Origin of the sequence: Devosia sp. UYZn731 (assembly GCF_040546795.1) — a bacterium.
In the GTDB taxonomy this organism is placed as follows: Bacteria; Pseudomonadota; Alphaproteobacteria; order Rhizobiales; family Devosiaceae; genus Devosia.
Genome location: NZ_JBEPOL010000007.1, coordinates 167185 through 282527, shown reverse-complemented (window position 1 = coordinate 282527; position 115343 = coordinate 167185). Strand labels below are relative to the sequence as shown.

102 protein-coding genes and 1 pseudogene (2 of these 103 only partly in view) are annotated in these 115343 nt (G+C 63.0%); 43 read left to right on the top strand and 60 right to left on the bottom strand.

The genetic code is table 11. From position 1 onward, the window contains the following. A protein-coding gene (locus tag ABIB57_RS18865; RefSeq protein ID WP_299731497.1) for a hypothetical protein crosses the window boundary here: on the bottom strand, window positions 1–10 show its beginning. The gene continues 218 nt to the left of window position 1, outside the view; only the first 10 of its 228 coding nucleotides appear in the window; its start codon is at window positions 8–10; its stop codon lies beyond the left edge, outside the window. A 190-nt stretch (window positions 11–200) separates the two neighbouring features. Between ABIB57_RS18865 and ABIB57_RS18860 the strand changes: the two genes are divergently transcribed. From ABIB57_RS18860 to ABIB57_RS18840, 5 genes are all read left to right on the top strand, one after another. Then, window positions 201–1307 carry a microcin C ABC transporter permease YejB gene (locus ABIB57_RS18860; RefSeq protein WP_354042749.1) on the top strand — a complete coding sequence of 369 codons (1107 nt, stop codon included), beginning with the start codon at window positions 201–203 and terminating at the stop codon, window positions 1305–1307. Beyond that, on the top strand, window positions 1304–2446 hold the full coding sequence (locus ABIB57_RS18855; RefSeq protein WP_354042747.1) for an ABC transporter permease: 1143 nt from the start codon (window positions 1304–1306) through the stop codon (window positions 2444–2446). Before ABIB57_RS18860 ends, ABIB57_RS18855 begins: the two co-directional genes overlap by 4 nt. Continuing rightward, window positions 2443–4032 (top strand): ABC transporter ATP-binding protein, encoded by a 1590-nt coding sequence (locus tag ABIB57_RS18850; RefSeq protein ID WP_354042746.1) that lies wholly within the window; start codon window positions 2443–2445, stop codon window positions 4030–4032. The genes ABIB57_RS18855 and ABIB57_RS18850 overlap by 4 nt, the downstream gene beginning before the upstream one ends. An 89-nt stretch (window positions 4033–4121) precedes the next feature. After that, entirely contained in the window at window positions 4122–5975 is a 1854-nt protein-coding gene (locus ABIB57_RS18845) for an extracellular solute-binding protein (RefSeq protein WP_354042745.1), read from the top strand. 90 nt (window positions 5976–6065) lie between these two features. Further along, on the top strand, window positions 6066–6761 hold the full coding sequence (locus ABIB57_RS18840; protein ID WP_354042743.1) for a DUF1223 domain-containing protein: 696 nt from the start codon (window positions 6066–6068) through the stop codon (window positions 6759–6761). Here ABIB57_RS18840 and ABIB57_RS18835 read toward each other — a convergent pair. Then, window positions 6758–11098: a translocation/assembly module TamB domain-containing protein gene (locus tag ABIB57_RS18835; protein WP_354042742.1), complete on the bottom strand. Its 4341-nt coding sequence runs from the start codon at window positions 11096–11098 to the stop codon at window positions 6758–6760. The two genes, ABIB57_RS18840 and ABIB57_RS18835, sit on opposite strands and share 4 nt — an antisense overlap. Then, window positions 11098–12996 (bottom strand): autotransporter assembly complex protein TamA, encoded by a 1899-nt coding sequence (locus ABIB57_RS18830; RefSeq protein WP_354042740.1) that lies wholly within the window; start codon window positions 12994–12996, stop codon window positions 11098–11100. The genes ABIB57_RS18835 and ABIB57_RS18830 overlap by 1 nt, the downstream gene beginning before the upstream one ends. Window positions 12997–13420: 424 nt before the next feature. Between ABIB57_RS18830 and ABIB57_RS18825 the strand changes: the two genes are divergently transcribed. The 4 genes from ABIB57_RS18825 (at window position 13421) to ABIB57_RS18810 (ending at window position 17351) form a co-directional block, all read left to right on the top strand. Next, window positions 13421–14194 (top strand): SDR family NAD(P)-dependent oxidoreductase, encoded by a 774-nt coding sequence (locus ABIB57_RS18825; protein ID WP_354042738.1) that lies wholly within the window; start codon window positions 13421–13423, stop codon window positions 14192–14194. A gap of 209 nt (window positions 14195–14403) precedes the next feature. Continuing rightward, the gene (locus ABIB57_RS18820) at window positions 14404–16545 is read left to right on the top strand and encodes a sensor histidine kinase (protein WP_354042737.1); all 2142 of its coding nucleotides are present in this window, start codon (window positions 14404–14406) and stop codon (window positions 16543–16545) included. Then, entirely contained in the window at window positions 16542–17198 is a 657-nt protein-coding gene (locus tag ABIB57_RS18815) for a LuxR C-terminal-related transcriptional regulator (RefSeq protein ID WP_354042736.1), read from the top strand. Before ABIB57_RS18820 ends, ABIB57_RS18815 begins: the two co-directional genes overlap by 4 nt. An 18-nt stretch (window positions 17199–17216) precedes the next feature. Continuing rightward, complete coding sequence (locus ABIB57_RS18810) at window positions 17217–17351, top strand: hypothetical protein (protein WP_354042735.1); 135 nt, start codon at window positions 17217–17219, stop codon at window positions 17349–17351. Here ABIB57_RS18810 and ABIB57_RS18805 read toward each other — a convergent pair. Then, window positions 17332–18366, bottom strand: a complete 1035-nt coding sequence (locus ABIB57_RS18805; protein ID WP_354042733.1) for an Ldh family oxidoreductase — start codon at window positions 18364–18366, stop codon at window positions 17332–17334. The two genes, ABIB57_RS18810 and ABIB57_RS18805, sit on opposite strands and share 20 nt — an antisense overlap. Before the next feature lie 77 nt (window positions 18367–18443). Here ABIB57_RS18805 and ABIB57_RS18800 point away from each other — a divergent pair, with 77 nt between their 5' ends. From ABIB57_RS18800 to ABIB57_RS18790, 3 genes are all read left to right on the top strand, one after another. After that, the gene (locus ABIB57_RS18800; RefSeq protein ID WP_354042732.1) at window positions 18444–19346 is read left to right on the top strand and encodes an aromatic ring-hydroxylating dioxygenase subunit alpha; all 903 of its coding nucleotides are present in this window, start codon (window positions 18444–18446) and stop codon (window positions 19344–19346) included. Window positions 19347–19582: 236 nt separating this feature from the next. Continuing rightward, on the top strand, window positions 19583–21337 hold the full coding sequence (locus ABIB57_RS18795) for a Rieske 2Fe-2S domain-containing protein (RefSeq protein ID WP_354042730.1): 1755 nt from the start codon (window positions 19583–19585) through the stop codon (window positions 21335–21337). A gap of 3 nt (window positions 21338–21340) precedes the next feature. Further along, complete coding sequence (locus ABIB57_RS18790; RefSeq protein WP_354042729.1) at window positions 21341–21988, top strand: glutathione S-transferase family protein; 648 nt, start codon at window positions 21341–21343, stop codon at window positions 21986–21988. 47 nt (window positions 21989–22035) lie between these two features. Here the strand turns inward: ABIB57_RS18790 and ABIB57_RS18785 are convergent, their stop codons facing one another. From ABIB57_RS18785 to epmA, 5 genes are all read right to left on the bottom strand, one after another. Next, the gene (locus tag ABIB57_RS18785; RefSeq protein WP_354042727.1) at window positions 22036–22512 is read right to left on the bottom strand and encodes an SRPBCC family protein; all 477 of its coding nucleotides are present in this window, start codon (window positions 22510–22512) and stop codon (window positions 22036–22038) included. Then, window positions 22509–22853: an ArsR/SmtB family transcription factor gene (locus ABIB57_RS18780; protein ID WP_354042726.1), complete on the bottom strand. Its 345-nt coding sequence runs from the start codon at window positions 22851–22853 to the stop codon at window positions 22509–22511. The genes ABIB57_RS18785 and ABIB57_RS18780 overlap by 4 nt, the downstream gene beginning before the upstream one ends. 129 nt (window positions 22854–22982) lie before the next feature. Continuing rightward, complete coding sequence (locus ABIB57_RS18775) at window positions 22983–23735, bottom strand: spondin domain-containing protein (protein WP_354042725.1); 753 nt, start codon at window positions 23733–23735, stop codon at window positions 22983–22985. Window positions 23736–23884: 149 nt separating this feature from the next. Further along, window positions 23885–24937 (bottom strand): lysine-2,3-aminomutase-like protein, encoded by a 1053-nt coding sequence (locus tag ABIB57_RS18770; RefSeq protein WP_354042723.1) that lies wholly within the window; start codon window positions 24935–24937, stop codon window positions 23885–23887. Next, a complete protein-coding gene (gene epmA / locus ABIB57_RS18765) occupies window positions 24934–25992 on the bottom strand; it encodes an EF-P lysine aminoacylase EpmA (RefSeq protein WP_502914426.1) in 1059 nt (352 codons plus the stop codon). Before epmA ends, ABIB57_RS18770 begins: the two co-directional genes overlap by 4 nt. A 140-nt stretch (window positions 25993–26132) precedes the next feature. Here epmA and efp point away from each other — a divergent pair, with 140 nt between their 5' ends. Continuing rightward, complete coding sequence (gene efp, locus ABIB57_RS18760; RefSeq protein ID WP_299731434.1) at window positions 26133–26702, top strand: elongation factor P; 570 nt, start codon at window positions 26133–26135, stop codon at window positions 26700–26702. Window positions 26703–26801: 99 nt separating this feature from the next. Here efp and ABIB57_RS18755 read toward each other — a convergent pair whose 3' ends face one another. Further along, window positions 26802–27026: a DUF2934 domain-containing protein gene (locus ABIB57_RS18755; protein ID WP_354042721.1), complete on the bottom strand. Its 225-nt coding sequence runs from the start codon at window positions 27024–27026 to the stop codon at window positions 26802–26804. Window positions 27027–27082: 56 nt separating this feature from the next. Further along, a complete protein-coding gene (locus ABIB57_RS18750; RefSeq protein ID WP_354042720.1) occupies window positions 27083–27574 on the bottom strand; it encodes a YciE/YciF ferroxidase family protein in 492 nt (163 codons plus the stop codon). A 170-nt stretch (window positions 27575–27744) separates the two neighbouring features. On the opposite strand from ABIB57_RS18750, the gene murB reads away from it, so the two are divergent. Next, the gene (murB, locus tag ABIB57_RS18745; protein ID WP_354042719.1) at window positions 27745–28752 is read left to right on the top strand and encodes a UDP-N-acetylmuramate dehydrogenase; all 1008 of its coding nucleotides are present in this window, start codon (window positions 27745–27747) and stop codon (window positions 28750–28752) included. Here the strand turns inward: murB and ABIB57_RS18740 are convergent. Beyond that, window positions 28749–30683 (bottom strand): DUF5054 domain-containing protein, encoded by a 1935-nt coding sequence (locus ABIB57_RS18740; RefSeq protein ID WP_354042717.1) that lies wholly within the window; start codon window positions 30681–30683, stop codon window positions 28749–28751. The two genes, murB and ABIB57_RS18740, sit on opposite strands and share 4 nt — an antisense overlap. Window positions 30684–30865: 182 nt before the next feature. Here ABIB57_RS18740 and ABIB57_RS18735 point away from each other — a divergent pair, with 182 nt between their 5' ends. Continuing rightward, the gene (locus ABIB57_RS18735; protein WP_354042716.1) at window positions 30866–32002 is read left to right on the top strand and encodes an acyltransferase family protein; all 1137 of its coding nucleotides are present in this window, start codon (window positions 30866–30868) and stop codon (window positions 32000–32002) included. Here ABIB57_RS18735 and ABIB57_RS18730 read toward each other — a convergent pair. The 9 genes from ABIB57_RS18730 to ABIB57_RS18690 form a co-directional block, all read right to left on the bottom strand. Beyond that, a complete protein-coding gene (locus tag ABIB57_RS18730; RefSeq protein ID WP_354042715.1) occupies window positions 31999–33663 on the bottom strand; it encodes a Na/Pi cotransporter family protein in 1665 nt (554 codons plus the stop codon). The genes ABIB57_RS18735 and ABIB57_RS18730 overlap by 4 nt on opposite strands. A gap of 19 nt (window positions 33664–33682) precedes the next feature. After that, window positions 33683–34501, bottom strand: a complete 819-nt coding sequence (locus ABIB57_RS18725) for an inositol monophosphatase family protein (protein ID WP_354042821.1) — start codon at window positions 34499–34501, stop codon at window positions 33683–33685. Continuing rightward, the gene (locus ABIB57_RS18720; protein WP_354042714.1) at window positions 34501–35502 is read right to left on the bottom strand and encodes a LacI family DNA-binding transcriptional regulator; all 1002 of its coding nucleotides are present in this window, start codon (window positions 35500–35502) and stop codon (window positions 34501–34503) included. The genes ABIB57_RS18725 and ABIB57_RS18720 overlap by 1 nt, the downstream gene beginning before the upstream one ends. Continuing rightward, on the bottom strand, window positions 35499–36257 hold the full coding sequence (locus ABIB57_RS18715; protein WP_354042713.1) for a glycerophosphodiester phosphodiesterase: 759 nt from the start codon (window positions 36255–36257) through the stop codon (window positions 35499–35501). The genes ABIB57_RS18720 and ABIB57_RS18715 overlap by 4 nt, the downstream gene beginning before the upstream one ends. Next, on the bottom strand, window positions 36254–37312 hold the full coding sequence (locus ABIB57_RS18710; RefSeq protein WP_354042712.1) for an ABC transporter ATP-binding protein: 1059 nt from the start codon (window positions 37310–37312) through the stop codon (window positions 36254–36256). The genes ABIB57_RS18715 and ABIB57_RS18710 overlap by 4 nt, the downstream gene beginning before the upstream one ends. Next, window positions 37312–38154 (bottom strand): carbohydrate ABC transporter permease, encoded by an 843-nt coding sequence (locus tag ABIB57_RS18705; RefSeq protein WP_354042711.1) that lies wholly within the window; start codon window positions 38152–38154, stop codon window positions 37312–37314. The genes ABIB57_RS18710 and ABIB57_RS18705 overlap by 1 nt, the downstream gene beginning before the upstream one ends. 2 nt (window positions 38155–38156) lie before the next feature. Continuing rightward, entirely contained in the window at window positions 38157–39461 is a 1305-nt protein-coding gene (locus ABIB57_RS18700; protein ID WP_354042710.1) for a carbohydrate ABC transporter permease, read from the bottom strand. Between the two features lie 57 nt (window positions 39462–39518). Further along, entirely contained in the window at window positions 39519–40868 is a 1350-nt protein-coding gene (locus tag ABIB57_RS18695; protein ID WP_354042708.1) for an ABC transporter substrate-binding protein, read from the bottom strand. Window positions 40869–41164: 296 nt separating this feature from the next. Further along, window positions 41165–42436 carry an O-acetylhomoserine aminocarboxypropyltransferase/cysteine synthase family protein gene (locus ABIB57_RS18690; protein WP_354042707.1) on the bottom strand — a complete coding sequence of 424 codons (1272 nt, stop codon included), beginning with the start codon at window positions 42434–42436 and terminating at the stop codon, window positions 41165–41167. A gap of 203 nt (window positions 42437–42639) precedes the next feature. Here ABIB57_RS18690 and ABIB57_RS18685 point away from each other — a divergent pair, with 203 nt between their 5' ends. Then, complete coding sequence (locus ABIB57_RS18685) at window positions 42640–43350, top strand: class I SAM-dependent methyltransferase (RefSeq protein ID WP_354042706.1); 711 nt, start codon at window positions 42640–42642, stop codon at window positions 43348–43350. Between the two features lie 205 nt (window positions 43351–43555). Here ABIB57_RS18685 and ABIB57_RS18680 read toward each other — a convergent pair whose 3' ends face one another. The 10 genes from ABIB57_RS18680 to ABIB57_RS18635 all read right to left on the bottom strand — a co-directional run bounded on the left by ABIB57_RS18680 (window position 43556) and on the right by ABIB57_RS18635 (window position 56891). Next, window positions 43556–44209 carry a ThuA domain-containing protein gene (locus ABIB57_RS18680; RefSeq protein WP_354042704.1) on the bottom strand — a complete coding sequence of 218 codons (654 nt, stop codon included), beginning with the start codon at window positions 44207–44209 and terminating at the stop codon, window positions 43556–43558. Continuing rightward, window positions 44206–45906: an acyltransferase gene (locus tag ABIB57_RS18675; protein ID WP_354042703.1), complete on the bottom strand. Its 1701-nt coding sequence runs from the start codon at window positions 45904–45906 to the stop codon at window positions 44206–44208. Before ABIB57_RS18675 ends, ABIB57_RS18680 begins: the two co-directional genes overlap by 4 nt. After that, entirely contained in the window at window positions 45903–46913 is a 1011-nt protein-coding gene (locus ABIB57_RS18670) for a hydroxyacid dehydrogenase (protein ID WP_354042702.1), read from the bottom strand. Before ABIB57_RS18670 ends, ABIB57_RS18675 begins: the two co-directional genes overlap by 4 nt. Further along, a complete protein-coding gene (locus ABIB57_RS18665; RefSeq protein ID WP_354042701.1) occupies window positions 46910–48763 on the bottom strand; it encodes a DUF2264 domain-containing protein in 1854 nt (617 codons plus the stop codon). Before ABIB57_RS18665 ends, ABIB57_RS18670 begins: the two co-directional genes overlap by 4 nt. Then, window positions 48764–49798, bottom strand: coding sequence for an ABC transporter ATP-binding protein (locus ABIB57_RS18660; protein ID WP_354042699.1), 1035 nt, complete (start codon window positions 49796–49798; stop codon window positions 48764–48766). Continuing rightward, the gene (locus ABIB57_RS18655) at window positions 49795–50820 is read right to left on the bottom strand and encodes an ABC transporter ATP-binding protein (RefSeq protein ID WP_354042698.1); all 1026 of its coding nucleotides are present in this window, start codon (window positions 50818–50820) and stop codon (window positions 49795–49797) included. Before ABIB57_RS18655 ends, ABIB57_RS18660 begins: the two co-directional genes overlap by 4 nt. 168 nt (window positions 50821–50988) lie before the next feature. Continuing rightward, window positions 50989–52113, bottom strand: coding sequence for an ABC transporter permease (locus tag ABIB57_RS18650; RefSeq protein WP_354042820.1), 1125 nt, complete (start codon window positions 52111–52113; stop codon window positions 50989–50991). Window positions 52114–52130: 17 nt separating this feature from the next. Beyond that, complete coding sequence (locus tag ABIB57_RS18645; RefSeq protein ID WP_354042697.1) at window positions 52131–53120, bottom strand: ABC transporter permease; 990 nt, start codon at window positions 53118–53120, stop codon at window positions 52131–52133. 389 nt (window positions 53121–53509) lie between these two features. Beyond that, complete coding sequence (locus ABIB57_RS18640) at window positions 53510–55432, bottom strand: ABC transporter substrate-binding protein (protein ID WP_354042696.1); 1923 nt, start codon at window positions 55430–55432, stop codon at window positions 53510–53512. 457 nt (window positions 55433–55889) lie between these two features. Further along, window positions 55890–56891, bottom strand: coding sequence for a LacI family DNA-binding transcriptional regulator (locus ABIB57_RS18635; protein WP_354042694.1), 1002 nt, complete (start codon window positions 56889–56891; stop codon window positions 55890–55892). Window positions 56892–57210: 319 nt separating this feature from the next. Between ABIB57_RS18635 and ABIB57_RS18630 the strand changes: the two genes are divergently transcribed. Beyond that, window positions 57211–61446, top strand: a complete 4236-nt coding sequence (locus ABIB57_RS18630) for a PAS domain-containing hybrid sensor histidine kinase/response regulator (protein ID WP_354042693.1) — start codon at window positions 57211–57213, stop codon at window positions 61444–61446. A 53-nt stretch (window positions 61447–61499) separates the two neighbouring features. Here the strand turns inward: ABIB57_RS18630 and ABIB57_RS18625 are convergent, their stop codons facing one another. The 3 genes from ABIB57_RS18625 to ABIB57_RS18615 form a co-directional block, all read right to left on the bottom strand. Continuing rightward, window positions 61500–62843, bottom strand: a complete 1344-nt coding sequence (locus tag ABIB57_RS18625; protein ID WP_354042692.1) for a c-type cytochrome — start codon at window positions 62841–62843, stop codon at window positions 61500–61502. A gap of 65 nt (window positions 62844–62908) precedes the next feature. Further along, window positions 62909–65161: a xanthine dehydrogenase family protein molybdopterin-binding subunit gene (locus ABIB57_RS18620; RefSeq protein ID WP_354042691.1), complete on the bottom strand. Its 2253-nt coding sequence runs from the start codon at window positions 65159–65161 to the stop codon at window positions 62909–62911. A 10-nt stretch (window positions 65162–65171) separates the two neighbouring features. Further along, a complete protein-coding gene (locus ABIB57_RS18615; protein ID WP_354042690.1) occupies window positions 65172–65630 on the bottom strand; it encodes a (2Fe-2S)-binding protein in 459 nt (152 codons plus the stop codon). Between the two features lie 277 nt (window positions 65631–65907). Here ABIB57_RS18615 and ABIB57_RS18610 point away from each other — a divergent pair, with 277 nt between their 5' ends. Genes ABIB57_RS18610 through soxA form a run of 6 tightly spaced genes read left to right on the top strand, consistent with a single transcriptional unit; the run spans window position 65908 to window position 69499 of the window. Further along, window positions 65908–66222 (top strand): c-type cytochrome, encoded by a 315-nt coding sequence (locus tag ABIB57_RS18610; protein ID WP_354042689.1) that lies wholly within the window; start codon window positions 65908–65910, stop codon window positions 66220–66222. Beyond that, window positions 66219–67493, top strand: a complete 1275-nt coding sequence (locus tag ABIB57_RS18605; protein ID WP_354042688.1) for an FAD-dependent oxidoreductase — start codon at window positions 66219–66221, stop codon at window positions 67491–67493. The genes ABIB57_RS18610 and ABIB57_RS18605 overlap by 4 nt, the downstream gene beginning before the upstream one ends. Before the next feature lie 17 nt (window positions 67494–67510). Then, window positions 67511–67906 (top strand): sulfur oxidation c-type cytochrome SoxX, encoded by a 396-nt coding sequence (gene soxX, locus ABIB57_RS18600; protein WP_354042687.1) that lies wholly within the window; start codon window positions 67511–67513, stop codon window positions 67904–67906. A 1-nt stretch (window position 67907) separates the two neighbouring features. Then, window positions 67908–68384, top strand: a complete 477-nt coding sequence (locus ABIB57_RS18595; RefSeq protein WP_354042686.1) for a thiosulfate oxidation carrier protein SoxY — start codon at window positions 67908–67910, stop codon at window positions 68382–68384. A gap of 9 nt (window positions 68385–68393) precedes the next feature. Continuing rightward, window positions 68394–68714, top strand: a complete 321-nt coding sequence (gene soxZ, locus ABIB57_RS18590) for a thiosulfate oxidation carrier complex protein SoxZ (RefSeq protein ID WP_354042685.1) — start codon at window positions 68394–68396, stop codon at window positions 68712–68714. Then, window positions 68711–69499: a sulfur oxidation c-type cytochrome SoxA gene (gene soxA, locus ABIB57_RS18585; RefSeq protein ID WP_354042684.1), complete on the top strand. Its 789-nt coding sequence runs from the start codon at window positions 68711–68713 to the stop codon at window positions 69497–69499. The genes soxZ and soxA overlap by 4 nt, the downstream gene beginning before the upstream one ends. A 187-nt stretch (window positions 69500–69686) precedes the next feature. Here soxA and ABIB57_RS18580 read toward each other — a convergent pair whose 3' ends face one another. The 3 genes from ABIB57_RS18580 to ABIB57_RS18570 form a co-directional block, all read right to left on the bottom strand. Further along, the gene (locus tag ABIB57_RS18580) at window positions 69687–70268 is read right to left on the bottom strand and encodes a nucleotidyltransferase family protein (RefSeq protein WP_354042682.1); all 582 of its coding nucleotides are present in this window, start codon (window positions 70266–70268) and stop codon (window positions 69687–69689) included. After that, window positions 70268–71389, bottom strand: a complete 1122-nt coding sequence (locus tag ABIB57_RS18575; RefSeq protein WP_354042681.1) for an XdhC family protein — start codon at window positions 71387–71389, stop codon at window positions 70268–70270. Before ABIB57_RS18575 ends, ABIB57_RS18580 begins: the two co-directional genes overlap by 1 nt. Window positions 71390–71491: 102 nt before the next feature. Beyond that, window positions 71492–72484 carry a sugar-binding protein gene (locus ABIB57_RS18570; protein ID WP_354042680.1) on the bottom strand — a complete coding sequence of 331 codons (993 nt, stop codon included), beginning with the start codon at window positions 72482–72484 and terminating at the stop codon, window positions 71492–71494. A gap of 230 nt (window positions 72485–72714) precedes the next feature. Here ABIB57_RS18570 and ABIB57_RS18565 point away from each other — a divergent pair, with 230 nt between their 5' ends. Continuing rightward, complete coding sequence (locus tag ABIB57_RS18565) at window positions 72715–73497, top strand: ATP-binding cassette domain-containing protein (protein WP_502914432.1); 783 nt, start codon at window positions 72715–72717, stop codon at window positions 73495–73497. A 4-nt stretch (window positions 73498–73501) separates the two neighbouring features. Then, window positions 73502–74500, top strand: coding sequence for an ABC transporter permease (locus tag ABIB57_RS18560; protein ID WP_354042678.1), 999 nt, complete (start codon window positions 73502–73504; stop codon window positions 74498–74500). Between the two features lie 15 nt (window positions 74501–74515). Here the strand turns inward: ABIB57_RS18560 and otnC are convergent, their stop codons facing one another. Genes otnC through ABIB57_RS18545 form a run of 3 tightly spaced genes read right to left on the bottom strand, consistent with a single transcriptional unit; the run spans window position 74516 to window position 77464 of the window. Continuing rightward, window positions 74516–75172, bottom strand: a complete 657-nt coding sequence (gene otnC / locus ABIB57_RS18555; RefSeq protein ID WP_354042676.1) for a 3-oxo-tetronate 4-phosphate decarboxylase — start codon at window positions 75170–75172, stop codon at window positions 74516–74518. Continuing rightward, the gene (gene otnK / locus ABIB57_RS18550) at window positions 75165–76424 is read right to left on the bottom strand and encodes a 3-oxo-tetronate kinase (RefSeq protein ID WP_354042675.1); all 1260 of its coding nucleotides are present in this window, start codon (window positions 76422–76424) and stop codon (window positions 75165–75167) included. The genes otnC and otnK overlap by 8 nt, the downstream gene beginning before the upstream one ends. 17 nt (window positions 76425–76441) lie before the next feature. After that, complete coding sequence (locus tag ABIB57_RS18545; protein ID WP_354042674.1) at window positions 76442–77464, bottom strand: LacI family DNA-binding transcriptional regulator; 1023 nt, start codon at window positions 77462–77464, stop codon at window positions 76442–76444. A gap of 144 nt (window positions 77465–77608) precedes the next feature. On the opposite strand from ABIB57_RS18545, the gene ltnD reads away from it, so the two are divergent. The 4 genes from ltnD to ABIB57_RS18525 are packed head-to-tail and all read left to right on the top strand — an operon-like array spanning window position 77609 to window position 81707. Next, window positions 77609–78514: an L-threonate dehydrogenase gene (ltnD, locus tag ABIB57_RS18540; protein ID WP_354042673.1), complete on the top strand. Its 906-nt coding sequence runs from the start codon at window positions 77609–77611 to the stop codon at window positions 78512–78514. A 16-nt stretch (window positions 78515–78530) separates the two neighbouring features. Then, on the top strand, window positions 78531–79421 hold the full coding sequence (locus ABIB57_RS18535) for an NAD-dependent epimerase/dehydratase family protein (RefSeq protein ID WP_354042672.1): 891 nt from the start codon (window positions 78531–78533) through the stop codon (window positions 79419–79421). Between the two features lie 43 nt (window positions 79422–79464). Continuing rightward, a complete protein-coding gene (locus ABIB57_RS18530; RefSeq protein ID WP_354042671.1) occupies window positions 79465–80454 on the top strand; it encodes an AraC family transcriptional regulator in 990 nt (329 codons plus the stop codon). A 59-nt stretch (window positions 80455–80513) separates the two neighbouring features. Further along, the gene (locus tag ABIB57_RS18525; RefSeq protein ID WP_354042670.1) at window positions 80514–81707 is read left to right on the top strand and encodes an MFS transporter; all 1194 of its coding nucleotides are present in this window, start codon (window positions 80514–80516) and stop codon (window positions 81705–81707) included. Window positions 81708–81746: 39 nt separating this feature from the next. Here the strand turns inward: ABIB57_RS18525 and ABIB57_RS18520 are convergent, their stop codons facing one another. Further along, window positions 81747–82424: a glutathione S-transferase family protein gene (locus ABIB57_RS18520; protein ID WP_354042818.1), complete on the bottom strand. Its 678-nt coding sequence runs from the start codon at window positions 82422–82424 to the stop codon at window positions 81747–81749. Window positions 82425–82632: 208 nt separating this feature from the next. Here ABIB57_RS18520 and ABIB57_RS18515 point away from each other — a divergent pair, with 208 nt between their 5' ends. The 5 genes from ABIB57_RS18515 to ABIB57_RS18495 all read left to right on the top strand — a co-directional run bounded on the left by ABIB57_RS18515 (window position 82633) and on the right by ABIB57_RS18495 (window position 89070). After that, window positions 82633–83223: an ANTAR domain-containing response regulator gene (locus ABIB57_RS18515; RefSeq protein ID WP_354042669.1), complete on the top strand. Its 591-nt coding sequence runs from the start codon at window positions 82633–82635 to the stop codon at window positions 83221–83223. Window position 83224: 1 nt separating this feature from the next. Then, on the top strand, window positions 83225–84409 hold the full coding sequence (locus ABIB57_RS18510; RefSeq protein ID WP_354042668.1) for a CmpA/NrtA family ABC transporter substrate-binding protein: 1185 nt from the start codon (window positions 83225–83227) through the stop codon (window positions 84407–84409). Between the two features lie 531 nt (window positions 84410–84940). Next, window positions 84941–85750, top strand: a complete 810-nt coding sequence (nirC, locus tag ABIB57_RS18505; RefSeq protein WP_354042667.1) for a nitrite transporter NirC — start codon at window positions 84941–84943, stop codon at window positions 85748–85750. A gap of 6 nt (window positions 85751–85756) precedes the next feature. Then, window positions 85757–87508, top strand: a complete 1752-nt coding sequence (locus tag ABIB57_RS18500; protein WP_354042666.1) for a NirA family protein — start codon at window positions 85757–85759, stop codon at window positions 87506–87508. After that, entirely contained in the window at window positions 87508–89070 is a 1563-nt protein-coding gene (locus ABIB57_RS18495) for a sulfite reductase subunit alpha (protein WP_354042665.1), read from the top strand. The genes ABIB57_RS18500 and ABIB57_RS18495 overlap by 1 nt, the downstream gene beginning before the upstream one ends. Here the strand turns inward: ABIB57_RS18495 and ABIB57_RS18490 are convergent. Genes ABIB57_RS18490 through ABIB57_RS18475 form a run of 4 tightly spaced genes read right to left on the bottom strand, consistent with a single transcriptional unit; the run spans window position 89033 to window position 91076 of the window. Beyond that, window positions 89033–89251 (bottom strand): cysteine hydrolase family protein, encoded by a 219-nt coding sequence (locus tag ABIB57_RS18490; protein ID WP_354042664.1) that lies wholly within the window; start codon window positions 89249–89251, stop codon window positions 89033–89035. The genes ABIB57_RS18495 and ABIB57_RS18490 overlap by 38 nt on opposite strands. Window positions 89252–89277: 26 nt before the next feature. Then, window positions 89278–89766 carry a flavin reductase family protein gene (locus ABIB57_RS18485; RefSeq protein WP_354042663.1) on the bottom strand — a complete coding sequence of 163 codons (489 nt, stop codon included), beginning with the start codon at window positions 89764–89766 and terminating at the stop codon, window positions 89278–89280. Window positions 89767–89779: 13 nt separating this feature from the next. Then, window positions 89780–90166 carry a hypothetical protein gene (locus tag ABIB57_RS18480; protein WP_354042662.1) on the bottom strand — a complete coding sequence of 129 codons (387 nt, stop codon included), beginning with the start codon at window positions 90164–90166 and terminating at the stop codon, window positions 89780–89782. A gap of 28 nt (window positions 90167–90194) precedes the next feature. Continuing rightward, window positions 90195–91076 (bottom strand): LysR family transcriptional regulator, encoded by an 882-nt coding sequence (locus ABIB57_RS18475; RefSeq protein WP_354042661.1) that lies wholly within the window; start codon window positions 91074–91076, stop codon window positions 90195–90197. A 170-nt stretch (window positions 91077–91246) separates the two neighbouring features. Between ABIB57_RS18475 and ABIB57_RS18470 the strand changes: the two genes are divergently transcribed. Next, the gene (locus ABIB57_RS18470) at window positions 91247–92263 is read left to right on the top strand and encodes a zinc-binding alcohol dehydrogenase family protein (RefSeq protein WP_354042660.1); all 1017 of its coding nucleotides are present in this window, start codon (window positions 91247–91249) and stop codon (window positions 92261–92263) included. A gap of 92 nt (window positions 92264–92355) precedes the next feature. On the opposite strand, the gene ABIB57_RS18465 is transcribed toward ABIB57_RS18470, so the two are convergent. The 7 genes from ABIB57_RS18465 to ABIB57_RS18435 form a co-directional block, all read right to left on the bottom strand. Beyond that, a complete protein-coding gene (locus ABIB57_RS18465; RefSeq protein WP_354042659.1) occupies window positions 92356–93426 on the bottom strand; it encodes an ABC transporter ATP-binding protein in 1071 nt (356 codons plus the stop codon). A gap of 36 nt (window positions 93427–93462) precedes the next feature. Continuing rightward, window positions 93463–94323 carry a carbohydrate ABC transporter permease gene (locus ABIB57_RS18460; RefSeq protein ID WP_354042658.1) on the bottom strand — a complete coding sequence of 287 codons (861 nt, stop codon included), beginning with the start codon at window positions 94321–94323 and terminating at the stop codon, window positions 93463–93465. Beyond that, a complete protein-coding gene (locus ABIB57_RS18455) occupies window positions 94313–95245 on the bottom strand; it encodes a carbohydrate ABC transporter permease (protein WP_354042657.1) in 933 nt (310 codons plus the stop codon). The genes ABIB57_RS18460 and ABIB57_RS18455 overlap by 11 nt, the downstream gene beginning before the upstream one ends. Window positions 95246–95328: 83 nt before the next feature. Continuing rightward, window positions 95329–96546, bottom strand: coding sequence for an ABC transporter substrate-binding protein (locus ABIB57_RS18450; RefSeq protein ID WP_354042656.1), 1218 nt, complete (start codon window positions 96544–96546; stop codon window positions 95329–95331). A gap of 116 nt (window positions 96547–96662) precedes the next feature. Continuing rightward, window positions 96663–97070 (bottom strand): DUF4037 domain-containing protein, encoded by a 408-nt coding sequence (locus tag ABIB57_RS18445; RefSeq protein WP_354042817.1) that lies wholly within the window; start codon window positions 97068–97070, stop codon window positions 96663–96665. A gap of 84 nt (window positions 97071–97154) precedes the next feature. Continuing rightward, a complete protein-coding gene (locus ABIB57_RS18440; RefSeq protein WP_354042655.1) occupies window positions 97155–97448 on the bottom strand; it encodes a hypothetical protein in 294 nt (97 codons plus the stop codon). Window positions 97449–97459: 11 nt separating this feature from the next. Further along, the gene (locus ABIB57_RS18435; protein ID WP_354042654.1) at window positions 97460–98794 is read right to left on the bottom strand and encodes an alpha-L-fucosidase; all 1335 of its coding nucleotides are present in this window, start codon (window positions 98792–98794) and stop codon (window positions 97460–97462) included. Window positions 98795–99001: 207 nt separating this feature from the next. Here ABIB57_RS18435 and ABIB57_RS18430 point away from each other — a divergent pair, with 207 nt between their 5' ends. Continuing rightward, window positions 99002–100009 carry a LacI family DNA-binding transcriptional regulator gene (locus ABIB57_RS18430; RefSeq protein ID WP_354042653.1) on the top strand — a complete coding sequence of 336 codons (1008 nt, stop codon included), beginning with the start codon at window positions 99002–99004 and terminating at the stop codon, window positions 100007–100009. Between the two features lie 420 nt (window positions 100010–100429). On the opposite strand, the gene ABIB57_RS18425 is transcribed toward ABIB57_RS18430, so the two are convergent. After that, the gene (locus tag ABIB57_RS18425; protein ID WP_354042652.1) at window positions 100430–100831 is read right to left on the bottom strand and encodes a hypothetical protein; all 402 of its coding nucleotides are present in this window, start codon (window positions 100829–100831) and stop codon (window positions 100430–100432) included. Window positions 100832–101049: 218 nt separating this feature from the next. Between ABIB57_RS18425 and ABIB57_RS18420 the strand changes: the two genes are divergently transcribed. Together ABIB57_RS18420 and ABIB57_RS18415 are read left to right on the top strand one after the other, a co-directional pair. Then, window positions 101050–102336 carry a sensor histidine kinase gene (locus ABIB57_RS18420; RefSeq protein WP_354042651.1) on the top strand — a complete coding sequence of 429 codons (1287 nt, stop codon included), beginning with the start codon at window positions 101050–101052 and terminating at the stop codon, window positions 102334–102336. A gap of 68 nt (window positions 102337–102404) precedes the next feature. Next, window positions 102405–103547 (top strand): sugar ABC transporter substrate-binding protein, encoded by a 1143-nt coding sequence (locus ABIB57_RS18415; RefSeq protein WP_354042650.1) that lies wholly within the window; start codon window positions 102405–102407, stop codon window positions 103545–103547. A 136-nt stretch (window positions 103548–103683) separates the two neighbouring features. Here the strand turns inward: ABIB57_RS18415 and ABIB57_RS18410 are convergent, their stop codons facing one another. After that, window positions 103684–104571: a LysR family transcriptional regulator gene (locus ABIB57_RS18410; RefSeq protein WP_354042649.1), complete on the bottom strand. Its 888-nt coding sequence runs from the start codon at window positions 104569–104571 to the stop codon at window positions 103684–103686. Window positions 104572–104710: 139 nt separating this feature from the next. On the opposite strand from ABIB57_RS18410, the gene ABIB57_RS18405 reads away from it, so the two are divergent. The 3 genes from ABIB57_RS18405 to ABIB57_RS18395 all read left to right on the top strand — a co-directional run bounded on the left by ABIB57_RS18405 (window position 104711) and on the right by ABIB57_RS18395 (window position 107294). Continuing rightward, a complete protein-coding gene (locus tag ABIB57_RS18405) occupies window positions 104711–105565 on the top strand; it encodes an alpha/beta fold hydrolase (protein WP_354042648.1) in 855 nt (284 codons plus the stop codon). A gap of 63 nt (window positions 105566–105628) precedes the next feature. Next, entirely contained in the window at window positions 105629–106075 is a 447-nt protein-coding gene (locus ABIB57_RS18400; RefSeq protein WP_354042647.1) for an SRPBCC family protein, read from the top strand. 172 nt (window positions 106076–106247) lie between these two features. Continuing rightward, window positions 106248–107294 (top strand): medium chain dehydrogenase/reductase family protein, encoded by a 1047-nt coding sequence (locus ABIB57_RS18395; RefSeq protein WP_354042646.1) that lies wholly within the window; start codon window positions 106248–106250, stop codon window positions 107292–107294. Between the two features lie 98 nt (window positions 107295–107392). Here the strand turns inward: ABIB57_RS18395 and ABIB57_RS18390 are convergent. Continuing rightward, a pseudogene (locus ABIB57_RS18390) lies at window positions 107393–108201 on the bottom strand (SDR family NAD(P)-dependent oxidoreductase). Window positions 108202–108246: 45 nt separating this feature from the next. Between ABIB57_RS18390 and ABIB57_RS18385 the strand changes: the two are divergent. Beyond that, window positions 108247–108636, top strand: coding sequence for a winged helix-turn-helix transcriptional regulator (locus ABIB57_RS18385; RefSeq protein ID WP_354042645.1), 390 nt, complete (start codon window positions 108247–108249; stop codon window positions 108634–108636). A gap of 312 nt (window positions 108637–108948) precedes the next feature. On the opposite strand, the gene ABIB57_RS18380 is transcribed toward ABIB57_RS18385, so the two are convergent. The 5 genes from ABIB57_RS18380 to ABIB57_RS18360 form a co-directional block, all read right to left on the bottom strand. Further along, window positions 108949–110016 (bottom strand): ABC transporter ATP-binding protein, encoded by a 1068-nt coding sequence (locus tag ABIB57_RS18380; protein WP_354042644.1) that lies wholly within the window; start codon window positions 110014–110016, stop codon window positions 108949–108951. A 17-nt stretch (window positions 110017–110033) separates the two neighbouring features. Then, window positions 110034–111548, bottom strand: a complete 1515-nt coding sequence (locus tag ABIB57_RS18375; protein WP_354042643.1) for a DUF5060 domain-containing protein — start codon at window positions 111546–111548, stop codon at window positions 110034–110036. Window positions 111549–111575: 27 nt separating this feature from the next. Then, window positions 111576–112451: a carbohydrate ABC transporter permease gene (locus ABIB57_RS18370; RefSeq protein WP_354042642.1), complete on the bottom strand. Its 876-nt coding sequence runs from the start codon at window positions 112449–112451 to the stop codon at window positions 111576–111578. After that, window positions 112448–113347 carry a carbohydrate ABC transporter permease gene (locus ABIB57_RS18365; RefSeq protein ID WP_354042641.1) on the bottom strand — a complete coding sequence of 300 codons (900 nt, stop codon included), beginning with the start codon at window positions 113345–113347 and terminating at the stop codon, window positions 112448–112450. Before ABIB57_RS18365 ends, ABIB57_RS18370 begins: the two co-directional genes overlap by 4 nt. A 78-nt stretch (window positions 113348–113425) precedes the next feature. Next, window positions 113426–114646 carry an ABC transporter substrate-binding protein gene (locus ABIB57_RS18360; RefSeq protein WP_354042815.1) on the bottom strand — a complete coding sequence of 407 codons (1221 nt, stop codon included), beginning with the start codon at window positions 114644–114646 and terminating at the stop codon, window positions 113426–113428. A 323-nt stretch (window positions 114647–114969) separates the two neighbouring features. On the opposite strand from ABIB57_RS18360, the gene ABIB57_RS18355 reads away from it, so the two are divergent. Next, window positions 114970–115343, top strand: the 5' end (the start) of a protein-coding gene (locus tag ABIB57_RS18355) for an ROK family transcriptional regulator (RefSeq protein ID WP_354042640.1). Its footprint extends 814 nt past the window's final position; only the first 374 of its 1188 coding nucleotides appear in the window; it begins with the start codon at window positions 114970–114972; its stop codon lies off the right edge, out of view.

The window sequence follows — 115343 nt, the reverse complement described above, 5'->3', positions numbered from 1 at the left end:
CAAAGCTCATGAATTGCCTCCGTTTGGACTATTCGATCCTGAACGGCACGCGTCCTGGCCGCAACCCCTCACGCGCGCATCGCTTGCATTCCCCCGCTTGCATGCTGCATTCTCCGCCAAGCCGTTTCACCGCAAGGTGATTTGCCGCTCGGCGGGCGCAATTTAGGGTATGCGGCGACACGCTCGTCAAAGGGAACGGAATGGGCGCCTATATCCTTCGCCGCCTGCTGCTGATGATCCCGACCGTCTTCGGCATCATGGCGATTTCCTTTCTCGTCGTGCAATTCGCCCCCGGCGGTCCGGTGGAACAGGCCATCGCTAACATGTCGGGCGCCCAGAACTCGCTGACCCAGCGCGTCACTGGCAGCGATACCGGGGATTTCACCGACGCCGCGCCCCAGCCGGCCAATGCCGCCAATGGCTCCACCTATCGCGGCTCGCGCGGCCTCTCTCCCGAACTCATTTCCCGCATCGAAAAGCAGTTCGGCTTCGACAAGCCACCGCTGGAACGCTTCGGCATGATGCTGTGGAACTATCTGCGCTTCGATTTCGGCGACAGCTATTATCGCGACATTTCGGTCGTCGACCTGATCAAGGAGAAGATGCCAGTCTCGATCTCGCTCGGCCTGTGGATGACGCTGATTTCCTACGGCATTTCCATTCCGCTGGGCATCAAGAAGGCCATCACCGAAGGCTCGCGCTTCGATGTCTGGACCTCCACCGTCATCATCGTCGGCTATGCCATTCCGGGCTTCCTCATCGCCATCGCCCTGATCGTGGTCTTCGCCGGCGGCAGCTTCTGGTCGCTGTTTCCGTTGCGAGGGCTGACCTCGACGGGCTTTGACAGCTTCCCGTGGTATCGCCAGGTGATCGACTATTTCTGGCATCTGGTGCTGCCCATCATTGCCATGGCACTCGGCGCTTTCGCCACCACCACCATGCTCACCAAGAACTCGTTCCTCGACGAGATCGGCAAGCAATATGTCACCACCGCCCGCGCCAAGGGCCTCACCGAAAACCAGGTGCTCTACCGCCACGTCTTCCGCAATGCCATGATGCTAATCATCGCTAGTTTTCCGGGCGCGTTCGTCGGGGCCTTCTTCGGCGGCTCGCTGCTGATCGAAACCATTTTCTCGCTCGATGGCCTGGGCCGCCTGGGTTTCGAGGCTATCACCAGCCGCGATTATCCGGTGGTCTTCGCCACGCTCTACGTCTTCTCGCTGCTGGGCCTCGTCATCGGGCTGATCTCCGATCTGGCTTATATGTGGGTCGATCCGCGCATCGACTTCGAAAGCCGGCAGGTATGAGCGAGATCGCCGCCGAGGCCGCTGCCACAACCCCGCCGCGCGCCGATTGGCTCTCGCCGATGAACCGGCGCCGCCTCGACGCCTTCCGCCGCAACCGCCGCGGTCATTGGTCGCTGTGGATTTTCCTCGTCCTCTTCGTCATCACCCTTGGCTCCGATTTCATCGCCAATGACCGGCCGATCCTGGTCAGTTACAAGGGCGAGTTGCTATCCCCCGCCTTCGTCGATTATCCGGAATCCAAGTTCGGTGGCTTCCTCGCTTTCACCGATTATAGCGACGAGTTCATCGCCGAGGAGATCGCCGCCAATGGCTGGACGCTCTGGCCGCCCATCCGGTTCAGCTACAACACCGTCGACAGTTTCACCCCCCAGTCCGGCGCTGTCGCCCCTAGCTGGATGATGAGCCGCGACGCCCGCTGCGCCGGCTATCCCCTGCTCGCCGAGGATCCCGGCTGTAATTGGGGCACCTATCACTGGCTGGGCACCGACGATCGCGGCCGCGACGTGCTGTCGCGCCTGATCTACGGCTTCCGCATTTCCATCCTGTTCGGCCTAGTCCTGACCGTCCTGTCTTCGATCATCGGCGTCGCAGCCGGCGCGGTGCAGGGATATTTCGGCGGCTGGACCGACCTGTTGTTCCAGCGCTTCATCGAAATCTGGACCTCGGTTCCCGCCCTCTACCTGCTGCTGATCATCTCCAGCGTCATCGCCCCCAGCTTTTGGGTGCTGCTTGGCATCCTGCTGCTATTTTCCTGGGTATCGCTGGTGGGCATCGTGCGCGCCGAATTCCTGCGCGGTCGCAATTTCGAGTATATCAATGCGGCCCGCGCGCTTGGCGTCTCCAACCTCACCATCATGTGGCGCCACCTGCTGCCCAACGCCATGGTCGCCACACTGACCTTCGTACCATTCATCCTCTCGGGCTCCGTCGCCACCCTGACCTCGCTCGATTTCCTCGGCTTCGGCCTGCCTGTCGGCTCGCCGTCGCTGGGCGAACTGCTGGCGCAGGGAAAAAACAACCTTCAGGCCCCCTGGCTCGGCCTCACCGGCTTCTTCACCATCGCCATCATGATGACCCTCCTCGTCTTCATCGGCGAAGGCGTCCGCGACGCCTTCGATCCACGGAAGACACCGGCATGACCGCCCCCCTCCTCTCCATCCGAGACCTGAATATCCGCTTCGCCAATCGCGACGCGGCGCGACATGTTTCCTTTGACATCGCGCCCGGCGAAACCGTCGCCCTCGTCGGCGAAAGCGGTTCAGGCAAGTCAGTAACAGCCCTGTCCATCCTCAAGCTCCTGCCCCCGTCCGCCGCCGTCTGGGGCGACGTGACCTTCAAGGGCCAGAACCTGCTCGCCGTCTCCGATACCGAATTGCGCGCGGTGCGCGGCAACGATATTTCGATGATCTTCCAGGAGCCGATGACCTCGCTCAACCCGGTCCACACCATCGGCCGACAGGTTGCGGAAGTTCTCGCCATTCATAAGGGTCTGCGCGCCAACGCCGCCCGCGCCCGCACCATCGAGCTGCTCGACCAGGTCGGCATTCCCGACCCGGCCAGCCGCCTGGCATCTTATCCGCATCAGCTTTCGGGCGGACAGCGCCAGCGCGTCATGATCGCCATGGCACTCGCCAACGAGCCGGACCTGCTGGTCGCGGACGAGCCCACCACCGCGCTCGACGTTACCGTCCAGGCCCAGATCCTGCTGTTGCTCAAGCAATTGCAGCAGCGCCTCGGCATGGCCATGCTGTTCATCACCCACGATCTGGGCATCGTCCGGCGCATTGCCGATCGCGTCTGCGTTATGACCCAAGGCGAAATCGTCGAGACAGGCCCCGTGGCCCAAGTCTTCGACAATCCCCAACACGCTTACACCAAGCGCCTGCTCGCCGCCCAACCCAAGGGCCAGCCACCTTTGGCCAATCCCGACGCGCCGCTTGTGGTGCAAGCCACCGATATTCGCGTCTGGTTCCCCGTCAAAGCCGGGCTGTTGCGGCGCACCGTTGGCCATATCAAGGCGGTGGATGGCGTCGATGTCGCCATCCGCCAAGGCGAAACGCTGGGTGTCGTCGGCGAAAGCGGCTCCGGGAAATCCACGCTCGGGGCGGCGGTGTTGCGCCTCATTTCCTCGCAAGGCCGCATTGTCGTGCTCGGCAACGAAATCCAGCAGAAATCCTGGCGCGCCATGCGCCCGCTCCGCGCCGATATGCAGATCGTGTTCCAAGACCCCTACGGCTCGCTCAGCCCCCGCCTCTCGGTCGCCGGCATCATCGGGGAGGGCCTGGAAGTCCACGCGCCCCAGATCGGCAAGGCCGAGCGTGAGGCCCGGGTCATCCACGCCCTGGAGGAAGTCGGCCTGCCGCCCGAAATCCGCTTCCGCTATCCCCATGAATTCTCCGGCGGCCAGCGCCAGCGCATCGCCATTGCCCGCGCCATGGTACTGTCGCCCAAATTCGTCGTGCTGGATGAGCCCACCTCGGCGCTCGATGTGTCGATCCAGGCCAATGTGGTCGACCTGCTGCGCGAGCTGCAACAGAAGCACGGCCTGACCTATATGTTCATCTCCCACGACCTCAAGGTCATCCGCGCTCTCGCCAATACGCTGATCGTCATGCGCAATGGCCGCATCGTGGAACAAGGCCCCGCCGCCGACATCTTCGCGGCGCCCCAAGAGGACTATACCAAAGCCCTCATGGCCGCCGCCTTCGATGTCGCGGTGATCTGACGCGAAAACTTGAGCGTGTCGCCCCTATACATCCCCTCCATTCCCCCTAAACTGCAGTCACAAAACTGCCATCCGCCCGGGAGCGCCCCATGAAATTCGCAGCCCTCGCCATCGCCGCTGTTCTGATGCTCGCCCCGGCCCTCCCCGCCTTTGCCCAACAGGACAAGCCCGACACCTGGCTGCATGCCAGTTCCGCCATCGGCGAGCCGAAATATCCCGACGGCTTCACCCATTTCGACTACGTCAATGTCGATGCGCCCAAGGGCGGCGTGGTGCGCATGGGGGCGCTGGGGGGCTTTGATACCTTCAATCCGATTCTGCCCAAGGGCGAGGCCGCCGCGGGTCTCGGGCTCATCTACCAAACGCTGATGACGCCCTCGCAGGACGAGGTGCTGACCGATTACGGCCTGCTGGCCGAGGCGCTGAAGTTTCCCGCCGATTATTCCTCGGTCACCTTCCGCATGAATCCCAAGGCCAAGTGGAATGATGGCGAACCGGTCACCGTCGCCGACGTAATCTGGTCGTTCAACACCTCCAAGGAGTTGAGCCCGCAAATCTCCCAGTATTACGCCAATGTCACCGGCGTCACCGAAACCGCCCCCGGCGAGGTAACCTTCACCTTCGATCAGACCGGCAACCGCGAACTGCCCAAAATTCTCGGCCAGTTGATGATCCTGCCCCAGCATTGGTGGGAAGGCACCGACGCTAAGGGCAACAAGCGCAATATCGGCGCCTCGACCCTCGAGCCGCCGTTGGGCTCAGGCCCCTATGAGCTCGCCAGCTTCGAAGCCGGCAAGACCATCAGCTACAAGCGCGTCGAAAACTATTGGGGCAAGGATAACCCCACCCAGGTCGGCCAGAACAATTTCGACGAATACCGCATCGAGTTTTTCCTCGACCAGACCGTGGAATTCGAGGCCTTCAAGGGCGACCAGTTTGACTGGTGGGTCGAGCCTTCCGCGCGCGGCTGGGCGACCGCCTACGACTTTCCCGCCGTCAAGGATGGCCGGATCATCAAGGAACTGTTTGCCCAGACTTATAACGGCTCAGGCGTCATGTGGGCCTTCGTCCCCAATCTGCGCGACCCCAAATTTCAGGATATCCGCGTTCGCGAAGCGCTCAACTACGCCTTCGATTTCGAAGAACTGCAAAAGACCTTGTTCTTCAACCAGTACCAGCGCATCGACAGCTATTTCTTCGGCCTGCCGTTCAGCTCTTCCGGCCTGCCCGAGGGCAAGGAGCTGGAAATCCTCAATTCGGTGAAGGACAAAATCCCCGCCAGCGTTTTCACCACGCCCTATACCAACCCGGTCAGCGGCGATGCCCAGAAGCTGCGCGCCAACCTGCGCACTGCCCTGGGCCTGCTTACCGAGGCCGGCTATCACCTCGATGGCAACCGCCTCGTCGATGCCAGCGGCGCGCAGCTCAGCTTCGAAATTCTGCTCGATAGCACCACCATCGAGCCGGTCGTTAGCAACCTGACCACCAATCTGGGCCAGATCGGCATCAACGCGAACATCCGCATCGTCGACGGTCCGCAATATATCAACCGCGTCCGCAGCTTCGACTACGACATGATCTACGAGGCCTGGCCGCAATCCTTCTCCCCCGGCAATGAGCAGCGCTATTTCTGGGGCTCGGCCTCGGCCAAGGAAGAAGGCTCGCAGAACTATGCCGGCATCGCCGATCCAGGCGTCGACGCACTGATCGACAAAGTAATCTATGCGGCCGACCGCGACACGCTGGAAGCCGCCACCAAAGCGCTCGATCGTGTGCTGCTGGCCAATCACTATGTCGTCCCCAGTTACACCCTGCGCACCTCGCGCGTCGCCCGCTGGGACCGCTTCAGCCACCCCGATCCCCTCCCCGAATTCGGCATCGGCTTCCCCACCTTCTGGTGGTATGACGACGCCAAGGCCGCCAAGGTCGGTGGCGGGCAGTAACCCGCCGTCACGACATCGCGAGGCTGTAACCAATGGCTTAGCTGGCTCGAACTTCTCAATGCGAAACCAATCGCATCAGGAGTGCGAGCCATGCGGACCATCCATACGATCGCCTTGAGCGCCCTGTTGGCCGCTGCAGGCCTCACGATTCCTGCTCAGGCCGCCAGCACGGCGCCTGTTGTGGTCGAGCTGTTCACCAGCCAGGGCTGTTCGTCCTGCCCGCCAGCCAATGCCAATCTGATCACCCTCAGCCAGCGTCCCGACGTACTGGCCCTCAGCTTCGCCGTGACCTATTGGGATCGCCTGGGCTGGAAGGACACGTTCGGCAAGCCCGAATTTACCCAGCGTCAGGTGACCTACGAGCCGGCGCTAGCCCAGTTCGGTCCTTACACGCCGCAGATGGTGGTCAATGGCGCCACCACGGCCGTCGGCAACCACATCGCGGATGTCGAACGACTTATAGAGGACGCCCCGGCCTTGACTGGCCCCGCAATCGAGCTGGTCGGTGGTCATGTCGATATTGCTGCAGGCACCGCCCCGGCGTCAGGCGCCGATGTCTGGCTCGTCCGCTATGATCCGCAGATTCACGAGGTGCCGATCGGCCGAGGCGAAAACACCGGCCGAACCCTGCCCCATACCCACGTGGTCTATGACCTGCAGAACCTGGGCACTTGGAGCGGCGCACCGCTCGCTCTCGATCTCAGCGCGCCAGCCGCCGGCCTCAAGACTGCGATCCTGGTGCAGCAGCCCAATGGCGGTCCGATCCTGTCGGCCGCGACGGACTAGTAATCGCTCTCGTAGAACACGCCGAGGCTGGAATTGCCGTCCTGCCCGGCGGCGCCCTGCACCTTGAGATCATTGGTAACGTCGAGATTGATCGTCACCTTGCTCTGCCCATTGGCGCCGGCCTGCACGCCCAGATACACATTGTCCTGGATGTAGGTCCCCGCCTGCACCGCGACATTGCCCTTGTCATCGGTGACGACATCCAGATCGTCCAGCCCGGCCGCACCGCGCAGGCTATCGAGCAAGGATGGGTTCGAACTGCCTCCGACCAGTTCAGCCGCGGCGCCCGCCAATTTCGCCAGTTGCAATGGCGACAACTCGCCCATGCCGCGCTTGAAGATCAGCCGGCTCAACACCTCGTCCTGCGGTAGCATCGGGGTCGAAGTAAAGCTGACATTGATGTCCGACACTCGCCCGGACACCGTGACGAACACCGTAATGCCCTCGCCCTCGGTGCGCGCCACAAGGTTCAGTTCCGGGTCGAGATCGCCCACCAGCGTCACCGTCCCGCTTTCGAATGTGATCCGCTGCCCCAGGATCGCCAACCGCCCGCGATTGAGCGAGAACGCGCCCACCGGCTGGATATCGCCGATCGGTCCGGTCAGCCGCACCGAACCGCCCACTTCAGCGTCCAGCCCCCGGCCACGAATGAAAATCTGGTTCGGCGCGTTGACGGTAATATCCAGCAGCACCCCGCCCGGCCGCGTCTGCGGCACCGGCGCACCGGCGGCATCGACCCGAGCCCGCGCCAGGGTCTGCTCGACCGGCTTGGGCGTATTGACGTGCTCGACGTCGACCATCGTCGCGCCGCCGCCGAGGCTTTCCGGCACGGTGATGTCGGCTTTTTCCACCAGCACATTGCCACTCAGCAGCGGATTACCGGTCAGGTTGCCGGTCAGCGCCAGATTGCCCTGAACGGTGGCAACGAACATATTGCCATCGGCGTAACGTGCAGAATTCAAGGCGAGTTTAACATTGGCCGGGAAGCCGCCCGTCAGTCCAATGGAGCCCGACGCGGCAACCGATCCACCGGTGGCCAAGCCCGCCGTCAGGCTGTCAATCACCAGACTAGTGCCAGTCAAACTGGCCGAACCGCTGATGCCCTGCAGCCGCAAGTTCAGTTCGGGATCGATATAGCCGGCATTGCTGGTCGATACACGACCGCCAAATTTCGGCGACGCGATGCTGCCGGAAACTTGCGCACCCAGAGACACCGACCCGCTCAACTGGCCACCGCGATCGGCGACGAAACGCTGTGCTAGTGCTAACGGCGCGTTACCCTTGAGCGTGACATTAAGCCCGTTGCCGCTCAGCGGCACGGTTCCGGAGCCAGTCACGGTCAACCCGCCATTGCCATTGGCCGACAGGCTGTCCAGTGACACGGCGTTACGGGTAAAAGTCCCATTGGCGCTGACGCTCAATGGCGCGATGCCGAAATCCTTGATCGCCGCCGCGTTGATCCCAGTCCCGCGCACCTCGAAAGCCACGCGCGGATCGCTACCGGTGCCACTGATCGTCGCCCGCCCATCCAGCGTGCCGGCTAGCCCCAGGCTGGGCACCACCGCATTGGCAATAGACAGCGGCAATTGGCTTATATCCAGCGCGATATTCAGCGCCTCGCCTGCCGACCCGTTGGCCGTAATGCTGCCCGAACCAACATCGAACCGAACCGCATCCAGCGATACCGTCGAGCCGGCCACGGTCAGCACCGTGGGTTTGGCCAATCGCGCGGCCAATTGCCCCTGTTGCAGGCTGGCCCGGTCCAGCGCGAGGCGATAGCCCTCGGCAATCGGCGCCAGTGATCCGGCGAGATCGACATTGGTGCCCGTTGCCAATGCGGCCTGGGCATCGAAGGTCGTGGTGTCGCCGTTTTGACCGGCCTTGGCCGCAAGGGTTGTGATGGTCACGCCCGCCGCTGCAATGTTGGCGCCATTGACGGTGCCGATCACGGCGGGCACGCCGAACAGATCGGCCACCCTCGCGTTGAAATCGGCCGAGCCAACGCGAATGTCATTAGCCACGAGGCCCTTCACATCGCCCTGCGCCGCGGCGCTTTGTTTGCCGTCAGCCGGCGCCAGCGTCACGCTGGCATTGAGTGCGCCCTGCGCCTTGATCAGCGCCAAAGCCGCGGCCACCGACACATCAGGCGACGCTGCCTCGAGCCGCCCCGTGAGCAATCCTGCCATGTCGCGCGACACGTCGCCGGTCACCCGCGTGCCGGCCGCCTGGAAATCCAGCCCCGTCAGCGCCTGCCGCGTGCCGTCCACCGCAATGGCGGCCACAAGGCTGGTCTTGAAACCGTCGAGCATGCCGTCGCCGGTGATATTGCCCGTCAGCCCGCTCTTGTCTGAGCGGCCGGAAAAACCCAGTGTACCCTGGCGGAAATCGCGCCCAGCCAATTGCCCTGCCGCAAGGCCGGCATTCAGATTGAGGTCCAGCACGCCATCCTGGCCCTTGGCCGTCCCCACCACCTTGACCGCGCCCTTGCCTTGTTCGCTCAGCAGCGCCAGGTCGGCCAGATCGAGATTGAAGGTAAAATCCGCCACAGCGCTGGAATAGGTGCCATCGGCCAGCAATTGCACTTGCTGGTTGCCCAGCTTGAAATTCTGCGCCGTCAGCCCCGCCTCGGTCCGCGCCACGCGACCGGAGAGTGCGACCGTGCCCGCCAGAATGCCATCGGCCACGTCGTCGTCGATCTTCAAGTTCGTACCGGTTCCGTCCAAGGTCAGGTCAAACCCGCCGGTCAGCGGGCTCAGCGTGCCGTTGGCCTTGAGCGACAGCCCGCCATCCAGTTCCCGCCCGGCAAGGCCGGAGAACGGCGAAATGCTGCTCGTCTCGATGGCCACGTCGCCCTTGAATTCAGGACCATCCAAAACGCCAGCCAGCCCCGCCGTCAGCGCCTTGCCGACCAGCCGGAACTGCGCCAGTTGCACCGGCTCGCCGGCATTCCACAGCCCGGCAATGCCCAGGCCGATACTGTCGCCCAAAGCCGCCTTGACCTCGTCCGCCGCCGCGATGCCCGCGATGGTACCGTCGCCATTGAAGGTCAGCCGCCGCTTTGTCGGATCGTTCAGATTGGCCGCAACCCCGCCCAGCGTCAGCGCCACGGTCTGCGCCGCGAAATCGCCGGTGGTCAGGCCCTTGACGTCGAGCGTCGAGCTCCAGTTTTCCGAATTGTCCTGACCGAAATTGATGGCCACCTGCGCGCCATTGACACTGACCGGCGCACCCGGCACCGGCAGCAGCACCGGCGTTCCCGCCGGATCAGCCACCACGGCATTGAGCGTCAACTGCCGCAGGAAATTATCCGGCGTGGTTTCGGCTGCGCCTTCGAGCAGCAATTGCCCGCCGCTGAGCTTCAATCCCGAAATCGAAAGTCCACCGCCGGTGCGCACCAGAGCATTGGCGGTCAGCGCGGACTCCGCACCGAAAAATGGCTGGTATTGCGGCGCCATCAGGCTCGATACCGGCCCGCGCAGATCGGCCGCGATGGCAAAGCCGTCCGCGGTCTGGTTCACCGTGGCGCCGCCGCCCAAGGCGGTCTGGCCATTGGCCTTGAGCGTCAACGTGGTCTGCAGGTTTGCCACCGGCCCCTTACCGGCAATCGCCAGCTCGACAGCGGGCTTGCCTTCGATATTGAGCAGGTTGGCCATCACCCCATTGGGCGGCTCGGTCAGCGTGACGCCGACATCGACCACATTGTCGGCCTTGGTATAATTGGCCATCAAGGCCAGCGTACCGCCCGGCCCGTCCAGCCGCACGATATCGAGCTTGGAGGTGAGATTGCCCCCCTCCAAGGTCAGCGCGCCATTGAGCGAAATCGCCGAACCCAGCCCGAAGACGCCCGCGCCGAACGTCACCTTGGGGATCGACAATTGTTCCAGGATAACCGCCACCGGAAATTCCGGAATGGTTAGCGTTCCCGCTTCGGCCGGAGGCAGGTCGACGGCGCCTTCGACCGGCTTGGCATTGCGCAGGTAATCGATTGAGTCCGCCGTCAGCGACTTGACCTCCAGCCGCCCAAGGAAGAGCGCACCCTGGTTCCAGGTCAGCCGCGCATTATTGACTCGCAGCCACACCCCTTCGGCGTCCGAAATGGTGATTTCCCGGATGGCGATATCCGAACCCAGCGCGCCCTCGATATTGCTGAGCCGGATTTGCCGCTCCGGCGTGGAGAGCCGGTCCTGCACGAGGCTGGTGAGCCAGTCCTTCTGCTCGTCCGGGCTCATCGTCATCACGTCCTGCGCGACGATGACCGCGGGCACGGCGACGGCCAGCCCCAGCACGACGAGCACGAGAACAACCAGCCGCCGCGGCAGCGATAGGAGGCGCGACATCAAAACGACTGTCCTATGCCGACATAGATGGCGTAATCCGGATCACCGGGCCGCTTGTTGAGCGGTATGGCGATATCGGCCCGCAAGGGTCCAAGCCCGGTATAATAGCGCACGCCGATACCGGCGCCGAGCTTGAGGTCCTCGAGGCCGGGGAAGCGATCCGCCGCCACATAGCCGCCATCGATGAAGCCGACGACGCCGATATCCTTGGTCACCTTGGCCCGCGCTTCGAGCGAGCCTTCGAGCAGATAGCGCCCGCCGGTGACATTGCCATTGCCGTCATCGACGCCGATGGACTTGAAGCCATAGCCGCGCACCGAGCCGCCGCCACCAGCGAAGAACAGCTTGTCAGGCGGAATTTCCGACAGTTCCGGCCCGATCAGCGCTCCGGCCTTCAGCCGACCAGCCAGCACGAATTGATTGTTGTCACCAAAGCCGAAATAGGTCCGCCCTTCCAGCACCAGGCGAGCCGCCGGATTGCCGTAGCTGAACTCGTAGAACGGCTCGACATTGGCCGAGGCGAAAATGCCGCTGGTCGGATCGACCGCGTCGTCGCGCCCGTCATAGGTTATGCCGCCATAAAGCCCCGCCAGCGAGAAATCGCGCGTGCCGAAGACGTCGTCGAACCGGCTGCGCTCATATTCCACGCCGCCCTCGAAGCTGATCTGGTCGGTCAGCGTATGGTTCAGCCCCAGCCGCCCGTTGATCGAGGTCTCGGTATAGGTTGGATAAAGCGTCCGCTCTGCCGAAATCGAGGCAACCAGGTCGGTGTCCGGCGTGAACACGCCCGGCTTGGTGAAGGTGCCGCCGAACTGATAGTCGAACTCTTCAGTATCGATCGGAAAGGCAATGCTGGCGATCTTGGCATCCAGCCGCAGTCGCTCGGCATGCCCGAACAGATTGCGCCAGAGATGAAAGCCCTCGATCCCCAACCCGTCGATGGTCGAGTACGTGGCCCCCACGCCAAAGCGTCGTCCCGGCAATTCCTGCACGATCAGGTTATATGGCAACAGCCCATTGGAGCCGATGGCATCGGCCGCCTGCAGCCGCGCCGCGCTGAACACTTCGAGCCGGTCCAGCCGCTTTTGCGCCAGAGTGACATCGTCGGGATCGTATTCCTGGCCCGGCACGATGCCGGTTTCCCAGCGCACGAAATCGGCGTCCATATTCTCGGTGCCGCTGACCACGATATCGCCGAACGCCGCCTTGGCGCCCGGATTGACCGTAATGGTCACATCGACGGTCGAGTTCGCATGGTCCGCGACCACTTCGCGATTGGCAATTTCGGCCTTGGCATAGCCCTGCTGCCGCCACGCCTCGAGCGCCAGTTGCTCGGCCTTGAGCACCACGCTGGAGCGCGCGATCTCGCCGCTGCCATAGCCCACGCTGGACACTGGCTCGACAAAATCGTTGGGATCATTGGTTGTCGGCGCCTGATTGACCACCTGCACCCGGTTGAACTTGAACAGCGGCCCCGGCGTCACCACGATCGCCACCGCGACCGGATCGGGCAGGTTCACATCCGGCGCCAGGCTCGAGGCTTCCACCCCGCCAACGCGAATGCTGATGCTGCCGCCGTAGTAGCCCTCATTATAGAGCGCCGCCAGAATCCGCCGATAATCGCCGCGCGCCTTGGCCAGCAATCCCGCCGCGCCCGAGGCGGGCTCCCCGGCATCAGCCACCAGCGCCGAGGCATTGCGCACCGTGGCTTCCGCCGAGCCAATCTGGGTCACCGACACATCGACCGTATAGGGCTGCGGATCGGCGATGACCGCATCGGCGTCCTTGTCCGACTGGTCTTCGAACAGCTTGATACCAAAAATTTCAAAAGCTGAAGCCTGCGGCGTCCATGCGACGCTCGCCAGCGGTAGGGCGATGCCAAGCGCCCCCAAACTCAATACTACCCGCGCCAGCTTCAGTGGACCGTTCCCGTCGCTCGTTCCGCCCTACCCGCCATCGGCGAGGACTGCCACCCTGACTCCGAGAGCCAGAAGATTCAGTTAAACTTGACTCTAATTCGAACACGCTGACGCCGTGCCCGCCCAGAACGCGTTCAACTCTGTGGCAAGTTTAGGGCTACCCCAAGGCAATGAACACCCACTGGATCACAAACTTTGCCCCTCGGCGCCAGATCGTTGCCGATAGGGAACACTTGAGCGAGGAACAGCGCCGGGCGTTGCTCCCCTCCCCTCGTCTTTCTATTCTTCTCCCCGTCGGGGAGAAGGTGGCGCGAAGCGCCGGATGAGGGTCTCGTCGCCACCGCTTGACTAGCTTCCGGTAGGGGGTCAGTTTGCCGCCCAACCTCCCACTCGGACTTGCCCAATGTACCCCACGCTCGACCCCGCCGGCTTCACCGTCTTCATCACCGGAGCGACCTCCGGCTTCGGCGCCGCCGCCGCCCGCCGCTATATCGCCGCCGGTGCCCGCGTCATCGCCTCCGGCCGCCGGGGCGATCGTCTCGCCGATCTCAAGGCGGAGCTCGGCGAGCGCTGCCACATCATCGAGCTGGATGTCCGCGATCGCCTTGCCCTCGAAGCTGCCATTGCGGGCCTGCCAGCCCCCTTCGACGCGGTCAATATCGTGCTCGCCAATGCAGGTTTGGCGCTGGGCCTGCAGCCAGCAGACCAAGCCAATCTCGATGATTGGGAAACCATGGTCGATACCAATATCCGCGGCCTGATGGTCACCATCCGCGCCCTGCTACCCGGCGTCATCGCTCGCGGCGGCGGCCATATCGTCACCCTGGGTTCGGTGGCCGGCGAATATGCCTATCCGGGCGGCAGCGTCTATGGCGCCACCAAGGCCTTCGTGAAGCAGTTCGCCATGAACCTGCGCAGCGACCTGCAAGGCAAGAATGTCCGCGTCACCAATATCGAGCCCGGCCTGACCGAAACCGAATTCTCGCTGGTCCGCTTCAAGGGCGACGACACCAAGGCGGCCGCCCCCTATGCGGGCACCACGCCGATGAACGGCGACGACATCGCCGAAGCCATCTTCTGGGCCACCACCCTGCCCGCCCACGTCAACATCAACCGCCTCGAAATGATGGCCACCACCCAGGCTTGGGGGCCATTTGCCATTCATCGCGAGGGGTGAGGCTCCTCTTCACCTCGCCCTTTTGGGAGAGAGGTGAAGACTGCCCTTAACAATGCGCTAACCATTCTGTTGCACCAGCAAAAAATCCGCCCTCATATGCGGGGATGAAACCCGCTGCCGCCTCGCCCGGTCTCCTGCTTGTCGCCGTTGTGCTGCTCTGTGCGGTTTTGTCATGGGTGACCTTTGCGGCAGCCACCAGCATGCCACGCATGGGTCTGACGCTCCTCGCATCCCCCGATGGCACCGTCGTCACCGTTGCGAGCGTCGACCTGAGCGCGCGGATCGACAATCCGGGCATCGTCCCGGGCGCCAAGCTGCGAGCCATTGGCACGGTGCCCGCCCCCGGCAGCGCCCCCGCTGACCCGATCCCGCTCGAGGCCGACGACGTCCGCCCCGAGCCCGATAGCCTGGACACCTATGCGGCGCTCGACGCCTTCTATGCCCGCCAATCCATGCTGGCGGCGATCCTGGCGCAGCCCAGCGTAATGCTCTATCTCGTCAACCCGCTGACCGGGGCAGATTACACCGCCGTGGCCTATCCCAAGAGCAGCCCGTGGTGGACGCTGCCCAGCGGCTTCTGGGTGCAGTTCCTCACCGGCATTGCGGGCACGCTAATCGCCGGCTGGGTCTGGGCGCTGCGCCCACGCGCGCTGGGGCCGATCATGTTCGCGCTGACCGCCGTCGGCCTGATCGGCGCCACCGCCACGTCGGCCCTCTATGCCAACCGCGAACTGGCCATCAACGGCGATTGGTTCGCCACGATGACCCCGATCAATCACGCCGGCTCGCTGACCTTCGGCCTCGCCATTATCGGTCTGTTCCTGAGCTATCCGCGCCCGCTGGTCCGCCCACGCTGGCTGCTGGTTCTGCCGCTGGCGCTGCTGGTCGCCATGGGGCTCGACCTCGCCAAGATCGGTGCCGGCCCGTCCCAGCTCTATCTATGGGTAGCGCTGGAAACGCTGGCCATTTTCATCACCATCGCCGCGCAGTGGTGGTCGACCCGCCGGCATCCGTCGGATCGCGCCGCGCTGGGCTGGATCGGCTTGTCGGTGATCGCCGGCGCCGGTAGCTATACCCTGCTGGGCGCCGCGCCTGTGGTGCTACACCTGCCCTTCGGCGTGCCGCAGAGCCATGTTACCGGCGTGCTCGTCGTCATCTATGTCGGCCTCGCCCTGGGCCTGCTGCGCTACCGTTTGTTCGAGCTGGGCCGCTGGGCCTATCGCATCCTGTTCTATACCGTGGGCGCGCTGCTGCTGCTTACCTTTGACGCCGTGCTGGTGGTTACGCTCGATCTCGATAGCGCTCCCGCTTTCGGGCTGGCGCTGGTGACCGTCGGTTTCCTCTATCTGCCTCTGCGCGACTGGCTCTGGCAGCGCCTGACCCGCAGTCGCCAGATCGAGGATCACCAGCTTTTCGCGGCCGCCATCGACGTGGCCTTCGCGCCCTCCCGCCAGGATAGCGCCATCCGCTGGCGCGATCTGCTGGTGCGCCTGTTCGACCCGCTGGAACTGGCCGAAGCCGATGCCGGCGCCGCCCAACCGAGCCTTACCAGCGATGGACTGACCCTGTTCCTGCCCGCAATCGCCGGGGCACCAGCGCTCCGCCTGGCCTATCCGTTCGCCGGCCGCGGGCTGTTTGCGCCCGAGCATCTGCAGCTTGCCAATCAACTCGTCACCCTCACCGAGCACGCCGAGGCCGGTCGCGCCGCCTATACGCGCGGTGTCGGCGAGGAGCGCCGCCGCATGGCCCGCGACCTGCACGACGATGTCGGCGCCCGCCTGCTGACGGGCCTGCACACCGCCGACACGGCCACGCGTCCCATATTGCAGGCTGCGCTCTCGGACATTCGGGCCATCGTCTCGGGTCTGTCCGGCGATGAAGCCAGCCTCGACCGCGTCCTCGCCGAAACCCGCCACGAAACCGCGCGGCGCATGGAAGCTGCCGGCATCGCGCTGGATTGGCCGGTCAACGATATCCCCGGCGACACCATCCAGCTCGACTATCGCCTGCACAAGGCGCTGACCTCCTCGGTGCGCGAAATCGTCTCCAACGTCATCCGCCATGCCGAGGCGAGCACGCTGGCCGTCAGTCTCGACCTCGACGGCGACCGCCTCGCCCTCCACTTCGCCGACAATGGCATCGGCCTCGCCACCACTGCTTTGGCTGGCGATAGCCAGGGCTTTGGCCTGCGCAACCTGCGTCACCGCGTCGAGGATGTCGGCGGCCGCCTGACCTTGGCCAATACCGGCAAGGGCACCGCCATCGGCCTCGACATCCCGCTGCGCGCCATCGTGCCCACCCCGGATCGGGGGCCGTCAGTCCTGCCCGAAGCGCTAGGGTCGGCGCCATGAACACGTCACCTCAAACCGGCCTCTGCCTCTTGGTGGAAGACCAACCGCACACGCGCGACTGGATGCTGGGCGTCCTCGACAGCGCCTTTCCCGGCCTGCGCGTCGCCACCGCTGGCACGCTCAAGGCCGCCCATCAATGGCTCGACACCAATGGCACCAAGCTCACCCTCGCCGTTGTCGATATCGGCCTGCCCGACGGCTCGGGCGTCGATATCGTGCGCCGCCTCGCCGCCGAGTTTCCCGATGCGCTGCCCGTCGTCGCCACCATCTATGACGATGACGCCCACCTGTTTGAGGCGATCGCCGCCGGCGCGCGTGGTTATGTGCTCAAGGATGAGGAGGCGAACCTGCTTGTGGGCTATCTCAAGCGCATCGAAAGCGGCGAGCCGCCGCTCTCCCCCTCCATCGCCCACCGTATGCTGGCCCATTTCCGTGGCCCCACTTTGGCCCGCCCCGACACCTCCGGCCTCAGCCCGCGCGAGACCGAAGTGTTAACCCTGCTGGCACGCGGCATGACCGTATCGGAGGCCGCTACCCGTCTGGGCCTTCAACCCCAGACCGTGGCGTCCTATGTTAAGGTGATCTATCAGAAGCTCAATATTTCGAGCCGCGCGGAGGCCACCCGCGAGGCGCTGAAACGGGGACTTGCCTGAGGCTCGAGGAGTTTTGTAATGCGTATCCTGTGGACTGTGCTTATCGTCGGCGCTTTGGCGGTCGTCATTTTCCTGCCCAAGGACTTCACGCTATCCGAAGTCCCTCGCCTGGTTGCCCAAGGCGGCGTCGCCGCTACAGCCCCAAAAACCTGATCGTATCGGGATCGACAGGCGCCCCCTCGGCCTCGCGCCGCTCCACCTCAGCCCATTCCCGGTCCCCCGGCGCCATCACGGTGCCATCTGCCCGCGCCGGCGCGCCACGCAGGCTTTCCAGATAGCGCCTGATCATCATCCCGAATATCTCGCGCCCGACGAACTTGTCCGGGTCCACGATCATCACGAAATGCCCCATGTTTCGCGGCGTTGAAATATCCCCGCCGCCGAACATCGGGATGAAATCGGTATCCAGCGTCGTGCCCGTCAGCAGCGCCGAAAACAGCGTCGCCACCCCGGCCAGCCCCGCGCCCTTATAGCCATAGCCCTGCCCGCCCAGCGGCAGCAGCATTTCCACCGCCTGCGGATCGGTCACCATCTGCCCCGCCGCATCCGCCGCCACGCCCTCGGGCAGGTCCACTCCCATCGAGCGATGCAGCAGCACCCGGTTCATCGGGATCGAGGACGTCGCCATATCCAGCAACCACGGCTTTTGCCCCGGCACCGGCGCGGCGAAAGCCAGCGGATTGGTGCCATGAAACCGCGCCGCGCCATCATGCAGCGCCACCATGGAATCGGTGTTGGTGGTGGCGAACGCCACGAACCCCGCCTCGGCCCCCGCCAGCGCATACGCCCCCGCCGCCCCCAGATGCGAAGAATGCGCAATGCCGACGCCGGCCACGCCATTCACCCGCGCCAGTTCGCACCCAACCTCGACCGCTTTATACGCCGCGTAATGCCCCAGCCCGTCGTCCCCATCCACCATGGCGCTGCCGGGCGCGCGAATATCGACCCTCAACTGCGGGTTCTTGTTCAGCCGCCCGCCCGCCAACATGGCGCAATAATGCTCCACCAGCCTGATGCCATGGCTGTCCACGCCGACCCGCGAGGCATGCAGCATCGCCCGCGTTGCCGCCTGCAACGATGCCTCGCTGGCCCCTGCTTGCCGCAAGGCCGCCGCTACCCGCACTTCCAGTTCCGCCAACGGAAACCGCGCGCCCTCACCCACCGCCATCTCATGCTCCAAGTTTATACTGGCAACGCCGCGCGACCCGTTTATTGTGACATCACACCTGCCACGAGATAATGCCCATGACCACCCCATCCCCGATCGATGCCGTCACCCGCGATCTCTGGCAGGTCATCGCCGCCGTCGACGAGACTCCTGTGGGCATCGTGCAAACCACGCTGCTGCTCGACCAGCGCATCGCCTTCTCCCGCGACACTGAGGGCACGCCTGTCGTCTGGCTCCGCACCAATGAGGAACACGGCGACACCATCGACCTGACGAGCATCACCGCCCGCCTGCCGGTCATCACCGGCTACGGCTATATCTGGACCAGCTTTGGCAATCCGCCCGACCACCTGTTCCCCATTCCCGAATATGCCGAGAGCGACCGCGTCAACATGAGTTGCGGCTCCATCGGTGTCGGCTCGTCGGCCCCGCGCATCGTGGAAAACTTCCTCGACATGGGCCACTTCCCCTATGTCCACACCGACATTCTGGGCGCCGAGCCGCATACCGAGGTCAAGGAATACGACGTCGAAGTCTCCGAGGAACGTGACGAGGTCCTGGCCACCCGCTGCCGCTTTTTCCAGCCCCGCGCCGCGCTGAGCGCCACCGAAGGCATCGAGGTCGAATATATCTACCGCGTGCCGCACCCGTTCTGCTCGGTACTCTACAAATCCTGCCCCGAGGACGTGACCCGCCAGGACGTCATCGCCATTTTCCTGCAGCCGATGACCGCCGAAACCACCCGCGCCCACCTGCTGCAATCGATGATCGACAGCACCTCCACCATCACCGACCTGCGCCGCTTCCAGCAGACCATTTTCGGCCAGGACAAGCCGATCCTCGAAAACCAATACCCCAAGCGCCTCCCACTCGACCCCCGCGCCGAAACCCCCATCCGCGCCGACAAATCCGCCATCGCCTACCGGCGATGGTTGAGCCAGAAAGGCATCACCTACGGCACGATTCCGATGGCGAGCTGAGGATTGAGGGCAAGCCGACCAGAAATGGCCCGATCTCGCCCCACCCGCCGACCTTCCCGCGGACTTGATCCGCGGCCCACTCTCCACACGCTTTGCATGCCCATAAAGACCCGCGGATCAAGTCCGCGGGAAGCGCCAGTGGGTGTGATATTCCCTCGAGCCGCCCCGTACGCCAGGGTAGCTGTCCCAAACTCCATCGATCGTGGCGCGATCCGACCGACCCCGGATCAACTCCAATGACCCTCTCCACCACCGACACCACCTGGTACCCCGTCGCCTCCAGCACCGATCTCCCGCTGCGCCATGTCTTCCACGGCCAGCTCCTTGGCCGCGAACTCGCCATCTGGCGCGCCGACGACGGCAATGTGAACGTGTGGGAAAACCGCTGCCTGCATCGCGGCGTGCGCCTCTCAATCGGCATCAACGAGGGCGCCGAGCTCAAATGCCAGTATCACGGCTGGCGCTACGCCAACCGCTCAGCCGGCTGCACCTATATCCCCGCCCACCCCGCCGACGCCCCCGCCCGCCGCATCACCAACACCACCTATCCGGCCATCGAAGCCTTCGGCCTAGTCTGGTCGGCCAACAATGGCGCTGGCGACTTTGCGTTCCCCGGTGATGCCGATCAGGACTGGCTTGCTCTACGACCGATGCCAATCAATGCTCCGGCAGACGACGTATTGGCGGCGCTCGAGCAGTATGCGGTGACCGCTGAAAAGGGCATTCTTGGCGTGGCTACCGTCGCTACACGCCTGCCAGGCTTTGCGGTGAAGCTAACCGCCGAACTGACAGAGAGAGATCATAGCATCCTCTACTTCGTACAGCCTGTAGACTCTAATCGCAGTGTCGTGCGTGGCATGCTGGATCACGCCTTCCCCGATGTCGTGGAGCAGCTCAGGCGGCATAATGATGGCCTGAAGACGCTCCGCGACCGCCTCGAACGCGCCGCCGCCCGTAAGCCCGTCCCCGAACCGCTCAGCCCCAGCTTCGAAAAGGTCTCGGTCGAACTCTCCAGCATGCCCGAAATCACCATCGGCAGCGCGCTCACCCTGCGCGCCGTGATCAAGCGCAAATGGGCAACCGCCACCGGCATCACCGCCTTCGAACTGGCCGCGCTCGATGGCAATCACCTGCCCACCTTCCAGCCCGGCGCCCATATCGACGTGCACCTGCCCAATGGCCTCAGCCGCCAATATTCCATCACCAATGGTCCCGGCGAACTGCTCAGCTACACCATCGGCGTCAAGCGCGACCTCGCCTCCAAGGGCGGCTCCGAAGTGCTGATCGACGCCGTCCGCGAAGGCGACGTGCTGGCCATTTCCGAGCCCCGCAACAACTTTCCCCTGCGCCGCGATACCATCCGCACCGTGCTCATCGCCGGCGGCATCGGCATCACGCCCATCCTCTCGATGGCGCGTTTCCTCGCCAAGTCCAACCTGCCCTACGAGCTGCACTACATCGTCCGCTCAGAGGACCAGATCGCCTTCCGCGACCAGATCGACGCCCTTGGTGCCAACGTCACCCTCCACATCGGCCTACCCCGCCAGGCCGTCGCGCAGACCATCGCCAACACCCTCGGCGCCCACAGCTTCGCCCAGCACGTCTATATCTGCGGCCCCGGCTCCCTGCTCGAAACCGTGCGCAACACTGCCGCCGATCTCGGCTGGCCCGACGAAGCCGTGCACTACGAATATTTCCGCAACGACCGCGTCATCGACGACAGCTCCGCCTTCGAAATCGAACTCGCCCGCTCCGCGATGACGCTGCACATCCCCTCGGGCAAAACCATCCTCGAGGTCATGCGCGAAGCCGGCCTGCAAGTCTCCTCATCCTGCGAGCAAGGCGCCTGCGGCACCTGCCTCACCGGCGTCATGGAGGGCACCCCCGACCATCAGGATGTCTATCTCAACGCCAGTGAAAAGCGCGCCAACAACTGCATGATGACCTGCGTCTCCCGCTCGCTGACCCCTCGTCTCGTGCTGGATATCTGAGCCATGGCAATCACCCTTTACGACTTCGAACTCTCCGGCAATTGCTACAAGCTGCGCCTGCTGATGAGCATTCTCGGCGTCCGCTACGACATCATCCCGGTTGATTTCTACCCCGGCCGCCAGCACAAATCCGACTGGTTCCTCAAGCTCAACCCGCTCGGCCAGCTTCCAGTGTTGGTCGATGACGGTCTGGTCCTGCGCGATAGCGGCGCGATCCTCGCCTACCTCGCCCGAAAATACGACCCAACCGGCCTGTGGTTTCCCACCGAGCCGGCCCAGCTTTCCGAAGTTTTGCAATGGCATGCCTTCGCCGATGACATCACCGCCACGGCTTCCGCCGCCCGCCTGGCGCTGGGCATGTTCTACGATTTCGACCTGGCCAAGGCGCAAGCCGGCGCCCACCGCCTGTTCCGACTGATGGACGAACACCTCTGGTTCGGTGAGCGCGAGGGCCGCGACTGGCTTTGCGCTTCCCAACATCCGACCACCGCCGACATCGCCTGCTTCCCCTACGTAATGCTCAGCGAGGAAGGCAACATCTCGCGCATGGACTACCCCGCCATCCGCCGCTGGAGCGATCGCGTGCGCCGCATTCCCGGCTTCACCGTCATGTCGGGCATTTTCCCAGCCGGGCGGGCGGCAGCCGAATAGGTCGAAACCTGCCGGCTCGCCTCCCGACCGGTGCTGGTGTTTTGGTGCTACGCCCCAGCTTCCATCCGCTTGGCCAACTGCTCGATCACCGTGCCCCAACCGTCGTAAAACCCCATTTCGGCGTGCATGTTGCGGTCGGCATTATCCTTGTGCATCACCTGGGCGAGGTATTCGGTGCCGTCGGGATGATCCGCCAGCGTAATGATCGCCGTCATGAACGGTTGAGCGGCCGGCCGCCAGCCGCCCGTCAGCGCGTTGGTGAAAACGATCCGCTCGCCCTCGACGACATCGAGGAAGCACGCGTTCAAATGCGGTCCGAACTCACCGCCGTTCTCGCTCATCAGCGTCTGGAACGCCCCACCGGCGCGCAGCTCCATATCCACCACCTTGCACCTGGCCGGCTCCGGTATCCACCACTGCTCGAAACTGCGCGCATCGGCCCAGGCGCTCCACACTCGCGCACGGGGCGCCTTGATGACGCGCGAGATCGTCAGGTCAGTATCGGGATTCAGCATGAAGTTCATTTGGGTGTTTCCTTGTCTTGCGTCTTGAGCACGAATTGTTCCAGCCTGTCGGTGCGCCCCTCCCATAGGGCGCGCTGATCGTTCAGCCACGCCTCGATGGTGGCAAAGCGCTGTTTGTCGATGGCGCAGGTGCGCACGCGACCCTCCTTGCGGGTCTGGATCAGCCCGCTGCCCTCCAGAAAATGGATGTGCTTCATGAACGACGGTAGCGCCATGTCGAACGGCTTGGCCAGATCGCTGATGCTGGCCGGCCCGCGCCCCAATCGCCCCAGCACCGCCCGCCGCGTCGGGTCCGCCAAAGCCTGGAAAATGCCGTCGAGCTGTTCTGATTGCTGAGCCATAAGGCTAAGTATCATCGCAAAACACTTAGTGCAAGAGCTAAGTGATGCCAGCGGCCATATCCCGTCCAAGGGTACAAAAAGGCCGCGACACTGATATGCATCGCGGCCGATGACGCTGTATTCAGGGTGTTATTGAATGGGGGTGAAGGTTACATGCGCCACCGGGCCATTGACGTCCCAGTTCCATTCCTTGGGCGCGTCGGCATCGCCACGAATACCCGTATGGTGGGTGATGACGCCATTTTCGGGATCGCGCTCATTGCCGCCGCCCAGGGCGCCAAGAAAGCCCTTCTTCTCGCTGTTCTTTTCCGAGCCAGCATCATAGCCGCGCACGTCGATAGTCATCGGCGCCGTCAGGCTGAAGCCATCGACACCGGTAAAGCCGGAAAAGCCGTCATTGGTGTTGCCGAGCATCCAGACGCCGTCGATCAGTGGGTGCTTTTCATCGACATGCACATAGAGCACGCGCGTCTGCCCTGGCAGCGTATGGATCGCCAGTTGCGCATCGCCGATGGTGGAATCCTTATTCATCGCCGCCATCACGCTATACATGCCGATATTGCCGCCTTCGGCGACCGGCACCAGCGGATCGCTGGCCTTGTCGCCCAGCTTGAACAGCGGCGCCGCGTCGCTGGTGTGGCTCTCAACCACCGATGGCGAAAAGGGCTGGCCAGTCAGCACATTCTCGATGGTGATCATGATGGTCTTGCCACCCTCGCTCATCATCGGCGATCCCATGGCCGCGGTGTCGTTGGCCATCATCATGTCGTTCATCATGGCATCGGGCGCCATGGCATTTTGGGCGAATGCGGGCACGGTAATGGCTGCAAGGGACAGTATCGAATAGGCAATAGCAGTCCTGTGGCTCAAACGGAGAGTCATGGCGAATTCCTCACGATGTGGTTTGCTGAATTTTGTCGCTAGGACGATCATCTTGCCGCCCGTGACCATGAGTTCGCGGGCACCGAACGGAAAGTTACGTCCGGCGGGAAAATAGAGTTGCCACTACTGACAAAGAGCCGCCGCGAGCCCTAGCCGATCGGCGGATACTGATGCACGCCGCCCCGGAAATCGGTGACCTCGTACTGCCCGTCCGGCATCGCCTCGATGCTGCTGGCCCCGATATCGGCCTTGCCGTAACCGCCGGGGATATCGAGGATATAGGTCGGTTGGCACAGCCCTGAAATGGTACCGCGCAGCGCCGCGACCAGCTTCTGGCCTTCGTCGATGCTCAGTCGGAAATGCGATGTCCCCGGCGCTAGGTCGGGATGGTTCAGGTAGTAGGGCTTCACTCGATTCTCGACAAAGACCCGCATCAGCGCCGCCAGCGTCTCGACATCGTCATTGACGCCCCGCAGCAGCACCGACTGGCTCAGCATCACGATGCCCGCATCCACTAGCCGCGCACAGGCGCCCCGCGCTGCCTCACCCATTTCGCGCGGGTGATTGGCGTGGAGCGCGATATAGACCTGCTTGCCACACGCCTTGAGCGCCGCGATCAGTTCGGCGTCGCAGCGTTCCGGCTCCACCACGGGCACCCGGGTATGGAACCGCACGATCTTCACATGCGGAATCTGCGCCAGCCGCTCCATCATCGCCCGCAGCCGTCGCGGCGACAGCACCAGCGGATCGCCCCCGGTCAGGATCACTTCCCAAATCTCGGTATGGCTCTGGATGTAGCCAAACGCCGCCTCAAGCGCCTCGGGCGCCAAAGTGCCCAGCCCCTGCGGCCCCACCATTTCGCGACGGAAACAGAACCGGCAATAGACCGGGCAAACATGCACCGCCTTGAGCAGCACCCGGTCGGGATACCGATGCACGATCCCCTCGAGGGGCGAATGCGCCAGATCGCCAATCGGATCGGCCCGCTCGTCCGGCGTCGTCACCAGTTCGCGCGGATCGGGCACGAATTGTCTGGCGATGGGATCGTTGGGGTCGTCATGATCGATCAGCCCCGCCATCGTCGGCGAAATTGCCAGCGCATATTTTTGCGTGACCGCCGCGATGCCGTCGTGATCGCCAACCTCGATCAGCCCGGCTTCGACCAGTTCATCCGTGCTCTTGATAGCGCGGTGCACTGTCATGTCCCCGCCTCCACGACTGGCGCCCACATCACCCAATCGATTTTCGGCGCACCCGTCGCCAGCATCACCACGCGGTCGAATCCCATGGCGATCCCGCTCGCCTCCGGCATGATCGCCAGCGCGGCCAGGAAATCCTCATCCAAAGGATAAGCCTCATCATAGAGCCGCCGCTTCTCCTCCATCTCGAGGCCAAACCGGCGACGCTGCTCGTCCGCATTGGTCAATTCGCCAAACCCGTTGGCCAGCTCGACCCCGCAGGCATAAACCTCGAACCGCTCTGCCACCCGCCCGTCGCGCCCCGATTTCCGCGCCAATGCGGCCTCGGCCGAAGGATATTCATCCAGGATCGTAACTCGCCCCAGGCCGAGTTGCGGCTCGACCTTTTCGGTCAAAACCAGGCTGAACAGATACGACCAGGTGTACTCGTCGGGCACGCCCATGCCCCGCCCGCGCATCTGTGCCGCAAGGCCCGCCGCATCGGTCGAACCGTCCGCATCCATGCTCGCCAACAGGTCAATTCCCGCGTGGCGCTCAAAGGCCTGCACCACGCTCAACCGCTCCGGCTCGGCAAATGGATCGCATTCGCGGTCGCGATAGCGCAGCACGCTTGTCCCCGCGCCCGCCGCCGCCAATCGCAGCATGGCGGCGCAATCGTCCATCACCGCCTCATAGCCCTCGCCCACCCGATACCATTCCAGCATGGTGAACTCGGGGCTGTGCAGCGGCCCGCGCTCCCGGTTGCGCCATACATGCCCCAGGCTGGCAATCCGCTGCTCGCCCGCCGCCAGCAGCTTTTTCATCGTGAACTCGGGCGACGTATGCAGATACAGCGTCTCGGCCTGCCCGTCATTGCCGATGGCCATGGTTGAAAACGCGTGCAAATGTGTCTCGTTGCCAGGCGAACGCTGCAGCCCCGGCGGGTCCACCATCAAGAAATCCTGGTCCACCAGATAGCCCCTGATGGCGGTCTCGATGCGGTTGCGCGCCAATAGGATCGGTCGCCGGTCGGCGTGAACCGCAGGCGTCCACCATGGCGATTGCGCGATTGTGGCCAACAGCTTTGCTCTTTCGTGCTCGGGACTGGCAGTTTCGGCGGAATTGAGGTATCGGGGCACCCAACCACCAATTAGTGCGCCCGGATCGTCTCTGTTGCCGCTCCTTTAGGCCGCCGCCACCGCTTGAACAAGGAAGAATAATGGTCAAGGTCATCGCCTCCTCGCTGCGCAAGGGCAATGTCGTCGAACAGGACGGCAAGCTGCACATCGTGCTGACCGCCGAGAATGTGCATCCCGGTAAGGGCAATTCCATCACCAACGTCAACATGCGTCGCATCCAGGATGGCGTGAAGGTCGTCGGTCGCTGGCGCACTGTCGAAATGGTGGAAAAGGCCGACGTCGACGAGCGCGAATATGATTACCTGTATGGCGACGGCGAGGGGTTCCACTTCATGAACCCGGAAAACTTCGACCAGATCACCGTGACCGAGGACGTCATCGGCGACGACAAGGCCTATCTCACCGATGGCATGAAGGTTTATCTCAAGACTTTCGAAGGCGTCGCCATCGCGCTCGCTCTGCCCCAGCGCGTAACCGCCGAAATCGTCGAGACCGAGCCAGTGGTCAAGGGCCAGACGGCATCGTCTTCCTACAAGCCCGCTTTGCTCAGCAATGGCCTGCGCGTCATGGTACCGCCCCATATCGGCGCCGGCACTCGCATCGTGATCCTGACCGAAGACAATTCCTACGTCGAGCGCGCCAAGGACTGACCTGCGGCTTTTCGGCGCAAAGCAAAAACGCGCCAGTGGCGCGTTTTTAGCGGGTCTAGCCCGGAGCTACGCTCGCAGGGCCGAGCCCCCGGGCGCACTCTACGATTCCTTGTCGATTTCCTCGGCAACATCCAGCCAATTGGCGACGGCGCGTCCGGGTGGCGCACCCTCGGCCAGCCATTGGTCATAAGCCATCTGGCGCATATGCATGTCCTTGGCGCGCAGCCAATAATGAAAGCTGCGCCCTTCGGGGCGCCCATCGTGCTCCCATAAGAAATATGCCGTGCGCCTGATGGCTTCGGCCACTGCCGTATTCTTGCGCATTATATCTGCCGCATGACTGGAAATTGGCGCGGAGCTTGGCTCCGCGCCAAGTGAGCTTAAGCGGCCTTGCGGTTGGCGACGGAGGTCGCGACCTGCGACAGCTTTTTGTCGGTGGCGACTTCCTCCTTGAGCGTCGCATCGAGCAGGGCTGCCGCATCGGTCAGGCCCATCTGGATTGCCCAGGTCTTGAGCGTGCCGTAACGGGCGATTTCGTAGTGCTCGACCGCCTGCGCAGAGGAAACCAGGCCGGCGTCCAGCGCCACGGTGCCCTTGAAGTCCTCCATGATGGACTTGCCTTCTTCCAGAATGCCCAGAATCGCGTCGCAGGTCTTGCCGCGAGCGGGCTTGCCGATCAGCTCGAACACCTGCTCCAGCCGATCGATATGGCCCTGGGTTTCTTCGGCGTGCTGCTCGAAGCCGGCCTTGAGTTCGGGGGCGGTTGCGGCCTTGGCCATCTTCGGCAGGTTCTTCACGATCTGCTTTTCGGCGTAGTAGATGTCCTTGAGGGTATCGAGAAAGAGGTCGTCGAGAGTTTTTTCTTCGGCCATGTGTTTGCACTCCAGTGGTGATGGGGTGACGCTGGTCAGTGAACGAGAATCCCCTGACGAAGTTCCGACCTGATCAATGAATCCAAGCGTACAAAGGGCGCGGATTGCGCCGTCGCCATTTCGGCGATATCCCGCACTAACCCTATCGCCACCGCCAAGCAGGACCTCGCGTGACCACATTTTCACTGATCCAGAGCATGGACCTGACCGCCGCGAACACTTTTGGCTTGTCTGCCAGTTCCCGCTTGGGCGCGATCATCACCAGCCCGGATGAATTGACCGCGGCCTATGACTATGCGCGCGCCCATGGCCTGCCCGTGCATGTACTGGGCGGCGGCAGCAATGTTATACTGTCACCGCAGTTTGACGGGCTCACCTTACTGATGGCCATCAAGGGCAAAACGCTGATTGGTCAGGATGGCGAAAACAATATCGTCGAGGCCGCGGCCGGTGAAACCTGGCACGATTTCGTCGTCTGGACGCTCGACAACGACCTGCCCGGCCTCGAGAACCTGGCGCTGATCCCCGGCACGGTCGGCGCCTCGCCGGTGCAGAATATCGGCGCCTATGGGCTGGAACTGGCCGACCGCTTCGACAGCCTCACCGCCTTTGATACGCAAACTCGGGCCTTATGCACCTTCAGCGCTGCCGAGTGCCGCTTCGCCTATCGCCAGAGCGTCTTCAAGGCCGAGCCGGGCCGCTACATCGTCACCAGCGTCCGCTTCGCCCTGCCGGCCCAATGGGCGCCGATCCTCAACTATGCCGGTCTTAACACCTTGCCGCCCGACAGGTCCCCCCGCGCCGTCATGGACCAAGTCATCGCCCTGCGCCAAAGCAAGCTGCCCGACCCCAAGAAAATCGGCAATGTCGGCTCGTTCTTCCACAATCCAGTCGTGACCGCCGACGTCCACGCCACCGTCCGCGCCGCCAATCCCACCGCCCCTGCCTATCCGCAGCCAGACGGTAGCATTAAACTTTCCGCCGGCTGGCTGATCGAGCAATGCGGCCTCAAGGGCGCCCGCGAAGGGCAGGTCGGCGTGTCAGATCGCCACGCTCTGGTGCTGGTCAACCACGGTGGCGGCACCCGCGCTGAAATCGAGGCCCTGGCCGCGCGGATCAAGGCGACCGTCTTCGAGCGTTTCGGCATCGGGCTGACTGCCGAGCCTGTATTCTACTAGTCGCCGAGTTCCAGCACGATCCGGCTCTTGAAGTCGCCTTCCCACCACATCGGGAAATTGGTGCCCCATTTATTGTTATGCACGTTGAACCGCAGGCCCTGCGACAGGTCGGGCGGCTCTATTGCGAACGGCATAAACGAGCTGGCGGCCGGCGCCACCAGCGCGGTATCGAGCAGAGTCACTGTGAGCAGTACGTCGCCGATGTGAGTGCGAACAGCGCTGACGCCCTGAAGCTGCCCACCGCCCTTGCGGGCGATCCGCGCCCCATCTTGCCACAGGCCTAGCTTGCAATAATCCCACACCGTACCACCCTGCGGCGTCAGGACAATGAAACTGGCCTCGGGCATGCGATTGGCCGGCTTGTCGCGCAGCACCCAGCTCAGCTCGATCCACCGGGCGCCGAGGGCCCGGGCCGTCATTTCCACCTGTCGCGGCGCCCCCAGCGTCTCGTAGGCCTCCATAGGCAGCGTGCCAACCGCAGTTACGCCCGCCACCCCGGCGAAACGCGGCGCAAACACCCCATTCCGAGCGGTCTTGGCGTGTTCCAGTCCCGGCTTGTCATGATCCAGAATGGCCCATTCAAGTCGGTGCTGCAGATAGCTGTCGAGGTGTTTTTGCAGCTCGGCGCTGTCGTAGCTCTCATAGCGATAACCGATCAGCGTGCCGTCGCGTCCGGTGAGGCCAATACCATCAGGGCGTGTGATCGAGACCACATCGCCGGTCGTGGCGTCCAGCGCCACCACCCAGCCATCCACCCGTAGTTCGCTCACCTGATGTAGAGGCTCCGATGGCTCCGGCCCGACCTCCAGCTCGGCCAGCGCGCGCTGTGCCTCACCGCGATCTTCGTGCCCCAGGCCCGCTACCGCCGCGTCGATATAGTGTCGCTGTTCGGCCCAGGAGGCCTCCGCATAGGCAAAGCGATAATCGGCCCGCCGCGCTGCTTCGAATGCCGGCCGGTCCCACGCGGTCTCGTCGCGCAGATAGGTCTTGATGTCGACCCCGCAGGTGTGTTCGGCCACCATTGCCAGCCCGCGCCCGAAGGCCAGCCGTTCCGGCGTGAGATCGCCCACCGCGTAACCATCGTACAGCCGCTGCAACTGCCGAAATTTTGCGATCTTGACTGGATCGCTGCCCGCGCCGTGGATCCAGCTATCGCCGATCTCGATATCGACCACGGGAAACTCATCCCGCCGCGCCCACATCGCCGCGCCGAACGCGTCCAGCGTCGATGCCTTGACCGTCACCCCGGGATGAGCATGAGCCAGCGCCCGATAGGCCTCCACCGTCTGCCCGACGCTTTGCGGCCCGATATTGTCGTTGGTATGCGCAAAGCTCAGCCCGATCTCCAGCCCCGCTGGAAAATCGGTTTCACCATAGGAGGCCTGATACATCACCACGACCTCCTGGCCACTCGGCGCACGCCAGCGGAAAATCGGCGGCACATCCGGCACCGGGCTCGCTGTATTGACGCCCAGATGCAGGAACCGGATTCCTCCCTCCGCCAGCAGCGGCACCATGCCCAGTGTTTGGCCGGGCACGTCGGTCATCTTGGCCGCGATCGTGCTCCTGCCGAAGCGGCGATCCAATTCCTGCCCATAGCTCAGCCCGGCGCGAAACAACGCGGGCGACATCAGCTCGGTGTGAGTGGTGTAGGGCAGCCCATGCCACACGATCAGCCCGCGCTCGATGGCCCGCTCCAGCCGCGCCACCTTGGCAGCGTCCTGGGTATTGAGGTGATCCCAGATCAGCCAGGCCCCCGTGGTCCACACAAAGGCCGGGGCGGCCGGGTTCTCGGCATAGAAATGCTCGGCGGTGTTCAGCGCCTGGGGGATGAACTGCTCGTGATATTGCCGCCGCACTTTTTCGGCATGGTCGGTAAACCCGATGTCGAGATGGGTCTTGAACACCAGATGGATGGTTTTGTCGGTCATGCCCGCCTCGAATTTCATATCGCCGCCTCGCTCTATCGCGATTCTGGTGGCGCCGTCGCAACGTTGCAATAGGTTCGAAACCGATCCGCCAGCCACGCATTACCCCATTTCAGTAATTTGGTCTTGCTCACGCTATCGCGGACCATTAGCCAACGCTGCAGCACACTCTGAAGGATGTAGGCGTGACTGAACTCAAACGCCTCCATTCCCTCGACGCCGCTCGCGGTATCGCCGCGCTGGCGGTGGTGGTCTGGCACTGGCAGCACATGTACCTGATCGGCGGCGGCAAGCTCACCGACCGCACCATCCAGCCGTTCTACGACCTGCTGTTTCCGCTTTACCAATACGGCTGGCTGGCGGTGGAGTTCTTCTTCACGCTGTCGGGTTTCGTGTTCTTCTGGCTCTATGGACAGGCCATCAGCCAAAAATCGCTGAGCCTCGGAAAATTCTGGCTGGCTCGGTTTTCGCGGCTCTACCCGCTGCATTTCATCACCCTGATCGTGATCGCCGTACTGCAGGTCAACCTGATGGCCAATGGCCATGACAGCTTCGTCTATGGCGGCACCACTTGGCCCAATTTCACGCTCAACCTGCTGTTTTTGCAATATTTCATCCCCGGCTGGACCTTTAACGGCCCCGAATGGTCGGTCGGCGTCGAAATCCTGCTTTACGTGCTGTTCTGCCTCTATTGCCGCCTGCTCAGGCCGCACTGGATTGTGCCTCTGCTTGGCGCGGTGGTGGTCGGCCTGTGGGTGATGCAGACCCAATGGGCACTCGGCCGTGGCATTATCGGCTTCTTCGCTGGCGGCGTGGTTTATGAAGCCTGGCGCCGGCTGCGCGACCGGCAGTGGATGCCCTCGCTCGTCGCGCCCATCTTCGGCCTCACGGTCGTCTTGTGGCTCTATGCCATTGTGGAAGCAAAGTACCACCCACTCACCAGCTGGCTAAACAGTTTTGGCATGATCGGCTGGTGGTGGGTCGAGATGGGCTTCCGCCTCGGCCTCGTGCCGCTGACCGTTTTCGCGCTAGCCCTGCACGAAGGCCATGGCGCAAAGTTCTGGCAAAAACTCTCGCCCATCGGCGACCTTACCTACGCACTCTACCTGTGGCATTTCCCGCTGCAACTGGCCATCGCCTCGGCTGTGATGCTGGGCGGCCTGCCGCTGGCGCCGATACAGTCGCCATTCGGTTTCCTCGCCTTCTTCGCCGTGCTGATCGCTATCTCGATTGCCAGCTATCGCTGGATCGAGCGTCCGGCCCAAAGCTGGATTCGGGATCGCTTCTCGCCCCGCCGCGCCAGCGTCGAAGACCCAGCTTAGGCCTTGCCGCTCAACCTGCTGTCGAGCAGGTCGCCGCTGGCGCGCAGGATCGGATAGGCCACGCTGGCGAACAGCGAGTTGATGGTCTTGAGCGCCCGTAAGGTCTCGAGGTGGATATTGCTGGTCTCGATGCTGTCGGCGCCGCCGTTTTGCAGCCGGCGCAAATGCTGGCCGTGGCTGGCGCGCTCGGCCCAGCCCATAGCTTCCTTTTCCGACAGCAGCTTGCGGGCGGATTCGCGATCCTGCGATACCAGCACGTTGAGCGCCAGCTGCATGTTGGCCATCACCCGGTGGTGCAGTTCGTTGAGCTCGCGCCAGCCTTCCGCCGAAAATGACAGCTTCTGGTCGCGCCGACGTTCGGCCAGCCGCAGCAGCGTCTTGGAGATGGCGTCGCCGACATATTCCAGATTAATGGCAAAGCTCGACAGGTCGTGCGCGCGCCGCACTTCGTCCGGATCTTCGCCGAACTGAATTTTCGCCAGATAGAGCTTGATCTCCTGCTGCGCCTGATCCACGGCATTTTCCATCTGCCGGGCCTGGCGAATTTTCTCGCGGTCGCCGGTTTCGTACAGCTCCATCAGCGGCGCCAGCATGCGCTCGATGATTTCGGCCATGCGCAGCAATTCGCGCGTCGCGCTGGCCAGCGCCAGATCTGGCTGGCTGACCACGTTCTGGTCCAGCGCGCTGGTCGCCTCGGCCAGCGGATTGGCCATTTCCTCGGCCGTCAACTTCGGCTTGATCAGCTTTGCCATCAACGCCGCCACCGCGTCGGTCAGCGGCAGGCCAACCAGCAGGACGACAAAGTTGAACCCCAGATGCAGATTGATCACCTGCCGCGCCACGTCCCCGCCCAGCCAGGACAGGTCCGGATTGAGCAAGTGATAAACCAGCAACACGGCGAGCGAGCCCATTCCGCGGAACAGCAATTGCCCATAGGCTATCCGCCGCGCCTCGGTGGTGCCGCTGCCCGTCAGGCCCATACCCGCTAAGGTACCGCCGAGATTTGCGCCCAGGATGAGCGACACGCCAAGCTCGATCGGCATCACGCCCTGCGCTGCCAGCGTCACAATCAGCAGCGACGATGCCACGCTTGAATGCACCAGCCAGGTGAACGCCGCCCCGATCAGGAACGCCGTGATGAAGTCGCCGCTGAGGTAGCTCACAATCATCGGCAATTCGGCATTGCCGCGCAGCGGCGCGGTCGCTTCGCCGATCATCTGCAGCGAAATCAGGATCAGCGCGATGCCGATCAGGATACGCCCGAACTGCCGCTGCTCGCGCGCCGTGCCCCTGAAAAACAGGCCGCCACCGGCCAGCAACAGCAGCGGCGCCAGCCAGGTGAGATCGACCGAAAGGATCAGCACCACGACCGAGGAGCCAAAATAGGCCCCCAGCATCAGCGCCAGCCCCGTCGCCACACTCATGATGCCAATGCCCGCAAATCCCGCGGCTAGCACAGCCACTGCGGTCGAACTCTGCAACAGCAGCGCGACGGCGGCACCGATCCCCGCTGCCTTGATCTTGCTGCCCCGGCTTTCGCGCAACGCGCGCCGCAGAGCCGGTTCCTGGCTTCGCTCGACACCGGTTCGGACCATTCGGACCGCCCATAGAAGCAATGTCGCAGCGCCAGCAAGGTGCAAGATCAGCAGATAGATGTTCATCCCAGAATTAGTCCTCGGTTCACGGCAGCGCTACGCAATCGGGGCCGGCAATGTCGGCGAGGAATGCAAATTGGGCGGCAAGACCGGTAGCGCCGGCGATAATGGGCCCGCCTTCACTAAGCGACGCAGCAAGTGGCGGCATTGCGACCATGGCCCCCGCTTCGCGCGCGATCAACGCCCCAGCAATCATGTCCCAGCCGTTAAGGTGCTGCTCGTAGTACAAATCGGCGATCCCGTCGGCCACTCGTACCAGCCCTATCGCTGCCGCACCCATACGGCGATAGTCAATGCCAAGATCGTAGAGCCGCTGGGAGACGCCCTGATACACCGCGAAATCGGTGCGGCGGGAATGACCCAAAATGGCGAGCGCCTGTGCCGGATCGCTCACCGACGATGCCCGGATCGCCTTGCCGTCCTTGAAAGCCCCCTGCCCTTTGACGGCCGAATAGACCTTGTCCACTGCCGCGTCATAGATGACGCCGATGCGGATTTCTCCGTCGGCCACATAGGCCATCGACACGCCCCAATGGCGGAAGCCGCGGATGTAATTGGTGGTGCCGTCGATGGGATCGACCACCCAGAAGCCCTTGCCGCCGGGCGTTCCGCCGCCCTCCTCGCCCAGGAAGCCGTCATCGGGAAACAGCCGCGCGAGGGTTGTACGGATCGTGTCCTCCGCCCGCCGGTCGGCAATGGTGACAAAGTCCTGCAAGCCCTTGTTCTCCACATTGAGCGCGCCGCTATCGCGGAATGCCGATGCAGCGCGGCCCACCTGGCGCGCCAGATCGATGGCGGCGGTGACACGCGCCGTCAGGCCCGGGGCTTTGGCTTCGGCCTCAATCACGCGGTCTTCCTCTTGATCAGGGAAACGGGTGTAAACTCCACCCGTGCAGTCATCGTCGGGTCGGCCATGCGGCTGGTCAGCAGGTCGATCGCCTGTTCGGCCTGGATATCGCAGGGCTGCAATATGGTCGTCAGCTCATAGGCACCCCACCCGGCCTGCGGGATGTTATCGTGCCCGATAATGCGCAGTGGAGGTGCGCCGCGCGATTTGCGCTGTCGGGCGAGGCCGTCGATTACCCCGCAGGCCAGGTAGTCGTTGATGCAGAACAGGCCATCGATATTGGTGCCGGCGAGTTGCCCGGCCCCGTCGAAGCCGTGTGCATAATCATTGCGCGCTATGGGCAGCACATCAGCGGTCACGCCCATCGCCTTGCAGCGGGCGAGGAACGCCTCCATGCGCCGCCGCGCCGTATAGGACACGCCAGCCGCCCCCATCACCGCCGGACGCTTGGCGCCACCGTCGATCAACTGCATCGCAGCAATCTGCCCGGCCGCCTTGTCGTCGGAGACGACACGATCCACCAGCGGAATGTCGTCGCCCTTGTTGATGAGCACGATGGGCACGCCATTATCGGCAAATTCCTCGCACAGCGAGGTTGGCGGCGCATCCGAGGTCACCAGCACCCCGGACACCGCATAATGCAGCAACTGCGCAATGACTTCGGCCTGATCCTCGGTATCGGTCGGCAGCAGCACCGGCCGGAAATTGCGCGCCAGCAGCGCCCGCGAAATCTGTTCTATCTGTAGATTTCGGAATGGATTATCGAGGCCCGCTGCCACCACGCCGACGAAATCGGAGCGCTGATTGGTGAGGCTCCGCGCCAAATAATTGACGCGATAGCCCAGGTGCTTGGCCGCCTCATGCACCTTGGCACGCGTTTCGGCCGAGACACTGGCATTGGGCGTGAACGTGCGCGACACCGCCGCGCGCGACACCCCGGCACGCCGCGCCACGTCGAACGAAGTGACCTTGCGTGAACGGTTTTCGGTGTCGCTCATGATGCCTTGGCCTGGTTCTGAAACAAATCCGGCAGGTCCGTGCAAATGCCCAGGACCGGCAGCATGACGATATCAGCGATGATGTCCGGCCGCTCCTCATGCCATAGCACGATGCCGCGACCGTCTGCTCGCGCCCTGGCGATCAGCGCCGCATCCACCAGGTCCTGCGGTCGCGCCCCGGCCTTTTCCCAGCACAGATGAATGATGTCGGCACCCGCCCGGTCGGCCAGCGCATGCGGATCGTGCCCCACCCGCACCAGTACCGACAGCGGATAATCGCAGCCGCTGTCGCGCAACTCGCGTACCTGCGCCACGTCGAACGAGCCGAGGCAGGCGAAGCGTTGCTCATTGGCCAACAATTCCTGCCAGACCAACTGCCCCGTTCCCGCTGCCTTCAGTTCCACATAAAGCCCGCAACGCGTCTGCCGCCCCAACGCCGCCACTTCGGCAAAACTGGGCACATCCGGCACGGCGGCGCGCAATTCGGCAAAGCTGAGTTTGGAAATGTACAGGTCCTGCCCGAACAAGCGTTGCAGATGATCGTCATGGCTGACCACGCAAATACCGTCGGCGGTGAGCTGGGTGTCCAGCTCCCACATGCGCGCGCCCATGTCGGCGGCGAGCTGAAACGCCGCCAGCGTATTCTCGCGCCGATGCCCGCTCGCCCCGCGATGGCCGATGGTCATCGGTAGTTCGGCCGCCGTCACCGGCCAGCCATAGCGCAGGGCCAGTTCATGCACATAGGCGGGGATCATAGCCGCGCTCCGTTTTCGCCGAACACCATGACCTTGGCGCCGCTGGCGCTCCAGGCGACCTCATTGCCCACTGCGATATCGCCGCGCACCGGCTGGATCGAGCGCAGCACGCTGCCATCGGCCAGCCGCACGTCATAAAGGTTTTCGCGACCCTGGGTTTCCACAAACGAGACCTTGCCCGGAATGGCGATATCCCCGAGCGGCCCGAAATCCTCGGGGCGAATCCCCAGCGTCAGCTTGCTGCCGTCGGCGGGGCTTAGCGTGCCGGCAGGCAACGGCAGGCGAATATCGGAATTATCCAGCGCAAAGCCGCCATCCCGCGCCGTGCCACGCAGGAACGCGATCGGCGGATTGCCCAGGAACCCGGCGACGAAGGCCGTGCGCGGATTGTGATACATTTCCGTCGGCGTCGCCAATTGCACGATCTCGCCCGCGTTCATGATGGCGATGCGGTCGCACATGCTCATCGCCTCCACCTGATCGTGGGTGACCAGGATCGCCGTGATGCCCGTCTCCAACTGGATGCGGCGGATTTCCGAGCGCATCTCCAATCGCAGCTTGGCATCGAGGTTCGCCAGTGGCTCATCGAGCAACAGCACATCCGGCTTGCGCACCAGCGCTCGGGCCAAAGCCACACGCTGCTGCTGCCCACCCGACAGTTCCGCCGGACGCCGTCCCAGCAGGTTTTCGATATGCACGAGCGCCGCAATCGCATCGACCTCGCGCTTGATCTGGTCGGGCGCCACCTTCTTGACCTGCAACGGAAAGGCGATGTTCTCCGCCACCGTCATATGCGGATAAAGCGCATAGGACTGGAACACCACCCCCACGCTCCGCGCCTGACTGGGCAGGTCGGTGACGTCGCGGTCGCCGAACAGGATACGCCCGCCAGTGACCTTGTGGATACCGCAGATGGCGAACAGCGTCGTGGACTTGCCGCAGCCCGAGGGGCCCAGCAAAGCCAGCATTTCGCCATCGGCGACTTCCAGCGTCAGGTCTTCGATGACCTTGGTCGTGCCGAAACTCTTGGAGAATTTATCGAGCAGAATCCGCATCAGCCCTTCGAGCCCCCGCCGTAAATGTTCATGAGGTGCTTCTGGAAAAACAGGAACAGGATCAGCACCGGGATGATGTAGAAAACGCCGACCGCCTTGAATAAGGACAGATCGAAATTGTTGTCGTCGGCAATCAGGCTGGCGAGATAAACGCTCAGCACCTGCGCCTTGGCCCCGGGCGCCAGCACCTGCGGCAGGATATATTCGCTCCAGCTCGACAGGAACGCGAACAGCCCCAGGGCCATCAGCGCGGGCCGCACCTGCGGCAGCACTAGCCGGCGGAATACCGTGAACCGGGACGCGCCATCGGCAATCCCCGCCATTTCGATTTCCCACGGCACGGTGTCGTAAAAGCCCTTCATCAGCCAGATGCCCAGCGGCATTTCCAACGCGGCCTTGACCAGGATCACCCCGAACAGCGAATTGTATAGCCCCACCATTTGCAGCACGAGGAAGATGGCCACGATCAGCGTCACCGACGGAAACGCATGCAGCACCATGACTCCGGCGAGGAAGAACCCCCGGCCGGGCACGTTGAGGCGGGACAGCACATAACCGGCGGTCGAGGACACCAGCAGCACGATGATCGTCACCGTTGTGGCAAAGACCAGCGTATTGAGCGCCACCGGCCAGATGCTTGGGCGATTGCCCCGCGCCTGCCACAGGAAGTCCCAGTGCCGGAAGGTGATGGCATTGGGAATGAGCGAGCCGGGCGCGGAATCGGTGATCGTATCGATGAAGAAGTAGAGATACATCACGATCAGCGGCAGGCTGACAATGGCCAGCGCCAGGATCACCGGCCAGCTTTTGAAATTCGCCGAAACTTGGGTTTGCGTGGCCATGTCTATTGCTCGATCAGCGGTTTGGCGACCAGCGCGTTGTAATTGAACACCCGCAGATAGATCAGCGACAGCGTAACCCCGATCACCACCAGCACCAGCGACAGCGCCGTGCCATAGCCATATTCGAGGTTGCCCGCATAGTTGCTGAGCGCGGTGTGATAGGTCATCAGCGACCACACTTCGGTGGCGCCACCCGGCCCGCCCTCGGTCGACAGCAGGATCAGGTCGAACGAGGCCAATAGCGACAGCGTCTGGTAACAAGTGACGAACAGGATCGGCCAACGCATCTGCGGCAGGATGATGTAGCGGATCTGCTGCCACCGGCTCGCGCCATCCACCTCGCTGGCATAAAACTGCGATTTCGGAATGGCCCGCAGCGCCGACGAAAACACCAGCATGCCCATCGACGCGCCGACAAAGCCATTGATGAGTATGACGAACACCCAGGCATTGGTGGAGCTATCGAGCATCCAGTTTTTCGGCGCCACGCCGAACTGCCCGAGGAACATCGAGATAAAGCCCGTGTCCCAGGCCAGCCACTTCCACATCAGCACGTAGATCACCGGCGGCGTGATGCGCGGCAGCAGCCAGATCGAGCGGAAAATACCACCTGTCGTCTCGGGCATGTAGTACGTCGTGATGGCCAGGAACATCGCATAGCCGGTGTTGAACAGCACCAGCACGATGGCGACGTAGAACACCGTATTGATCAGCGTCCGCAAGGTATCGGGCGTGGAGACCATGCGGCGGAAATTCTCGGTGGTCCACGTCCAGCCCGAATAGCTCGACGCCGCCACCGCATCCCGCTCCGCCGGCGTCACTTCGACACCCAGCGCATCGAGCCCGGCCAGGAGATCGCCCTCGCTCTCATAGCGCGTATCGAGCAGCGAGCGGTTGAACTGCTCGGAGATCTGCTTGACCTCCCGGGTGCTCGGCCGCGCGTTCAGCCCCTTGATCATCCGCTCGGCCTCGCGGCGCGTCGGAAACACCTCACCCAGATGGGTGCGCATTTCGGTGATCGCGGGTGCGTCGACCCCGCCACTCTCCAGCGCCGCCAGACCCCTTTCGTCGATCACATAGCTCGGCTGGCTCAGCCGCTCGGCCAGCTCGGGAAATCCATACTTATCGCCCAGCCGCTGCATGGAACTGGGACCAATCTGATAGGCGCCGCCGGTAATGCCGGTTGCGGTGCTCATATTGGTGAACGAGAACACTGCCGTGAGTGCCACCGGCACCAGAAAGAATAACACCACCAGCACAATGGCCGGTGTCAGCAACATCAGGCCGAGCGATCTGGAACTGTTCATCGGGGCCTCCTGCTGCCGGAAAGGGCCGGCGGGATTGCTCCCGCCGGTTGGATGGCGCTAGCGAATGATGATCGCGTCGCCAAGGCCACTCTTGAGCGTGGTTTCGACGTCAGAGATCGCCTGGTCGACCGTCTTGGTGCCGGTCCAGGAGGCCTGCAGGCCCGCCCACATCGCATCCCAATAGACGCCGAAATTGGCGTTGTTCGGCATGGCGGTGGCATAGGGCAGCAGGCGCTGGCTGGCCTCGGAGGCCCAGCGGTTGTCGCTATAGAGCGCCAGCGTCGTCTCTTCCTCGGAAATCCCGAGATGGGCCGACTTGATGGCATGCAGCACGTTGATCTGCGGCTCGGATGCGATGGTGATGAGATCGGCGGCGATCTGCACCAGTTCCTCATCCTTGTTGGCGGTCAGCAGATAGACCAGCGGATGGGTCAGCGTATTGGCCTTGCCCTGCGCGTCGCCAGCCGGGATCAGCGAGAACTGCACATTGCCGAAGAAATCCTTCATGCCTTCCTGGTTGACGTAGCGGGCATAATGCCAGGTGCCGCCATGCCAGATGCCAGCCTTGCCAGCGCCGATATCGGCCCACCAGGTGGCGTCATCCATGCCGATATGGTTCTTCTTGGTGACCCCGGCCGCAACCGCATCGACGAAGAACTGGTAGAACTTGGTCATTGCGGCCCTGTCGAAGACCAGCTTGCCGTTTTCTTCCAGCGTGCCGCCGAAGCTGCGGTAGAACTGCCAGTAATCAGGGCCGTTGGACGGGCGCGGATAGAAGCCATAGCCGGGCTGCACAACGCCGGCATCCTGCATTTTCTTGGCGTCTTCCAGCACATTGGCCAGCGTATAAGCGCCGTCCTGAACCTTCTGCGGCAGCGCGTCGAGATCGGCATCGGTATAGCCGATTGCCAGCATCGATGGCCGCCAGAAGAAGAAAGGCCGCGACTCCGCGTCCTGCGGAATGCCATAGACGCTGCCGCTATAGGAGGCGATTTCCATCAGGTTCGGATAGATGGCGCTGAGCGGCCAGGCGTCGAGATCCACATAATCCTCGACCGGCACGATCAGGCCCGACTGCGCCCAGGGGGCAATGTCTTCATGGCCGGATACGACGATATTGGGCGGGTTGCCGGCTTCCGCCGACAGGGTCAGCGCCTGCTTGAAATCGGGCCAACCCGGATAGGTGGTCTTTTCGACCGTAATGTTGAGCTCTTCGCCGCGAATGGCGGCTTCACGCTCCAGAATGTCGGCGGCGATATCGATCGAATCGACGCGATAGACGTCGTTTGGCCCGGTGCCGCCGGCCCACACGCTGATCGTCACGTCCTTGGCCAAAGCGGGGCCAGCGAGCGCTGCCGTCACGGCAACAAGTGCGGTCGCCCGCATCAAACCTCTTAGAATTGTCATCCGTCTTCTCCCGTTGAGCCGTCAGGTGGCTGGTCCCAGAGCAGCCACCCATCACCCGATGTCGGCCGCAAAACTCCTCTGGCGCAAGTCCAGCTTGTGGTGCTGTAGGGGCCGCACATAACGGCCTCATGACATTTTGCGCACGTGTACAAAGAAAGTCCGACTGACGCGGAATTAGGCCTTTGCACACGTGTACACTGACACGCCGAAACAGTGCGGTCAATTGCCCGATGCAGATGCTCATTCAGGGATGAAGACGAAAAAGCGGCCGGCCCATCGGACCGGCCGCACTAAAATCAGGCCTTGGCCAGCGCCTGCTCGATATCGGCGATAATGTCGTCGATGTGCTCGATGCCCACCGATATGCGCACCAGGTCTTCCGAGACGCCGGCTCGCGCCAGTTCTTCGGGATTGAGCTGGCGATGCGTGGTGGACGCCGGATGGCAGGCCAGCGATTTAGCATCGCCGATATTGACCAGACGCAAGATCATGTTCAGCGCGTCGATGAACTTGCCGCCCGCTTCCTGCCCGCCCTGGATGCCGAAACTGACAATGCCCGAGGCCTGCCCCTTGGTGATCCGCTTGGCCACGGCGTTATACTTGCTGTCCGGCAGCGCCGCGTAATTGACCCAGCTCACCTTGGGATGCGCCTTGAGATACTGCGCCACCTTGAGGGCATTTTCGTTGTGCCGCTCCATGCGCAGGCCCAGTGTTTCCAGTCCCATCAGGAACAGGAAAGCGCTATGCGGCGACAGCGCCGCCCCGGTATTGCGCAATGGCACCACGCGGCAACGCCCGATATAGGCCGCAGGCCCCAAAGCCGCCGTATAGACCACGCCGTGATAGGACGGATCAGGCTCGTTGAGCACGGCGAACCGTTCCTTGTTGGCAACCCAATCGAACTTGCCGCTATCGACGATTATGCCGCCGATGGAATTGCCATGCCCGCCGATATATTTGGTCAGCGCATGCACCACGATATCGGCGCCGAAATCGATCGGGCGGCACAGATATGGCGTCGCTACGGTGTTATCGACGATCAGCGGCACGCCATGCTTGTGCGCAATCTGCGCCAGCCGCTCGATATCCACCACGTTGCCGGCGGGATTACCGATGGATTCGCAAAACACCGCCTTGGTCTTGCCGTCGATCAGCGCGTCGATGGCTTCAAAATCATCGGCGGCCGCCATACGCACCTCGATGCCCTGCCGCGGAAAGCTGTGCATGAACAGGTTATAGGTGCCGCCATAGAGCTGGCTGATCGACACGATATTGTCGCCGACGCCCGCAATCGCCTGGATCGAATAGGTGATCGCCGCCATGCCGGAGGCAACCACCAGCCCACCAATGCCGCCCTCCATTTCGGCCACGCGCTGTTCCAGCACTGCCGTCGTTGGGTTCATGATGCGAGTATAGATATTGCCCGGCACTGCCAGGTTGAACAGGTCGGCGCCATGCTTGGTGTCATCGAACGTGTAGGAAGTGGTCTGGTAGATCGGCACCGCCGCGGCCTTGGTGGTGGCCTCGGCCGTATAGCCGTGGTGCAGCGCCATGGTTTCAAGTTTCATTGGTCTCTCCTCTGTCCGGCCCTTGCCCGGCCGGTTCCACAAGCACCATAGCGCCTATCGGCCAACCACCAAGCGCCGAGGCGACAATGTCCGTTCGAATGCGATGCCGATTTGAGCAAGTCTTTCGCTTTGACGGTGCCCATCGGCTGGTTGAAATGGGATGAGCGGGTTAGTGTCTCGACGCATTCCAAGGCGGCCAGACCATGACAGCTTCGATCTATCCCAGCGATTTCTACACGAACCGCCGCGCCGGCACCGCCCACGCAGCGAGGCGGATCCTGTCGGCCCTGCCCGCCAATCTACTCCGCCGCTCCGTCGCCGATATCGGCTGCGGCACCGGCACCTGGCTTGCCGCTGCCTTGGCCGATGGCGCCGGTTCAGCCTTCGGCATCGAGGGCAATTGGGTCACCCCCGATCAACTCGATGACGCCCGCATCAGCTTCGCCCCGCAAGACCTGGAGCAGCGCTTCACCGGTCCGCGTGTCGATCTCGCAATGTCTCTTGAAGTCGCCGAACACCTGACCCCTGCCCGCGCGCAAAGCTTCGTCGCCGACCTGGTCGCCCTCGCCCCGGCAATCCTGTTCAGCGCAGCCATCCCCGGCCAGGGCGGCGTCAACCACCTCAACGAGCAGTGGCAAAGCTACTGGGCCGCACTATTCGCCAGCCATGGTTATGAGGGCTTCGATGTCGTCCGACCCGCCATCTGGACCGACGACGACATTCCCGCTTGGTACAAGCAGAACGTGCTGCTGTATCTTGATGCGGGGACTGCCGCTCAGTTGGGTCTGACACCGACCGCGCCGGCTTTGCTCGACCGGGTTCACCCCCTGTTCTGGGAGCGCGCCAATCGCGAACTGAACTATGCCGGAGCCCTGCCGGAGTCGGAATATCTGAAGCGGCAGGCGCAGACGTAGCAGCAGGAGTAGCGCCGAATTGTCAGTCGACACCCTCCCCCTTGCGGGGAGGGATCAAGGGTGGGGGGAGGTTTGGCCTCGATCTAAATCGTGGCGCCCAACACCCCCCCAACCTCCGCCGTCAAGGGGGAGGTGTCTGCCGGTGGGTGGGGATAGATCGAGTTCAAAGAGTAGGAAGCACGCTCGATGGGGACGTTTGTGCCCCTCAGCCCCGCGCCGCCCAAAGCAGCCCACGCCTAAGGATCTCGCGCACCTGCGGCCGCGCTAGCTCGTCCGCCGTGTGCCCCAGCGACGAATAAAACACCCGACCGCGATCGTGCATAGTCGTGAACACTACCGGCATCACCACCCCCTTGCGCCAAGGGTGAAACTCCCCCGAAAACGTCGTGGTCGCCAACACTTCAACCGCGGGATCGTAGTTCAGATAATACTGCTCGGACGTGTGCTCAAAGCTCTCGATCCCCGCCAAGATCGGATGATCGCCGCGCGTGACGTCCACCCGATGGGTGATGATATTGCCCGGATGCGACACCCAATAGCAGCTCGCCGCATAGCGGAACGGCACGCTGTCGCGAAAGCTCGTCGCCAGCCCCATGTGAAAACCGGCCAGCCCCGTTCCAGCCTGGATCGCGGCAATTAGCCGGCCCATTTTCTCCGGCTCCAGCGTCCCCGCCGTCAGCACCGGCACAACCAGCGCATTATCCCCGACATCCTCGGCACCCAGTGCGTCATAATCCGGTGTCACCGTGACGGCGAACCCCTCGGCCTGCAGCAGATCGCGCACCACATTGGCGCTGCGCTCGGGCGTGTGCAATTCCATGCCGCCCCAAACCACGAGCGCTTTGCGTTGATCGCTCACAGCCCCAATCCGACCGCGCGGGTGCGATGCACGCCCTTGGGTGCAAACGGAAATGCATCCGCCATGCTCAACAAATCCGCCGCCAGATGCACCACCGACAGCCACATCTCGGTCCCCTGCAGGCTCGTCGCATGCCCATCGGCGAAGGCAAAACCCTCACCCGGCACCCACCGCTCTACCGCCCGTTGGATGATCGCATGCGCAATCGCCTCGGCCTCCGCCCGCCGATAATCAGTCTGCTGCAAACACAGCCGCAGCGGATGAATGGTGTCGAGCAGGTTGCACGCCGTATAGGTCGGCCCCGAAAACCCACCATAATTGCGATAGTTCAGCAGCACCGAATTGATCGCCGCCTCCGCCTGCGGCACCGGCAGTCCGAACTGTGCATACGTCCCGCGCGTCAGCCGATAAAACCCATTGACCGGCTGCAGCAATCCCTCCGCCTCCGTGGTCGACCCCCACAGCCCCGTGGCCCGATCCTGCTTCAGCGCCAACCAGCCGAACAGCGTCTCTCGAGTCCGGCCCGTCGAAAAATACCGCGCATTGAAATACAGCGCCGTGCCGATCGCATCGACCGCCGCCCCCGCGCCCCAGGCGCGTTCACGCCAGCTCAGTCCATCGAGCCAATCGCAAAACGCGTTGGTATCCAGATCCTCGACCGCGCCGATCCGCTGGCGTGGGTGACTGCCCAGACATTCCAGCGCATAGCCAACCGCCAGGACATTATAGAGCGCCAGCCCATTGTCGCGCATGGCCTGCCCCGGCGCCGGCAGCTGGAACGGATCGGGGAACAATCCCGTCGCCGCGTCCTGCACATCCTGCAATTGCGCAATCGCCCGGGGAACGTCGAGTCCCTCCGGTAGCGCATCAAACGAGGTGGCGATCTCGATGGCATCACAGAGGTGCCGAATGCTCGGCTTGGCCTGCCCGCTCGCCTCGAAGGACAGATACGAGCCGTCCCGGCTATGCCGCGCCAGAATATCCGGCCACTGGCTTTTCGCCATATCGCCCAGACGCTTGAGCGCCCCTTCGCTATCGCCCTTCGCCTGCCGCCCCACCGCCAGTTCGCCCCGCCGCCGCACGACTTTGGCCGGCACGCCAGCAACGATCGCCAGCGGCGGCACATCCTTGCTGACCACAGCGCCCGCCGCGATAACCGCGCCTTTGCCGACAGTGACGCCATCCAGGATCACCGCATTGGCGCCGATCCAGACATCATCCTCGACGACGATGCCGGCGCTATAGTGCTTCTGTGCATGGATGGGCACGTTCGGATCGTCGAAGCCGTGGTTGAAGCCTACGATCGAAGCATGCGAGGCGATGCGGACACCGTCGCCGAAGCGCACCTTGCCCGAAATGCAGGCGTACGAATTGACCGTGGAATTCGCGCCGAATTCGATGTCGCCCCGCACCAGCGCATGGCCGGCAATCCAGCTGTTTTCACCCAGCACCAGATGGCTGGTGAAGATCGCCGCGTCGGCCGCCACATAGGCCGTGGGGGCAAACACTGCCCCGGCAGTCAACGCCAGCCGCGCCTTGCGCGCGACATGTTCGGGGCTGGCAATATCCTCGGCCGTGCGATCCCAGGTCAGCCATTGCAGGCGCTCTGCATGATCGGCAGCCTTGATGGCCTCCTCGGATGCCGACAGCGCGTCGCGCCGGGAAAACGGGCTTTCGTCGTGGCTCAACAGGGTCATGCAAGACGCTCCAGAAATGCCGGCTCGATCGCAAATTCAAGCTTTTGGCCGGCAACGAAGCGTTCGACTTCCTCGGTGACCAACTGGCCCAGCCGCAAGCGTTCGGTGCCGACCGCTCCGGCAACATGGGGCGTCAGGAACACATTGGGCAAGTGATAAAGCGGCGAGTCCCGCGCCGGAATTTCCGGATCGGTGACGTCGATCACCGCCTGGATACGCCCGGTTTGCAACTCGGCAATCAGCGCATTCTCGTCAATGATTGCACCCCGCGCCGTGTTGATGAACGCTGTATTGGCGCGCATGAATGCCAGTTCGCGCGCGCCGATCATATGGCGGGTTGAGGGCAAGGATGGCGCGTGCACCGAGACCACATCCGAACGCCGCATCAGGGTGTCGAGATCGACCAGTTCGACGGTTTTGGTGATCGGATCGCTGGCCGACACATAGGGGTCGCTCAGCAACACCTCGAAATCGAAGGCCTCGAGGAACCTGGCCACCTTGCGCCCGATACGCGACGCGCCGACCAGACCAATGGTGCGCCGATAATTGCCGATGGGCTGGTCCATCATCGCATAGGTGGAGCGGCGGCTGGGATCGGCGCGATAAAGATCGCGCAGCTGGAACACATGTTTGTTGGCGAAGATGATCGCCGCCAGCGTGAACTCGGCGACCGGCACCGCATTGGCATCGGCCGCGTGGGTGACGGTGATGCCGGCCTCATAAACCGCTGCGTCGAGGGTGTATTTCACCGTGCCGGCCGAATGAGCGATCAGACGCAGTTTGGGGGCGGCGGCGACGACTTCGGCGGTGACCTGCGGGCAGCCCCAGCCGGTCACCAGGATATCGAGATCGCGCAGGATGCGGCGCGCCTCGGGGGTGGAGAAATCCTCGATCGGCGTCGGCGAGACAACGTCGCAACATGCTGCCAGCCGCGCCAGCGAGGCGTCGTCAAAGACATATTTGGTTTTGTCCGCCGCCATGGCGAAGGCGAGCTTGGGTGCCATCAAAACCTCTCCGCCACCAGAATGGCGCTGACATCGATGCCCTCGCGGGCAAACAAGGCTTCGAGCCTGGCAAGGTCTGGCGCCTGGGGCGGCTTGGCCAGCGCAGCATCGGCAAAAGCGCTCACCGGCAACGCCATCGCTGCCGTGACCAGCACGGTCGTGCCGACCGGGATATCGCCCCGCAATTGCGGCACGATAGTTTTCGCAACGATCAGGTTGGTATTGGGGAACGCCTTGTGCGCACGCCCTGCCCTTTTGCCGGCCAGATCGAGAATGGTGCTGACATCGGTTTTAGAGCGGGCAAGGGCCCTGCCCGTACCGTCTTCATAGGTATCGGAATTCAAATCCGCCCGACCGATGGCAAACCCGCCTTCGCTGGCTTTGAGCACGCGGGGCGTGATGATCCGATGCACGCGGATATGCCAGGGATTGGCGGGGAGCAGCCAGGTCTCGACGCTCACATCGGCCCACGGCTTCCACCGCGCGAACAGCGTATCGCCGGCGATCTGCGCCACTTCGTTGGACTCTCGGACGCGATAGTGGCGGCCATCATCGGAGAAGCCGATTATGCCGTCGAAGGCCGCGTTTTCATAACCACGCTCGTCGGACTCGACCGAAAAACCGTATCGCGACGAATAGACGAACTTGGCGTATTTCTCGGCGCCAAAGCGCATCTGATAATTCTGCTGCCCGCTCGACAAGGCAACGACATTGCCCGGGGTTTGCATCATCACCATGCCGGGATGCTTGAGCGGCAGCGGTTCGATACGCTTGACCGCGGGGGTTTCCTCGGCGGTCCAGAACGGGTGATCCGCCGCGAGCGCCAGCGGCAGGAAGGCCTTGAGCGCCCAATAGGGCGAGCCGGCGGAGTTGTAGTTCTCGCTCATGAACAGGTTCGGATAGCCATAACCAATCGACAAAATCCCATCGCGATTGGCGATCGGCTGCTTGGCCCACCAGCGCAGGTGGCGCATGAAATGCCCCTTGATCTCGCCCCAGGGCAAAGCCTCCACATCGGCAAAGGCCAGCGCCCCCCAGAACCCGCCACAGGCAAACCGATAGGTCAGGCTGCGACCGAAGGCCAGCACGCCGCCATCCTCGTCGAACCAGCTTGTGAGGTCCTTGGCGAATAGCGCTGCACGCTCCTTGTAGCGGGCCACGCGCTCTTCGTCGCCGCGCGCCAGCGTGGCGTAGATCAGCCCGTAAAAGTGCATGGCGAAAGGAATATAATGATCGATGCGGCGCACAATACCGTCGCAATACCAGCCCTCGCCGAGGTAGAAACCGTCCAGTTCTTCCAGATACTTGTCGGTCAGCGAGCGGTCGAACTCGACCCCGCATTCCTCAAGGCCGAGATCGACCAGGATGCGGAAGAACTTCCAGTTATTGTCGGCGTAGTCGAACTGGCGGGCATGCTTGAGGTAGGCGGCCAGATTGTCCTTGGCCTTTTGCGGCAATGGCTCCCACACCAGATGGGGCACCATGCGCAGGGTGAAGCCGATGGCCGCCAGCTCGACCATGCGCTGATCGGTGGATTTGACCGTACCCCAATATTCCGGATGCTCGGGATCGGTGCCATTGGCGAGGCCGCGGCGATAGAGGTCCCAATGCTCGAAAGTGCCACCACCGGCCGCCAGCGGCGTCAGGCCCCAGAGCGGACGGGCAAAGCCTTCGAGGTCCGCCGCCGCCCGATCGAAATGCGCCGCCGCCGCGTCGAGCCGCACCCGCGCGCCACCTGCGGAAAAATAGGGCAGCAGCGGCGCGAACAGGTCGTTGAGCCCCGTTTCGACATCGGCGCGGGTCTTGAGCGTGTTGCCGAAAAGCGGATTGGCGCTGAGCGGATCATAGGTCATCTAGGCATAAGTCCCGGTGGCGGGCGCTTCGTAGGCACCCTTGAGGTCTAGAGTTTCGGCGAAATGGCAGGCCGCTTCCTGCGCCGTGCCATGGATCGGGCGCAGCGCCGGGCGCTCGGCGCGACAAATGTCTTGCGCATAACGGCATCGGGTGTGGAACGGACAGCCGACGGGGCGATTGCCCAGATAGGGGATTTCCCCCCGCACCTCGACATTGCGGCCCTTGCGGCGCAGCGGATCGGCAATCGGCAGGGCCTCGAGCAGCACTTCGGTATAGGGATGGCGCGGCCGCTCGAACAGCATTTCGGTGGGCGCATTCTCCACCACATGGCCCAGATACATCACCACCACCCGGTCGGCGATGTAGTTCACCACGCCCAGATCGTGGCTGATGAAAATGTAGGTGAGCCCAAAATCGCTCTTTAGGTCTTCCAGCAGGTTGAGGATTTGCGCCTGGATCGACACGTCCAGCGCCGACACAGCCTCGTCGGCAATCACCAGTTTTGGATCGAGCACCAGCGCGCGGGCAATGCCGATGCGCTGGCGCTGCCCGCCGGAAAACGCATGCGGATAGCGCCCGACGCCGTCGGCAGCAATGCCGACCTTTTCCAGCGTCGAGACCACGCGGTCTTCCAGGTCCTTCCCCTTGGCGATTCTGTGGATGCGCAGCGGCTCGGCCACGATATCGAACACCCGCATGTTCGGATTGAGCGAACTCATCGGGTCCTGGAAGATCATGCGGATATCCTGCCGCCAAGGCTTGATCTGCCGCTTGTTGAGCGCGGTCAGTTCGACCGGCTCGTGGCCCTTGGGATAATAGGTCACCGTGCCCGCCGTCGCCGGCTGCGCCTTGATGATGCAGCGCCCCAGCGTGGTCTTGCCGCAACCGCTTTCGCCCACCACCGCCAACGTCTCGCCGGCCTCGACGGTGAGGCTGACATCGCTCAGCGCGTCCAGTGTGCGGCTTGGCCCGAACAGCCCCGAACTCAGCGAATAGCTCTTGGACAGATTTTCGACTTTCAGCAGCGTGCTCATGCATTCGCCTCCGCCATAACCGGCGCTTTAGTCAGCAGATGACACCGCGCGATATGCCCATCACCCACCACGGTCCGCTCCGGCCGGATCGTGGCGCAGGGCTCGAACGCATAGGGGCAGCGGCTGGTGAAGGCACAGCCCTCGGGCCGGTCCGAAGCGGAGGGCACCGTGCCCTTGATCGGCGACAGCCGCACCCGGTCCGCCTTGCGCGCCATCTTGGGGATCGAAGCCATCAGCGCCCGCGTATAGGGATGTTGGGGGGCACGGAACACGTCGTAGACATTGCCCTGCTCCACCACGTCGCCGAGATACATCACCGCCACCTCGTCGGCGATTTCGGCGACGACACCCAGATCGTGGGTGATGAACAGCATGGCCATGCCGTAATCGGCTTGAAGCTGTCGCAGCAGATCGAGGATCTGCGCCTGCGTGGTCACGTCCAGCGCCGTGGTCGGCTCGTCGGCAATCAACAGGTCCGGCGTACAGGCCAGCGCCATGGCGATCATGGCGCGCTGCCGCAACCCGCCCGAAAGCTGGAACGGATAGGCATCGGCCCGCTCGCGTGCGCCGGGAATGCCGACCTGATCGAGCAGCGCCACGGTGCGTTCGCGCGCCTGTTTGGGGTTCAGGCCCTCATGGATCAGGATCATCTCGTCGATCTGATCGCCGATCGTGTGCACGGGCGACAGCGAACTCATCGGCTCCTGAAAGATCATGGCAATCTTGTTGCCGCGCACCTTGCGCAACGGCAGGCTGTCCTGCTTGAGGGCGGCAAGATCGATGGTGGGTTCATCTTTCTCCGAGAACAGGATTTTCCCGGTGCGAATATTGGCATTCTGGTCGAGCAGCCGCAGGATCGCCCGCGCCGTCACCGACTTGCCACACCCGCTCTCGCCCACCAGGCAGAGCGTCTTGCCGGCCGTCAGCGTCAGATCGACCTGCCGCACCGCCTCGATATCCGCCTCGTCGGGAGACGAGAAAGTGATCGACATGTTTTCGATGGCGAGGAGAGGTTGGGTCATTATTGGAACTCCACGCGTGGTCGTCCGACCTTCACCTCTCCCTTGGGGGAGAGGTCGACCCTCTTGGGTCGGGTGAGGGGGCCTTTACTGGGTGAGGTGCGCGCCAAAGGCCCCTTCACCCGTCGCTGCGCGCCGACCTCTCCCCCAAAGGGAGAGGTGAAGAGCATACTATCGGCCATGGGGATCAGCGGCATCACGTAGGCCGTCTCCGAAGAAATTGAGCGACAGGATGATCACCACCACGCAGATGCCCGGTGTCAGCAGCCAGGGCGCGGTGGCGAGGGTACGGATATTCTGCGCGTCCTGCAGCAGCGTGCCCCAGGAAACGATCGGCGCTTGCAAGCCCAAACCGAGGAACGACAGCGCCGTTTCGGCCAGGATCATGCCGGGCACAGCCAGCGTTGCCGCGGCAATGATGTGGCTCATGAAACTGGGCACCATGTGCCGCGTGATGATGCGCCAGTCACTGGCGCCATCGAGTTGTGCGGCGGTGACGAAATCCTCGGTGCGGAGGCTGAGGAACCGTCCGCGCACCACCCGCGCCAGTTCGGTCCAGCCGATCAGCGACAGGATGATGGTGATGGCGAAATAGGTCTGGATCGCCGACCAGTCCTTGGGCAGCGCCGCGGCAAGCCCGAGCCAGAGCGGAATGGTGGGCATGGAGCGGATGAACTCGATGACGCGCATGACCACGCTATCGAACCAGCCGCCATAATAGCCCGAAAACCCGCCGATGATGATGCCGAAGAACAGGCTGAGCGTCACACCCGCCAACCCGATGGACAGCGAAATCCGCGTGCCGTGGATTAGCCGGCTCAGCAGGTCGCGGCCCAGGCGGTCGGCTCCCAGGATATAGAGCGGGGTCTTTGGATCGGAGACGCCGAACAGCTTGACCGAGAGCGGGATAAAGCCGGCAAGCTTGTAGGGCTGGCTCGGGGCGAAGAACTGCAGCGGGATTTTCACCTCGGGATCGATGACGAACGTCCGCCGCATTGCCTTCTTGTCGATGGTGGATTTGTAGCCGTTGACATAGGGCCCGAACGCCCAAGAGCCGTCGTCATTGGTCGAAATGAACTGGATGCCCTGCGGCGGCGCATAGGTGTAGCGCGGATTGTAGGCGCCTGGCTCAACCGGCGCGAGAAACTCCGCCAGCAGCGCCACGAGGTAAAACGCGACAACGATCCACAACCCGACCAAGGCCAGCTTGTGCTGCTTGAAGCGGCGCCACATCAGCGCGCGCTGGCTCTCGCGCACCGGCTTTTTGACAATGGCGGGCATGGCGATATCGGTCATGGTTTCGCTCGCCATTCCTATTTGCTCCCGAAGCGAATGCGCGGATCGATCCAGGCGAGGAGCAGATCGGAAATCAGCGTGCCGATGACCGTAAGAATGCCCAGCAGCAGGATGATGGCGCCGGCCAGGTACATGTCCTGGCTGGTGAGCGAACGCAGCAGCAGCGGGCCGGCGGTGGGCAGGTTGAGCACCACCGACACGATCACCGAACTCGATACCAAAGCCGGCAGCAGCCAGCCGATGGTAGACACCAGCGGATTGAGCGCCACACGCACGGGATACTTCATGATGGTGCGGAACTCGCTGAGCCCTTTGGCGCGCGCCGTGGTCACATAAGGCTTTTTCAGCTCATCGAGCAGGTTGGCGCGCAGGATACGGATCAGCTCGGCAGTGCCCGCCATCGACAGCACCAGGATCGGCGCCCAGGCATGGCTGGCGAAATCCACGATGCGGCCAAAACTCCAATGGGCGTTCTGGTATTGCGGCGAGAACAGCCCGCCGATGGTCTCACCGAACCAGATGAAGCTGAGATACATCAGGATCAGCGCGAAGAAGAAATTGGGAATGGCCAGGCCCAGAAAGCCGCCAATGGTCGCCAGATAATCGCCCAGCGAATATTTGCGCACGGCGGCGTAGATGCCAATGGGCAGCGCCACCAGCCACATAACGATGACCGCGAGACCTTCGAGCAGGATGGAATTGCCCAGCCGGCCCCAGATCAATTCGCTGACCGGCGCCTTCCACTCGAAGCTGCGGCCGAAATCGCCATGCAGCAGTCCGACCGTCCATTTCCAGTATTGCACCAGATAGGGTTCGCCGAAGCCATATTGGTCGCGCAGCGCCTGGATCGCGGCGGGATCGACCCGGTCGCCATCGGCACTGAGCTGGGCCACATAGGTGGTCAGATAATCGCCCGGCGGCAATTGGATGATGGCGAAGGCGATGAACGACACCGCCCAGATGGTGAACACCATCGATATCATCCGGTTCGTTATGAAACCCAGCATGGGGGTGTTCCTATACTTCGTGTTCGACCGCCGAATTCTCAGTCGACACCCTCCCCCTTGCGGGGAGGGATCAAGGGTGGGGGTGGGTTTAGCCCCGATCTTCATCGTGGCTCCGCACACCCCCTCCCAACCTCCCCCGTCGACGGGGGAGGTGTCTGCCGGTGGATGTGGCGCTATCACGCCACCGTCAATTCTCAACCCCTCGCGGCAATTGGGAGCGCCGCGAGGGGCGGGAGGGATCCATTCCAAAGTGTGTCCAAAAACTCGCTGTGCCGAGTCAGATGGCGTGTCGGTCGAGAACCGGAGCGGAGCGTACGTTTGTACGTGAGCACCGGAAGCGCAGACCGTCGCGTCAGATGGCCGGCACAGTAGAGTTTAGGGACGTACTTTCACTCGAAGTACCACTGGAACGGATCATAGGGTGCCGGCGACGGGAACAGGTAAGCCTGCTTCAGCGTGTCCGGAATATTGTGCAGATTGTTCTTGGCCAGGTAGTAGCCTTCGCCGGGCAGGTTGATGCCGATGACCGGGAAGTTCTCCTTGGCGATCGCCAGGATCTGTTTCATCAGCGCGCTACGCTTGTCGGCATCGCCTTCGGCCCGCAGTTGGGTGTAGAGCTCCATCTGCTTCTTGGCCCAATCGGCAGGCTCTTCGGCGATGTCGGGCGTGGTGCCATTGTACCAGGCCTGCCAGCGGAAGGCCCAGACGCTCTCCGGGCTATAGGGGAAGTAGTAGCGCGGCTCCTGCATGACTTCGAGGCCGCCGTCGCCGGTCCAGATCTGCGCGTCATAATCGCCGGTCGGCCGCTTGTCGTAATAGAGCGTGCGGTCGATGCTGTTGATCTCAAGCTTGATGCCCGCCGCAGCAAGCTGCAATTGCATCATTTCGAGCATATCCACCCATTCCGGATGCAGCGCCGCGATGGTGTCCACGGTGACCACCAACGGCGAACCGTCAGGCATGGTGTAGAAGCCCTCGCCGTTCTTGGGCCCGAGCCCGGCCGCTTCGAAGCGCTTTGCGGCGTCCTCGAGATCGAGCGCGGTATATTGCGTGCTCATCTCCTCGTCATAGAACGGGGATTCGGGACGCGGCGCCACCTGCGAGGGCGTGCCCTGGCCGGTAAAGGCCACGTCGATGATTTCCTGCCGGTCGATGGCCTCGGAAATGCCGATGCGGAAATCCTTGTTGCCGAACACGGCGCGGCGCGCCGGATCGGGATGGTTCAGGTTGAACTGCAGCACCATGGAATTGGAGAACGAGGACACTTCCGTGCCCAGGTGATAGCCGCCCGCTTCCTGCCCGTCGAAAAAGATGGGCTGGTTGATGATGGTGTTGATATGGCGATCCTGGAAATCGATTTCGCCATTGAGCGCCATCAGCGTCAGCTCTTCCAGCGAGTCCGAAACGCGCATTTCGAGCGTATCGATATAAGGCAATTGGTTGCCCGCGGTATCGACCTTCCAATAGTAAGGATTGCGCTCAAAGGTGACCCGGGCGCTGTCGCCTTTGAGGGGCTCCTTGACCATCCAGGCATTCATGAAGGGCAGTTCGGGATTGGCCCAGCGGATGGTTTCAGTCGCCCAGGAGCAGCGGTCCTGCATGTAGAGCTCCCAGGTGTCAAAGCCGGCGGCCTTGGCATCAGCCGCGGCATTTGGATTGGTCTTGGGATAGAACTGCCCGCAATAATCTTTGCTCAGCGACACGATGGTCAGGCCGTTGACGCTGGCCAATTCGTCGAGCAGCACGCCATTGGGCTTTTCGAAGACAAATTTGAACGTGGTGTCGTCCACCACTTCGATGGTGACGGGGTTCTGCGGGTTCTTCACAAAACCGCCGCCGCCCGCATAGGTCGGCTCATGCAGCAGGTCGACGGCGAAAGCGATGTCGGCGCTGGTGAAGGGCTTGCCATTGTTCCATTTGAGCCCGGCGCGAAGGTGGAAGGTATAGGTCTTGGCGTCCTCGCTGATTTCCCAGCTTTCGGCCAGGTTGGGGATGACCTTATTCCAGTCGCGGTCATAGCGGACCAGACCATCATAGGCGATCGTGCGCGCGATCCAGGCATTGTCGCCGCCACCGCGCAGGCCCGAATGCCAGGTACCGCCATATTTGCCGACGCTCTCGACCGGGGTGACCACCAGCGGATTGGTGGGCAGCCGCTCGGCGACCGGCGGCAGCGTGCCGTCCGCCACCAATGGATCGAGTATCGGCGATTGTTGCTGGCCCAGCGCTACGGTGCTCAGCATCAAAACGGCGGTGAGTGCGCCGGTAACGACGCGGCCCGCATATGCGCGTGGCCAAAGTCGGCTGTTCATCATGAAATCCTCTCCCTCGCGGCCGTCTGTTCCCCGGCCCGGCGCCTTATGGCACCCCGGCAAGTTAGCCATCAATTTGCGCTTTCGCAAGTATTTTGCGCAAATCACGCAATTTACGCAAATTTGCATGATTTGCATTGATGAGTCAGCAGGATAGGGTGTGGAGAGGATGCAATTGGGCACCGCAGCTCAAAGGCGAGGCCGAAAAATCGTGACTCACTCTCATCGCACTGCGACGGTTTTGACGCCAACTCGGTTGGACGCACCATGCGTTTGTCACGCTCGATATCACCCCATCGAAGGCCGGAGGCCATCCTGAGATTGAGCCACATGCCGCGAGGTGGGGAGTCAGACGTCGCCATCTTGCAGCCGCGAGGATATCTCGGGATGGGCCCCGGCCTACACCGGGGTGACGCCGTGGGCGGGGTAGTTTAGGGACCGGCAGTACCGCCTCGCCTTAAGCCGGAAACACCGTTTCCCCTGCCACAATCGACACCCCAACCTCAAGCTGCTGCACGGCTCTCTCGCCTTCCATATGCTGGGCCAGCAACCGCACGGCCCCGCGCCCGATAGCCTCGCGATCCACGCGCACCGTGCTCAGCCGCGGCGTCGCCATCCCGGCGATCGGCAAATCGTCAAACCCGATGATCGAGAAATTGGCCGGTAGCGAACTGTCGCTGCCATACAGCCCCTCCAACATTTCCACGGCCGCAATGTCGTTCCAGCTGAACAGCGCCGTCACATCGTGTTTGCCGGCCAGGATATCGGCCAACAGGTCCGCGGTCGCCCGCTCCGCCGTGTTGATAATGCTCCCAACCGCGCCCGGCGTTGCCGCGATAGCCGCCTCGAAGCCGCGCTGCCGCTGCAAAATGGTGGGGCGATACTGGTGGGTATAATGCAAAATGCGCCGATGCCCCGCGTCCAGCAGGCGCCGCGTCGCGAGGAACGCGCCGTAAAAATTGGCCGGCGCCACCGAACTGACCCGCATTTGCGGATCGCTGCCATTGACCAGCACCACCGGCACATTAGCCTCGGCGCACCACGCGGCCAGCCCGTCCCACGCGTCGATCCCGGCGAGCAGCACGCCATTGGCGTCGGCCTGCGCAATCTGGCGCTTGATCAGGTCGAGCGTCACCGCCGACTCATTGACCAGCCGCACGTCCAGCAGCATGCCGGCGTCGGCGGCCGCCGTCTTCATGCCCTCGAGGATACCGAAATAGAACCCCGACAGCCCGCTCGTGGCGCTGCCCAGCGGTACCAGGGCCACCGCCCGCTTGTCGGCCGTAATCCCAACCGCATGCTTGCTTTTATAGCCCAGGGTGCGCGCCATCCGCTGTACGTCGCGCCGCACCGCCGGGCTGATGCCAATTTCGTTGGCGAGAGCCCGCGAGACTGTGCTGACCGACACGCCCAGCCGCTCAGCTATATCCGCCTGGTTCGCACGCCGCGTCGGGGCCATTCACTCAACCTGTCCATTCCGAACAAATGCTCGTCTTGCAATATTTGCGTTTTTTGAGGTGTACAAGCGGAAATGCTTGGGTGTGGGCGGCTTGTCTTCGCTGGCGGAACCCCGGACTATGACGCAATAGACCGCCTGATCGCCTGCGATTCTCGCGGAACAGCGCCCTGACCCCGTCCATCCAATGATGCAAGATAACGCGATATCGCCCTCTACGCCCAAAGCCGGCACGCCAGCAGAAGTCTTGAGTCTTCGTCCGCGCGATAGCGGACACACGATTGCCTACCAACAGCCACTCAGTGGAGAGGGCCAGCGGAGCATGCAACAGTGGAGCAGTGCTGAACGCGACGCACAGGCCATGCCGCCGGTCGACGCCGCCACTCGGGTGCGCTGGCGCGGCATGCTCGGCACGCTGGCCGAAACCATGGGCATGTGCGACGGGCGAATCTGGAGCCTGTCGGGCAACGAGGCCGAGGTCATCATCGCCTATGGATCGCCCCTGCCCGGCGAAGGCATGCGGGTGGCCGTCAAGGGCTCGCGGCTGCTGTATCAGGACGTGGTCCGGGAGCGCTCGACGCTGGATGTCGCCAGCCCTCAATGGTCGGGCAGTTCCGAGGCTGCCCAGGGCATCAAGGACTATCTGGGCCTGCCCATCACCTGGCCGAACGGCACCCTTTTCGGCGTCATCGAGGTTTTGACGGCGGAACTGCGGCCGTTCACCTCCCTGCATCGCCGGCTGGCAACGCAGGTTCGCGACAATATCGAGGACCAGCTGCGCAATATCGCCGTCTTGGCCGAACGCGCCCGGATGGCAGGCGAAAGCCGGCGCCAACGCGAAATCGGCCTCTTGGCCGCCGATATGATCGACTATGGCGCCTGGGACTATGAGATCGGCGCCGACCTGCTGCTGGGCGATGCCGGCTGGTATCGCCTGCTCGGGCTCGATGGCGCCGAGCCGCTAGCCTCCCTCGATGATTTCAAGCGTCTCATCCACCCCGACGACAAGGCGCGCATCACCGATGCGAACCTGCTCGGGCTGACCGAGGATGCGGGCGGCGCAGCGACCAGCGTGGTTTTCCGCCTGATGCGGGCCGATGGCGAGACCCGCTGGGTCCGCTCGTCGGCGCGGGTGCTGGATGGGGCGCCGGCGCGCACCGTCGGCGTGATGGTCGATGTCACCGACAGCCATGTGACGGACGCGGCGCTGCGCCAGGGCCGCGTGGCGCTGCTCGAGGCCGAGGGCGTCATCAAGGATGTCCGTGAACGCCTGCAACTCGCAGCCGGAACCAGCGGCCTGGGCATCTGGGAATTCAATATCGATACCGGCACGCTGCAGGGCGACGCCAGCCTCTGCGCCATCTTCGGCGTCAAGCCCGGCAGCCTGACCGGCGCCAACGCGTTCCACAGCCGGGTGCATTCCAAGGATCGCCACCTGCTCGATTTCAAGGCCATGGCACAGCGCATACAGGAGCCGCAGGAGCTGGAATTCCGCGTCGTGCGCCCAACCGGAGAAATCCGCTGGGTCTCCTGCACCGTGCACCTGAGCGAGGCCAGTGCGCTATTGCCCAAGCGGTTGCGCGGCTTCGTGCTGGACGTGACCGAGGCGCATCGCGCCAATGAGGCGCTGAACCGCACCAAGGCGGCGCTGCACGACACGGAAAAGCTGGTACGGCTGGCCAATTGGCGCTTCGACCGCGCCACCCAGCAGTTTTTCGCCTCCGACATGCTCTATGAGCTCAATGACAGCGATCCCGACGCGCCGGCGCTGACCCAGGCGGACCTCGAACAATTGCTGTCGCCGCAATCCCAGGATGGCGCCACCAACGCGGTCCAGCATTGCCTCAAGACCGGCAAGCCCTATGCGCTGGATGTACAATATCTGCGGCCCGACGGCACCAGTTTCCTTGCCAGTGTGCGCGGCCATGCCGAGCGCGACGCGGGGGGCGTCATTATCGGCGTCGTTGGCACGCTACAGGACATGTCGGAACGCGAAGAAGCCAGGGCGCGCGTCGCGGCCCTGGCGCGTGCCCTACCGCTCGGCGCGATCTACAGTTTCGAATGGACGGACGCTCATTTTGTGCTCACCGATGCCAGTGCCGGCATCGAGGCCCTGGTCGGTGTATCCGCCGAAACCCTGATGGCCGATCGCGATGCCTTCCCCAAGACCATGGTCAAATCCGAGCGCCGCTTCTACTTGGCCGAATTCGAGCGCGCACGGCAGTCCGGCGAGGTCTTCGACTGCCGCTTCAATATCGTGCGGCCCGATGGCACCACCGTCTGGCTGCATAGCCGCGCAGTGCCCCATGTTCGCCCGGACGGCAGCACCGTCTGGGATGGCGTGCTGCGCGACATCGCCATGGAACGCCAATCCAGCGACGCGCTGCGGCAGGCCGAGCAGAAGATGGTCGCCATGGAACAGGCCAAGGACGACCTGCTGGCCACCATGAGCCACGAAGTGCGCACGCCGATGAACACCGTGGTTGGTATGACCCGGCTGGCGCTGCAGACCGAACTGGCGCCCAAGCAGCGCAACTACCTCGACAAGATCGACACCGCCGCCAGGAGCCTGCAGGCGATCGTCAGCGACGTGCTGGATTTTTCCAGGATCGAGTCCGGACGGCTGGAGCTGGACGATAGCCCATTCACCCTGGAGGCGGTGCTGGATACCGTATCGGCCGCCACCGCGCCACGGGCCGAGGAAAAGGGCCTGGAGCTCGCCTTTGCGGTCGACGCTGACGTGCCGCGCAGCCTGAAGGGCGATCAACAGCGGCTGTCCCAAGTGTTGGTCAACCTCGTCGCCAATGCCGTCAAGTTCACCGAAACCGGGGAAGTCGTGGTCTCGGTGGATCGGCTACCCGGCGATGGCGAGATCCCGCTGCTGGAATTCAGCATCCGCGACACCGGCATCGAGCTCGACGCCAACCAGATCGGCAGCCTGTTCCGCCCGTTCGAGCAGGCCGCATCGCGCAGCTCGCCGCGCCATGGCGGCAGCGGGCTGGGCCTGAGTGTCTGCAAGCGGCTGGTGGAACAGATGGGCGGCACTATGGACGTCGAAAGCCAGCCGGGGCGCGATACCACCTTCCGTTTCACCATCGCGCTGCACCCGGTGGCCGAAGCCGCCGCGTCTCCCGCTGTGGCGCTGAGCAATCGCCGCGTCCTCATCGTCGACGACAATGCCAGCGCCCGCACCATACTTTCGGACATGCTGGACGCGTTGGGCATGACCCCGCAGACCGTTGCCTCGGGCAGTGATGCACTCACCGCCCTGAACGCAGCTGCGGAGGGCGCAGAGCCCTTCGATCTCGCGCTGATCGACTGGCGCATGGCCGGCATGGACGGGCTCGAACTGGCCCGCCGCCTGCGCGCCGATGTGACGCTAAAAAACCTGCCCGTCGTCCTGATGGCGACCGGCTATGGCCGCGAGGACGTATTGCGCCGGGTCGATCAGCTTGGCCTGCAGGGCCTCCTGGTCAAGCCGGTGACACAATCCATGATGCTCGACGTCATGGCGGGTATTTTCTCGCCCGCCGGCACGGGCGCCCGCAATGGCCTGCAACCGGCCGACACCGCCGCCGCCCAGGCCAAGGCCGCCCTGACCGACCGGCGCGTGCTGCTGGTGGACGACAATACCCCGACCCGCGAGACCATCACCGACCTGCTGGAGCTGGCCGGTGTCACGGTCGACACCGCCGCCAGCGGCAGCGAGGCGCTCGAGCGGCTGGCCCGCCGCGCCTATGACGCCGTGCTGATGGATATGCAATTGTCCGACATGGCCGGGCGCGAAGTCACGCGCCGCATCCGCCGCAACCCGGCCTGGACCCGCCTGCCCATCATCGCGCTGACTGGCGAAGACGGCCTCGAAGACCGCGATACCGGGCGCGGTGCCGGCATGACCGCCCATATCATCAAGCCAGTCGAGGAGACGCGGCTCTATCGCGTCCTGGCCGATATCTTCGCCGGCACCAAACCGGTCGCCTCCGTGGTGGCGCCCGATTTCGACACCGCTCTGCGACGCCTGCACGGCGATGCGGACCGCCTCGAGCGCCTGATGCGCGGCTTCGTGCGCGACTTCGCCGATATCCCCGCCAAACTGGGCAATCTGATCGGCACCGACGACCTGCCCGAAACCGAAGCGCTGGCCCAACTGGTCAAGACCACCGCCGCCGCCCTGGAGGCGCGCCAGCTCACCGCTGCCGCCACTGAACTGGAACAGGCGGCCCGCGACGGCGACCGCGATATCGACACGCTGGCGCTGGAATTCCGCAGGCATCTGCAAGCCGTGCTCGACACGATTGGCACCAAGTTGGCGCTCGACGCCCAGCCCCATTCGGGCGGCGATCGCGAGACCGCCCTCGCCCTGATCGCCACCGTCGAGCCGCTGGTCGCCCGCGGCGACGACGCCGCCGAGCCCATGCTGAAGCAGCTATCCACCCTGCTGGACGGACAGGCGGAAGCCGCCATGATCGATGCAGTGCGCAGTGCCTATGACGACGTGAAATTACCCGCCGCCTTGGCCGGCCTCGCTCGCCTCAAAGCCGGCCTGGTGCACGGGTAGCCGAACCAGCCCGTATCGCCCGACGGGGCAGTGCTGCCCCGTCCGATTCCGCCTTACCGCATATTCAGAATGATCACGTGATCGCTGGTCGGATCGGTGTCCTCGCGCAGCTTGGCCACCTCCGCCGCCGTCACCGCCGGCGCATCATTGCCCCAGCTGGTGCGAATAAACGTGGCGATCTCGGCGATCTGGTCGTCGCGCAGCAGCACCCGGAACGGCGTCATGCGGTAGGAGTCCGGAACCCCGTCCACCACCATGCGTCCGGCCCCGTTGAGCAGAATATTGATGATCGACTCCGCATTCTGCCCGATCACCGTCGGATTGCCCGCCAGTGGCGGCTGCAAGGCCCCACGTCCCAGCCCGTCGCGGCCATGGCAGTTCGAACACTGCGTCAGATACAACGAGGCCCCCGGCGCCGTCATGTCATTGCCCGCGAACGCCACCTTGGTGGCATCGTCATAGACCCACTGCGGATCGGCCCCGCGCGGCGGCAGCGATTTCAGATACACCGCGATGGACTTCAGATCCTCGTCGGTCATGAACTGCGTGCTGTTGTTGAATGCTTCCAGCATGGTGCCGAACACGGTGGCATGCTTGTTGCGGCCGGTCTTGAGCAGTTGCACGATATCGTCTTCGCTCCAGCGCCCCAGGCCCGTCGCCTGGTTGCCGCGCAGGTTCGAGGCATGCCAGCCATCGAGCAAAGCGCCCGACAGATACGCATCGCTGCTGTCGTCCAACGCCACTTCCTGGATCGCCAAACCGCGCTCGGTATGGCAACTGCCGCAGTGCCCAGCACCCTGCACGAGGTACGCGCCGCGGTTCCATTCCGCACTCTGCTCGGGCTTGTTCTCGTAAACCTTGGTCGGCGCGAAGGCGGCGTTCCAGAACGCCAGCGGCCAGCGCATGTTGAGCGGGAACGGAATGCCGGTTTCCTGGTTCGGCTTGGCGACCGGCTCCACCGCAAACATGAAGTAATCGTAGAGTTTCTTGATGTCCTCGTCGGTCATCTTGGCATAGGAGGGATACGGCATTGACGGATAGAGGCGATGCCCATCCTTGGCGACGCCGCGCCGCACCGCATTGTCGAAATCGGCCAGCGTATAAGTGCCGATGCCGGTTGCCTTGTCGGGGGTGATATTGGTCGCGTACATCACGCCCAGGGGGCTACCCATCGGCAGGCCGCCGGAAAACGGCGCTTCCCCCGGCAGCGAATGGCAGGCCACGCAATCGGCCAACCGAGCCACGTAGCTGGCCTCCTCGACCGGATACTGCGGCGCGGTGATCGCCGCGACCTGATCGAACGGGCTGGACGGTCGCTGGTTGAGCAGGAATGCCAAACCCACAAACAGCACGATGCCGACGACAATGATAATGCCGATAATACGCAGGATTTTCACGGTATCCCCTTTGCCGTGATGAAAATCAAACCGGCGGCCGCTGGGCCGTCGGCATTTATCGCAACCTAGGACCAGCTCATGTCCTGTGTGCGGAACGGCATCTGGCGAATGCGCTTTCCGGTCGCCGCGAAGATGGCATTGCCCACTGCGGGCCCGATCACGCCCGCCGGCGGCTCGCCGATCTCGTTGAAGCGCGGATTGTCGCTGAGGCCACCGAAATGCACGTTGATCTGCGCCGGCATGTCGGCCATGCGCAGCATCGGATATTCGTCGAAATTACCCTCGACGATCTGGCCGTCCTTGATGTTGAGCCCTTCATTGACCGCCATGTTCAGCCCGAACATGGTCCCGCCTTCGAGCTCGGTGCGCACCGCGTCCTCATTGACGATGCGGCCGGTATCGAAGGCCAGGTCGATCTGCCGGATTTTCAGCACGCCTTCCTTGCTGACCTCGACCTTGGCGACGGTCGCCACGGTGGTGCCGGCATCGGCCTTGCCGCCCATGCCCCAATTGGCGATGGCCACGCCACGGCCCTGCCCCTTGGGCAAAGCCTCGCCCCAGCCGGACTTGGCCTTGACCTCATTGAGGCACTTGGCCCAGCCGATATCGGCCCATTTGCCGAAAATCTGCAGCCGGTATTCCATCGGGTCCACGCCCGCCGCCACCGCGCATTCATCGAGAAAGGTCTCGATGAAGAAGGCGTTGGAATTGTAGCCGGGGCCGCGATACGGCCCGGTCAGGATGTGGAACGGAACCGTCTGCGACTCGATCTGCACATTGGGCAGCAGCGAGGTAATAGCGGTGTCGTTGATGCCCGAAACGAAAAAGCCCGGACCACCCGAAACCCGCCCTTGCAGCGCCGTCGGATAGCCATCGTCGCCCAGCGCGGCCCACAGCCGGCCAGCCATCAGCGGACGATAACGTCCCTGGCGGGTCGCTTCCTCGCGCGACCAGATCACATGCACTGGCCGACCGGGAAAATGCTTGGCGACGGCAACGACCATCCGCGCATCGTCCGAGAACACGCGCCGGCCAAAGCCGCCGCCCACGAAGGTCTGGTGGAAGAACACGTTTTCGGGCTTAACCCCGGTCTCGTCGGCGGCCACCATATAGGCCATCTGCGAATGCTGCGACGGATGCCAGAAATCCACCCGCTCGGGCGTCACCATGGCGGTGCCGTTGAGCGGCTCCATCGGCGCCTGCTCGCAATAGGGCGTCAGGTACGTCCCCTCGACGGTCTTCTTGGCGGCCTTGAACACCCCCTCGAAATCGCCGGTGCTCACTTCCACCTTCTCGCCCGGCTTGTCGAGCGCCGCGATGGCGGCGTCGTTCATCTGCTGGGTGGTTTTCCACTGCGCGCCCGGGCCGTCATCCCATTCCACCGGCAGCGCATCGAGCGCGGTGCGGGCCTGCCAGTAATGCTCGGCAATCACCGCCACCGCATGCTGGGCCGTCGACACGCCAAACGGGAAGGGCGGCTTGAGATCGGTGGGCACATTGTCCCCCGGCTTGACCGCCACCACGGCCAGCACGCCTGGCATCGATTTGACCGCATCGGCGTCAAAGCTCTTGAGCGTGCCGCCCATTACCGGCGACTGGCGCAGCGCCGCATAGACCATGTTGGGCACGATGACGTCGACGCCATAGATCAGGCTGCCATTGACGATCTGCGGGAGTTGCACCTTACCCGGATGCTTCTTGCCCAGGAACGTCCATTCCGAGCGGTCCTTGGGCTTGGGCTCCTCGGCCAACTGAATGGCAGCGGCCGCCTGCACGAACTCTCCAATGCCACCCGACTTGCCCGAAGCGTGGTTCAGCACGCCCTCGGTGATGGTGATTTCACCAGCCGGCACGCTCCATGCGGCGGCGGCGGCAGCCTTGAGCCGCTCGCGCGCGCTGGCGGCAACCTGCATATAGGTGTCCATGCGCGCGGGCCCCGTCGACCGGCCGCTGAAATAGGCCAAAGCCCCGCCCACATTGGCGTTCGAATAGACATTCTCCTCCAGATAGTCGCGATTGGTGGAGGCATATTGCGGCTTGATCTGGTCCCAGACCGGATCAAGCTCTTCCTTGATATAGGCGGCGATCTGGGTGAGCGTGCCGTTGCCGATATCCACCGCCGTGGCGCGCACGATGACGCTGCCATCGGCATTGATGGTCAGCCAGGGGGTGAATTCGACGCTGCCGGCCGGATTGGCCAGGTCCCACGGCTCGGCATCGACGACGGCGGCCTGCGCGCGGGTGCCGATGACCAGGGCGCCACCCAAGGCCAGCGAGGAGATGATGAAATTGCGCCGCGTCGTCTTGATCTCGTTCATGACCGCCTCCTCAAGCTTTCATCAGGTCGGCGGCTTTGTGGATCGCCGCCCGCACGCGCGTATAGGTGCCGCAACGGCAGATATTGGACACGTATTGATCGATATCCGCGTCGGTCGGGTTGGGGATTTCATCCAGCAGCGCCGCCGCGGCCATCAGCATGCCGGTCTGGCAATAGCCGCATTGGGGCACGTTGAATTCCACCCACAGCTTTTGCAGCGGATGGCTTGAATCGGGGCTCAGTCCCTCGATCGTGGTGATCTTGACGCCCTCGGCGGCTTCCAGTGGAAACTGGCAGGAGCGCGTCGCCACGCCATCGATATGCACCGTGCAGGCGCCGCATTGGGCAATACCGCAGCCGAACTTGGTTCCCGTCATCCCCAGATGGTCGCGCAATACCCAGAGCAAGGGGGTCTGCGGATCCGCATCGACCTCGGTCGCCTTACCGTTGATCATCAAACTTACAGCCATAAAAACCTCCTCAACAGGCACACATCGCAGGTCATACTTTGCGTAAAGCTTAGAACCATTCTTAGAACCGATCCAGATTAGCGACCTTTGATTTGCCAATAAGCGTCAGTGGAAATGGCGCTCTTTGCAGATGATGACTTGGGGAGTAAACTGCGTTATTCATTGAATACTTTCGATATGTTCATCAGAATATATCGACTTTTGAGCAACAGTCTAAGCCCTGGCGTCCCCAATCGCATTTGGGCTAGGGTTTCGCTGCCTCGGGAGTGGCATCGGTATGCGCATAGCCTTGATAGCTCTGATTTTTATGGCGCCTCCATCGTTAGCTGCGCTCCCCGCCAGCGCGCAGGAAACCTCCCCTGGCGGACAATTGGCGCAGGCATGCACCAGTTGTCATGGCCTGCAGGGTCGCAGCATCGGCGCAGTGCCAAGTCTGGCCGGACGGCCGGAGGCGGACCTCGTGGCCTTGCTCAAAACCTTCCGCGATGCCCCCAATGAAGCCACCATCATGAACCGCATTGCCCGCGGCTATACGGACGACGAGATCGCCGCCTTGGCCGCCTATTTCAGCGCCATGAGCCCCACACCATGATCAAATTATCGCGCCGCGATTTCGTCGCCGCAGCCGCCGCCGGTCTGGCCGCCCCAATGCTGATGTCGGTCCCCGCCCGCGCCGCCACCGCCGCCAAGGTGGTGGTCATCGGCGGCGGCTTCGGCGGTGCCTCGATCGCCCGCTATCTGCGCCGCAACGCTCCCGACCTGTCGGTGACCCTGGTCGAGCGCGACAAGCAGTTCACCACCTGCCCATTCAGCAATGGCGTCATCGGCGGGCTATGGTCCATCGCCGACGTCACCTTCACCTATGACGGCATCGCCGCCGCCGGCGTCACCGTGGTGCACGATACCGCCACCACCATCGACGCCGACAGGAAAACCGTCGCGCTGGCCGGTGGCACCGTGCTGGACTACGATTATCTGGTGGTGTCCCCCGGCATCCAGTTCGTCTGGGATAGCATCGAGGGCTATAGCGCCGAAGCCGCCGATATCATGCCGCATGCCTGGCAAGCCGGCCCACAAACCACGCTGCTGCGCAACCAGCTCGAAGCCATGGATGATGGCGGCCTCGTGGTCATCGGTGTGCCCGCCGTGCCGTTCCGCTGCCCTCCCGGCCCCTATGAACGCGCCACCCTGATCGCCAATTACCTGACCCAGGCCAAGCCCAAGTCGAAGATCATGATCCTCGACGCCAATGAGAGCTTCGCCAAGCAGCCCCTGTTCGAGGAAGCATGGAAAAACCTCTATCCGGGCATGGTGGAATGGATCCCCGGCTCGCAGTCCGGCATCGTCATGTCGGTGGATACCGCCACCATGACCGTCTCCACCAGCTTCGACGACTACCAGCCGGCCGTCGCCAACATCATCCCCGCCCAGCGCGCCGGCAAGATCGCCATCGATGCCGGGCTGGACGCCGGCCAGGGCTTTTGTTCGATCAATCCCGCCACCTTCGAATCCACCGTGCACAAGGGCATTTATGTGCTGGGCGACGCCACCATTGCGGGCGCCATGCCGAAATCGGGGTTCAGCGCCAACAACCAGGCCAAGGCCTGCGGCGCCGCCATCCTGGCCGACATCGCCGGAACCGAGTTCACGCCCGCCAAGTTGATCAACGTCTGCTACAGCTTCGCCAAGGCCGACTATGCCTTCGAGGTGGTCGACGTCTTCGAAGTGGCCGGCGACACCATTAACCTGGTGTTCGATGACAATCGGTTCACCCCCGTCGGTGCGTCCGACGAAGTCCATCAAACCGAGGCCAAATACGCCCATTCATGGTACGAGAATATCACCGCCGAAATGTTCGGTTAGCCGCCGTTCTGGCCGCCATGCTGCTGGCACCCGGCTTGGCATTGGCACAGACCGGCATCATTCAGCCGCTGACCGATGTGCCCGGCGACGCCACGCGCGGCAAGGCCGTGGCGGTCAATTCGGACCTCGGCAATTGCTCGATCTGCCACCACATTCCGGTCCCCGAAATCCCCGATGGGGCTAACGGCGATATCGGACCGCCGCTGGATGGCGTCGGCTCCAGGCTTACCGCCGCCGAACTGCGCCAACGCATCGTCGACCCGAAGACCCTCGACCCCGACACATTGATGCCTGCCTATTTCACCACCGAGGGGCTGACCCGGGTGCAGACAAAATACGCCAGCAAGACCATTCTGACGGCGCAGCAGGTGGAGGACTTGATCGCCTTCCTGCTGACCCTGAAAGGCAATTGAGATGACCGACCAAAACGATAGCGCTGCCTGGAGCCGCCGCGGCGTTCTCGCCGGGCTCGGCGCCGGCGTCATGCTGTTGGCCATGCCGGTGCGCGCCGATGACGTCAGCGTCGCCCAAGCCATCACCGACACCTTCGGCACCACCCCGCGCCAGGATGGCAAGATCACGCTCAAGCTGCCCCCGCTCGCCGAAACCGGCAATACCGTGCCCTTGACCGTGACCGTCGACAGCCCGATGAGCGACACCGAGCGCGTCAAGCGCGTCGTCGTCTTCGCCAATCGCAATCCGCGCCCGCTGATCGCCATCATGACCTTCGGCCCCAGGGCCGCCACCGCCGAATTCAGCACCAATATGCGCCTCAGCGGCACTCAGGACGTCATCGCCATGGCCGAGCTTAGCGACGGCTCGATCTGGCAGGCGCAGGTGCGCGTGCTGGTCACCGTTGGCGCCTGCGACACCCTGCAATTGCGGTATTAGGAGACACCAATGCCCAATACCCGCATCCGCGTCCCCAAAACCGCCAAGGCCGGCGATGCCGTGGAAATCCGCGCCATCATCCAGCACCCGATGGAAAACGGCTTTCGCCTCGATAGCCAGGGCACCCCCATTCCGGTGGAGATCATCACCGATTTCAGCTGCACCTATGACGGCGGCGAAGTGTTCAGCGTCAAGCTGGAACCGGGCCTCTCAGCCAACCCCTATTTCTCGTTCTTCCTCAAGGCGACCAAATCCGGCCCGGTCGATTTCCGCTGGGTCGATCAGGACGGCACCATAACCACCGCCACCGAGCAGCTCGACGTGACATGAACCGCGCCCTCGTCGCCATTTTGGCCTGTGCCGGCATCGTGGCGACCTTCGCTGCGGTGTTCGCGGCCGACCAGGTGCCGGCGCAAAAACCCATTTCGGGCTATGACTTCATGACCCCCGAAGTGCAGCAATTGCAGGACGACGATTTCGCCAATCCCGGCCTGCTCTGGGTCGAGGAAGGCCAGACCATCTGGGACGACACCAAGGTCGCCTCCGGCAAATCCTGCGCCAGTTGCCATGGCGATGCGGTCACCGCCATGCGCGGCGTCGCCACCCGCTACCCGGCCTATTCGGTCGAGGCCGGCCATGTCATCAACCTCGAACAGCAAATCAACCAATGCCGCCGCGAGCGCCAGGGGGAGCCGGATTTTCCCTACGAATCCGAACCCCTGCTCTCGATCACCGCCTTCGTCTCGACCCAGTCCAAGGGCCTGCCACAGTCAGTGGCGATCGTCGGCCCCGCCGCCGAAAGCTTCGAACGCGGCAAGGCCTTCTTCTACCAGCGCCGAGGACAGCTCAACCTGTCCTGCTCCAATTGCCACGAGCAACACGCCGGCGACCACCTGCGCGGCGAATCCATCAGCCAGGGCCAGCTCAACGGCTTCCCCATCTACCGCGCGCTCTGGCAAACCATGGGCTCCACTAACCGCATGTTCGCCTGGTGCAATGAGGCGGTGCGAGCGGAGCCATACCCGGCCGGATCGCAGGAATATGTGGACCTGGAACTGTTCGAACGCTGGCGGGGACAAGGGCTGAATATCGAAACGCCGGCGGTGAGAAGGTAGGACCAAAGCGCGCCCACATCCTCGATCTGATCCCCCTCCCCCTTGAGGGGAGGGGTTAGGGGTGGGGGTTTGTCGGGCGGAGTGGAGCCCCCTGCCGCCAAGCGCCACTCTCGTTGAAGCCACCCCCACCCTAACCCTCCCCTCAAGGGGGAGGGGACTCGACCGGGTATGCGGCAGTCTTCCGGTCCTACGCCAGCCCCGCAAAATCCGCAGGCGTATCAAGGTCGGCCAACATGCCCTCCGGGGCCTCAACCAGGTACGCCCCCGCCAGCAGCGACCGCGCGCCCTTATCGCCCTCAAGCCGCGTCAGAGCCTCGAAATGAGCCGGCGTAAACGCCGCCGGCGGACTGGCCTGCCCACTCGGCAAACGCGAGGCGGCCACGCTCACCGAACCGCCCAGCGCACCGACAACCGCCAGCACATGCGCCATGGTCACGAACGGCATATCTGCCAAACACACGAGAATAGCCTGCGGGTGCCGCTGCACCAGCGCCGCCACCCCGAGCCCCAGCGATGACGCCTGTCCCCTCCCGCTATCGGGATTGACCACGACTTCAAAGCCCCGGCCGGCGAACTCGGCCTGCAAGGCCGCATCGCCCTGCCGGCACACCACCAGCTTATGGGCAAAACCCGCCTCAGCCACCGTATCGGCAATATGCACCGCCAACGGCTTGCCCTGCAAAACCGCCATCAGCTTGTTGCCCTCGCCGAACCGCTGCGACAGCCCTGCAGCCAGCACCAGCAACGCCGTGCCGCCCAGCTCGACCACTAGCCGTCCAGCCGCATGCGCGCATCGGTGATTTCCGCCAGCACCGACAGCGCCAGCGACGACGACGTGCGCGTCGGCCCGAAAAACCCGATCGGCCCATGCAGGCGTTCGATCCGCTCATCGGCCACGCCGGCAGAATGCAGCCGCGTCACCCGCGCCGCATGGGTGCGCCGACTGCCCAGCGCGCCAATATAGAACGGGTCGTAGCTCAGCGCCGTCTCCATCAGGCGGCTTTCCTTGAAGCGGTCATGCAGCAGGAAAATCACCGCCGTATAGGGATCGACCGGCAGCGCCGGCATGGTGGCGCCATTGAGCACCGTCACCTCCGCCCCCACCTGCCCCGCCGCGGCCGAGCCCGCATCGGCCGTCATATAGGCGCATACCGGCAGTCCCGCCGCACGACCCAGTCGCGCCACGGCGACAAGCTCCGGCCCTTCCCCGATCAGGATCAGCTTGGTCAGCGGATGATAATGCCGTACGAAATCAAAGCCCTGCCACTCGCTGCGATCACGATTGCCGGACCCCGCGAGATAGTGCGCCGTACCGGCCGTCGGATTAAACGCCACCGAGAACGCCGTGCGCGCAGCCAGCAACGACAGCGCCCGATCAACCAGCTCAGCCTTAGGCCGCACATGCACGTGCACGTCGATACTGCCCCCACACGGCAGCCTGATATCAAGAAACGGCGAGCCCGTGCCGAAGCGCAGCACCTCGTCCTTGTCGGCGCCAATGGCGCGGATCGCCTCGCCCGCCACTGCCGCCTCGACGCACCCACCCGACACATAGCCGCAATAGCGGCCATCGGCCAACACTGCCATCTGTGCGCCAAGCGCCCGCGGCGCTCCGCCTGATATTTCCACAATCGTCAGCAGCGCGCCCGCAAGACCCTGCGCCCGCCCCGTCTCAAGCAGTTGAAACACCGAAGCCGGATCGTCCGGGTCTAGCCCCACGTCATAGGGCACGCCGATTTCGGCCTCCCGCCGCAAAGCCTCGAGGCTGGCGCCACCTTGACGGCCTGCCGGAGCAGTTTCGCGCTGGGTCAGGATTTCGGACATCCCCCATTGGTAAGCCGAGGCGCCACGGTTGGAAAGATCACCGACCTGCCATTTGCCAATGATCAATATTCGGTTTCCATCAGGGGGATGAAGCCGCCGGCAAACGAAATCAGGGCGCGCCTGTTTGGCGCGCCCTGACAAAAATCGACAGAGGCCAGGCCGAATGCCCTACTTCTGAATGCAGGTGTCGACAGTGTCCTTGGTGCATTCATCAAGGCCGGTGAACACCGGATCCTCAACCGGCTTGCCTTCGATCAGATCGATCATCACCGAGGGAGCCTTGTAGCCCATTTCGAACGGACGCTGGCCGACCAGGGCCGTCACGAGACCTTCCTTGGCGATGGCAACTTCGTCGCCGATCGTATCGGCAGCGCCGATGGCGAAGTCGTTGCTGGCGATCCGGTCAGCCAGGGGCTTGAACAGGTCGCGGTACGGCTGCGGAGCACCAAACAGCGGCCAGCCGCCCATGATGCCGAACGCGTCGAGCTCGGGATTGGCGGCCAGGATATCGCTCATCGCCTGAACGCCCTTGGCGCCATCGTCATTGGTGAAAACCGGGCAACCGGCAACTTCGGTCCAGCCGCCTTCGCCCGCAAGAGCCGCAAGGCCCTTCTGGCCGGAGATGGCGTCGCGCATGCCCTGGGCGCGCTGCAGGATATTGTCGGCAGCGGCATTGCCTTCGATGGTGCAAATGGTGCCGCCCTTGGGCTTGGCAGCCTTGATGTATTCGCCGATCTTCTGGCCCATCAGGTAGTTGTCGGTGCCGAGGTAAGTCTTGCGCAGGCTGGCGTCGGCCTTGATCAGGTCGGCGTCGAGCGTCATCACCGGAATGGTCGGCGCGGCGCTGCGCAGCGTCTGGGCGATCAGCGGTGCGTTCGAGGGCGAGATCGCCACGGCGGCGGTGTCGGGCTTGCTCAACACGTCCTGCAGGATCTGGGCTTCGCCGGCTTCATCCGATGTCGATGCGGGGCCGGTGTAGAAGCACTCGTATTCGCTATCGGCGTTCTCGGAATTCCATTTCAGGCAACCCTGGTGGATGGCTTCGAAAAATGGATTGTCGAGGCCCTTGACCACGATGACCAATTGCTTCTTGGCCGCGAAGGCCTGGCTGCCGCTCAGCGCGAGCGCGGCCACAGCCATAAATAGAACGATCTTTTTCATGTTTCCTCCCGATGATTGGCAGAAACCGTCCGCGGGACGAAAATATTCGTGTCCGCGGCCTCCTCGGTCTCCGGCGCACAGCTAATATCGCCCTGCTATCGCCGTCAACGGAACAATGACTTTATTTCTCATGCGTTAAGTTGACGCCCGCCAGCTCATTTGCATAAGCTGGGTAACGTCTTCGTCCCGGGAGGAGAAGCCGGACAGCTTAGTCGCCTGCCAAACCCGCCATCTTGAGCGGCACCGGTAGCGTGCGCGCAGAGGAATTCAGAGTGGCGATACTGGAACTGGCAAACGTCTCCAAGCACTTCGGCGCCATCCAGGCGGTCAATGACGTGTCGTTCTCGCTTGAGGCCGGCGAAGTGATCGGCCTGATGGGCGATAACGGCGCCGGCAAGTCGACGCTGGTCAAAATGATCGCCGGCAACTTTTCGCCGAGCGAAGGCACCATGCGCATGGATGGCCAGCCGCTCAACATGCACCGCCCGGTCGATGCGCGCCGCCACGGCATCGAAATCGTCCATCAGGACCTGGCGCTGTGCAACAACCTGACGGCCGCCGCCAATGTGTTCCTGGGCCGCGAAGTGCATCGCTGGTTCGGCCCGCTGCGCGTCCTCGACTATTCGCGCATGTACAAGCGCTCCGCCGAAATTTTCGCCGAGCTGAAATCGGAAACCCGCCCGCGCGACCTGATCCGCAACATGTCGGGCGGCCAGCGCCAGGCTGTCGCCATCGCCCGCACCCGCCTGTCGGAGGCCAAGGTGGTGCTGATGGACGAGCCCACCGCGGCCATCTCGGTGCGACAGGTGGCCGAAGTGCTCAACCTGATCCGCCGCCTGCGCGACCAGGGCGTCACCGTGGTGCTCATCAGCCACCGCATGCCCGACGTGTTCGACGTGGCCGATCGGGTCATCGTGCTGCGGCGCGGGCGCATGGTGGCCGATCGGAGGATCGCTGAGAGCTCACCCGAAGAGGTCACCGGCCTCATCACTGGCGCAATCGAACGGGTCTAGGCACATGACAATCACACTCGATCAGACAATCGCGCAAAAGCAGCACACCTGGTACGCTACCCTGCTGCGCAGCCAGGCCTTCTGGGTCTTCGTCGCCATCATCGCGGCCTGTATCTTTCTGTCCTTTGCCACGGACTCGTTCGCCACCTCCAAGAACATCTTCAACATCACCCGCAACGTCACTTTCACCGCGATCATCGCGCTGGGCATGACCATGGTGATCATCATCGGCGGCATCGACCTGTCAGTGGGCTCGGTGCTGTGTCTGTCCAGTATGATGCTGGCCATCACCATGCATGCCGGCTACAGCCTCGAAATCGGCATCGCCGTAGCCATCGTCACCTCGCTGGCGGTGGGCGCCTTCAACGGCGTGCTAATTGCCTATCTGGGCTTTCCGCCCTTCGTGGTCACGCTGGGCATGCTGTCGATTGCGCGCAGCCTTGCCATGGTGGCCTCCAACAATACGGTGGTGTTCGAATTCGGCCCCGATCACGCGCGCCTGCTCGATCTGGGCGGCGGCGCCTGGTTTCTCGGCATCGCCAATCCGGTGCTCTACATGCTGGCGCTGGCTGCCATTGTGGGCTTCATCCTGCGCTGGACCAAGTTCGGCCGCCATCTCTACGCCATCGGCGGCAATGAAAGCGCCGCCACGCTGACCGGCGTGCCGGTGCGGCTGATCAAGGTGGCGGTCTACATGATCTCGGCCCTGTCGGCCGGCATTGCGGGCATTATCGAAACCGGCTGGCTCGGCGCCGTCACCACCAATATCGGCACCGGCATGGAACTTCAGGTTATCGCCGCCGCCGTCATCGGCGGCGCCAGCCTCGTCGGCGGCGTCGGCACTGCCATCGGCGCCCTCGTGGGCGCCGCCCTGATCGAAGTCATCCGCAACAGCCTTGGCCTATTGGGCATAAACGCCTTCTGGCAAGGCGCCTTCATCGGCGGCTGCATCATCATCGCCGTAGCGTTCGAGCGGGTCCGGCAGTTGCGCTCCTCGGAATAGGCCGCGGGAGTCGGCCTATTTGAGATTGTAGCGTTGCCGCAGTTCGTCCGCCTGCTCCGGCGTCAGCGGCCGGATCGGCATGCCGCGCAGCATCAGGAACAGTTTTGCCGTTTCCTCCAGCTCCTCGGTGGCATATTGCGCATTGGCCAGTGTTGTTCCGGCCACCACCGGCCCGTGATTGGCCAGCAACACCGCATGATGCGCCCCCGCCAGCTTGGCCACCGCCCGCGCCAGGCTCGGATCGCCCGGCGGCAAATACGGCACCAACGGCAACCGCCCGACCCGCATCAGATAATAGGCCGTCAACGGCGGCAGCAGGTCATCTGGATCGAGCCCCTCGATCACGCTGACCGCCACCGAATGCGTCGAGTGCAGATGCACCACCGCGCCCGCATCCGCCCGCTCGCCATACATCGCCAGATGCAGCACCGCCTCCTTGGTCGGCTGCCCACCCCCGATATGCCGCCCCTCCGCATCAAACCGCGACAACTGCGCCGGATCGAGCTCGCCCATCGAAACATTGGTCGGCGTCATCAACCAGCCGCCATCGGCCAGCCGCACGCTGATATTGCCGGTCGAACCAAAGGTCAGCCCGCGATCGAACAGCGACTTGCCGACCTTGGCAATCTCATCGCGCACCAGATTCTCCGCATGGCGGATCGAGTCAGTCATCGAGCATATCCCATGCGGTCACGAAGAAATCCGCAGCACCAAAATTACCCGATTTGAGCGCCAGCGCCAGTTCGGGCGTCCGCGTCCACGGCACCCCGGGCGCAATTTCCGGCCCGATCTGCAACGCCCGCGCCCCCAGCGACTCCACCACCGCCCCGGAGGTTTCGCCGCCCGCAACGATGAACCGGGTAAATCCATGATCGCGCAAAATCACGCTGACCTCGGCCAGCAGATGCTCCACCAACGCCCCCGCCTGGTCACGCCCCAACTGCGCCTGCACAGCCTTAACCGCCTCAGGATCATCGCTGGAATACACCAGCGGCGGCCGGTCTTCAGCCTGCGCGATCACCCAATCCACAATCGAGGCTGCCGTCTGCGCGCCCGATGCAACCTCAAGCGGCACGACCCGAAACGCCGGGCTTCCCGCCGCGATGGCATTGGCTACCTGCCCCCGCGTCGCCGCCGAACACGAGCCGGCCAGGACAACCGCGCGTCCCTGCGGCGCCAGCATTCGCACCGGCAGCGTCGTCGTCCCAATCCGGCCTTGCGCGCGGAAATTATCCGGCAGGCCCATGCCAATACCCGAGCCGCCAGTAATCAGCCGCGCCCCGGCCAGCGCCGCCCCCAGCACGCGCAAATCCGCATCGCGCACCGCATCGGCAATCATCAACCGATGCCCCGATTTCTGCGCCGCCTCCAGCGCGGCACGCACGGCGCCCGCGCCCTGCTCGATCACCGCCAACGGGACCAGCCCAACCTTGCCCCGCGCCTGCCGCTGCAACACCCGCACTAGATTGGCATCGTGCATCGGCGTCAGCGGATGGTCCTTCATCGGCGACTCCGACAGCAGAACCTGCCCCACAAACAGATGCCCCATATAGATCGAGCGCCCCGCCGCTGGAAACGCCGAACACGCCACCGCAATCGGGGCATCGAGCAGGTCCAGCAGCGCCTCCGCCACCGGCCCGATATTGCCCGCGTCTGTGGAATCGAAGGTCGAGCAATACTTGAAAATGATCTGCTCGGCCCCACCCGCCAGCAGCGCCTTGGCCGATGCCAGCGACAATGCCACCGCCTCCGAAGCCGGGATGGTGCGCGATTTCAGCGCCACCACCACCGCCTCCGCATCCCCGAAATCCGCGCCCTCTGGCGGCACGCCGATATATTGCACCGTCTTCATGCCGTTGCGCGCCAGCATCAGCGCCAGGTCGGTCGCCCCGGTCAGGTCGTCGGCGATAGCTCCAAGCAGCATGCTTAAAATCCTAAAAATCAGGCGGTCGCGCCTGTTATGATGTCATAGCCGGTGTCGATAATCTCGCGCCCTTCCGGCCGCTCGCGCTGCCCCAGCAGTTTTTCGATCGCCGTCTTGCCGATCAAAAACCGATTGGACCGCACGGTGGACAGTGGCGTCGGCAACGCCTGCCCCACATCCAGCCCATTGAACCCGAACAGCGCCAAATCCTGCTTCGGCCTGATCCCGGCGCCCAGGCAATGGAACACCCCGCCGGTCGCCATGTCGTCATTGGAAAACACCACCACGTCGAGGTCATGCCGCCGCGCCAAAATCTGCGCCAGCATATCGCGCCCCGCGCCGACGGAACTCGGCCCCTCGAACCGGCAGGTTTCCACCAGCGCCACCTTGGCCTCCGCCAGCGCCGCCACCAGCCCGTCATACCGCAGCTTGGCACGATGATCGCTCGTCCAATCATGCCCCACATAACCAAACCGCCGATAACCGCGCCCGAGCAGATACTGCCCCGTATCAAACCCCGCCTGCCGATGCGACAGCCCCACCGCCAGATCGATCGGCTGGCTGTCAATTTCCATCACCTCGGCAATGCGCACCCCGCTGCCCACCAGCATGGCGCGCGCCATCTCGGTATGGTCCAGCCCCGCGATCACCATCGCCTCAGGCTTCCACGCCAGTAACGACGCGATCAGCGCCTGCTCAGTCGCCAGATCATAATCGCTGACCGCGATCACCGCCTGAAACCCGGTACCCTCCAGCGCCGAACGGATACCGCCCAGCACTTCGGGAAACACGATATTGGTCAACGACGGTACGATGACTCCCACCAGCTTGGAGCCCGATGAGGCCAGCCCGCCAGCCAGCCGATTGGGCACGTAGCCCGTCTGGCGCACCGCCGCCATCACCCGCTCGCGCGTGTCCGCGCCAATCGGGCCATGATTGCGCAGGATGCGCGACACGGTGATTTCGCTGACCTGCGCCAGCAGAGCCACATCGGCCAGCGTCACCCCGCGTTGTCGTCCTGCCAGCCGTTTGGCACCCATGGCTTGCGTCTGTCCTCGGCAAAATTGTTGACTTGGCGCACGCGTCGTGGTCATCATCGCCACCGAATGACAGCGCTAACATAAGCGCCAAACCGATCGCCCGCAACCGCTTATCCGCCCACGATCGCCACAAAGGACACCGGCATGACCGCCACTATAGCCGTAATCGGCCTGGGCTCGATGGGCCTCGGCATGGCCAAATCCCTGCTCCGTGCCGGCCACACGGTCAGCGGCTACGATCCCTCGACACAAGCCATGGCGGCCCTGTCGACCGAAGGCGGGCGCGCCGCAGCCGATCCCGCAGAGGCCGCCCACGACGCTACCGTCGCCGTGGTGGTCGTCGTCAACGCCGCGCAAACCGAAACAGTGCTGTTCGGCGAAACCGGCCTCGCCGCCGCCATGCCCCCCGGCAGCGTCATCATCTCCTGCGCCACCATGGCGCCCGCCGCCGCCAAGGCTTTTGGCGCCCGCTGCGGCGAGCATGGCCTGCTCTATCTCGACGCCCCGATGAGCGGCGGCGCCGCCCGCGCCAATAGTGGCGAACTCACCTTCATGGCCTCCGGCACACCGCAGGCTTTCGCCGCAGCCCGTCCGGCGCTCGATGTCATGGCTGGCAAAGTCTACGAACTCGGCGACGAAGCCGGCATCGGCGCCTCCTTCAAGATCGTCAACCAGCTCCTTGCCGGCGTGCATATCGCCGCCGCCTGCGAGGCCATCACCTTTGCCAGCAAGCTGGGGCTGGATATCGCCAAGGTCTATGAGGTCATCACCGCCTCGGCCGGCAATTCCTGGATGTTCGAAAACCGCGTCCCGCACATTCTCGACGGCGACTACGCGCCCAAAAGCGCCGTCAACATCTTCACCAAGGATCTGGGTATCGTCAGCGATATCGGCCGCGCCGAAACCTTCCCGCTCCCAATCGCTGCCTCGGCCCTGCAACTGTTCCTGGCCACCGCCGCTGCCGGCATGGGGCGCGACGACGACGCCTCCCCGGCCCGCCTCATCGCTCAGATCACGGGCATTGACCTGCCCGCCGCCAAAACCAACTAAAATTCGGAGCTTTCTCATGACCAAGCGCATCGTCTTCACCGGCGGCAGCGGCAAAGCCGGCCGCCATGTCGTGCCCTACCTGCTCGACAAGGGCTATAAGGTCCTCAACCTCGATCTGGTCCCCCTCAACCATCCCGGCGTCAACACGCTGGTGACTGACCTCACCGATAGCGGCCAGACCTTCAACGCCCTGTCCATGCATTTCGATTTCGATGGCTTCACCACCGGCAATGGCCCCGCTCCAATAGACGCCGTCGTGCATTTCGCCGCCGTGCCGCGCGTGCTGCTGCGGCCGGACAACACCACCTTCACCGCCAATGTGAACTCGACCTACAATGTCATCGAAGCGGCGGTGAAGCTGGGCATCAAGAAGGTCATCATCGCCTCCAGCGAAACCACCTACGGCGTCTGCTTTGCCGAAGGCGACAAGGATTTTCACAGTTTCCCGCTTGAGGAAGACTACGACAGCGACCCGATGGACTCCTACGGCCTCTCCAAAGTGGTCAACGAAAAGACCGCCCGCGCCTTCGCCATGCGCAGCGGCATCGACATTTACGCCCTGCGCATCGGCAACGTCATCGAGCCGCACGAATACACCGTGTTCCCCGCTTTCCTCGCCAATCCCGCCTCGCGCAAGCGCAATGCCTGGAGCTATATCGACGCCCGCGATCTCGGCCAGATTGTCGATCTCTGCATTGCCAAGGATGGCCTCGGCTATCAAGTGTTCAACGCCGTGAACGACCAGATCACCGCCAATGCGCCCACCGAAGCCTTCCTCAAGCAGTGGGCCCCCAATTCGCCCATCACCCGCGCCATGGGCGAATACGAAGCACCAATCTCCAACCGGAAAATCCGTGATGTGTTGGGTTTCAAGGAACAGCATAACTGGCGCCAATACGTCGTCTGACAGCCTCTTGCCGTTCGGACGGTTAGTAGGTTAGGATGACTAAATGCCCTACCATTCGTCCGAACCCTATTTGCCGTCCGCCGTCCCCATGGATGCCCTGAGCGAGGTCCTGCAGGATTTTCGCCTTAGCGGCGTCAGCTATGGGCGCTGCGAGTTGCAACACCCATGGGGCATTGGTTTTGCCGAACAGCCGCTGCTGCGCTTCCACTTCGTCAGCAAGGGTCCATGCTGGATTCATACCGATGAATTTGGCTGGCAGGAGCTGAACGATGGTGATCTGGTGTTGCTGCCGCAGGGCAATGCCCATCGGCTGGCCAGCGCGCCCGATGTCGCGGGCGATACGCTCAAAAGCTGCCAGGTGACCCGCTTCGGCGGCAATGTTTGTGAGATGGTGCAGGACGGCACCGGGCCGACGAGCACGCTGTTTGTCGGCTCGATGGCGCTGGGCGCCCGCGCGCTGCATCCCCTGATCAGCCTGATGCCCTCGATCATCAAAAGCCGCGACATAGAAGCCAACGATCCCATGGTTGGCCCTCTGCTGGCGGCGATGACCGCCGAGGCCGCGCAGCCCCGCATGGGCGGCGCCACCATCCTGTCGCGCATGGCCGATCTGCTGACCGCGCGACTGATCCGCTGCTGGGTCGATTGCACCAGTTCTTCGACCACCGGCTGGCTCGCCGCCATCCGCGACGTGCATGTAGGCCGGGCGCTGGCCGCCATGCACCGCGATCCCGGCAATAACTGGACGGTGGAGAGCCTGGCTGGCGTCGCCGGGCAATCACGTTCGGTTTTTGCCGAACGCTTCAGCGCGTTGCTGGGGGAAGGCGCAGCCCATTACCTGACGCGCTGGCGCATGCAACTGGCCCAAGAATGGCTCGGCCAGAGCGGCACGGCGGTCGCCGAAGTCGCCGCCCGGCTGGGCTATGAATCCGAAGCTTCTTTTGCCCGCGCCTTCAAACGCACCACCGGCGCCTCCCCCGGCGCGGTCCGGCGCGAGCTTTCCGGACAAACGGCCATAGAATTCGGACTTTAGGATACATATCGTCCGAACGGCCTCGTTTATGAAAGCCCTCCAAACTTGGAGGCTCTTCTATGACTGACACAACTTTACCACTGGACGACCTGGCGGTGGCCGACGACCGCTGGAGCGCCAGCACCAAGCTCGCCGTTGTCTCCATGGCGGTCGCCACCTTCGCGCTGGTTTCGGCCGAGTTTCTGCCCGCCGGCCTGCTCACCCCGATGGCCGCCGATCTGGGCATCAGCGAAGGCACCGCCGGACAGGTGGTGACCGCCACCGCGAGCGTCGGCGCGGTCGCGGCCTTGTTCGCCAATGTCGCCATCGGCAAGCTGAACCGCAAAACCGTATTGGTGGGCCTTAGCGCCCTCGCCATCATTTCCAATATCGTCGCCGCCACCGCCACCGATTTCTGGATACTGCTCCTGGGTCGCGCCGGTCTCGGTATTGCCTTGGCATCCTTCTGGTCGCTGTCCGCCGCCGTCATAGCGCGGCTGGTCGGCGTCGGCTCGCTGGGCCGGGGCATGTCCATCATTTTTGTCGGCGTATCGCTCGCCACCATCGCCGCCCCCTCGATCGGCGCCGTCGTCAGCGACTGGTTCGGCTGGCGCACCGCCATGGCCGCAACAGCCGGCGCGGCAGCAATCGCCATGCTGCTGCAATTGATCAGCCTGCCCACCCTCCCCGCTGACAAAGCCACTAGCCTGGGCGAGATCTTCGGGCTGATGCGTCGGCGTGGCGTGCAACTCGGCATGCTGGCCGTGCTACTACTGGTTACCGGCCATTTCGCCGGCTTCGTCTATGTCCGCGCCTTCCTTGAACAGGTTACCCAGCTTCCCACCACATCCGTGGCCTGGGCATTGCTGGGCTATGGCGTCGCCAGCGTCATCGGCAATATCGCTGGTGGGCGCATGGCCGATGCCAATGTCCGCGTTGGCCTGGTGGTCACCGGCGTCACCCTGGCGGCCGCCACATTGGCGCTGCTGCTCTGGGGCACGCACAGCGGCACCGCCTTCGGCTTCGTGGCCCTCTGGGGTTTTGCCTTCGGCACCGCGCCAATTGTGCTGCAAACCAACCTGTCCCGCGCCGCGCTCGACGCCCTCGAAGCCTCCGGCAGCCTGATGGTGGTCTGCTTCCAGGTCGCCATTGCCGTGGGTGCAATGATCGGCGGCTACATTGTGGATGGCTATTCCGTCATCGGCACCGTTGCCTTCGCCGCGATCATGGCCGCGCTGACCATGGTTCTGGCGCTGCTCCAGCCCCGCAAATAACCAAACGCCGGCAGCCTCAGCGCTGCCGGCAGTCTATTCCTAGGCCGCCAGCTTCAGCACCTGCGCGTCATTATTGCGCAACCGCGTCAGATGCAGCTCGACGAAATTGTCGGGCACCGCAGCCTTGACGCTCGGCCGCGCGGCCAGCGACTGGCGCCACAACGATAGCTTGGGGAACCCGTCGAAGAGCCCCGTATGCACCACCGTCTCCAGCGCATCCAGCTGGCGGAAGGCCGGCGCGAACACCGTATCCACATAGCTCAACTGTTCGCCCGCGAAGAACGGCCCGGTCACCGTATCCTCCAGCCGCTTGAACTTGGCCAGCACGCCCTGCCGCGCCGCATCCAGCTCGGTGACATCCTTGGCGCTGTTGAACTTGAAGATATCGCCCAGCAATTGCGAGCCGTACTCCATCCACGAACGGTGCTGCGCCCGCTCCAGCGGATCCGCCGGATGCAGTTTCACGCCCGCCGCCGTCTCTTCGAGATATTCCAGGATCACCGCGCTTTCGAACACGATCGCAGGCTCATGCCCGTCGCGCTCCACCTTGAGCACCGGCACCTTGCCCAGCGGCGATAGTGCCAGGAACCAGTCGGGCTTGTTGGCTAGGTCGATATAGGTCACGTCGAAATCGACGCCCTTCTCTTTGAGAGCGATAACGGCGCGCTGCACGAATGGACAGGTCGGAAAGCTGATGAGGGTAAGTTTAGCCATGATAGCCCTTTGGGGACGAATAGGGAGAGGAGGGCCGCAAGGCTACCAGCTTCGCCGCCCCGCCCGAAGGCATGGCCATGCGTTGTTCGGTGCCTTTGCGTAACCAACTTCCATTTCAATACCGCTCGGTAAAACGAACCTGCGCCCTCCCGCAGACGACGCATGCATCAGCCGCACTTGCTTGTTCGCGCCGCTCAGCCAGAATGCGCGCGTGAACCAACCCGATCTCTCAATTCTCATCATCGACGACAATGCCATCCGCGCTTCGATCATCGAGGAAGGCCTGCGCGAGGCCGGCTATAGCCGCGTCGCGGTGGTGGTGGATATCGACGCTGTCGCCCGCGTGGTTGAGCAGGTCGCCCCCGACGTCGTCATGATCGATCTCGAAAATCCCAACCGCGATCGCCTCGAACACTTCTTTTCCCTGTCGCGCGCGCTGGAGCGCCCCATCGCCATGTTCGTCGACCGCTCCGATACCTCCTCGATCGAGGCCTCTGTAGCGGCGGGCGTCTCGGCCTATATCGTCGATGGCCTGCGCAAGGAGCGCGTCAAACCGATCCTCGATATGGCGATCAGCCGGTTCAACGCCTTCTCCGCCCTCAAGCGCGAATTGCGCGAGGCGCGCAGCGAACTGGAGGACCGCAAGGTGATCGAGCAGGCCAAAGGCATCCTGATGCGCTCGCGCAATATCGGCGAGGCCGACGCCCATGCCCTGCTGCGCAAGACCGCGATGAACCAGAACAAGCGCATGGCCGATATCGCCCAAAGCCTGATCACCGCCGCGGGCCTCTTGGAGCCATGAGATGAGCCAAACCATCATCACCGCCGGCTTCATGCCGCTGACCGACAGCATGCTGCTGGTGGTGGCCGAGGAACAGGGCTTTGCCGCCGCCGAAGGGCTGGCACTGCGCCTCGTGCGCGAAACCTCCTGGGCCAATATTCGCGACCGCGTCGGCGTTGGCCATTTCGATGTCGCCCACATGCTGGCGCCCATGCCCGTCGCCGCCAATCTCGGCCTGTCGCCGCTGCCCGTGCCGTTCATCGCGCCCATGGTGCTGGGCCATGGCGGCAATGCGGTCACCGTCAGCCTCGACCTGTGGTCGCAGATGCTGGCGAATGGGGCCACCGACGACCTCGATCCAACCACGACCGGACTGGCATTGGCCGCAAGCGTGGGCGCCTCCGCCAAGCGCCTGCGCTTCGGTGTCGTGCATCAGGAGTCCTCGCACAATTACGAATTGCGCTATTGGCTGGCGGCCAGCGGCGTAGTGCCTGACCGTGACGTGGAAATCGTCGTCCTCCCCCCGCCGCTGCTGCCCGACGCGCTGGCGTCCGGCGTCATCGATGGCTATTGCGTCGGCGAGCCTTGGGGCGGCGTCGCAATACGCGCCGGGACTGCGCGGATTGTCACCACAAAATCGCACATCTGGCGCTCTAGCCCCGACAAGGTGCTGGGCATGCGCGCTGCTTGGGCCGAGCAAAATCCCGAGACCTTGGCCGCCCTGATCCGGGCGCTGCACCGCGCCGCGCTCTGGTGCAGCACGCCCGCCAATCTGCCCGAGGCCGCGCGCATCATGGCGCAGCCGCAATTTCTCGACCAGCCGGCCGAACTTGTCGCCGGTGCCCTCACCGGCCAACTCGCCATCGGCGCCGATGCCGTCCGCCAGGTCGAGCGCTTCTATGTGCCCTATGCTGGCGGCGCCAATTTTCCCTGGAAGAGCCACGCCATCTGGTTTTATGCGCAGATGGCGCGCTGGGGCCAGGTGCCGGCCAGCCCCGCCAATGCTGCTCTCGCCGCCGCGGCCTATCGCCCCGATCTCTATCGCGCCGCATTGGCGCCGCTGGGCGTTCCGATGCCGGCCGATGATTACAAGATCGATGGCCTGATCACCGAGCCGATGGACCTGCCTACCCCCGCAGGCCCCCTGCGCGTTCAACCCGATGGTTTTTTCGACGGCGCCCTTTTCGACTGGTCCGCGCCGCTTTAGGCCCAATCGACTTTCAGAACCTTGGTGCCCAAGCAGACACCGGACGGCCTCCCTCCCCCTTGAGGGGAGGGATTGAGGGTGGGGGTGGCTCGCCACGCGAGTGGAGCTCCACTCATGCTCCACCCTCCCCCCACCCTAACCTTCCCCTCAAGCGGGAGGGGACTCTTCGGTGGCTCTCGAACTGCTGTCCAAGTCTCAATTTCAGCAGCCCAATTTCCAACGCCCGCGACATTGACTAGATTTTAATCACACCGCCATCAAGACCAATTTATAATCAACATGCCGCACGTTTGTGCGTTGTCCGGCCAGTTGCACGGTACACTCACTCCGCTAACCCGCTGAAATCCCTCACGCTCCCTAACTGGCACGCCCCTTGCAACACCAACTCCGAAGCGAGTGATCGCATCGCTTTGGCGTCCAATGACGGGCGCCGCAGATAGGCAAGGCTGCCAACAGGATTCCCCCGGCTCGTCCGGGCGGTTGTCCCGTTGGCGGCCTTTTCGTTTTGGCTCAACGCAACAGGGGACGACAATGTATCAATCCACCATCGACCAGTTCGCCGACACCGCCGCCGCAAAAGTCCGCGCCATCCGCGATAATCCAGTTGGCTTCATGATCGGCTCGGCCATGGCCGGCGCCTATGTGGGCCTCGCCATCATCCTGATTTTCAGCCTGGGCCAATTGGTCGATGCCTCCATTCGCCCGCTGGTCATGGGCGCCAGCTTCGGCATCGCCCTGTCGCTGGTCATCTTCGCCGGCGCCGAACTGTTCACCGGCCACACCATGATCATGACCCTCGGCGTGCTGCGCGGCACGGTGCCGATGTCGGGCCTCGGCCGCTCCTGGGTGATGACCTGGGTGGGCAACCTGATCGGCTCGGTCCTCGTGGCCGCCCTCTTCATCATGGGCGGCGGCGGTCAAATCCTCAAAACCGGCGCTGACATGATCTTCACCGTCGCCGCCGCCAAGATGCACGCCGCCCCGCTCGAACTGATCGCCCGCGGCATTCTCTGCAACTGGCTGGTGTGCCTGGCCATCTGGAGCGCCGTCCGCGCCAAGGACGATGCCGGCAAGGCGATCATGATTTTCTGGTGCCTGTTTGCCTTCATCGCCAGCGGCTATGAGCACTCGGTCGCCAATATGACCGTCTTCGCCATCGCCCTCTTGGCCCCCCACCCCGATACCGTCACCCTGGGCGGCGCGATCTACAATCTGGGCTTTGTCACCCTGGGCAATGTGATTGCCGGCGTGGTGTTCATGGGCGGCGCCTATTGGCTGGCCAATGGCAAGCAGGCCCGCGTCTCTGCCGCCGTCCCCGCCACCACCGTTCCCGCGGAGTAATCGAGCATGGACAGCGATTTCAGCCCCGAACAGCGCCGTTATCTCGAAGGCCTCGTCGCGGGCATGAACGCGGCCCGCTCGGCCGGAGGTGGCGCTGCCGCCCCGGCCGAACCGGTCGGCCCCGATGCGCCCCACCTCAAGGCCATGGCCCGCATCGAAGCCGAGGGCCGCACGCTGGTCGATCAGGAAAACTTCAAGCGCGACGAACATCCACACGATGCTTATGCCCGCATGAAGGCGCAGGCGGAAAGCGGGCAATATCCCAAGCCGCAGGACAATTTCCGCTGGCGCTTCCACGGCCTGTTCTACGTGGCGCCCAACCAGAATTCCTATATGTGCCGCCTGCGCCTGCCCAATGGCATTCTCAACCATTGGCAATTGGCAGGGCTCGCCATGCTCGCCACCACCCATGGCGGCGGCTATTCCCACATCACCACCCGCGCCAATTTCCAGATCCGCGAAATCCCCGCCGAAAAGGCCGTCAGCCTGATCGAGGCGATCCAGGATCTGGGCCTGCATACCAAAGGCTCGGGCGCCGACAATATCCGCAATGTCACCGGCACCCCCACCGCCGGGATTGATCCGCAGGAATTGCTCGACACCAGACCCTATGCCCGAGAATGGGCTTATCACGTGCTCAACAATCGCACGCTGCATGGCCTGCCGCGCAAGTTCAACGTCGCCTTTGACGGCGCCGGCAAGATCGCTGCGCTCGAAGACACCAACGATATCGGCTTTCAGGCCGTCGAGGTCGTCGACGGCGGCGAGACCGAGCCCGGCGTGTGGTTCCGGCTGGCGCTGGGCGGCATTACTGGCCACCAGGATTTCGCCCGCCCCACCGGCGTCTATCTCAAGCCCGCCGATGCCACCCGCGTCGCCGATGCCATCGTGCGCGTCTTCATCGACCATGGCGACCGCACCGACCGCACCAAGGCCCGCCTAAAATACCTGCTCGATGCCTGGGGCTTTGAAAAGTTCCTCGCCGCCGTCGAGGAAACGCTCGGCACGCCGCTGACCCGCATTGCCGATGATCTGGTCAAGGATCGCGCACAGCCCGATCGCCTCGCCCATATCGGCGTGCACGCCCAGCGCCAGCCCGGCTTCAACTGGGTCGGCGTCGTGCTGCCCAGCGGCAAGCTGACTGCGATGCAGATGCGCGGCCTTGCCGAAATCGCCGCCCAATTCGGCGACGGCGATATCCGCCTCACCGTTTGGCAAAATCTGCTGCTGTCGGGCGTCCCCGATGCCCGCGTGGCCGATGCGGTCGCTGCGATCGAAGTGCTAGGCCTCGCCACCACCGCCACCCCGATCCGCGCCGGCCTCGTCTCCTGCACCGGCAATACCGGCTGCAAGTTCGCCGCCTCCAACACCAAGGGCACCGCCGAGCTGATCGCCACCCAGGTCGAGGCCCGCCTCACCATGGACCAACCAGTCAATATCCACCTCACCGGCTGCCACCATTCCTGCGCCCAGCACTATATCGGCGATATTGGCCTCGTCGCCTGCAAGATCACCCCCGGCGAAGATCAGGAGCCCGTCGAGGGCTTCCACATCTATGTCGGCGGCGGCAGCGGCGCCGATGCCAAAATTGGCCGCGAAATTTTTCGCGATATCCCCAATGAGCAATGCCCTAGCGCTGTCGAGAGCCTGCTCGGCGCCTACCTCAAGCACCGCGATCACGAGACCGAAAGCTTCTTCGCCTTCGCCAATCGTCACGACGTCGCCACCCTCAAAACTCTCGCCAGCGAGCCTGCCTGATGAGCATCCACGTCGCCGCCCCCATCGAGATCATCCCCGCCGACGCGCCGTTCAGCGAGCAGCAGCGCAAATGGCTCAACGGCTTCTTCTTCGAGACGCTGCTGAAGTCCCGGCCCCCGGTCGCCGAAGTGGCGGCGCCCAAGCAAGACACCAGCACGCCCTGGAAGGACCCGTCCCTGCCCATCGAGGAGCGCATGGCCATGGCCGCCCCGCGCCCGCTCCAGCAGCGCATGATGGCCGCCATGGCCCAGCAGGACTGCGGCCAGTGCGGCTATAGCTGCGCCAATTACGCCTCGGCCATCACCGAACAGGCCGAACCACGCCTCAACCTCTGCGTCCCCGGCGGCAAGGCCACCGCGCGGATGCTCAAAACTCTCGTCGAGGAAATGGGCGGCGGCGTGCTCGATCCCGATGAGGTCAAGCCCGCCAGGCCTGAAACCCCCGCCCTCCCCGGCCGCTCCCGCACCCATCCGGTCGCCGCCCGCCTGCTCTCGCGCCGCCGCCTCAATGGCGAAGGCTCGGAAAAAACCACCATGCATGTCGAAATCGACCTGTCGGCCTCGGCATTGGACTACGAGGCCGGCGATAGCCTGGGCGTCTTCGCCAAGAACCCGCCCGAACTGGCCGATGCCATCATCGCCGCGCTCGATATTCCCGCCGATTTCCCCATTGCCGACCGCAGCCTCCGCGACGTGCTGATCGAGGACACCTCGCTAGGGCTGGCGCCGGACTCGCTGTTCACCTTCATTTCCTACCTGACCGGCGGCGACCGCCGCAAGAAAGCCCAAGCCCTCGCACGCGGCGAAGACCCCGATGGCGATATCGCCACGCTCGACGTGCTCGCCGCCCTGCAAAAGTTCCCCGGCATCCACCCCGATCCCGAAGCGCTGATCGAAGTGCTCGAACCGATGCAGCCGCGCCTCTATTCCATCTCCTCATCGCCGAAGACGGTCCCCGGCCAAGTCACTCTCACCATCGACGTCGTCCGCTACGATATCGCCGACCGCACCCGCCACGGCTGCGCCTCCACCTTCCTCGGCCACCGTGCAGACACCGGCAAGGATGTTCAGGTCTACGTGCAAAAGGCGCATGGCTTCGCCCTACCCGCCGATCCGAGTACCCCGATCATCATGGTCGGTCCCGGCACCGGCATCGCCCCTTTCCGATCATTCCTCGAGGAGCGTCAGGCGGTCAACGCGCCGGGCAAAGCCTGGCTGTTTTACGGCCACCAGCGCGAAGCCACCGATTTCTTCTATGCCGACGAGCTGGAGGTGATGCAGCAATCCAGCATGCTGGCAAATTTATCGCTCGCCTGGTCCCGCGATGGCACCCAGAAAACCTATGTCCAGCACAAGATGATCGAAGCCGGCGCCGAGCTCTACCAATGGCTCACCGCCGGCGCCCACTTCTACATCTGCGGCGACGCCAAGCGCATGGCCAAGGACGTCGAGGCAGCCCTGGTCTCCATTGTCGCGACGCATGGTGGCCTCGACGACCAGCAAGCCAAAACCTTCGTCGCCGACCTCAAGAAAACGCAACGTTATCAAAGCGATGTCTATTAGGGCCGGTTGCAGCGGAAAAGCTCTTATTGCTGGCTCCGACCTCGGGATAGCCAGGGCGAAAGCCCACCACGACGAACACCACCAGTATGCCGGCGCCACGCGCTGCGGCGAGCACCTCAGCGACCCGCGGAACGAGGGTGGCGTCGGCAATACTAGCGACGATCTCATCTTGGAAATCCATGATGAGGAGAGCCGATGGCTGGGGTTTCAAAGTGTTTTTCCCTTATAGGATACCATTGGGGCAGCGCCTTCGGTGACGCTGAAATCCATGAGGCGCCCGATCACGATCAGCGTGCCGAACCGCTCGATGGTTTCCTCCACCTGGCAATCGATCACGCCGGACGCGCCCACCAATATGGGTGCACCGGTCGCCAGCTTCGTCCAACTGCCGAGCTGGAACCGCTCGGCGCCCTTGAGGTCGCCCTTGCCGCCGAACGGTCCGGCGAGTTCGGCTTGCTCGGTGCTCAGGTAATTGATGGCGAAATGACCCGCCTCAAGAATGGTCGCTAGCGCCGAAGTTTTCTTGTCGACCGAGATCATCATCATCGGCGGTTCGGCGCATAGATGGGTCGCCGATAGCGCCAGGAAGCCGCGCGGTCCGTCCCCCGCTTCGGCGGTCACGATGGCGGTGCCGACAGCTCGCAAGCCGACAGCTTGCCAGAAGGTGCGAATGTCGATGATCCCAACGTCGGACATGTAGGGTACTCTTTTACGGGTTGGACAGTCGGCAGAACCGCCGCCGAATCCACCATATCAGGCAGTGCTTTTGGTCCAAAGCCTGAACGCCAACAAGCACGGTCCGATGCGCAGCGAACCGACCCGGGGCCGCGACACCTAGCCAGAGCCCGAGTTTGCCGAGGGCGGGTCGCAGCCGGGCGGAGGCTGCCTGATCAATTCCGCCGTCGCTGACGAGATGGCGTAGGCGCGCCAGGTGGCGATCGACAACGACAAGCAGGCCGGCGATGGCCACAAATAAAACGGCAACGACAGCACTGATAATCAGCGCGCCGCTGCCCAGCATGAAGGCGCTCCCCACAATGATTGCGGCGTTCGCCAGGGCAAGACCAGCGGCGGCAAGAAAGATCAGGCGGGTCATGCCGATGATTCCCTGTTGAGCGGGGCTGTCAGCCGAAGGCCGAGGCAAGATGGTCGATCAAGAGGCGCACCCGGCGTGGCTGGATATTGCCCTGCGGGTATACAATCTGCAGCCCAGTACCTCCGGCAGAGTAATCTCGCAGAATTTCGACCAGCGCGCCGGACGCCAGGTCCTCCTCCACGTCACGTTCCGATTTACGCGCAATACCAAAGCCCTGCTTGCACCATTGGCGCACCAGCCCGCCATCATTGGCAATGCGCCGTCCACCAACCGATACCGCATAGGGCTGTCCGTCGACACGAAATGGCCATTCCCGGTCAATGTTCTGGCCAAAGCGCATGACGATGCAGTCATGCATGGCCAATTCGTCGGGATGTTGCGGCGCACCATGCGCGTGCAGATAGGCGGGCGCGGCACAGACGAGGCGCCGGTTCTCGCCCATGGGTTTCGAGCGCAACGAGCTGTCCGCCAGCGTGCCATGCCGTACCGCCAGGTCAATGCCCTGCCCGACCAGATCGACATAGCCATCGGTAAGATTGAGATCGATGGTCACATCCTTGTGGGCGGCGAGGAAGTCGTCGACAAGCGGCACGATGCGCCAGCGCCCCAAATCCTCCGGCGCACTCAGTCGGATCGGGCCCGAAATGGTCTCCGCCCCCAAGCGGACCCGGCTTTCCAATTCGCCTGCTTCGGCCAGCAATCGCCGAGCGCCGTCAACCAGCAGACGCCCCTCCTCCGTCACGCTGATGGCGCGGGTCGTACGGGTCAGCAGCCGCGTGCCATAATAGGCCTCAAGGGCCGCGAGCCGCTCGGAAACCGTCGCCGGCGACAGGCCGAGTTCACGTCCGGCTGCCGCCATGCCGCCCTTTTCAACGATGCGCAGGAAGAGCGCCAGGTTATCCAGCAGCATTGCTCGGAATATCCGAATTATCATTTCAGAAGTTCCGCAATTATCAGAAAAGTCCATACGGTGTAAATGCGTACCAACTCTACCTGCCCCGGCGCTATCACTGGTGGCGCGCATCATCGCCAAAGCCGGCCAGCGCGCCGAACTGGGCGCAATCAGCAAGGACACAAGGCATGAAAGCCGTTGCACTTACCCATTACCTGCCGGTCAGCGATCCGGATGCGTTCATCGATGTCGAGCTGCCCAAGCCCGCACCGCGGGGGCATGACATTCTCGTCGCCGTCAAAGCCGTAGCGGTCAATCCGGTGGATACCAAGGTTCGCTCGCCCAAGTCCAAAGTGGAGCCCATGCCGCGGGTTCTCGGCTGGGACGCGAGCGGGGTGGTCGAGGCCGTGGGATCGGAAGTGACGCTGTTTCGGCCGGGCGACGCCGTCTATTATGCCGGCGACCTGACACGTTCGGGCAGCAACCAGGAATTCCACTTGGTCGACGAGCGGATTGCCGGACGCAAACCGCAAAGCCTGTCGCACGCCGAGGCCGCGGCACTGCCGCTGACGACCATCACCGCCTACGAGTCCTTCTTTGATCGCCTGCGCATCGACCGCGGCGGTGCCGATGCGGGGCAATCGATCCTGATTATCGGAGGGGCCGGCGGCGTGGGATCGATCGGCATCCAACTCGCCAAGCGCGCCGGCCTCGTGGTAATCGCCACTGCCTCGCGGCCCGAGACCATTGCCTGGGTCAAGGAACTGGGCGCTGATCATGTGGTCAACCATCGCGAACCGCTAGTCGAGCAGGTGCGGGCCCTGGGGCTCAAATATGTCGATCACATCGCCATCTTCAACGACATGCGGCACTGGGCAGCCGCGGTGGAGCTGATCCGGCCACAGGGTGGAATTGTAGCGATCGATGACACGCATCTGCCGATGCCGATGGGAGAACTCAAGACCAAGGCCGCAAGCCTACATTGGGAACTGATGTTTACCCGATCCATGTTCGCGACGCCGGACATGATCAAACAGCACGAACTCCTCAGCTTTGTGGCCGATGAGATCGACGCGGGACGAATTCGCACCACCCTCGCCGAAGTTTTGTCGCCCATCAACGCCGCCAATATGCGCGAGGCCCATCGACTGGTCGAAACCGGCGCCGCCCGCGGCAAGATCGTCGTCGCCGATTTCCCAGCATGAAGCTCCGACGTTGTGGAGAGCACCAGTCAGATTGCGAACGGGGCCTCTCACCCGGAATCGATGAGTCACGTAGCCGTTTGGCGCCTGCGCTGCTAGGCGCCGATACGCTTTCCCGAGACCCTGTCGAATACATGCGCACGGCTTACGTCTGGACGGACATGGAACGTGGCATTGAGGGAAATATCGGGGCGGTCTCGGAACACGCCGGTCAGCAATTGCTTGCCGACGCGCAACTGGACATGGGTGTCGGCGCCAGTGGGCTCGATAATGATGGCCTCGGCGGGTAGCCCGGCGGGATCAAGATAGATGTGCTCGGGGCGAATGCCGAGTTGAACTGCTGTCCCGGCTTTGACGTTGAGATGCGACGGCAGTGGCCAGGTGGCTCCATCGTCGGCCTGCAGCACGAGTTGGTTGTTCGCACTGTGCACCACACCATCGATGAGGTTCATCGAAGGCGAACCGATGAACGAAGCAACGAAACTATTGGCCGGCGTGTCGTAGATTTCGAGCGGCGTGCCCATCTGTTCGATTACCCCCGCGCGCATCACCACGATCCGGTCGCCCATGGTCATGGCTTCCATCTGGTCATGGGTCACATAGATCATCGTGGCGCCAAGCCGCTGGTGCAGGGCCTTGATCTCGCCGCGCATCTGCACGCGCAGCTTGGCATCGAGATTGGACAATGGCTCGTCGAACAGGAACACTGCCGGATTGCGCACGATGGCACGGCCCATGGCCACGCGCTGGCGCTGGCCACCCGACAGCTGGCGCGGATAGCGATCGAGCAGCGCCGATAGATCGAGAATCTCGGCCGCGCGATTGACCATCTGCTCGATCTCTTGCTTGCTGCGCCGCGCCAGCTTGAGCGAAAACGCCATATTGGCGCGCACCGTCATGTGCGGATAAAGCGCGTAGCTCTGGAACACCATGGCGATGTCGCGCTCCTTGGGTTCGAGGTCGTTGACCACGCGATCGCCAATTTCGATGTCGCCATCGCTGATGCTTTCCAGCCCTGCAATCATGCGCAGCAGCGTGGACTTGCCGCAGCCGGACGGGCCGACCAGCACGACGAATTCGCCGTCGGTCACGGATGCGGACACGCCGTGCAGAACTTCGAGCTGGCCGTAGTTCTTGACGACATCGGTGATGGTTACATTGGCCATTTCGGTTCCCCTGCGAGGTGATTGTCGGACGATCGCCTAGCGACCGCCCATGCCGGCATTCAGCGAAATGCTGTTGTAGATGAGCTTTTGCAGTACGACGGCGAGGATGACGCCCGGGATCATCGACAGCGTCGCGCCGGCCATGATGTAGTTCCAGGCCGTGGTCTGTTGCGTCTGGAACAGGGTCAGGCCAACCGGCAGCGTGGCGTTGTCTGCGCCGGTCATCACAATCAGCGGCCAGAGGAAATTGTTCCACTGCGCGATGAAGGTGAACAGCGACAGCAGGCCGATGGCCGGCATGGAGAGCGGGATGATGATGCTGACCAGAATGCGCAGCCGCGATGCCCCGTCGATGCGCGCCGCCTCTTCCAGCTCCAGCGGGATGGACAGGAAGAACTGGCGCAGCAGGAACGAGCCGAACGTGCCGAAAGCCACCGGCAGGATGACGCCCTGGAAGGTGTTGATCATCCCCAGCTTGTTGACGATCAAGAACAGCGGAATGATCAGCATGATCCCCGGCACCATCAGCGTCGCCAGATACGCCATCAGCAGCTTGTCGCGGCCGGGAAACTTCAGCCGGGCGAAGGCATAGCCCGACAGGCACGACACCAGCACGGTGATTACTGTCACGCTGACCGACACAATCACGCTGTTGAGGAAGAACCGGCCAAACGGCAGCGTGGTCCAGGCCTTGGCGAAGTTATCCCAGTCGAACACGGTGGGCAGGATGCGCACCGGGATTGCCAGCACTTCGGCATTGCTGCGCACCGCGTTGGACACCATCCAGAAGAACGGGAACAGGAATAGCAGCGCCACCAGCGCCAGCGCGCCGTGATTGAGAATATCGAGTGCCAGCGTGCGGCGGGCGTCGGCCTTTGCCTTGGCTCTAGTTGTCATAGTGCACCCATTTGCGCTGAAGCCAGAACTGGAATGCGGTCAGCGCCATGATCATGGCGAACATCACCCAGGCAATGGACGAGGCGTAGCCCATCTGAAAGTTCTGGAAGCCCTTCTGGAAGATCGAATAGCCAAGTGTCGCCGTGGCCGAGCCCGGCCCGCCGCGCGTCATCACGTAGATCTGGTCGAACACCTGCAGCGAGGTGATTGCCGTCATCACCGTGCCGAAGAACAGCGTCGGCGAAATCAGCGGCAGGCGGATTTTCCAGAACCGGTCCCAGGCCGAAGCACCGTCGATACGGGCGGCTTCCAGATAGCTGGCCGGCACCATGTCGAGCGCTGCGTTGAACAGCACCGTATTGTAGCCGACCCCGGCCCAGAGCGAGACAATGATCACCGCCTGCATGGCCAGCTTCTGGTCGGTCAGAAGATTTGGCAGGTGAATGGCGAGCGAGCCCGTGACGAAGTCGAAGAAGCCGCCGGGCGCAAAGATCAGCATCCAGACGATGGCGACAGCGATGCCCGGCGTGAACGTTGGGAGGAAAAAGATCACCCGGAACCATCGCTGTCCCAGCTTGAGGCTGGATATCCAAACCGCCAGCCCCAATGAGATTATGATGTTCAGCACCAGATATTCGAAGGTGAAGAACAGCGTATTGCGCACCACCGGCCAGAATTGCGGGTCAGCGGTGAACAGTTTTATGTAATTGGCGAAGCCGACGAACTGAGGCTGCCCCAGCAGCTTCCAATTGGTGAAGCTGAGCACCACCGATGCAATGATGGGCACGACCAGGAACAGCGTCACGCCGATCAGGCTCGGCAGCAGGAAGAAGAACGCGGTTCTTCCCTCGCCCCGCTCCGGCCGGCTTTTACGGGTTCTGGTCACCACCCTCTGGGCGGCAGTTCGTTCGACGACAGCCATCGGATTTTCCCTTCTGGCGACAGTTCAGCAGGTCTGAATGTCAGGTGATGCCTGGCCGGTTGCCCGGCCAGGCACAGCCGGATTTAGGGAAGCTGGCTCTGGATATCGGCCAGCACGCCATCGGTGGTGTTGTCGCCGTTCAGGGCCAGAGGCATGTACTGGGTGATCAGGTTCTCGAACTCGTTCCAGGTGTCGTTGAGGCGGAACGGGGTGGCGTGGGCGAACGAATATTCCAACGTTTCGCGGGTGCCCTTCACGTCCTTGGCGGCCACATCGTACCAGAAGTGCTGTTCGGCCAGGCGACCGGGCAGCGCGCGGCCGGCGGAGGCGAGGATTTCGGCGGCCTTTGGACCGGTCAAAACTTGAAGGGCCTTGTAGGCCTCCTCCTTGTGCTGGCCGGCGGCGGCGATGCCGAAGCCGGAACCGGCGGTGATGAAGCGGGACGGGCCATCGCCGCGCGGCAGCGGCGCAATGCCCATCTCGAAGTTCGCGCCCTTGGCGGCCGCGATCATCGACCACGGACCGTCAATGTACATGGCCGCAGTGCCTGACGCGAAACGGCCGCTGGCCTGCACCGCACTGGCACCCGAAGCAAACACCGGCGAGGCTTTGTCGACTGCGGTGAGGTCGACATACTTACCCACCGCAGCGGCATAGCCGGCATTGGTCACGTCGAACTGGTTGCCGTCGTTGAAGTATTCGGCGCCCAGCGCCACGGGGCCGGCGATGTAGTCGAAGGCCTGAGTGGCGTAGCCGTAATTGCCGTCCGAGGTCAGCTTTTCCGCCGCGACCTTGAAGTCGTCAAATGTCCAATCCATCGCCGGCTCGGCGAGGCCCGCGGCCTTGAACTTGTCGCGATTGTAGAACACCAGCCACGGGCCGACGTCATAGGGCAGGCCGTAGACGGCGCCATCATGGGACAGGCCGCTGACGATGGAGGGCTCGAAGGCCTTGATGTCAAACGAGTCCCTGGCAAAATGGGCGTCGAGTGGTTCGAGAATAGAATAGAAGCTGGGCATGCGCATGGACTGCATGGCGACGATGTCGCCAATTTCGCCCGATGACGCCAGCACCGGCAGGCGCGTCCAGTAGTCGGTCCAGCCCGAGATTTGCGGGGTGACCTTGATGTTGGGATATTGCTCGGTGACCAGATCGGCCAGGCTCTGCCACAGCGCCTGATCGCTTTGGTCGCCCCACATCTGCCAGGTAAGATTGACCGGAGCATCCTGTGCCTGCACCTGCATGGCGAAGGCAGAGGTTCCCACCAAAGCGGCGGTGGCCAGAATAAGAGATAGTTTCACGATAGTTCCTCCTCAGTGACTATGATGGTGTCGATGTTCGTGTAGGCACGGTGCAAACGTCTGCTCCTTGCCCGCCGGACCATGCTCCTCAACACGGCGACGATGGCTGGCACGGATTACTCGCCTGTCAGGACCTCCAGATCGGCGATCATGTCCATCAGCGCATGGCGCTGTCGCTGCCAGCACTCGGTGTCATGACCGGGTTCCAGAATGGCGGTCATTCGCTCGATGAAATCGGGCGGCAGAAGCACGAGATCCTTGGCAATCGCCAGGTTCCAGCCGTCGCCCGGGTAATAGGTCCGGTTGACGGCGAACACGACCTGAAGGATCGAGTTCGCCAGCTTGCCGGTGAGCCCGACCAGAAACACCAGATCGCGCCGCATCACCTTGCTGGCGTAGTGATAGTCATTTGCCCAGTAACGCAGCACCTCTAGGTGCTGGCGGATCACCGATATCCGCAGCGCATCAGGATAGACGGCCAACTGGTCCTTCCAGCCCGCCAGAATACCCTGGGGATCGACGATGATCTGCTGGTGGGCCAGATCGGTGGGCAGGTGATAGCCCCAGATCGTCCACTCATAGGTCTTGGTCTGTCCCTTTCCGGCAATCTAGGCATCGAGGTCGGCCTGCACGTCGCCGTAGCGCCGCGCCCAGACACCATCGAGGCGCAGCCCCTTGGCTTCCCAGCCTTGCAGTGCCAGGTCGAACTGACGCCAGGCACTGCTCTGCTTTAAAACTGGCCCCTTAAAGCGGTCGCTATAGACCCGGAAGTCGAAATCCGACTGCGCGTCCGAGCGCTGCTTGGCGCGCGAGCCGCCAAGCGACACCGCGCCATCCCCCTCCTCGGCCAGATTGGCGATGAGGGGGGTCATGCTGGCAAACAGGTCTTGCTCGATGCTCATCGCGACGCCGATCAGTCCTTGAGGAACAGCTCGATGACTGGCACGACGACGTTCGGCTTGATCACCGGCAGCTCGAGCGTGAGAATGCCGTTGCCGACCGCGACGCCGATATTTGAATCGACCTCGGCCTCGGGATCGAGCCAGTGGATCTCGCTCGCATCATGCAGGAACTGTGCGTATTTCGCCTTGCCGCCTAGTCCCTCGATATGAATGTGGCGGAACGGCCAGGTCTGCACATGCAGGTAGAGGCGATTGCCCACCTGGGTGAACTTGCAGCCATTCGGCGCGACAAAATTGGACGCCCCTGCTCCATAGATGGCGCGCTGGTTGACAGCCATCCAGTCGCGATAGACGCCCAGCGCATCCTCGGCCCGCGCGTCGAACGTGCCGCGTCCGGTCGGACCAACGTTCATCAGCAGATTGCCGCCCAGCGAGACGGTGTCAATCAGCAGGTTGATGAGCTGGCCGGCATCCTTCCAACTCGTCTCGTCGCGGTAGTAACCCCACGAGCCGCTGAAGGTGTGGCAGACTTCCCAGCGCACCGGCTTGCCTTGCGCGGTCGGCGCCACGCGCGGCGTATACTGCTCGGGGGTCGCCAGGTCCTTGGGGTGATTGCCATCGGTGGGCAGATCGAGACGGTCGCCGACGATGATGTTTGGCTGCAGCTTGCGCACCAGGCCGATCAGCTCTTCGCTTTCCCAATCATTGCGGCCCTTGCCGGGCAGGCCGCGATATTCGCGGTTGGGGTAGCTGAAGTCGAACCAGATGACCGCGATATCGCCAAAATTGGTCAGCAGTTCGGTGACCTGATTGCGCATATATTCGGCGTATTTACGCACGTCACGCGACTTGTTGATCTCGATCGCGTCGGGATGGTTGCGCTGGGGATGAATCGCATCGATGGGAAATTCCTCGTGATGCCAATCGATCACCGAATAGTAGAAACCGACCCTAAGCCCCTCGGCGCGGAACGCCTCCACATAGGCCTTGAGCAGGTCCTTGCCATAAGGCGTATTGATCGCCTTGTAGTCGGTAAACTTGCTGTCCCACAGGCAGAAGCCCTCATGGTGCTTGGCGGTCAGCACCACATATTTCATGCCCGCTTCTCTGGCGCGGCGCGCCCATTCGCGCGGATCATAGAGGTCGGGATTGAAATTCTCGAAATACTTGGCGTAGTCCTCGGCCGAAATCTCTTCGCGGTTCTGCAGCCATTCGTGGCGCGCGCCCTGCGCATACAGACCGAAGTGAATGAACATGCCGAACCGGTCTTCGGTAAACCAGGCCTTGCCGCTCGAGCCGTCGATACGGCCGGCGTTTTCCACAGCGCTATCCAATCTTTCCTCCATCTGCCGGTTTCGCATCCTCATAATCGAACCGGTTCGATATCAAACTGATTTAGGATGCGATCCGAGTCAAGCCGGTTTCGAGAGCTGTGTGCATTTTGAGAATTGCCTTGCGAAATGTCCCTCGAATGCTCATCATTTGATACTTTCAAACGGGCAAGCGCATATATTTGCCGGCGCCAGAAGTTATAGAAGCGGTTCGACATAGTAATGGCTACCATCCGCGATGTTGCCAAACTCGCCGACGTCTCGGTGTCGACTGTCTCACTGGCTTTGAGCAATCCGGGCCGTGTCAGCCAGAAGACTCTCGAGCGCATCCGCGCTGCGGTGCAGACCGTGGGCTATGTGGTTGACCCGCTGGCACAAAGTCTCGCCCGTGGCCGCAGCCGCATGATCGGTTTCGTGGTCGGCAATGTGGGTAACCCGTTCTTTGGCGACATTCGCCGTGAGCTTGAAAATTACGCCATCGAGCACGACCACTTCGTGCTGATCACCGACTCATCGGGCAAGCCGGATCGCGAACGCGCGCTGGTCGAACACCTGTCCGGCCTCAAAGTGGCGGGTCTCGCCCTGGCCCCGTCCGGGCACGATCAGGCCTATGTGGATTTTGTGCAGAACATCAAAATGCCAACGGTGTGCTTCGACCAGAAGGTCGCCGGCATCGATCGCGACTTCGTCGGCTCGGACAACCGGCTGGCCGGGGCCATGCTGACCGAACACCTGTTGCAACTGGGCCACCGCCGCATCGCCTTTATCGCTGGCCCCAAGCATCTGCACACCGCCTCCGAACGCCTGCGCGGTTTCATGGAAACCATGGGTAGCGCCGGCGTCGAGGTGAACCCCAATTTCATTGTCGATGGCCAGTTCACGCGCAGCGCCGGTTATGAGGCGGCGATGCGCCTGCTGGTCCAACCCGAACGCCCCACCGCGATCATCGGCGCCAACAACGCCGTGGCGCTCGCGGCTCTCCAGGCCATGCAGGAATTGGGCTTCAACTGCCCGGACGACATCTCGCTGGCGATGATCGACGACGTCCAGTGGAGCAGCGTCATCACCCCGCGCATCACCATGGTGATCCAGGACACACTCAAGCTGGGCGGCATCATCGCCCGCCGCATCCTGCATCGCATCATGAGCCCCGAAGGCGCCGCCGACCCGGCCGAGGACTTCGTGCTGTCGCCCAAATTCGTACCCGGCAATTCCTGCAAGAAGCTCTGAACGCCAGCGAGTCTGTACAAAAACAAAAAACCCCCGGAAAACCGAGACCGGTTTCACCCTCCAAGCTGGTGAAGATGACGCCGCTCGCAGTGCCCGGTCGGTGTACGACGCCCGCTACTGGGAACCACGCGGCCCGGTGTAAGCGCGCGCGGCTCGTCGGCGATGACCATGCCGCGCCGTTGCAGGTCTTCGCGCATGAAGCCGATGGGGGTAGGCTTTGAGGGACAACGACAGGGCACGGTAGTCGTGGTTGACCTCTCGCCTGGCGGTATGAGCGGAAGGTTTGCATCTGGCTCATGCGCCGCCGCCATTTCGCCCGCTGCTGGGAACAGCGGCAGCGTGTCCGCACCATGGGTGCCGATGAGACCCGTTATGGCCCACATCGCATCGCGGCGATTCAAAACCTCAACATCTGCGGGATTAGTTGATCAAGGAGTTGTCTGTTTCTGGGCGCGGAGCAGGTGTACGATGAGCACGGCCCGGCAATAGGTCGAGCGTTCGGGCCTGCTTCTTTGCGAAGTTGCAACTGTCGCGAGTCACAAATGGCGCAGCTTCTTCGGCCCTTTTTTGGCCCTCCCGCTTGAGCGTTGCCACTGAGACGCCAAGTCCGGCAGCGACTTGGGCAATCATGGTATCCAGCTTCGCCGGATCGTAAACGACGCCGCATAACCGCTGGCCGTTGATCCAGAACCCAACGTCGCGGGACTGCGTATAGAGGTCCGACCAACCCGCAGGGTTCAGTGGTGATTGAGCCCAGGCCGAGGATGCAAGCAACAAGATGGCGCAGGCGGCGCCTAGTGCGATACGCGTTGACTTGGACAATGAGGGGCCTCCCAAAAGAGTGGATTGAACCGGTCCCTAATGACCGGTTCAAGGCAGCGTTTCCGCGTCAAAGCGCATTTCTTCTGTTGCATCTCTCCGTCTTCTATTCAGCCGTGGCGCGACAGCACGGAATAGGGCAAAAAGCGTTGATGCCCAGTTCTGCTCGACAGCTTGTCCGTTCAACTTCTGCGTTCCTGCTTGTCGGGTTCGTTGCCCTCATGGCCATCGTCGGCACGAACTTTTGGCTGGGCGAACGCGCGCAATCATATTTTGCCGATACCATGGCTGCGCGCGATACGCGCGTCGCGGCGGTGGAATTGCGGAGCGCTATGCAGACGGCGGAATCCAGCCAGCGCGGCTTCATCATCACGGGCAATGAAATCTACCTTGCTCCATATCAGTCGGCAAAGGCCCAGGAGCAACGGCACTTGCTCGCCCTGCAGTCCCTGTTGCTCTCTTATCCGAACGCGGACGCAACGCTCCGTCGCCTATCGGAAATCCTTGCAGCAAAATTTGACGAGTTCGAACGCACCATTGTTCTTAAGCGAGATCAGCGGGACGACGAAGTCATCTCGATCATTCGAACGAACAAGGGCAAGGCTCTGACAGACGAAGCCAATGTTTTCTTCGCCGGTATCATCGGCGCGGCCGATGGCAGACTGACGACGGGCGTCGCGGAGCAAACCGCCAATGCGCGACTGCTTCGCTTTGTGTCAGGGATCGGCGCGCTGGTCATTATCTTAGTGGTCGGCGGAGCGGCCTATGGCATAGCGCGCTACACGCGAGAGTTGCGCGCGACGGGCAATGAGGTCACGGCGCTCAACAACGAGCTTGAGCAGCGCGTCTCAACCAGAACGGCAGATCTAGCGATCGAACGTGACCGGGCCGGGGTTCTGTTAGCCGAGGTCAATCACCGCGTAGCGAATAGTCTCTCGCTGGTTTCGTCCCTGATTACCTTGCAATCACGAGCAGTCGTCGATCAGGCAGCGAAGGACGCGTTGGCCGAAACGCAGGAGCGCATCTTCGCCATCTCGCTGGTGCACAAGCGGCTCTATGGTTCAGCCGACGTCCGATCCGTGCAGCTCGATGAATATCTGACCGGATTGCTGGAACACCTGAGCACCTCGTTGCGTGGCCAAGGACATGGCGTGTCTTTGTCTTTTGCTATCGCGACGATCGACCTCGATACCGACGCAAGCATCAGTCTAGGTGTGATCATCACCGAACTGGTGACCAACGCGTTCAAATATGCCTACCCCGAAGGGGTGGGTGAGGTTCGGGTTCGTCTCGGCAAAGTCGGCGACGAGATTGAACTCGTCGTCGAAGACGATGGCGTCGGCCGCGCCGAGGGCGCGCCAGCCACAGGGACGGGCGTCGGCACCCGCATCGTCAAAGCGATGTGCATGAGCCTGTCGGCAACTATCGAATACCGCAACGGCCGGCCCGGCACTGCAGCTCATCTGAGCTTTACGCCGAAATCCACTTCGTCCGCCAACGTGGAGTAGACCGGAACGTTGGATGTGTGAAAAGGTCTTTCAAAGGGACACGCTGTCGGCGTGCCGGTGAGGGACGAATGTCATTGTATCGAAACGCCCGTCGGCTCCTTGCTGTCGTGTTCACAGCGATGGTCGGCGTTACTGCCGCAATTGCCCAGGAAGAATCGCCCGGCCTCACTCAACGTACCGTGTTCCCGGCGTTCAATCCTTCCGCACCAATGTGCACCCCGCCAAAGGGCGTTTCGCGCGTGCTGGCATATGTGCAGGAAAACCAGCGCGATTTCCTGCAAGGCATTGGCTACGGGCTGGAGATGGCGGCCAAGAATCGTGGTCTTGAGTATCGTCACAGCGTCACCGACGATGACGTCGCTAAGGCACTGCAGCAGATAGCGACGTTTCGCGAGGCGAAGGTCGGCGGCCTGGTCGCGACATCCTCGGATCCTGCTGCGATCAGCAAAAGCCTGCAGCAGGCCATTTGGGCGGGCATCTTTGTCGGCACGGTGGTTCCGCCTCCGGCGACCTTGCTGCTCAATGCACCGCAGTATGCGACCGGCAAAGCTCTCACCGACGCCGCTATCGCCCACATCAATGCGCACCTCGGCGGCAAAGCCAATGTGGTTCTGCTAACGCAGGACAGCATGGAATATCTGACGCCGCGGTTCGAGGCGATGCGGGACGGCTTCAACGCCTTGCCGGGTGTTACCATCGTTGCCGATATAGCGCCAAATCCCGTGAGCAAAGAGGGCGGCTTCGCGACGATGAATACTATCCTTCTGGCCAATCCAGATATTGACGTGGTTCTGGGGGGCGACGCGGTGGTGCTCGGTGCGCTTGATGCTCTGCGGGCGGCCGGAAAAGATCGTCCAGACCAGTTTTTGGGCGGCATTGACGGTGAAGCCGCAGGGGTGGCCGAAATCATCAAGGGTGACAGTCCATACAAGGCCAGCATCGCCCTATCCTCGCCGGTGTTTGGCTACGCGATGGGGCAATTTGCTGCGGACTGGCTAGACGGCCGAAGCGTGCCTCAGGCTATGGACATCCTCCCCGTTGCGTTGACGGCAGACAATATCGCTCAATACCAAGCCGATCTGGTCGATCCGGCCTCGGTCTTTACCGACGCCGCCCGACGCGATACGTACCTTCGGATGTACGGCAACATTTGCTATGACTCCCGCGATCAGTACGTCAACTTCCCTTGGTCGTCCGAACTAAAGGACTGAAACCTGGGCGACAGACGTTCGCCGGGTTCAGCGCAGCATTTTGACTTGTTACCTCAGGGCATAGGGTGGAAAGCGGACTGGCAATTTTTGGAAATGCACGGGCTCATAGCTGCCGTTCGAGAGGGCGCTCTCAAACCTAGCTCTTGCCCAGCACATCACCAATTGCGTCGGACAGAAAATCGGCCACGCGCCGGATGCGAGCATTGCTACGCACTTCCTCACTCATCACCAGCCATACCGGCAAAGGGCTCAGCAGGATGGAAGTGACCTGCTCGAGCTGCTTGTGGCGCGTGGCCAGAACGAGCTGGCCGACGCCGACGCCGCCCCCTGCCAACAGCAGGTTCCATCCCAGCATGCCGTCGTCGGTGCGCAGCGCGAACTCTTCGCGGGCCAGACCGATGCCATAGGCCGAGAAGGCCCTGATCAGGAAATCACCACGATCAAGACCAATCAGGTCATGATGGCGCAGGTCTTGCTTCGAGGCGATCCGCCCCCGCCGGTCGAAATAATCCCGTGTCGCAAACAGCCCCAGTGGCGTGTCGCCAAGCCGGCGGGCGATGAGCGCGTTCTGGGTGGGATCGGCCATACGGATGGCGATGTCGGCGTCGCGCCGGAGCAGGTTCTGATTGGTGTCCGAGGCGACGATCTCAAGCTGGATGCTTGGCTCGGCCTGTCGGAGGGCTGCCAGCATGGGTGGCAGCATCAGGTTAGCAACGATCACCGATGCGGTGATCCGCACCGTGCCCTGCAGCTGTTGGGAGCGGCCCTGGGCCTTCAGGTTGAGGGCCTCGGCGGCGGCGCCCATGGCACGGGCATCCTCGACCAGACCGAGGGCCGCATTAGTGGGGTCTAGCCCCTGTGCCGACCGCGTGAAGAGGATAACCCCCAGCGCGGTCTCCAGCTCGCGAATATGCCGGCTCAACGTCGGCTGGGTGGCGCCGATGCTCTTGGCGGCTGCGGACAATGAGCCGCCCTCGACGACGGCGAGAAACGAACGCAGCAGGGCCCAGTCGAGGTTATCCATGTTTAGCAGGGCTATCCATTTTTGGAATGAAGCTATCGTTTCTTGGCCGATTACCATTCAGAAATATGGCAGCTACTTTGGTGAGGTCAACAAGAGATCGCTGCCGACCGGCGGTCACCTCAACCAGAGAAACCCCGTCATGAGCACCACCAGCACGCAGACCCAGTTCATCACCAACGAGGGCGGCCGTATCGCCTTTGAGGACACCGGCGGCAACGGTCCGGCCATCCTCGCCATTCCCGGCATGGGCGACCTGCGGTCCGAATACCGCCTGATCCGTCCGGCCCTGCAGCAGGCCGGATATAGGGTCATCACCATGGACGCCCGCGGCTTTGGCGAAACCGCCGCCAAATGGAGCGATTATTCGGCCCGCGCCGTCGGCCGCGACGCGGTGGCCGTCCTCAAGCACCTGGGCATTGGCCGCGCCACCATCATGGGCAACTCCTTTGCCGCTGGTTCGGCGCTCTGGGCGGCGCAGGACGCACCAGCGCAGGTCAATGGCGTGGTGCTGCTGGGGCCGATCCTCCGCGATCTGGAAGCCTCCTTTATCCAGAAGCTATCGCTCAAGATCGGCTTTGCCGGCCCCTGGAAGGTGGGGTTCTGGACCATGTACTGGAACACCCTGTTCCCCACCAGCAAGCCTGCCGACCATGTCGAGGTGAAAGCGGCGATCACCGCCAACCTGCGCGAGCCGGGACGCATGGATGCCCTCGTGGCGATGCTCTCCCTCTCCAAGGCCGACACCACCGCCATTCTTGACCAGACCAAGGTTCCGGCGCTCATCGTCATGGGCACCAAGGACCCCGACTTTGCCGATGCGGTCGAAGAGGCGCGCATGCTGGCCGGCAAGCTCAAGGCAGACACCATCATCGTCGATGGCGCCGGGCACTATCCCCACGCCGAAATGCCTGAGCTTGTGGCGCCGAAACTTCTGTCTTTTCTCGGTAGCCTCAGGGGCAACGGCTCCAAAGCCAGCCTTGGCGCCATCGCCTGATCCGACCGTCCATTTCGGCGCGCCACGGCGTACGGCACCCAATTCCCCTAAAGGACCAGAACCATGAGCATCGTGATCAAGACTTCGATCGATATCAACGCTCCTGCCAAGGACGTCTGGGCCGTCCTCACCGACTTCCCCGCCTATGGGCAGTGGAGCAATTTCTCCAAAATCGATGGCGTGGCGCAGACCGGCACCAAGCTCGCCATGAAGATGCCGGGCATGTCGTTCGGCTCGACGGTGACGGCCTCCACGCCGAACCGGAGACTCGAATGGGCCGCCAAAATCTTCAGCAAAAACATCTTCGAGGGCCGACACACCTTCACCCTGACGCGCAACCCGGACGGCTCGACGCACCTCGACAATACCGAGATGTTCTTGGGTGGCCTGATGTGGCCGTTTCAGAGGCTGTTCAAGCAGCAAAAGGGCGGCCGGGCCAACGGCTATGACGGCTTCAATCAAGCCCTCAAGTACCGTGTGGAGTCGAGCTCAAGCGCCAAATCGCGATGAGAACGGGGCCAAAGTCGGCATTGCCCGGTGGTGACCGGTGAGCTGTCGTCACCGACTTGCTCCCGAAACTGCCAAGTCTGTCCCTCCGTTACCGACCGCCTTCGTCAGCCTCACCCAACTGAGCCGCAGGCATCCCGCCCCGGCCACCGGTCTTGCTTAGGAAATTCAAAAAATGACACCTCTTCGTCCCGCCGATCAAATCACCACCCAGGTCAACCTCCCCGGCGTCGTCGCACCCTCTGGCCTGCAGGTTCGGCAGGTAGCGACCCCCGTCCCCGCCGCCGGCCAGGTGCTGTTGCGGATGGAGGCGAGCGGTGTGTCATTCGCCGAGAAAGCGATGCGCCGTGGTCGCTATCCGGGGCAGCCGAAGTTTCCCTTCGTGCCGGGCTACGACGTCGTCGGCACGGTGCTGACGGTTGGTCCGCAAGGTGAGCAGACAATGGTCGGCCAGCGTGTCGCGGCGGCGATCAAGACCGGCGGCTGGGCGAGCCACGTGCTGGTGCCCGCGGACGAGATCGTGCCGGTGCCAGAGGGCGTCGCGGCGGCCGATGCGGAGACCGTGATCGTCAACGGCGTCACCGCTTGGCAGATGCTCTACAGCAAGGCGCAGGCCAAGCCGGGGCAGACAATCCTCGTGCTTGGCGCGTCGAGCGGGGTCGGCACGATCCTTGCGCAACTCGCCATCTCCGATGGCATACGGGTCATTGGCACGGCTTCGCCGCGCCAGCACGCGGCGCTGAGGGCACTCGGGGTCGAGCCGATTGACTATGCCGATCCCGATGTCGCCGCGCGGGTGCGCGAATTGTCGCCGCGCGGCGTTGATGCGGTGTTCGATCATCTGGGACCAAGCAGCGTCAAACAGAGCTTTGCGCTGCTCGACCAGGGCGGCATCCTTGTCGTCTATGGCATTGCCGCCGACCTCGACAAGAACACCGCTCTAGTACCGCGGTTCCTGGGGTTGCTCACCACACTGGCGCTCTGGACGGCATTGCCAAACGGCCGGCGCGCTCTGTTCTATGACTTCTGGGAAGGCATGCTGATCGGCAAGGCGGAGGCCAAGCAGCGGCGCCGCGCGGACATGGCGAAGGTCTTGGCGCGGCTTGCCTCGGGTGCGATCAAGCCGGTCATCGCGGCCACGTTCCCGCTCAGCCAAGCGGCGGACGCGATGGAACGCTCCGAAGCGCGTGGCCTTTTCGGCAAGGTGGTGATTACGCCGTAAGGTGACAGCTATTCGCCTTCCAGACTGTCTGCTTATATCTCCCGAACCGCATAGTGGACAATGCCAACTGCTTTGAGCCACCTGCACGGCTCGTCGCTCTACGCAGTTGGCAGCAGGCCGCCGTCCAGGCGTAGGTTAGATCCCGTAATATACCCGGCTCTGGGGCTCACGAGAAAGGCGATGGCGTCGGCGATCTCTTCTAATGTGCCAACCCGACCGACTGGCACCTGCGCAAACATAGGCAATACCGCCTGTGAAACCTCCTCCCAAGGAGCATCCTGGGGAATGCCATTCGCAAGGGCAACCGCTCGGAATCCGGTCTCAAGGCTGATGCTTCGAATGGTGCCCGGGGATACTGTGTTTACGGTGATGCCGTCCGGCGCCACGGCTTTGGCCATCGACGCTGTCATTGCGATCATGGCAGCCTTAGCCGCCGAGTAGTCCGGTCTCGTCGCCGGCGGCATCATGCCCGCCAAGCTGGAGATATTGATAACTCGCCCCCATTTGGCGGCTCGCATGTGCGGTAGCAGCAACGACGACATTCGTACGGCTGCCAAGACGTTACGGTCGAAAGCGGACGCCCAAGTCGCCGCACTGGTATTCGTCCAGTCCTCGCTACCCCCAGAGCCGCCGGCATTATTGACAAGGATGTCGATGGGTCCGGCGAAAGCCTGCGCTTCCCGACAAGGCGCTGAACGTCCCCGTCCACCGTCAGATCGCCGATAACCGCATGGGCACGACCGCCATCGGCAACAATTCCCTTGGCAACGTGATCTGCTTTCGCGAAATCACGCCCATGGACAATGACGATCGCTTTCTCACGGGCGAGCCCCCGAGCGACCGCCTCGCCAATTCCCTTGCTGCTTCCCGTGACCAGTGCAATCTTGCCGTCCAGTTTTAAATCCATGCCAACACCTCTTTTGAAGTTTGTTTTGCATAGATAGACCGGACGATGACCCAGACAATTACGCACTTAAAAGTGCCTGCAGACTATGAGAACCGATCTATCTGCCTGGGACCTGACGGTTCGGCGGCCCATGTCATCAGAGTGCTGGCAATGGTTGGCGGGCGCTGGAAACTTCCCATCCTGTTCCGTCTCTATGAGCGGTCGAGACTGCGAAACTCCGAACTCATGCGGGACATGGCGGGCGTTTCGCAAAAAATGCTCACCCAGCACCTCAGAGAGTTAGAGGACGATGGGTTGGTTGCTCGCGAGGATTTCCGGGAGCAGCCACCGCGTGTGGAATACAGCCTCACTCATGCCGGTCTGGGGCTCATTCCTGTACTGGCAGCGGCGAAGAGGTATTCCGAAATCCATCCGAACCGCCCTGGCCTGAAATGATCATGAAAAACGGCTCCAACCGAAGCTGTAGCCGTTCTTCAGGCAGCACGACTCCCATCAGAAGCGGAAGTTCACGCCGCCTTCACAGTGTAAAAGTCGTAACTTTCTTTGATATCTACGCCGGCCGGAAAGCCGCCCAGGGGCGTGTAATCAACTGATGCATTGCCCAAGTTGGTGTAAGCGTACTCGGTCTGAACCGAGATGTTGTCAGTGCCATATACTCAAGGCCTGCGACAACGGTTTACCCCACGCGGTTGACGTCATGGAAATCAGGGCCGCCCCCCGAGACGCCAATCTAACGCAAACTCACTCTTAAGCAGTCAGTCGATTTCCACTCTCCGGGTCGAAAAAGAGCGCCCGCTCGCTGGCGAGCGTGAGTTGGATGATCTGCCCTGCTGTGGCATCCACTCGGTCATTCATGACGCAAACCACGTCCTGCCCGCCTAGTCGGACAGTCATGTGCGTCTCCGAGCCAGTCGGCTCGATAAGCAACACCTCGGCTGCCACGCCCTTGCCATCGGCCAGCTTGATGTGTTCCGGCCGTATGCCGAAAATGATGTCCTTACCCGCCAGACTCGCATCGAAAGTCCGAACTGAGATGCTCGACCCATCCGGCAGATGCACGCTCCGGCCATCGGCTCCGGCCTTGCCCGCGATAAAATTCATCGCCGGCGAGCCGAGGAAGCCGGCCACGAAGAGATTGTCCGGCCGGTCATAAAGATCGAGCGGCGCGCCCATCTGCTCGACGCGGCCGGCATTCATCACCACGATCTTGTCGGCCATGGTCATGGCCTCGATCTGGTCATGGGTCACATAGACGATGGTGGTCGACAGGCGTTGATGCAGCCCCTTGATCTCGCCGCGCATCTGCACGCGCAGTTTGGCGTCGAGATTGCTCAGCGGCTCGTCGAACAGAAATACTTTTGGATCGCGCACGATCGCCCGCCCCATGGCGACGCGCTGGCGCTGCCCGCCCGACAATTGGGCCGGCTTGCGCCCCAGCAGCGGCCCGAGCCCGAGGACGGCCGCCGCCTCGTCGACCTTGCGCTTGATTTCGGGCTTCTTGGTCCCGGCCAGCTCCAGCGCAAAACCCATGTTCTGCGCCACAGTCATCTGCGGATAGAGCGCATAGTTCTGGAACACCATGGCGATGTCCCGATCCTTGGGCTCGAGATTGTTGACCACGCGCCCATCGATCGAAATGCTGCCGCCCGTGATGGTCTCCAGCCCCGCGATCATCCGCAGCAGCGTGGACTTGCCGCAGCCGGACGGCCCCACCAGGATGACGAATTCACCATCGGCGATATCGATATCGACTCCGTGGATGACCGGGTTGATGCCGTAGGATTTTCTGACATCGCGAATCTGGACGGTGGACATAGCGGAGACCTTTCGGATTACCGGCGCGGACGGACGCGAATGGCAAGGTTCGGCACGCCCGGCAGTTCAACCGCAAAGGCGGCATCGGGCCGGCGCTGGCGCAACGCCGCGCCATGCCGTGTCGGATGGTTGGCGGGGGCATCGACGATCTTGGCCGGCATCACCGTCATGTTCCAGGTGTCGATCACGTCGACCTCGTAATCGCCCGGCTCCTGCGGCAGGCCGGGCGCCCAGATGATCGGCTGGTGCTCGCCGAGGTAAATATAGGTGACCTCGCCGTCCGTCGCCCCCGATACCCGGCTCCACGGCCAATTGCTGGCCCGCGCGATCGGGGTGAGGCCGGTTTTGACGTCCTCTTCCAAGAGGTCGCGCATGAAACCGATCCGCTTCCACGCCTCGCCGCGCAGTGGGCCGCCCTTGGCCCACCAGAGAATGTCATCGGGATGCATGAAGGTTTCGCCATGCCCCGCATAGCCGCCGCGAAGCAGGGTGATCCAGTAGCGATGCACCAGTTCGGGTGCCGAAATATTGCCCCAGGGGAGCATGATATCGCCCTCATATTCGGGTTCGTCATTGATCACCGGCTTGCCATAGGTGTCGCGCCATTCCTGGGTCCGCTTGACATCCCAGTTCTGGATGCAGACATGGCTGACCCAGGGCTTGCGGTGATCGTAATTGGCGTTGACGTCACCATTGTGGATCGACTTGAGATGCCGGTAGGGGTCGTTTTCCTCGATGATCTGGAAGTAGCGGTCCCACTGCGCCATCGGCTTGGTGTTGAGCAGGAAATCGTATTCGTTGGCCAGCGACCACCACACATTGCGATAGGCGCTGAGCCGAGCCGCCAGGTACGCGACATAGCGGAAATCCTGCTCCGGGCTCATGTCGCAATAGCCCCAACGGTCATAGGGGTGGAAGATGATGATATCGGCCTCGATGCCCAGATCGCGCAGCGCGCCGACCTGGTTCTCGAAATGGCGGAACGCCTCGGCATTGGGCCGGTCGAAATCCAGCTCGCCCTCCGCATCGACCTCGTACATGTCGTAGAGCGGCTCGTTGGTGTTGAACGGATAGTCCTTGGGGAACACGCCCATGCGCATCTTGTTGAAGCGCGCGCCCTTGAGGCTCGCGAGAGTTTCCGCCTGCAATTCCAGGGTCTGGTGCGTCCAGGCATAGCTGGTGGTGCCGAACGCCAGATAGGGCGTGCCATCGGCATGGGCGAAGTGGAACTGGTGGCTGACCTGCACCGGGCCGTGATTGCCCTCTCCCGCCGCTCCAGCGGTGAACCCGCCGGTCTGGCCGTCGAGTTCAGGCGCCGAGGATTGGGTGAGGAACGTCCAGTCCCCCTCATTGTCGGGCATGAACCGCACCTTGTAGGTGCCCTCGCCGTCATAGAAACCCGGCACCCGGACCACGCGGCTGTTCTGCTTGAAGAAGGCTTCGAAATTGACATCGATATGCGGATTGCCGGCGGAGGGGCCGGTGAACGCGGCTTCGAAGAAATCCCATTTGGCGACGGTGGTCTTGGTCATGTGTGTTCGCAATGCTCTTGAAATGGATCAGCCCTTGACCGCGCCGGACGTCAGCCCGGACACGAAATAGCGCTGGAAAATGAGGTAGACGATGGTGGCGGGCAGCACCGTCATGACGATGGCCGAATTGAGCTGGCCGTAATCGCGGGAGAACTGGCCCTGGAATGCCGACAGGCCGAGCGGCAGCGTCCACATCTTCTGGTCCTGCAACAGCACCAGCGCCATGGCGAACTCGTTCCAGGTGGAGACGAAATCGAGGATCAGCAGCGCCGCCAGCACGGGCAGCGTCACCGGCAGGAAGATGCGCCAGAAGATGACGAAATGGGACGCGCCATCGATGCGCGCAGCCTCGCTCAATTCCTTGGGAATGCCGCGGAAAAAGCCGTGCAGGATGAACACCTGATAGGGAATGCCGAAGGCCATATAGGGCAGGATGACGCCCGGATAGGTGTCGATCAGGTGCAGCCCGTTCACCAGCGTGAACAGCGGCGCCAGCATCACCTGGAACGGGATCATGGTGCCGAACAGGATCAGCAGCAGCAACAGCTTGTTGCCCTTGAACTCGATCTTGGCCAGCGCATAGGCGGCCATCGCCGAGATGAACAGCCCCAGCGGCACCTTGATGACGGTGATGATGGCGCTGTTGAAGAATGTCGTGCTGAACCGCCCGCGGGCCCAGGCCGCGGCATAATTGGAAAACTGCGGCTCGGTCGGCGGCGCGAAGGCGCTCGAATTCATCACCTGCGCCGTCGATTTGAGCGAGGTGAAGATGATGAAGATGAACGGCGCGATCCACACGATGGCGACCAGCACCAGCGCGATCCAGAGCCCGATCAGCACCCAGTCGCGCTGGCGACGTTCGACGACCGGGGCATTGTCGAAAGTGGCGACGGCGGCGGTCATTGCTCGATCTCCTCGCGCTTTTGCGTCCAGCGCAGATAGGGCACCACCACGGCCAGCGTGATCGCCAGCAGCACCACCGAAATCGCACTGCCGCGCCCGAAGTCGAAAATCTGCATGGATTGGGTAAAGGCCCACAGCGCCAGCATCTGCGTCGATTGCGCCGGCCCGCCCCCGGTTAGCCCGTAGACGATGTCGAAGGCCTTGAGCGATGAGATGATCGAGAGCACCAGCACGATGGTGATGGTGGTTTTGAGCGCCGGGAAGGTGACATAGCGGAACACGTTCCAGCGCCCTGCCCCATCGATCCGCGCCGCCTCGATCAGGGTCTTGTTGACCCCCTGCAAGCCGGCCAAAAACAGCACCATGGAAAAGCCGACCGATTGCCAGAGATGGGCGATAAAGGCCGAATAGAGCGCCAGGTCGCGATTGCCGAGCCAGTCCTGAATCCACGATTGCAGCCCGAACTGGGTCAGCAACTGGCCGAACAGGCCGAAAAACGGGTCATACATCCAGCGCCACATGGTCGCCACGGCGATCGGCGCGATGATGACGGGAAGGTAGAAGATCGCGCGCAGACTGTTGCGGCCAAAAATCGGCTGGTTCAGCCCCAGCGCCAGCAGCAGCCCGATCAGCGGCGGGAAAATCACCGACAGCACGGTCCAGATCACCGTGTTGCGGAACGCGCCCCAGAACACCGGGTCCTTGGTGAAGATGGAGACGTAGTTATCGACCCCGACAAATGCCTTGTTGGCGTCAAGCCCGTTCCATTTCTGGAAGCTGAGGCCGACCACATCGACCATCGGATAGAGGGCGAACACGGCGTAGATGATCAGCGCCGGGCCGAGCAGCAATGCCGCCTGCATGCGGTTATCGGACAACAATGTCTTGGGCGTCATCGGACCCTCCATCGAGGCGACTGAAATAGCAGCAAGAGGCGACCGGCCTCGGGAGAAGCCGGCCGCCAGCCTGGGAGCTTAGCTGCGGTTGCCGATGAAGGTCTGCAGGGCAGCGCCGGCATCGGCCGGGGCCATGTTGCCGCTCGCCACTTCATTGATCACCCGGAAATATTCGGTGGTCACGTCGAGCGGGAAGGCCTGGTCGCCGTTCATGAAGACCTGGTCGTGCTGGTTGAAGATATCGACCCATTTCTGGTCGAGCGGGCGCAGGTCCTTGTAGACGACGTTCTTGTTGATCGAGGTGGTGCTGAACGAGCCCAGCGCCGCCTGCTGTACCGGCGTCGAGATGAAGTAATCGAGGAACTTCGCCGCGATGTCGGGGTTCTGGCTCTTGGTCGAAACGTAGTTGTATTCGGCAAAGCCATAGAGCCGCTTCGTGCCCGTGGGGAACGGGAACACGCCATGGTCGTCCAGATTGCCCGCCTCGGACAATTGCTGCACCAGCCAGTCGCCTTCCAACATCATCGCGGCACGGCCGGCGGTGAACAGGTTGAACGACTGCGCATTGTCGATGCCCATGAAGGGGCTCAGGATGTAGTTCTTGCTCCACTTGTCGAGCTCGGCAAAGGAGGCGGCGGCGCAAGGCTCGGTGGCCCAGCTGGCGGTCATATTCATCAGTGCATCGTGCTTTTCGATGCCGCATTTGGCTTCGAGGATCACGTCCATCAGGCGCATGACGTGCCAGTTGACGGTGCCGCCGAAGGTGATCGCCGGAATACCGGCAGCCTTGAGCTTTTCGGCGTCGGCGACCAGTTCGTCATAGTTGGCCGGCTCGCCGGTGATGCCGGCCTTTTCGAACAGGCCCTTGTTGTAATAGAGCGCTTCGCCCTTGAAGGTGAACGGCACGCCCTGGCGGCCGCCTTCATAGATCTTGGAGAACGAGGCCGCGGCAGGCACCAGCTCGTCGTCCCATTTGTACTGCGCATAATACTTGTCGAGCGGCAGGCTGAGGCCGGCCTTGATATATTCGCCACCCAGCCCGAGACCGGCCCAGCTGAAATAGATGTCCGGCCCCTTGTCGGACCCAGCAGCGACGCGCAGAGCGGTCTTGTGATCGTCGACGCCGCGCGTCACGATCTCGACATGGACGCCCGGATTGGCCGCCTCGAAATCGGTGGCGATCTTCTGCATGGCATCATTGGACGCCTGCGAGCTGAAATTCAGCGTCCACAGCGTGATATCCTGAGCCTGGGCCAGCGTCGGCGCAAGCAGCAGCATGGAGCAGGCGGCGGCGCTCATACGCACCGTATTCAAAATCGAAGTCATAGGTTCCTCCCTTTCGATTTTTTTCGAATGTTTCGCCTTTATTTGTGCGTGAGCACGTCCCCGTGTCAAGCTTGAATTATGTCATGGCTGACAGATTTACCGACCAACCTGGCTAATCCATGGGAAAATATCGTCTATTTCGGCAGAACTTTTGCCCCTCCATCTGGAAATCACTCCGGACTTTCGCCGAAGGTTATGTCGGCGGTGACAAAATAAGGCGCTATCGCTCACCGCATTTTCGCGCTAATCGATAGAACGCCAGCATTCGAAAGCAGGGAGGCGGAACTCTGGCCAATATGATCAATGACGACCTCAAGGGGCTGCTCTACGAGCGCGAGGTCGATTCCCCGATTGCCCGTGTCGTTCGCGCCCTTAGCGGGCACGGCGCCGTCAGCGCATCGCAGATCGCGCGCAGCACCGGGCTGGCGCGCTCCACCGTCTCCACCATCCTGTCCGATCTCAAGCGCTCCAACCTCGTCGTCGAGGTGGAGACGCGCAGTCCCGGCCTGGGTCGCCCGGCGCTGGCCCATTCGCTCAATCCCGAGGCCGGCACCTGTGTTGGCGCCCTGCTCGGCCTCGACGAAATCCGCATCACCCTGGCCGATGTCGCCCATAATGTGCTGGCCGATATCTCCATGCCGCTCGAGCGCGATTATTCCCCCGAGCGCGC

Coding starts and splice junctions, on each gene's coding strand:
- ABIB57_RS18860 (WP_354042749.1), top strand. CDS start 201: ATGGGCGCCTATATCCTTCGCCGCCTGCTGCTGATGATCCCGACCGTC.
- ABIB57_RS18855 (WP_354042747.1), top strand. CDS start 1,304: ATGAGCGAGATCGCCGCCGAGGCCGCTGCCACAACCCCGCCGCGCGCC.
- ABIB57_RS18850 (WP_354042746.1), top strand. CDS start 2,443: ATGACCGCCCCCCTCCTCTCCATCCGAGACCTGAATATCCGCTTCGCC.
- ABIB57_RS18845 (WP_354042745.1), top strand. CDS start 4,122: ATGAAATTCGCAGCCCTCGCCATCGCCGCTGTTCTGATGCTCGCCCCG.
- ABIB57_RS18840 (WP_354042743.1), top strand. CDS start 6,066: ATGCGGACCATCCATACGATCGCCTTGAGCGCCCTGTTGGCCGCTGCA.
- ABIB57_RS18835 (WP_354042742.1), bottom strand. CDS start 11,098: ATGTCGCGCCTCCTATCGCTGCCGCGGCGGCTGGTTGTTCTCGTGCTC.
- ABIB57_RS18825 (WP_354042738.1), top strand. CDS start 13,421: ATGTACCCCACGCTCGACCCCGCCGGCTTCACCGTCTTCATCACCGGA.
- ABIB57_RS18820 (WP_354042737.1), top strand. CDS start 14,404: ATGGGTCTGACGCTCCTCGCATCCCCCGATGGCACCGTCGTCACCGTT.
- ABIB57_RS18815 (WP_354042736.1), top strand. CDS start 16,542: ATGAACACGTCACCTCAAACCGGCCTCTGCCTCTTGGTGGAAGACCAA.
- ABIB57_RS18810 (WP_354042735.1), top strand. CDS start 17,217: ATGCGTATCCTGTGGACTGTGCTTATCGTCGGCGCTTTGGCGGTCGTC.
- ABIB57_RS18805 (WP_354042733.1), bottom strand. CDS start 18,366: ATGGCGGTGGGTGAGGGCGCGCGGTTTCCGTTGGCGGAACTGGAAGTG.
- ABIB57_RS18800 (WP_354042732.1), top strand. CDS start 18,444: ATGACCACCCCATCCCCGATCGATGCCGTCACCCGCGATCTCTGGCAG.
- ABIB57_RS18795 (WP_354042730.1), top strand. CDS start 19,583: ATGACCCTCTCCACCACCGACACCACCTGGTACCCCGTCGCCTCCAGC.
- ABIB57_RS18790 (WP_354042729.1), top strand. CDS start 21,341: ATGGCAATCACCCTTTACGACTTCGAACTCTCCGGCAATTGCTACAAG.
- ABIB57_RS18785 (WP_354042727.1), bottom strand. CDS start 22,512: ATGAACTTCATGCTGAATCCCGATACTGACCTGACGATCTCGCGCGTC.
- ABIB57_RS18780 (WP_354042726.1), bottom strand. CDS start 22,853: ATGGCTCAGCAATCAGAACAGCTCGACGGCATTTTCCAGGCTTTGGCG.
- ABIB57_RS18775 (WP_354042725.1), bottom strand. CDS start 23,735: ATGACTCTCCGTTTGAGCCACAGGACTGCTATTGCCTATTCGATACTG.
- ABIB57_RS18770 (WP_354042723.1), bottom strand. CDS start 24,937: ATGACAGTGCACCGCGCTATCAAGAGCACGGATGAACTGGTCGAAGCC.
- efp (WP_299731434.1), top strand. CDS start 26,133: ATGGTCAAGGTCATCGCCTCCTCGCTGCGCAAGGGCAATGTCGTCGAA.
- ABIB57_RS18755 (WP_354042721.1), bottom strand. CDS start 27,026: ATGCGCAAGAATACGGCAGTGGCCGAAGCCATCAGGCGCACGGCATAT.
- ABIB57_RS18750 (WP_354042720.1), bottom strand. CDS start 27,574: ATGGCCGAAGAAAAAACTCTCGACGACCTCTTTCTCGATACCCTCAAG.
- ABIB57_RS18740 (WP_354042717.1), bottom strand. CDS start 30,683: ATGACCGACAAAACCATCCATCTGGTGTTCAAGACCCATCTCGACATC.
- ABIB57_RS18730 (WP_354042715.1), bottom strand. CDS start 33,663: ATGAACATCTATCTGCTGATCTTGCACCTTGCTGGCGCTGCGACATTG.
- ABIB57_RS18720 (WP_354042714.1), bottom strand. CDS start 35,502: ATGAGCGACACCGAAAACCGTTCACGCAAGGTCACTTCGTTCGACGTG.
- ABIB57_RS18715 (WP_354042713.1), bottom strand. CDS start 36,257: ATGATCCCCGCCTATGTGCATGAACTGGCCCTGCGCTATGGCTGGCCG.
- ABIB57_RS18710 (WP_354042712.1), bottom strand. CDS start 37,312: ATGCGGATTCTGCTCGATAAATTCTCCAAGAGTTTCGGCACGACCAAG.
- ABIB57_RS18705 (WP_354042711.1), bottom strand. CDS start 38,154: ATGGCCACGCAAACCCAAGTTTCGGCGAATTTCAAAAGCTGGCCGGTG.
- ABIB57_RS18700 (WP_354042710.1), bottom strand. CDS start 39,461: ATGAACAGTTCCAGATCGCTCGGCCTGATGTTGCTGACACCGGCCATT.
- ABIB57_RS18695 (WP_354042708.1), bottom strand. CDS start 40,868: ATGACAATTCTAAGAGGTTTGATGCGGGCGACCGCACTTGTTGCCGTG.
- ABIB57_RS18690 (WP_354042707.1), bottom strand. CDS start 42,436: ATGAAACTTGAAACCATGGCGCTGCACCACGGCTATACGGCCGAGGCC.
- ABIB57_RS18685 (WP_354042706.1), top strand. CDS start 42,640: ATGACAGCTTCGATCTATCCCAGCGATTTCTACACGAACCGCCGCGCC.
- ABIB57_RS18675 (WP_354042703.1), bottom strand. CDS start 45,906: ATGACCCTGTTGAGCCACGACGAAAGCCCGTTTTCCCGGCGCGACGCG.
- ABIB57_RS18665 (WP_354042701.1), bottom strand. CDS start 48,763: ATGACCTATGATCCGCTCAGCGCCAATCCGCTTTTCGGCAACACGCTC.
- ABIB57_RS18660 (WP_354042699.1), bottom strand. CDS start 49,798: ATGAGCACGCTGCTGAAAGTCGAAAATCTGTCCAAGAGCTATTCGCTG.
- ABIB57_RS18655 (WP_354042698.1), bottom strand. CDS start 50,820: ATGACCCAACCTCTCCTCGCCATCGAAAACATGTCGATCACTTTCTCG.
- ABIB57_RS18650 (WP_354042820.1), bottom strand. CDS start 52,113: ATGACCGATATCGCCATGCCCGCCATTGTCAAAAAGCCGGTGCGCGAG.
- ABIB57_RS18645 (WP_354042697.1), bottom strand. CDS start 53,120: ATGCTGGGTTTCATAACGAACCGGATGATATCGATGGTGTTCACCATC.
- ABIB57_RS18640 (WP_354042696.1), bottom strand. CDS start 55,432: ATGAACAGCCGACTTTGGCCACGCGCATATGCGGGCCGCGTCGTTACC.
- ABIB57_RS18635 (WP_354042694.1), bottom strand. CDS start 56,891: ATGGCCCCGACGCGGCGTGCGAACCAGGCGGATATAGCTGAGCGGCTG.
- ABIB57_RS18630 (WP_354042693.1), top strand. CDS start 57,211: ATGCAACAGTGGAGCAGTGCTGAACGCGACGCACAGGCCATGCCGCCG.
- ABIB57_RS18620 (WP_354042691.1), bottom strand. CDS start 65,161: ATGAACGAGATCAAGACGACGCGGCGCAATTTCATCATCTCCTCGCTG.
- ABIB57_RS18615 (WP_354042690.1), bottom strand. CDS start 65,630: ATGGCTGTAAGTTTGATGATCAACGGTAAGGCGACCGAGGTCGATGCG.
- ABIB57_RS18610 (WP_354042689.1), top strand. CDS start 65,908: ATGCGCATAGCCTTGATAGCTCTGATTTTTATGGCGCCTCCATCGTTA.
- ABIB57_RS18605 (WP_354042688.1), top strand. CDS start 66,219: ATGATCAAATTATCGCGCCGCGATTTCGTCGCCGCAGCCGCCGCCGGT.
- soxX (WP_354042687.1), top strand. CDS start 67,511: ATGCTGCTGGCACCCGGCTTGGCATTGGCACAGACCGGCATCATTCAG.
- ABIB57_RS18595 (WP_354042686.1), top strand. CDS start 67,908: ATGACCGACCAAAACGATAGCGCTGCCTGGAGCCGCCGCGGCGTTCTC.
- soxZ (WP_354042685.1), top strand. CDS start 68,394: ATGCCCAATACCCGCATCCGCGTCCCCAAAACCGCCAAGGCCGGCGAT.
- soxA (WP_354042684.1), top strand. CDS start 68,711: ATGAACCGCGCCCTCGTCGCCATTTTGGCCTGTGCCGGCATCGTGGCG.
- ABIB57_RS18570 (WP_354042680.1), bottom strand. CDS start 72,484: ATGAAAAAGATCGTTCTATTTATGGCTGTGGCCGCGCTCGCGCTGAGC.
- ABIB57_RS18560 (WP_354042678.1), top strand. CDS start 73,502: ATGACAATCACACTCGATCAGACAATCGCGCAAAAGCAGCACACCTGG.
- otnC (WP_354042676.1), bottom strand. CDS start 75,172: ATGACTGACTCGATCCGCCATGCGGAGAATCTGGTGCGCGATGAGATT.
- otnK (WP_354042675.1), bottom strand. CDS start 76,424: ATGCTGCTTGGAGCTATCGCCGACGACCTGACCGGGGCGACCGACCTG.
- ABIB57_RS18545 (WP_354042674.1), bottom strand. CDS start 77,464: ATGGGTGCCAAACGGCTGGCAGGACGACAACGCGGGGTGACGCTGGCC.
- ltnD (WP_354042673.1), top strand. CDS start 77,609: ATGACCGCCACTATAGCCGTAATCGGCCTGGGCTCGATGGGCCTCGGC.
- ABIB57_RS18535 (WP_354042672.1), top strand. CDS start 78,531: ATGACCAAGCGCATCGTCTTCACCGGCGGCAGCGGCAAAGCCGGCCGC.
- ABIB57_RS18530 (WP_354042671.1), top strand. CDS start 79,465: ATGCCCTACCATTCGTCCGAACCCTATTTGCCGTCCGCCGTCCCCATG.
- ABIB57_RS18525 (WP_354042670.1), top strand. CDS start 80,514: ATGACTGACACAACTTTACCACTGGACGACCTGGCGGTGGCCGACGAC.
- ABIB57_RS18510 (WP_354042668.1), top strand. CDS start 83,225: ATGAGCCAAACCATCATCACCGCCGGCTTCATGCCGCTGACCGACAGC.
- nirC (WP_354042667.1), top strand. CDS start 84,941: ATGTATCAATCCACCATCGACCAGTTCGCCGACACCGCCGCCGCAAAA.
- ABIB57_RS18500 (WP_354042666.1), top strand. CDS start 85,757: ATGGACAGCGATTTCAGCCCCGAACAGCGCCGTTATCTCGAAGGCCTC.
- ABIB57_RS18495 (WP_354042665.1), top strand. CDS start 87,508: ATGAGCATCCACGTCGCCGCCCCCATCGAGATCATCCCCGCCGACGCG.
- ABIB57_RS18490 (WP_354042664.1), bottom strand. CDS start 89,251: ATGGATTTCCAAGATGAGATCGTCGCTAGTATTGCCGACGCCACCCTC.
- ABIB57_RS18485 (WP_354042663.1), bottom strand. CDS start 89,766: ATGTCCGACGTTGGGATCATCGACATTCGCACCTTCTGGCAAGCTGTC.
- ABIB57_RS18480 (WP_354042662.1), bottom strand. CDS start 90,166: ATGACCCGCCTGATCTTTCTTGCCGCCGCTGGTCTTGCCCTGGCGAAC.
- ABIB57_RS18475 (WP_354042661.1), bottom strand. CDS start 91,076: ATGCTGCTGGATAACCTGGCGCTCTTCCTGCGCATCGTTGAAAAGGGC.
- ABIB57_RS18470 (WP_354042660.1), top strand. CDS start 91,247: ATGAAAGCCGTTGCACTTACCCATTACCTGCCGGTCAGCGATCCGGAT.
- ABIB57_RS18465 (WP_354042659.1), bottom strand. CDS start 93,426: ATGGCCAATGTAACCATCACCGATGTCGTCAAGAACTACGGCCAGCTC.
- ABIB57_RS18460 (WP_354042658.1), bottom strand. CDS start 94,323: ATGACAACTAGAGCCAAGGCAAAGGCCGACGCCCGCCGCACGCTGGCA.
- ABIB57_RS18455 (WP_354042657.1), bottom strand. CDS start 95,245: ATGGCTGTCGTCGAACGAACTGCCGCCCAGAGGGTGGTGACCAGAACC.
- ABIB57_RS18440 (WP_354042655.1), bottom strand. CDS start 97,448: ATGAGCATCGAGCAAGACCTGTTTGCCAGCATGACCCCCCTCATCGCC.
- ABIB57_RS18435 (WP_354042654.1), bottom strand. CDS start 98,794: ATGGAGGAAAGATTGGATAGCGCTGTGGAAAACGCCGGCCGTATCGAC.
- ABIB57_RS18430 (WP_354042653.1), top strand. CDS start 99,002: ATGGCTACCATCCGCGATGTTGCCAAACTCGCCGACGTCTCGGTGTCG.
- ABIB57_RS18420 (WP_354042651.1), top strand. CDS start 101,050: ATGGCCATCGTCGGCACGAACTTTTGGCTGGGCGAACGCGCGCAATCA.
- ABIB57_RS18415 (WP_354042650.1), top strand. CDS start 102,405: ATGTCATTGTATCGAAACGCCCGTCGGCTCCTTGCTGTCGTGTTCACA.
- ABIB57_RS18410 (WP_354042649.1), bottom strand. CDS start 104,571: ATGGATAACCTCGACTGGGCCCTGCTGCGTTCGTTTCTCGCCGTCGTC.
- ABIB57_RS18405 (WP_354042648.1), top strand. CDS start 104,711: ATGAGCACCACCAGCACGCAGACCCAGTTCATCACCAACGAGGGCGGC.
- ABIB57_RS18400 (WP_354042647.1), top strand. CDS start 105,629: ATGAGCATCGTGATCAAGACTTCGATCGATATCAACGCTCCTGCCAAG.
- ABIB57_RS18395 (WP_354042646.1), top strand. CDS start 106,248: ATGACACCTCTTCGTCCCGCCGATCAAATCACCACCCAGGTCAACCTC.
- ABIB57_RS18385 (WP_354042645.1), top strand. CDS start 108,247: ATGACCCAGACAATTACGCACTTAAAAGTGCCTGCAGACTATGAGAAC.
- ABIB57_RS18380 (WP_354042644.1), bottom strand. CDS start 110,016: ATGTCCACCGTCCAGATTCGCGATGTCAGAAAATCCTACGGCATCAAC.
- ABIB57_RS18375 (WP_354042643.1), bottom strand. CDS start 111,548: ATGACCAAGACCACCGTCGCCAAATGGGATTTCTTCGAAGCCGCGTTC.
- ABIB57_RS18370 (WP_354042642.1), bottom strand. CDS start 112,451: ATGACCGCCGCCGTCGCCACTTTCGACAATGCCCCGGTCGTCGAACGT.
- ABIB57_RS18365 (WP_354042641.1), bottom strand. CDS start 113,347: ATGACGCCCAAGACATTGTTGTCCGATAACCGCATGCAGGCGGCATTG.
- ABIB57_RS18360 (WP_354042815.1), bottom strand. CDS start 114,646: ATGAGCGCCGCCGCCTGCTCCATGCTGCTGCTTGCGCCGACGCTGGCC.